The organism is Candidatus Thiodiazotropha sp. AKAK2 (assembly GCF_058244685.1).
On the sequence record NZ_JBSYOP010000038.1, the window covers coordinates 1 to 115343 of the forward strand.

121 protein-coding genes, 2 tRNA genes and 3 pseudogenes (1 of these 126 running past the window's edge) are annotated in these 115343 nt (G+C 50.1%); 39 read left to right on the plus strand and 87 right to left on the minus strand.

What is annotated here, in order from left to right; all coding sequences use genetic code 11:
- Positions 1 to 118: 118 nt before the first annotated feature.
- The 8 genes and pseudogenes from AC4IE8_RS20035 to AC4IE8_RS20070 all read right to left on the minus strand — a co-directional run bounded on the left by AC4IE8_RS20035 (position 119) and on the right by AC4IE8_RS20070 (position 8254).
- Positions 119 to 211, minus strand: a tRNA-Ser gene (locus AC4IE8_RS20035).
- A gap of 196 nt (positions 212 to 407) precedes the next feature.
- Complete coding sequence (gene csrA, locus AC4IE8_RS20040) at positions 408 to 590, minus strand: carbon storage regulator CsrA (protein ID WP_069126133.1); 183 nt, start codon at positions 588 to 590, stop codon at positions 408 to 410.
- A 201-nt stretch (positions 591 to 791) separates the two neighbouring features.
- Positions 792 to 2015, minus strand: a complete 1224-nt coding sequence (locus AC4IE8_RS20045; protein WP_068992130.1) for an aspartate kinase — start codon at positions 2013 to 2015, stop codon at positions 792 to 794.
- 142 nt (positions 2016 to 2157) lie between these two features.
- A complete protein-coding gene (gene alaS / locus AC4IE8_RS20050; RefSeq protein ID WP_490791995.1) occupies positions 2158 to 4785 on the minus strand; it encodes an alanine--tRNA ligase in 2628 nt (875 codons plus the stop codon).
- 548 nt (positions 4786 to 5333) lie between these two features.
- Positions 5334 to 5579 carry a regulatory protein RecX gene (locus tag AC4IE8_RS20055; RefSeq protein ID WP_414630418.1) on the minus strand — a complete coding sequence of 82 codons (246 nt, stop codon included), beginning with the start codon at positions 5577 to 5579 and terminating at the stop codon, positions 5334 to 5336.
- 108 nt (positions 5580 to 5687) lie between these two features.
- A pseudogene (locus AC4IE8_RS20060) lies at positions 5688 to 5798 on the minus strand (hypothetical protein); the annotation flags it as partial.
- Entirely contained in the window at positions 5777 to 6805 is a 1029-nt protein-coding gene (gene recA / locus AC4IE8_RS20065; RefSeq protein ID WP_068992141.1) for a recombinase RecA, read from the minus strand. The gene recA and the pseudogene AC4IE8_RS20060, both read right to left, overlap by 22 nt.
- Before the next feature lie 216 nt (positions 6806 to 7021).
- Positions 7022 to 8254, minus strand: coding sequence for an MFS transporter (locus AC4IE8_RS20070; RefSeq protein WP_068992144.1), 1233 nt, complete (start codon positions 8252 to 8254; stop codon positions 7022 to 7024).
- Positions 8255 to 8348: 94 nt separating this feature from the next.
- Here AC4IE8_RS20070 and AC4IE8_RS20075 point away from each other — a divergent pair, with 94 nt between their 5' ends.
- The gene (locus tag AC4IE8_RS20075; RefSeq protein ID WP_068992147.1) at positions 8349 to 9233 is read left to right on the plus strand and encodes a LysR substrate-binding domain-containing protein; all 885 of its coding nucleotides are present in this window, start codon (positions 8349 to 8351) and stop codon (positions 9231 to 9233) included.
- 67 nt (positions 9234 to 9300) lie between these two features.
- Here AC4IE8_RS20075 and thpR read toward each other — a convergent pair whose 3' ends face one another.
- From thpR to AC4IE8_RS20130, 11 genes are all read right to left on the minus strand, one after another.
- Positions 9301 to 9822 (minus strand): RNA 2',3'-cyclic phosphodiesterase, encoded by a 522-nt coding sequence (thpR, locus tag AC4IE8_RS20080; protein WP_068992150.1) that lies wholly within the window; start codon positions 9820 to 9822, stop codon positions 9301 to 9303.
- Positions 9815 to 10315 carry a CinA family protein gene (locus AC4IE8_RS20085; protein ID WP_490791834.1) on the minus strand — a complete coding sequence of 167 codons (501 nt, stop codon included), beginning with the start codon at positions 10313 to 10315 and terminating at the stop codon, positions 9815 to 9817. Before AC4IE8_RS20085 ends, thpR begins: the two co-directional genes overlap by 8 nt.
- 92 nt (positions 10316 to 10407) lie before the next feature.
- Entirely contained in the window at positions 10408 to 10683 is a 276-nt protein-coding gene (locus AC4IE8_RS20090) for an amphi-Trp domain-containing protein (protein ID WP_068992156.1), read from the minus strand.
- Positions 10680 to 12047 carry a metallophosphoesterase family protein gene (locus AC4IE8_RS20095; RefSeq protein ID WP_083226088.1) on the minus strand — a complete coding sequence of 456 codons (1368 nt, stop codon included), beginning with the start codon at positions 12045 to 12047 and terminating at the stop codon, positions 10680 to 10682. The genes AC4IE8_RS20090 and AC4IE8_RS20095 overlap by 4 nt, the downstream gene beginning before the upstream one ends.
- The gene (locus AC4IE8_RS20100) at positions 12037 to 12741 is read right to left on the minus strand and encodes a histidine phosphatase family protein (RefSeq protein WP_068992159.1); all 705 of its coding nucleotides are present in this window, start codon (positions 12739 to 12741) and stop codon (positions 12037 to 12039) included. The genes AC4IE8_RS20095 and AC4IE8_RS20100 overlap by 11 nt, the downstream gene beginning before the upstream one ends.
- Positions 12742 to 12786: 45 nt before the next feature.
- Positions 12787 to 13767, minus strand: coding sequence for a histidine phosphatase family protein (locus AC4IE8_RS20105; protein ID WP_068992162.1), 981 nt, complete (start codon positions 13765 to 13767; stop codon positions 12787 to 12789).
- Positions 13768 to 13880: 113 nt separating this feature from the next.
- Positions 13881 to 15002, minus strand: a complete 1122-nt coding sequence (locus AC4IE8_RS20110; RefSeq protein WP_068992165.1) for an HprK-related kinase B — start codon at positions 15000 to 15002, stop codon at positions 13881 to 13883.
- Positions 14999 to 15889, minus strand: coding sequence for a GAK system ATP-grasp enzyme (locus AC4IE8_RS20115; RefSeq protein WP_490791835.1), 891 nt, complete (start codon positions 15887 to 15889; stop codon positions 14999 to 15001). The genes AC4IE8_RS20110 and AC4IE8_RS20115 overlap by 4 nt, the downstream gene beginning before the upstream one ends.
- The gene (locus tag AC4IE8_RS20120) at positions 15882 to 17516 is read right to left on the minus strand and encodes a phosphotransferase (protein WP_490791836.1); all 1635 of its coding nucleotides are present in this window, start codon (positions 17514 to 17516) and stop codon (positions 15882 to 15884) included. The genes AC4IE8_RS20115 and AC4IE8_RS20120 overlap by 8 nt, the downstream gene beginning before the upstream one ends.
- Before the next feature lies 1 nt (position 17517).
- The gene (locus AC4IE8_RS20125) at positions 17518 to 18006 is read right to left on the minus strand and encodes an NUDIX domain-containing protein (RefSeq protein WP_490791837.1); all 489 of its coding nucleotides are present in this window, start codon (positions 18004 to 18006) and stop codon (positions 17518 to 17520) included.
- Positions 18007 to 18049: 43 nt separating this feature from the next.
- On the minus strand, positions 18050 to 18418 hold the full coding sequence (locus tag AC4IE8_RS20130; protein ID WP_068992175.1) for a diacylglycerol kinase: 369 nt from the start codon (positions 18416 to 18418) through the stop codon (positions 18050 to 18052).
- 383 nt (positions 18419 to 18801) lie between these two features.
- On the opposite strand from AC4IE8_RS20130, the gene AC4IE8_RS20135 reads away from it, so the two are divergent.
- Both AC4IE8_RS20135 and AC4IE8_RS20140 read left to right on the plus strand, forming a co-directional pair.
- Complete coding sequence (locus AC4IE8_RS20135) at positions 18802 to 19617, plus strand: UDP-2,3-diacylglucosamine diphosphatase (RefSeq protein ID WP_068992177.1); 816 nt, start codon at positions 18802 to 18804, stop codon at positions 19615 to 19617.
- Entirely contained in the window at positions 19568 to 20608 is a 1041-nt protein-coding gene (locus AC4IE8_RS20140) for a glycosyltransferase family 4 protein (protein WP_490791838.1), read from the plus strand. The genes AC4IE8_RS20135 and AC4IE8_RS20140 overlap by 50 nt, the downstream gene beginning before the upstream one ends.
- 134 nt (positions 20609 to 20742) lie before the next feature.
- Here AC4IE8_RS20140 and AC4IE8_RS20145 read toward each other — a convergent pair.
- Together AC4IE8_RS20145 and AC4IE8_RS20150 are read right to left on the minus strand one after the other, a co-directional pair.
- A pseudogene (locus AC4IE8_RS20145) lies at positions 20743 to 21792 on the minus strand (transposase); the annotation flags it as partial.
- Between the two features lie 66 nt (positions 21793 to 21858).
- A pseudogene (locus AC4IE8_RS20150) lies at positions 21859 to 21933 on the minus strand (hypothetical protein); the annotation flags it as partial.
- A 209-nt stretch (positions 21934 to 22142) separates the two neighbouring features.
- Here AC4IE8_RS20150 and AC4IE8_RS20155 point away from each other — a divergent pair.
- From AC4IE8_RS20155 to AC4IE8_RS20205, 11 genes are all read left to right on the plus strand, one after another.
- Entirely contained in the window at positions 22143 to 23039 is an 897-nt protein-coding gene (locus AC4IE8_RS20155; protein WP_490791839.1) for a transporter, read from the plus strand.
- 541 nt (positions 23040 to 23580) lie between these two features.
- Positions 23581 to 25743 (plus strand): putative bifunctional diguanylate cyclase/phosphodiesterase, encoded by a 2163-nt coding sequence (locus AC4IE8_RS20160; protein ID WP_490791840.1) that lies wholly within the window; start codon positions 23581 to 23583, stop codon positions 25741 to 25743.
- Between the two features lie 687 nt (positions 25744 to 26430).
- Positions 26431 to 26724, plus strand: a complete 294-nt coding sequence (locus AC4IE8_RS20165; RefSeq protein ID WP_068992191.1) for a helix-turn-helix domain-containing protein — start codon at positions 26431 to 26433, stop codon at positions 26722 to 26724.
- Positions 26721 to 28049, plus strand: a complete 1329-nt coding sequence (locus AC4IE8_RS20170) for a HipA domain-containing protein (protein ID WP_068992193.1) — start codon at positions 26721 to 26723, stop codon at positions 28047 to 28049. The genes AC4IE8_RS20165 and AC4IE8_RS20170 overlap by 4 nt, the downstream gene beginning before the upstream one ends.
- 604 nt (positions 28050 to 28653) lie before the next feature.
- Complete coding sequence (locus tag AC4IE8_RS20175; protein WP_068992197.1) at positions 28654 to 28935, plus strand: cupin domain-containing protein; 282 nt, start codon at positions 28654 to 28656, stop codon at positions 28933 to 28935.
- A gap of 211 nt (positions 28936 to 29146) precedes the next feature.
- On the plus strand, positions 29147 to 29506 hold the full coding sequence (locus tag AC4IE8_RS20180) for an SLOG family protein (RefSeq protein ID WP_490791841.1): 360 nt from the start codon (positions 29147 to 29149) through the stop codon (positions 29504 to 29506).
- Between the two features lie 161 nt (positions 29507 to 29667).
- Positions 29668 to 30327, plus strand: coding sequence for an RNA ligase family protein (locus AC4IE8_RS20185; RefSeq protein ID WP_490791842.1), 660 nt, complete (start codon positions 29668 to 29670; stop codon positions 30325 to 30327).
- A gap of 45 nt (positions 30328 to 30372) precedes the next feature.
- Complete coding sequence (locus AC4IE8_RS20190; protein WP_490791843.1) at positions 30373 to 30837, plus strand: hypothetical protein; 465 nt, start codon at positions 30373 to 30375, stop codon at positions 30835 to 30837.
- A gap of 42 nt (positions 30838 to 30879) precedes the next feature.
- Positions 30880 to 31224 carry a hypothetical protein gene (locus tag AC4IE8_RS20195; RefSeq protein WP_490791844.1) on the plus strand — a complete coding sequence of 115 codons (345 nt, stop codon included), beginning with the start codon at positions 30880 to 30882 and terminating at the stop codon, positions 31222 to 31224.
- 480 nt (positions 31225 to 31704) lie between these two features.
- A complete protein-coding gene (locus AC4IE8_RS20200) occupies positions 31705 to 32049 on the plus strand; it encodes a hypothetical protein (RefSeq protein WP_490791845.1) in 345 nt (114 codons plus the stop codon).
- 23 nt (positions 32050 to 32072) lie between these two features.
- Positions 32073 to 32285, plus strand: a complete 213-nt coding sequence (locus tag AC4IE8_RS20205) for a hypothetical protein (protein ID WP_490791846.1) — start codon at positions 32073 to 32075, stop codon at positions 32283 to 32285.
- A gap of 244 nt (positions 32286 to 32529) precedes the next feature.
- Here AC4IE8_RS20205 and AC4IE8_RS20210 read toward each other — a convergent pair whose 3' ends face one another.
- The 3 genes from AC4IE8_RS20210 to AC4IE8_RS20220 are packed head-to-tail and all read right to left on the minus strand — an operon-like array spanning position 32530 to position 35348.
- Entirely contained in the window at positions 32530 to 34803 is a 2274-nt protein-coding gene (locus tag AC4IE8_RS20210) for an SGNH/GDSL hydrolase family protein (protein ID WP_490791847.1), read from the minus strand.
- Between the two features lie 3 nt (positions 34804 to 34806).
- Positions 34807 to 34980: a hypothetical protein gene (locus tag AC4IE8_RS20215; protein ID WP_490791848.1), complete on the minus strand. Its 174-nt coding sequence runs from the start codon at positions 34978 to 34980 to the stop codon at positions 34807 to 34809.
- On the minus strand, positions 34977 to 35348 hold the full coding sequence (locus AC4IE8_RS20220; RefSeq protein WP_490791849.1) for a hypothetical protein: 372 nt from the start codon (positions 35346 to 35348) through the stop codon (positions 34977 to 34979). The genes AC4IE8_RS20215 and AC4IE8_RS20220 overlap by 4 nt, the downstream gene beginning before the upstream one ends.
- A 182-nt stretch (positions 35349 to 35530) precedes the next feature.
- On the opposite strand from AC4IE8_RS20220, the gene AC4IE8_RS20225 reads away from it, so the two are divergent.
- On the plus strand, positions 35531 to 35746 hold the full coding sequence (locus tag AC4IE8_RS20225) for a hypothetical protein (RefSeq protein WP_490791850.1): 216 nt from the start codon (positions 35531 to 35533) through the stop codon (positions 35744 to 35746).
- Here the strand turns inward: AC4IE8_RS20225 and AC4IE8_RS20230 are convergent.
- The 52 genes from AC4IE8_RS20230 to AC4IE8_RS20485 form a co-directional block, all read right to left on the minus strand.
- The gene (locus tag AC4IE8_RS20230) at positions 35731 to 47301 is read right to left on the minus strand and encodes an LPD38 domain-containing protein (RefSeq protein WP_490791851.1); all 11571 of its coding nucleotides are present in this window, start codon (positions 47299 to 47301) and stop codon (positions 35731 to 35733) included. The two genes, AC4IE8_RS20225 and AC4IE8_RS20230, sit on opposite strands and share 16 nt — an antisense overlap.
- Before the next feature lie 4 nt (positions 47302 to 47305).
- Positions 47306 to 48430: a hypothetical protein gene (locus AC4IE8_RS20235; RefSeq protein WP_490791852.1), complete on the minus strand. Its 1125-nt coding sequence runs from the start codon at positions 48428 to 48430 to the stop codon at positions 47306 to 47308.
- 8 nt (positions 48431 to 48438) lie between these two features.
- Positions 48439 to 49137 carry a hypothetical protein gene (locus AC4IE8_RS20240; protein ID WP_490791853.1) on the minus strand — a complete coding sequence of 233 codons (699 nt, stop codon included), beginning with the start codon at positions 49135 to 49137 and terminating at the stop codon, positions 48439 to 48441.
- Positions 49134 to 49748, minus strand: coding sequence for a hypothetical protein (locus AC4IE8_RS20245; protein ID WP_490791854.1), 615 nt, complete (start codon positions 49746 to 49748; stop codon positions 49134 to 49136). Before AC4IE8_RS20245 ends, AC4IE8_RS20240 begins: the two co-directional genes overlap by 4 nt.
- Positions 49726 to 50175: a hypothetical protein gene (locus AC4IE8_RS20250; protein WP_490791855.1), complete on the minus strand. Its 450-nt coding sequence runs from the start codon at positions 50173 to 50175 to the stop codon at positions 49726 to 49728. The genes AC4IE8_RS20245 and AC4IE8_RS20250 overlap by 23 nt, the downstream gene beginning before the upstream one ends.
- Complete coding sequence (locus AC4IE8_RS20255; protein WP_490791856.1) at positions 50172 to 51269, minus strand: hypothetical protein; 1098 nt, start codon at positions 51267 to 51269, stop codon at positions 50172 to 50174. Before AC4IE8_RS20255 ends, AC4IE8_RS20250 begins: the two co-directional genes overlap by 4 nt.
- Complete coding sequence (locus tag AC4IE8_RS20260; protein ID WP_490791857.1) at positions 51266 to 53194, minus strand: hypothetical protein; 1929 nt, start codon at positions 53192 to 53194, stop codon at positions 51266 to 51268. Before AC4IE8_RS20260 ends, AC4IE8_RS20255 begins: the two co-directional genes overlap by 4 nt.
- Positions 53194 to 53814, minus strand: coding sequence for a phage adaptor protein (locus AC4IE8_RS20265; protein ID WP_490791858.1), 621 nt, complete (start codon positions 53812 to 53814; stop codon positions 53194 to 53196). The genes AC4IE8_RS20260 and AC4IE8_RS20265 overlap by 1 nt, the downstream gene beginning before the upstream one ends.
- Positions 53801 to 54409: a phage adaptor protein gene (locus AC4IE8_RS20270; protein WP_490791859.1), complete on the minus strand. Its 609-nt coding sequence runs from the start codon at positions 54407 to 54409 to the stop codon at positions 53801 to 53803. The genes AC4IE8_RS20265 and AC4IE8_RS20270 overlap by 14 nt, the downstream gene beginning before the upstream one ends.
- Positions 54410 to 54503: 94 nt before the next feature.
- The gene (locus AC4IE8_RS20275) at positions 54504 to 54944 is read right to left on the minus strand and encodes a hypothetical protein (RefSeq protein ID WP_490791860.1); all 441 of its coding nucleotides are present in this window, start codon (positions 54942 to 54944) and stop codon (positions 54504 to 54506) included.
- Positions 54945 to 54997: 53 nt separating this feature from the next.
- A complete protein-coding gene (locus AC4IE8_RS20280) occupies positions 54998 to 55915 on the minus strand; it encodes a phage major capsid protein (protein WP_490791861.1) in 918 nt (305 codons plus the stop codon).
- A 2-nt stretch (positions 55916 to 55917) separates the two neighbouring features.
- The gene (locus tag AC4IE8_RS20285) at positions 55918 to 56487 is read right to left on the minus strand and encodes a hypothetical protein (RefSeq protein ID WP_490791862.1); all 570 of its coding nucleotides are present in this window, start codon (positions 56485 to 56487) and stop codon (positions 55918 to 55920) included.
- 26 nt (positions 56488 to 56513) lie between these two features.
- Entirely contained in the window at positions 56514 to 57047 is a 534-nt protein-coding gene (locus AC4IE8_RS20290) for a hypothetical protein (protein WP_490791863.1), read from the minus strand.
- Between the two features lie 11 nt (positions 57048 to 57058).
- Positions 57059 to 58087: a hypothetical protein gene (locus tag AC4IE8_RS20295; RefSeq protein ID WP_490791864.1), complete on the minus strand. Its 1029-nt coding sequence runs from the start codon at positions 58085 to 58087 to the stop codon at positions 57059 to 57061.
- An 11-nt stretch (positions 58088 to 58098) separates the two neighbouring features.
- Entirely contained in the window at positions 58099 to 58476 is a 378-nt protein-coding gene (locus tag AC4IE8_RS20300; RefSeq protein WP_490791865.1) for a co-chaperone GroES family protein, read from the minus strand.
- Positions 58466 to 58663, minus strand: coding sequence for a hypothetical protein (locus AC4IE8_RS20305; protein ID WP_490791866.1), 198 nt, complete (start codon positions 58661 to 58663; stop codon positions 58466 to 58468). Before AC4IE8_RS20305 ends, AC4IE8_RS20300 begins: the two co-directional genes overlap by 11 nt.
- 66 nt (positions 58664 to 58729) lie before the next feature.
- Entirely contained in the window at positions 58730 to 61150 is a 2421-nt protein-coding gene (locus tag AC4IE8_RS20310) for a hypothetical protein (protein ID WP_490791867.1), read from the minus strand.
- Positions 61147 to 61611, minus strand: a complete 465-nt coding sequence (locus tag AC4IE8_RS20315) for a hypothetical protein (RefSeq protein ID WP_490791868.1) — start codon at positions 61609 to 61611, stop codon at positions 61147 to 61149. The genes AC4IE8_RS20310 and AC4IE8_RS20315 overlap by 4 nt, the downstream gene beginning before the upstream one ends.
- 5 nt (positions 61612 to 61616) lie before the next feature.
- On the minus strand, positions 61617 to 63245 hold the full coding sequence (gene terL / locus AC4IE8_RS20320; RefSeq protein ID WP_490791869.1) for a phage terminase large subunit: 1629 nt from the start codon (positions 63243 to 63245) through the stop codon (positions 61617 to 61619).
- Complete coding sequence (locus AC4IE8_RS20325; protein ID WP_490791870.1) at positions 63151 to 63762, minus strand: terminase small subunit; 612 nt, start codon at positions 63760 to 63762, stop codon at positions 63151 to 63153. Before AC4IE8_RS20325 ends, terL begins: the two co-directional genes overlap by 95 nt.
- 2 nt (positions 63763 to 63764) lie before the next feature.
- Complete coding sequence (locus AC4IE8_RS20330; RefSeq protein ID WP_490791871.1) at positions 63765 to 64094, minus strand: hypothetical protein; 330 nt, start codon at positions 64092 to 64094, stop codon at positions 63765 to 63767.
- A 10-nt stretch (positions 64095 to 64104) separates the two neighbouring features.
- Entirely contained in the window at positions 64105 to 66498 is a 2394-nt protein-coding gene (locus AC4IE8_RS20335; RefSeq protein ID WP_490791872.1) for a cadherin repeat domain-containing protein, read from the minus strand.
- Positions 66499 to 66500: 2 nt separating this feature from the next.
- On the minus strand, positions 66501 to 67352 hold the full coding sequence (locus AC4IE8_RS20340; protein WP_490791873.1) for a hypothetical protein: 852 nt from the start codon (positions 67350 to 67352) through the stop codon (positions 66501 to 66503).
- A 33-nt stretch (positions 67353 to 67385) separates the two neighbouring features.
- On the minus strand, positions 67386 to 67739 hold the full coding sequence (locus AC4IE8_RS20345) for a hypothetical protein (protein ID WP_490791874.1): 354 nt from the start codon (positions 67737 to 67739) through the stop codon (positions 67386 to 67388).
- Positions 67739 to 68302 (minus strand): hypothetical protein, encoded by a 564-nt coding sequence (locus AC4IE8_RS20350; protein WP_490791875.1) that lies wholly within the window; start codon positions 68300 to 68302, stop codon positions 67739 to 67741. Before AC4IE8_RS20350 ends, AC4IE8_RS20345 begins: the two co-directional genes overlap by 1 nt.
- Positions 68299 to 68589: a hypothetical protein gene (locus AC4IE8_RS20355; protein WP_490791876.1), complete on the minus strand. Its 291-nt coding sequence runs from the start codon at positions 68587 to 68589 to the stop codon at positions 68299 to 68301. Before AC4IE8_RS20355 ends, AC4IE8_RS20350 begins: the two co-directional genes overlap by 4 nt.
- Complete coding sequence (locus AC4IE8_RS20360; protein ID WP_490791877.1) at positions 68579 to 69226, minus strand: hypothetical protein; 648 nt, start codon at positions 69224 to 69226, stop codon at positions 68579 to 68581. Before AC4IE8_RS20360 ends, AC4IE8_RS20355 begins: the two co-directional genes overlap by 11 nt.
- Positions 69223 to 69690 (minus strand): peptidoglycan DD-metalloendopeptidase family protein, encoded by a 468-nt coding sequence (locus tag AC4IE8_RS20365; protein WP_490791878.1) that lies wholly within the window; start codon positions 69688 to 69690, stop codon positions 69223 to 69225. Before AC4IE8_RS20365 ends, AC4IE8_RS20360 begins: the two co-directional genes overlap by 4 nt.
- Entirely contained in the window at positions 69687 to 69860 is a 174-nt protein-coding gene (locus tag AC4IE8_RS20370) for a hypothetical protein (RefSeq protein ID WP_490791879.1), read from the minus strand. The genes AC4IE8_RS20365 and AC4IE8_RS20370 overlap by 4 nt, the downstream gene beginning before the upstream one ends.
- Before the next feature lie 355 nt (positions 69861 to 70215).
- Positions 70216 to 70302, minus strand: a tRNA-Tyr gene (locus tag AC4IE8_RS20375).
- A 179-nt stretch (positions 70303 to 70481) separates the two neighbouring features.
- On the minus strand, positions 70482 to 70811 hold the full coding sequence (locus tag AC4IE8_RS20380; RefSeq protein WP_490791880.1) for a hypothetical protein: 330 nt from the start codon (positions 70809 to 70811) through the stop codon (positions 70482 to 70484).
- Positions 70812 to 71088: 277 nt separating this feature from the next.
- Positions 71089 to 71337: a hypothetical protein gene (locus AC4IE8_RS20385; RefSeq protein WP_490791881.1), complete on the minus strand. Its 249-nt coding sequence runs from the start codon at positions 71335 to 71337 to the stop codon at positions 71089 to 71091.
- On the minus strand, positions 71334 to 71687 hold the full coding sequence (locus AC4IE8_RS20390; RefSeq protein WP_490791882.1) for a hypothetical protein: 354 nt from the start codon (positions 71685 to 71687) through the stop codon (positions 71334 to 71336). The genes AC4IE8_RS20385 and AC4IE8_RS20390 overlap by 4 nt, the downstream gene beginning before the upstream one ends.
- Before the next feature lie 454 nt (positions 71688 to 72141).
- Positions 72142 to 72384, minus strand: a complete 243-nt coding sequence (locus AC4IE8_RS20395; RefSeq protein WP_490791883.1) for a hypothetical protein — start codon at positions 72382 to 72384, stop codon at positions 72142 to 72144.
- Between the two features lie 15 nt (positions 72385 to 72399).
- On the minus strand, positions 72400 to 72747 hold the full coding sequence (locus tag AC4IE8_RS20400; protein WP_490791884.1) for a hypothetical protein: 348 nt from the start codon (positions 72745 to 72747) through the stop codon (positions 72400 to 72402).
- Positions 72748 to 72780: 33 nt separating this feature from the next.
- Complete coding sequence (locus AC4IE8_RS20405) at positions 72781 to 73095, minus strand: DUF1064 domain-containing protein (protein ID WP_490791885.1); 315 nt, start codon at positions 73093 to 73095, stop codon at positions 72781 to 72783.
- Positions 73092 to 73379: a hypothetical protein gene (locus AC4IE8_RS20410; protein WP_490791886.1), complete on the minus strand. Its 288-nt coding sequence runs from the start codon at positions 73377 to 73379 to the stop codon at positions 73092 to 73094. Before AC4IE8_RS20410 ends, AC4IE8_RS20405 begins: the two co-directional genes overlap by 4 nt.
- A complete protein-coding gene (locus tag AC4IE8_RS20415) occupies positions 73379 to 73792 on the minus strand; it encodes a NinB/YbcN family protein (protein WP_490791887.1) in 414 nt (137 codons plus the stop codon). Before AC4IE8_RS20415 ends, AC4IE8_RS20410 begins: the two co-directional genes overlap by 1 nt.
- Positions 73793 to 74210: 418 nt before the next feature.
- Complete coding sequence (locus AC4IE8_RS20420) at positions 74211 to 74417, minus strand: hypothetical protein (RefSeq protein ID WP_490791888.1); 207 nt, start codon at positions 74415 to 74417, stop codon at positions 74211 to 74213.
- A 5-nt stretch (positions 74418 to 74422) separates the two neighbouring features.
- Positions 74423 to 74605, minus strand: a complete 183-nt coding sequence (locus AC4IE8_RS20425) for a Lar family restriction alleviation protein (RefSeq protein ID WP_490791889.1) — start codon at positions 74603 to 74605, stop codon at positions 74423 to 74425.
- Positions 74606 to 74885: 280 nt separating this feature from the next.
- Positions 74886 to 75368 (minus strand): single-stranded DNA-binding protein, encoded by a 483-nt coding sequence (gene ssb / locus AC4IE8_RS20430; RefSeq protein WP_490791890.1) that lies wholly within the window; start codon positions 75366 to 75368, stop codon positions 74886 to 74888.
- Positions 75369 to 75373: 5 nt separating this feature from the next.
- Positions 75374 to 75733 (minus strand): WDGH domain-containing protein, encoded by a 360-nt coding sequence (locus tag AC4IE8_RS20435; RefSeq protein WP_490791891.1) that lies wholly within the window; start codon positions 75731 to 75733, stop codon positions 75374 to 75376.
- A gap of 18 nt (positions 75734 to 75751) precedes the next feature.
- The gene (locus tag AC4IE8_RS20440; RefSeq protein ID WP_490791892.1) at positions 75752 to 76075 is read right to left on the minus strand and encodes a hypothetical protein; all 324 of its coding nucleotides are present in this window, start codon (positions 76073 to 76075) and stop codon (positions 75752 to 75754) included.
- A 68-nt stretch (positions 76076 to 76143) separates the two neighbouring features.
- A complete protein-coding gene (locus AC4IE8_RS20445; protein ID WP_490791893.1) occupies positions 76144 to 76719 on the minus strand; it encodes a hypothetical protein in 576 nt (191 codons plus the stop codon).
- Between the two features lies 1 nt (position 76720).
- On the minus strand, positions 76721 to 77068 hold the full coding sequence (locus tag AC4IE8_RS20450) for a hypothetical protein (protein WP_490791894.1): 348 nt from the start codon (positions 77066 to 77068) through the stop codon (positions 76721 to 76723).
- Positions 77069 to 77602: 534 nt separating this feature from the next.
- On the minus strand, positions 77603 to 78421 hold the full coding sequence (locus AC4IE8_RS20455; RefSeq protein ID WP_490791895.1) for a DUF2303 family protein: 819 nt from the start codon (positions 78419 to 78421) through the stop codon (positions 77603 to 77605).
- Positions 78421 to 78789 (minus strand): YfdP family phage-associated protein, encoded by a 369-nt coding sequence (locus tag AC4IE8_RS20460; RefSeq protein ID WP_490791896.1) that lies wholly within the window; start codon positions 78787 to 78789, stop codon positions 78421 to 78423. The genes AC4IE8_RS20455 and AC4IE8_RS20460 overlap by 1 nt, the downstream gene beginning before the upstream one ends.
- A complete protein-coding gene (locus AC4IE8_RS20465; RefSeq protein ID WP_490791897.1) occupies positions 78786 to 78968 on the minus strand; it encodes a DUF7696 family protein in 183 nt (60 codons plus the stop codon). Before AC4IE8_RS20465 ends, AC4IE8_RS20460 begins: the two co-directional genes overlap by 4 nt.
- A gap of 14 nt (positions 78969 to 78982) precedes the next feature.
- Positions 78983 to 79978 carry an ATP-binding protein gene (locus AC4IE8_RS20470; RefSeq protein ID WP_490791898.1) on the minus strand — a complete coding sequence of 332 codons (996 nt, stop codon included), beginning with the start codon at positions 79976 to 79978 and terminating at the stop codon, positions 78983 to 78985.
- Positions 79917 to 80804 (minus strand): phage replication protein O, encoded by an 888-nt coding sequence (locus AC4IE8_RS20475; protein WP_490791899.1) that lies wholly within the window; start codon positions 80802 to 80804, stop codon positions 79917 to 79919. The genes AC4IE8_RS20470 and AC4IE8_RS20475 overlap by 62 nt, the downstream gene beginning before the upstream one ends.
- A 5-nt stretch (positions 80805 to 80809) precedes the next feature.
- Positions 80810 to 80992 carry a winged helix domain-containing protein gene (locus tag AC4IE8_RS20480; protein WP_490791900.1) on the minus strand — a complete coding sequence of 61 codons (183 nt, stop codon included), beginning with the start codon at positions 80990 to 80992 and terminating at the stop codon, positions 80810 to 80812.
- Between the two features lie 256 nt (positions 80993 to 81248).
- Positions 81249 to 81473: a hypothetical protein gene (locus AC4IE8_RS20485; RefSeq protein WP_490791901.1), complete on the minus strand. Its 225-nt coding sequence runs from the start codon at positions 81471 to 81473 to the stop codon at positions 81249 to 81251.
- A 540-nt stretch (positions 81474 to 82013) separates the two neighbouring features.
- On the opposite strand from AC4IE8_RS20485, the gene AC4IE8_RS20490 reads away from it, so the two are divergent.
- The gene (locus AC4IE8_RS20490) at positions 82014 to 82493 is read left to right on the plus strand and encodes a hypothetical protein (protein ID WP_490791902.1); all 480 of its coding nucleotides are present in this window, start codon (positions 82014 to 82016) and stop codon (positions 82491 to 82493) included.
- 7 nt (positions 82494 to 82500) lie between these two features.
- On the opposite strand, the gene AC4IE8_RS20495 is transcribed toward AC4IE8_RS20490, so the two are convergent.
- Entirely contained in the window at positions 82501 to 82782 is a 282-nt protein-coding gene (locus AC4IE8_RS20495) for a hypothetical protein (protein ID WP_490791903.1), read from the minus strand.
- Positions 82783 to 82938: 156 nt separating this feature from the next.
- Between AC4IE8_RS20495 and AC4IE8_RS20500 the strand changes: the two genes are divergently transcribed.
- From AC4IE8_RS20500 to AC4IE8_RS20590, 19 genes are all read left to right on the plus strand, one after another.
- Positions 82939 to 83145: a helix-turn-helix domain-containing protein gene (locus AC4IE8_RS20500; RefSeq protein WP_490791996.1), complete on the plus strand. Its 207-nt coding sequence runs from the start codon at positions 82939 to 82941 to the stop codon at positions 83143 to 83145.
- 487 nt (positions 83146 to 83632) lie between these two features.
- Positions 83633 to 83962 carry a hypothetical protein gene (locus tag AC4IE8_RS20505; RefSeq protein WP_490791904.1) on the plus strand — a complete coding sequence of 110 codons (330 nt, stop codon included), beginning with the start codon at positions 83633 to 83635 and terminating at the stop codon, positions 83960 to 83962.
- Positions 83959 to 84144, plus strand: coding sequence for a hypothetical protein (locus AC4IE8_RS20510; protein ID WP_490791905.1), 186 nt, complete (start codon positions 83959 to 83961; stop codon positions 84142 to 84144). The genes AC4IE8_RS20505 and AC4IE8_RS20510 overlap by 4 nt, the downstream gene beginning before the upstream one ends.
- Before the next feature lie 82 nt (positions 84145 to 84226).
- Positions 84227 to 84526 carry a hypothetical protein gene (locus AC4IE8_RS20515; protein ID WP_490791906.1) on the plus strand — a complete coding sequence of 100 codons (300 nt, stop codon included), beginning with the start codon at positions 84227 to 84229 and terminating at the stop codon, positions 84524 to 84526.
- Positions 84527 to 84896: 370 nt separating this feature from the next.
- Positions 84897 to 85097 (plus strand): hypothetical protein, encoded by a 201-nt coding sequence (locus AC4IE8_RS20520; RefSeq protein WP_490791907.1) that lies wholly within the window; start codon positions 84897 to 84899, stop codon positions 85095 to 85097.
- Between the two features lie 12 nt (positions 85098 to 85109).
- Positions 85110 to 85847 (plus strand): ERF family protein, encoded by a 738-nt coding sequence (locus tag AC4IE8_RS20525; protein WP_490791908.1) that lies wholly within the window; start codon positions 85110 to 85112, stop codon positions 85845 to 85847.
- The gene (locus AC4IE8_RS20530) at positions 85847 to 86827 is read left to right on the plus strand and encodes a hypothetical protein (protein WP_490791909.1); all 981 of its coding nucleotides are present in this window, start codon (positions 85847 to 85849) and stop codon (positions 86825 to 86827) included. Before AC4IE8_RS20525 ends, AC4IE8_RS20530 begins: the two co-directional genes overlap by 1 nt.
- Positions 86828 to 86839: 12 nt before the next feature.
- Complete coding sequence (locus AC4IE8_RS20535) at positions 86840 to 87451, plus strand: lambda exonuclease family protein (RefSeq protein WP_490791910.1); 612 nt, start codon at positions 86840 to 86842, stop codon at positions 87449 to 87451.
- Positions 87452 to 87498: 47 nt separating this feature from the next.
- Positions 87499 to 87984, plus strand: coding sequence for a hypothetical protein (locus tag AC4IE8_RS20540; protein WP_490791911.1), 486 nt, complete (start codon positions 87499 to 87501; stop codon positions 87982 to 87984).
- Positions 87985 to 88563: 579 nt separating this feature from the next.
- The gene (locus tag AC4IE8_RS20545) at positions 88564 to 88992 is read left to right on the plus strand and encodes a hypothetical protein (protein ID WP_490791912.1); all 429 of its coding nucleotides are present in this window, start codon (positions 88564 to 88566) and stop codon (positions 88990 to 88992) included.
- A gap of 267 nt (positions 88993 to 89259) precedes the next feature.
- Positions 89260 to 89490, plus strand: a complete 231-nt coding sequence (locus tag AC4IE8_RS20550; protein ID WP_490791913.1) for a hypothetical protein — start codon at positions 89260 to 89262, stop codon at positions 89488 to 89490.
- A gap of 242 nt (positions 89491 to 89732) precedes the next feature.
- Positions 89733 to 89930, plus strand: a complete 198-nt coding sequence (locus AC4IE8_RS20555; protein ID WP_490791914.1) for a hypothetical protein — start codon at positions 89733 to 89735, stop codon at positions 89928 to 89930.
- 41 nt (positions 89931 to 89971) lie between these two features.
- Positions 89972 to 90358: a hypothetical protein gene (locus AC4IE8_RS20560; protein WP_490791915.1), complete on the plus strand. Its 387-nt coding sequence runs from the start codon at positions 89972 to 89974 to the stop codon at positions 90356 to 90358.
- A 99-nt stretch (positions 90359 to 90457) separates the two neighbouring features.
- Entirely contained in the window at positions 90458 to 90979 is a 522-nt protein-coding gene (locus AC4IE8_RS20565) for a hypothetical protein (protein WP_490791916.1), read from the plus strand.
- Positions 90979 to 91176, plus strand: coding sequence for a DUF4224 domain-containing protein (locus AC4IE8_RS20570; protein ID WP_490791997.1), 198 nt, complete (start codon positions 90979 to 90981; stop codon positions 91174 to 91176). Before AC4IE8_RS20565 ends, AC4IE8_RS20570 begins: the two co-directional genes overlap by 1 nt.
- A complete protein-coding gene (locus AC4IE8_RS20575; protein WP_490791917.1) occupies positions 91173 to 92144 on the plus strand; it encodes a tyrosine-type recombinase/integrase in 972 nt (323 codons plus the stop codon). The genes AC4IE8_RS20570 and AC4IE8_RS20575 overlap by 4 nt, the downstream gene beginning before the upstream one ends.
- A 29-nt stretch (positions 92145 to 92173) precedes the next feature.
- The gene (mutS, locus tag AC4IE8_RS20580) at positions 92174 to 94744 is read left to right on the plus strand and encodes a DNA mismatch repair protein MutS (protein WP_490791918.1); all 2571 of its coding nucleotides are present in this window, start codon (positions 92174 to 92176) and stop codon (positions 94742 to 94744) included.
- A gap of 33 nt (positions 94745 to 94777) precedes the next feature.
- Complete coding sequence (locus tag AC4IE8_RS20585; protein WP_068992205.1) at positions 94778 to 94987, plus strand: dodecin; 210 nt, start codon at positions 94778 to 94780, stop codon at positions 94985 to 94987.
- A gap of 224 nt (positions 94988 to 95211) precedes the next feature.
- Positions 95212 to 95655: a PilZ domain-containing protein gene (locus tag AC4IE8_RS20590; protein WP_068992207.1), complete on the plus strand. Its 444-nt coding sequence runs from the start codon at positions 95212 to 95214 to the stop codon at positions 95653 to 95655.
- Positions 95656 to 95707: 52 nt separating this feature from the next.
- Here the strand turns inward: AC4IE8_RS20590 and AC4IE8_RS20595 are convergent, their stop codons facing one another.
- The 5 genes from AC4IE8_RS20595 to xerD all read right to left on the minus strand — a co-directional run bounded on the left by AC4IE8_RS20595 (position 95708) and on the right by xerD (position 100280).
- A complete protein-coding gene (locus tag AC4IE8_RS20595; RefSeq protein ID WP_068992209.1) occupies positions 95708 to 96484 on the minus strand; it encodes an FHA domain-containing protein in 777 nt (258 codons plus the stop codon).
- A gap of 37 nt (positions 96485 to 96521) precedes the next feature.
- On the minus strand, positions 96522 to 97268 hold the full coding sequence (locus tag AC4IE8_RS20600; RefSeq protein WP_490791919.1) for a PP2C family protein-serine/threonine phosphatase: 747 nt from the start codon (positions 97266 to 97268) through the stop codon (positions 96522 to 96524).
- Positions 97269 to 97800: 532 nt separating this feature from the next.
- Positions 97801 to 98598: a DsbC family protein gene (locus AC4IE8_RS20605; protein ID WP_490791920.1), complete on the minus strand. Its 798-nt coding sequence runs from the start codon at positions 98596 to 98598 to the stop codon at positions 97801 to 97803.
- A 5-nt stretch (positions 98599 to 98603) separates the two neighbouring features.
- Positions 98604 to 99086 carry a YajQ family cyclic di-GMP-binding protein gene (locus tag AC4IE8_RS20610; protein WP_068992948.1) on the minus strand — a complete coding sequence of 161 codons (483 nt, stop codon included), beginning with the start codon at positions 99084 to 99086 and terminating at the stop codon, positions 98604 to 98606.
- 288 nt (positions 99087 to 99374) lie between these two features.
- Complete coding sequence (xerD, locus tag AC4IE8_RS20615) at positions 99375 to 100280, minus strand: site-specific tyrosine recombinase XerD (RefSeq protein WP_068992214.1); 906 nt, start codon at positions 100278 to 100280, stop codon at positions 99375 to 99377.
- Positions 100281 to 100810: 530 nt separating this feature from the next.
- Between xerD and AC4IE8_RS20620 the strand changes: the two genes are divergently transcribed.
- Positions 100811 to 101254: a YcgN family cysteine cluster protein gene (locus AC4IE8_RS20620; protein ID WP_068992217.1), complete on the plus strand. Its 444-nt coding sequence runs from the start codon at positions 100811 to 100813 to the stop codon at positions 101252 to 101254.
- Positions 101251 to 102315, plus strand: a complete 1065-nt coding sequence (locus AC4IE8_RS20625; RefSeq protein ID WP_068992220.1) for a DUF3549 family protein — start codon at positions 101251 to 101253, stop codon at positions 102313 to 102315. The genes AC4IE8_RS20620 and AC4IE8_RS20625 overlap by 4 nt, the downstream gene beginning before the upstream one ends.
- Before the next feature lie 44 nt (positions 102316 to 102359).
- On the opposite strand, the gene icd is transcribed toward AC4IE8_RS20625, so the two are convergent.
- Together icd and AC4IE8_RS20635 are read right to left on the minus strand one after the other, a co-directional pair.
- Complete coding sequence (gene icd / locus AC4IE8_RS20630; protein WP_068992223.1) at positions 102360 to 103616, minus strand: NADP-dependent isocitrate dehydrogenase; 1257 nt, start codon at positions 103614 to 103616, stop codon at positions 102360 to 102362.
- 426 nt (positions 103617 to 104042) lie between these two features.
- Positions 104043 to 105530 (minus strand): alkaline phosphatase D family protein, encoded by a 1488-nt coding sequence (locus tag AC4IE8_RS20635; protein WP_068992226.1) that lies wholly within the window; start codon positions 105528 to 105530, stop codon positions 104043 to 104045.
- 343 nt (positions 105531 to 105873) lie between these two features.
- On the opposite strand from AC4IE8_RS20635, the gene AC4IE8_RS20640 reads away from it, so the two are divergent.
- Positions 105874 to 107847 carry a beta-propeller domain-containing protein gene (locus AC4IE8_RS20640; protein WP_490791921.1) on the plus strand — a complete coding sequence of 658 codons (1974 nt, stop codon included), beginning with the start codon at positions 105874 to 105876 and terminating at the stop codon, positions 107845 to 107847.
- Positions 107848 to 108667: 820 nt separating this feature from the next.
- Here the strand turns inward: AC4IE8_RS20640 and AC4IE8_RS20645 are convergent.
- Together AC4IE8_RS20645 and AC4IE8_RS20650 are read right to left on the minus strand one after the other, a co-directional pair.
- Entirely contained in the window at positions 108668 to 112066 is a 3399-nt protein-coding gene (locus AC4IE8_RS20645; protein ID WP_490791922.1) for an endonuclease/exonuclease/phosphatase family protein, read from the minus strand.
- A 345-nt stretch (positions 112067 to 112411) separates the two neighbouring features.
- Entirely contained in the window at positions 112412 to 113710 is a 1299-nt protein-coding gene (locus AC4IE8_RS20650) for an alkaline phosphatase PhoX (RefSeq protein WP_490791923.1), read from the minus strand.
- Between the two features lie 434 nt (positions 113711 to 114144).
- Between AC4IE8_RS20650 and AC4IE8_RS20655 the strand changes: the two genes are divergently transcribed.
- Positions 114145 to 115191, plus strand: coding sequence for a metallophosphoesterase (locus AC4IE8_RS20655; protein WP_490791924.1), 1047 nt, complete (start codon positions 114145 to 114147; stop codon positions 115189 to 115191).
- Positions 115192 to 115256: 65 nt separating this feature from the next.
- Here AC4IE8_RS20655 and AC4IE8_RS20660 read toward each other — a convergent pair whose 3' ends face one another.
- A protein-coding gene (locus AC4IE8_RS20660; protein ID WP_490791925.1) for a hypothetical protein crosses the window boundary here: on the minus strand, positions 115257 to 115343 show its 3' portion. Its footprint extends 210 nt past the window's final position; only the last 87 of its 297 coding nucleotides appear in the window; the start codon falls outside the window, past its right edge; it ends in the stop codon at positions 115257 to 115259.

Below are 115343 nucleotides of genomic sequence, written 5' to 3' on the forward strand. Positions count from 1 at the left end.
GGGCGCCTACGCTTCGCTGCGGCGTCGGCGTCACTTCGTTCCTTTCGAACGAAGGGTTCGAATCAATCCTCTCTCTCCGCCATAAAAAAAGGGGCCCCGATTGGGGCCCCTTTTTTTATGGCGGAGAGAGAGGGATTCGAACCCTCGATGGAGCTATTAACCCCATACTCCCTTAGCAGGGGAGCGCCTTCAGCCGCTCGGCCATCTCTCCGGATTTGATCTCTTGGGGCGATTCGCCGAATCTCCGGCCAGCTGATGGTGTCTCTGTTCAGAGCACCGACCAGGTCCCCAAAAGGAGTCGAGATTGTACAGATTTATTTCCATATAAACAAAAAAAACTTTGCCTTCCGTGGCAAAGTTGTTTGCGAGGCGTTTAACCCCGGGATTTTTTTGTTCAGAACCTCTAATTAAGAGGATTCTTCACTTTGTTCTCTTTTAATGCGTTCGTAAATCTCTTCCCGATGAACAGTAACATCTCGTGGTGCGTTCACACCGATTCGAACTTGATTACCCTTTACCCCTAGAACGGTAACGGTGACTTCATCTCCAATCATTAAGGTTTCGCCAACTCGGCGAGTCAGTATTAACATTTCCAGTCTCCATGTGTTTCCTTCATTTATTGGTATTCTCCTGTAGAAATTCCCACAGACTTATACCATTGCCAACCAAGCCGCCGCAGATACGGGACTGGTAAAACTATTTTAGCAATAGCAAGAGACGTTAAAAAGGGAAAAAAGTACTGAAATGATCAGAAAACTCCCTGTTTAAGCAAGTTTCAAGCAATTTTAGGATCATACTTCTTTTTCCAGCTCGAATGCGTCGTGCAGTGCACGCACACCCAGCTCAAGGTACTTCTCATCAACCACCACGGAAATTTTTATTTCAGAAGTCGATATCATACGAATGTTGATACCATCTTTTGCCAGAGCTTCGAACATTTTGCTAGCAATTCCCGCATGTGAGCGCATCCCCACACCGACCAGGGAAATTTTCACAATACGATCGTCTGCCAGCACCTCCCGGGCACCCATTTCATTCGCTGTCTGTTCCAGGATCTCTTTGGCCCGCTTGAAATCCACCCGGTTGACGGTAAAGGTGAAGTCGGTGCGACCGGTGTCGTGGGAGATATTCTGAATGATCATATCGACTTCGATGTTCTGGCTAGAAATCGGCCCGATGATCTTGTGCGCCACCCCGGGCTGATCCGGAACACCCAGGATCGTCAGTTTGGCCTCATCGCGATTGAACGCGATACCTGAAATCTTTGCCTGTTCCATGTTCTCTTCCTCAAAGGTGATCAGTGTGCCTTCGCCCTCTTCAAAGCTGGACAGGACACGTAGGGGAACATTGTATTTTCCGGCGAACTCAACCGCCCGAATCTGAAGTACTTTTGAACCGAGACTGGCCATCTCCAGCATCTCCTCGAAGGTGATGCGCTCGAGCCGTCTGGCGTTGGGCACAACCCTGGGATCGGTGGTATAGACACCATCCACATCGGTATAGATCTGACACTCGTCCGCTTTCAGCGCCGCCGCCATGGCAACCGCTGTGGTGTCCGATCCGCCACGCCCCAGGGTGGTGATGCTGCCGTGCTCATCCACTCCCTGGAAACCGGCCACGACGACCACACGATCCTTATCCAGGTCCGATTTCACACGAGCGGCGTCAATATCCCGAATACGCGCCTTGCTGTGGGCGCTGTCGGTCAGAATGTGTACCTGTCCACCGGTGTAGGAGCGGGCGTCACAACCGATCTTCTGCAGGGCCATGGAGAGCAGCGCAATCGTCACCTGCTCACCGGTTGAGACCAGTACGTCCATCTCACGGGGAGAGGGTCTGTCATCGATTTCACTGGCCAGACCGATCAACCGATTAGTCTCACCCGACATTGCCGAGACGACCACGACAACCTGATCTCCCCTGTCGCGATATGCTTTGACCTTTTCGGCGACGACTGAGATACGCTCAACACTGCCGACGGAGGTACCGCCATATTTTTGCACTATGAGTGCCATGTCTGTTCAAAGTCCTGTAAAAAGTGTGCCAATAAAAAATTGCTCATTTAACACCATTGGCAGATGAGTTGAAACACACAGTGCATCACAACTCATCTAAAAGTGTCATGAATCCGCAGGTTTAGGGAATATTAACAGATGCTCAACCGAGTCTCTCTCTGACCCAGGGTTCGACCAACTCCAGAGCCTGAGGTATGGCATCCGGGTTGCTGCCACCCGCCTGTGCCATATCGGGACGACCACCACCCTTACCGCCCACCTGTTCAGCAGCCAGTTTGACCAGATCGCCCGCTTTCATGCTGCCGGTGAGATCCTTGGTGACACCGGCCACCAGTGAGACCTTGCCGCCCGCCACGGCAGTCAACAGAATCACCGCCGAACCCAGTTTGTTCTTCAGCTGGTCCATGGTCTCGCGCAGGGATTTGGGGTCTGCACCATCCAGATTGGCAGCCAGTACCTTGATCTCGCCCACGGCAACCGCAGAAGAGGCAAGATCGCTGCCGGCCGCACTGGCCAGTTTGGCCTTCAACTGCTCCAGCTCCTTTTCAAGTTTGCGGTTGCGATCGAGAATCTGTGTCAGCTTGTCTTCGATCTCGTCACGTCCTGACTTGATCATCTCGGCGACCCGCTGTACCCGCTCCTCATCCGCTTCCATCCACTCGATCGCCCGTTGACCGGTGACCGCCTCGATTCGCCGGACTCCGGCCGCGATACCGGTTTCAGCTGTAATCTTACACAGACCGATATCCCCAACCGCATTGACGTGGGTACCACCACACAATTCAGTGGAGAAATCCCCCATGCTCAGAACCCGAACATGTTCGTCATATTTCTCACCGAACAGCGCCATGGCACCGGAGTTTTTCGCCTCATCCAGAGACATGATGTCTGTGTTGACCAGATGGTTATAGCGAATCTGCTCATTCACCATCTGCTCGATGGTCTGCAGCTGCTCCCGGGTGATCGGTTCGAAGTGGGAAAAGTCGAAACGCAACCGCTCCGCATCCACCAGAGAGCCTTTCTGTGCCACATGATCGCCCAGCACCTGACGTAAGGCGGCATGCAATAGATGGGTGGCGGAGTGGTTGAGTGCGGTGGCCTGACGGGTATAGGCATTGACCTGGGCAGTCACCTTGTCTCCAACCTTCAAAACCCCCTCTTCAAGCTTGCCGATATGGGCAAACAGCTCACCGGCCTGCTTGCGGGTATCCTCGACCTCGAACAGCAGGCCGTTCCCCTCAAGCACACCCAGATCGCCTACCTGACCACCGGATTCCGCATAGAACGGGGTATGGTTGAGAAATACCATACCCTGATCGCCAGCAGCCAACTGATCGACCGACGCACCATCCTTCGACAGTGCGACAACCTCTGCGGCCTCTTCAAGCTCTTCATAACCGGTGAATCGGGTCGCTTCATCCAATGCGATATCAACAGCGTCACCGGCAACGAACTGACTGGCGGCCTGAGCCCGCTTGCGCTGCTCGGCCATCGCCGTTTCAAAACCGTCCTGATCGACACTCAGTTCGTGCTCACGGGCGATATCCGCTGTCAGATCCTTGGGGAAACCGTAGGTGTCGTAGAGTTTGAACACGGTCTCGCCGGGAATCACTTTGCCCTGAAGACCACTGATCGTCTCTTCGAGGATCTTCATGCCCTGCTCCAGGGTCTGGGCAAAGCGCTCCTCTTCCAGACGCAGGACCTTTTCCACCTGGGATTGCTGTTTCACCAGTTCAGGATAGAAATCGCCCATCTCCTGACAGAGAGGTTCCACCAGTTGATAGAAGAAGGCCTCCTTCACACCCAGCATGTAGCCATGACGAATGGCCCGGCGGATGATACGGCGCAGCACATAGCCTCGTCCCTCGTTGGAGGGCAATACACCGTCAACAATCAGGAAGGCGCAGGAGCGGATATGGTCAGCGATGACCCGCAGGGACTTCTCCTGCAGGTTGTCACAACCGGTAACTTTTGACGCAGCTTCGATCAGATGGGCAAACAGATCGATCTCGTAGTTGCTGTGGACATGCTGCAAGACGGCGGCAAGCCGTTCCAAACCCATACCGGTATCCACAGAGGGCTTGGGCAGTGGGGTCATGACACCATCCGCATCCCGGTTGTACTGCATGAACACCAGGTTCCAGATTTCGATGTAGCGATCCCCCTCTTCCTCAGGGGTTCCTGGAGGTCCACCCCAGATCGCTTCACCGTGATCGTAGAAAATCTCTGAACAGGGCCCACAGGGTCCGGTATCCCCCATCGACCAGAAGTTATCGCTCTCATAGCGTTTTCCGCCGGGTTTGTCCCCGATGCGGGTGAAACGGGCTGGGTCGACACCGATCTCATTGAGCCAGATTTCGGCGGCCTCTTGGTCATCCTGATAGACGGTAACCCAGAGCTTTTCTGCCGGCAGACCAATGGTTTCGGTGAGAAACTCCCAGGCATACTTGATCGCATCCTGTTTGAAATAGTCGCCAAAACTGAAATTGCCGAGCATTTCAAAGAAGGTGTGATGACGGGCTGTGTAGCCCACATTCTCCAGATCGTTATGTTTTCCGCCTGCCCTGACACAGCGCTGCGAACTGGTCGCCCTGGTGTAGTCCCGTTTCTCCCGACCGAGAAAAACATCCTTGAACTGCACCATGCCGGCATTGGTAAATAGCAGAGTTGGATCGTTTTGCGGAACCAGTGGGCTACTGGCCACAATCTCATGCTGATGTTGGGCAAAATAGTCCAGGAAGGCTCTACGGATTTCAGCGCTGGTCTTCATCATTTCGGCGTAAAATTACTGATAAAAAACAAACGACAAAAGATAGCAGGAACGGAGAAAAAAAGCCCGTTTTGTTGCACTAAAATTTCTCGTGTAACTGTTCACGTTGAAAGCCGCCATTTACCCTCTCCCCGGGAATCAGGCTTGTAACCCCCTCTATCTTGATGGGAGAGGGGTTGGTGAGAGGTTGAAGGCAGGCGTTAGGGTCGTTGAAGCGTTGACTGCACTCTCCCATCAATCCCTGCATTGCGGAGTTTTAATACTGATAATTGTACAGATAAATACTCCCCCTCTCCCCCGGCCCCTCTCCCGCAAGGGGAGAGGGGAGCTACTCTCTCATCAGGGTTTGAGACTCTGGTGAATTGTGCTTCTTCCGGCCTTCAGTCTCGGCTGTGGAATGCCTTTGATGCCTCAAATCGCAATTGGTCGGAGATAAGGGCTCCAATGAATCCGCTATCACCATCGTGATTGAATTCAATAGGATTAAGAGTGACAGGATGTAGCCATGTGAATTGGCTGACAAAACCCTAATGGAAATGATTCACAGCTCAATCCAGCAACAGACGACGAATCATTTCACTGGGAAAACCGCGGGATTCCAGGAAGCGGGCCCGTTTCGCCAGCTCCTTGTTCGACTCCGCCCTGATGGCACCATATTTGGCATCGTGGACCTCTCCCAGCAGCTGTTGCCACTGATCCTCATAAGGCACCAGCACTTCGTCAATCATAAACTGACTGATGCCCCGCTCACGCAGCTCCAGAGCGATGCGCAGCGGCCCCTGACCTTTTCTCACCCGGCTCTCGACGAACGATTCAGCGAAGCGGCCATCACTGAGCAGGGATGCGCTTGTCAGATCATCCAGAACCTGCTCGATCAGCGCCTCATCGTAGTGCCGACTCAGCAGCTTACGTCGCAGCTCTTGCTGGGAGTGTTCCCGTGCGGCCAGTAACCTGACCGCTGCGGCTTCGATTTCCGAATAATCGGGCTGGTTCAGCTTTCCGCCTCTTCCAATGCCTCTTCCGCCTCGGGAGAAGGCAGCAGCTCAGCCCGGATCCGGGTTTCGATCTCATCGGCGATTTCGGGATTCTCTTTGAGAAAGTTACGAACGTTCTCCTTGCCCTGGCCGATACGATCACCGTTATAGCTGTACCAGGCGCCGGATTTGTCGACGATACCCTGCCGTACACCCAGCTCGATGATCTCACCCTGATGGGAGATGCCCTCGCCATAGAGAATCTCAAACTGCACCTGTTTGAACGGCGGCGCCACCTTGTTTTTAACCACTTTGACCCGGGTGTCGTTACCCACCACCTCGTCACCCTTTTTGATGGCGCCGATGCGACGGATGTCGAGACGAACGGATGAGTAGAACTTAAGGGCGTTACCACCGGTGGTGGTCTCCGGACTGCCGAACATCACACCGATTTTCATGCGGATCTGGTTGATGAAGATCACCAGGCAGTTGGTCCGCTTGATATTGGCAGTCAGTTTACGCAGTGCCTGGGACATCAGACGGGCCTGCAGTCCCACATGGGAGTCACCCATGTCGCCTTCGATCTCCGCTTTGGGCGTGAGCGCCGCCACCGAGTCGATGACCACCACATCCACCGCACCGGAGCGCACCAGCATGTCGGTGATCTCCAGCGCCTGCTCGCCGGTATCCGGTTGAGAGACCAGCAGTTCGTCCACATTGACCCCCAGTTTTTCCGCATACTGAGGATCCAGGGCATGCTCAGCATCGATAAACGCCGCGGTGCCACCCATCTTTTGCGCCTCGGCCACCACCTGCAGAGTGAGGGTCGTCTTACCGGAGGACTCAGGACCGTAGATCTCGACCACCCGGCCCTTCGGCAGACCGCCGATACCCAAGGCGATATCCAGTGTGAGCGAGCCGGTGGAGATGGCTTCAATGTTTCTTATGGAACTGGTGTCGCCCATACGCATCACAGAACCTTTGCCGAACTGCTTCTCAATCTGACCCAGAGCGGCACTTAAAGCCTTTGCACGGTTATCATCCATTCGGTGGATCCTCATCTGTAAACTTTTATCGTTGAAATTGATGGCGGGATTATCACACGGCCACAGGCTCAAGTCATGAGCCTCAAAAACCGATACTTCAAATTATTTTGCTATGTTCAACCTAAGGTATTGGTTTCCCAATAGAATCGATAATCAGCGACTTCCCACCATTCACAATAGAACATTTTGAGTACCTAAGGTTAGCGCAAAACCGACCTATGAGGCAACCGAATCCGCCCGCTGTGTCGCCTTAGAAATCCAATCGGAAGCGCGTGTCTTCTCAAATCTGGCCAGCCATAGGGACAACCCCAGGGTAAAACCCAGGATCAACAGGGAAGCGACAACCACACCGGACCACCCCAGCCAGCGCCAGAAGGGCTCGAGATAGAAGCCACCCAGTGTGGCCCCGGCATAGTAGAACATCAGGTAGAGAGAGGTAGCGCTGCCCCGATTCCGCTTGGCATGGCCGGCGACCCAGCCCGCAGCCAGGGAGTGGCTAAAGAAAAAGCCGAGCGCATTGATGAACAGACCGGTAATAATCCAGAACAGCTGCTGGTTAAGGGTCATCAGTGTACCGCACATGAACAGCACGATCCCCACCCCCATGGCGATGGGTTGGGAGCGGTTTCTCACCAGCCGCCCCGAAAGCGCTGCTGCCAGGGTGCCGGAGAGATAGGTCAGAAACAGCATACCCAGCCACGAGGATGAGAGTCCGAACGGTTCCGCTGCCAGCACGAAAGTGATGTAGCTGTACTGATTCACAAAGATCATGAAATTGAGGCCACCAACAAAACAGGCAGCCAAAATCAACGGATTGCGCAGATGCGTGGCCAGAGCGTGAATTACCGGGGATGGCCGAAACGGCTTGGGCTGGAATCGACTGGAGGGCGGCAGCAGCCAAATCACCACAACCACACACAGCAGATCAAATCCCGCCAGTACCAGAAAACTGCTTGACCAGCCCCACTCGGCCGCTGCCAGACCGCTGATCAAGCGTCCGGAGACCCCTCCGACTGAATTGGCGCCGATATAGAAACCCACCGCCAGCAGCAGTCCCTGGGGCTCAAACTCCTCCCCCATATAGGCCATGGCGGCTGCAGGCAGTCCGGCGATAAAGACCCCTTGCAGACCTCGCAGTATCAGCAGTGTGTGGTAATCGGTGACAAATGCCGTGGCAAAAGTCGTCAGGCACAAAAGCAGCAGACTGGTATGAATAACCACCCGACGACCGAATGCGTCCGACAGGGGACCAAAAAGTAACAGCGCTCCGCCCAGGGAGAGTGTGGCAACCGAGAGACTCAGGGTGGCCTGCAAGGAGTCGATATCAAACACCTCTGCCAACTGGGGGAGTAGCGGTTGCGTGATATAGAGATTGCTGAACACCATTACCGAGCCAATGCAAAGGGCCAGGGTGGCGCGCCAGAAGTCTTTGCTGTGGGTCTGAATCATCTTGTTGATTACGTGGTTGTTTCTGTATTGAGATTAGTCAATCAATGCCTATAATGAAAATATATTATTTATATATTTTTGATATTGTTTGAATATGAATTTGAAACAGCTGAGTTATTTCAAGGCGGTGGTCGAGCAAGGCGGTTTCAGTGCCGCAGCCCGCCATCTGCATATTGCCCAGCCCGCCATCAGTATCGCGATCCGCAAACTGGAGAGTGAACTGGAGTTGACTCTGTTGCAGCGCAGCGAGCGCCAGATCACCGCCACCACCGAAGGTGAAGTATTGCTGCAACATGCGAATCGACTGCTGGAACAGGCCAGTATCGCCAATCTGGAGATGAATGAGCTCAAAGGACTGACCAAGGGCGAGGTGCGAATCGGTATCCCGAGCATGCTGGGCTCCTACTACTTCCCACCTTTTCTGATGGGATTCAAACACCGCTATCCGGAATTACGGCTCTCGGTATTCGAACAGGGTACCCGACGTCTGCAGGAGATGATCCGCAGCGGTGAACTCGACTTGGGTGTGGTGGTGGCGGATGCCCCACCCGCCGATCTCGAGACCCGCTTTCTGACCCGTGAAGAGATGGTTGCCTGTGTTCCCAAAGAGCACCCTTTTGCCAATAAAACTTCGATCACCATGGATGAGTTTTTCAGTCAGGAGCTGGTGGTCTTCAAGCCGGGCTATTTTCTGCGGGAATTCATCGATGGTTTCAGCGAACAGCGGGGCGAAGCGCCAACCATCGCCTTCGAGACCAATCTGATTCCCCTGACAAAAGCGATCGTCCGCCAGGGTTTCGGTATCACCACCTTTCTGCGTATGGTTGTCGAACAGGATGCACAACAGGACCTGGTGGCCGTGCCATTTTCAGATCCTGTCCACCTGGATCTCTCCCTCGCCTGGAAAAAGGATGGTTACCTCTCCCGGGCCGATCGGGCATTCGTGGATTACATACTGGAGCATGTCAGCCATGAATGAGTGCTGGTCCATGAAAACGGTTTACTGAGTAATTTAAAGATTATTAAGCCTATTCCACCAAACCAGCCTAAGCCAATGGCCAACGTTGCAGAATTTTGTAGCGGCTCTGGTTCGGTTGGGGATTGTTCGATGATGCCAGCACGAACTCTTTGACCGGCCATTGGATGGGTTGCGCCAACTGCCAGGGGGAGATGCGCTGGGCCTTGCGGAAGAGGGTCACATGGGGTTTATAGAGCCGTTGCTCTGGTTCGAAACCGCATTCTGTGAGTTGTTGTTTCAAGGCATCAACCAGTTGGATCAACGGCTCAGGTGTCGACTGAGGTGCGAGCCAGACAATCTTCGGCCTGGGCCAATAACCTGTGTGATCTAGGCTCAGTTCGAACCTTTGGCCGGAGAGTGACTCGGCCACCTGCTCGATGCAGGCAGGTTTTCGTCCCTGGAGCTGTCCGAGAAATACCAGGGTCATGTGCAGATCGTCCGGGTGGTGTCGATGCCCTTTCACCTGTGGACCCATCGCCAGCTGTTGCATCAGTGTCTCTCTCACTTCCACCCCGGGCCAGAGGGCGAAAAACAGGCGCTGGTCAGACATTTTCAACCAACCTGATCAGTTGGCGCAGGGCATGCTCCACGGTTTGCAGCCTGACCTCCTCCCGGTCCCCCGCGAAGCAGCACAGTTCAAGCAGAGGATCCCGATTGGTCGTCTGCCAACTGAAACAGACCGTACCTACCGGTTTATCCTGACTGCCTCCCCCGGGTCCTGCAATGCCACTGACCGCCAAAGCCAGATCCGCACCACTCTGCTGTAATGCACCTTGGGTCATCTCTCTCACTGTCTGCAGACTGACTGCTCCAAACTGCGCCAGGGTCTCAGCGCTGACCCCCAACATGGACTGTTTGGCCTGATTACTGTAACTGACATAACCCCGGTCGAACCAGTCGCTGCTACCGGGCAGATCGGTCAAAACCTTGGCCACCCAACCTCCGGTACAGGATTCGGCGACCACCAGGCGATCACTCCGGGCTCGCAACAACTCTGCAAGCTCAAGGCACAGCCCATGAATCTGTTCAGTTGAATCGATCATAACCATTACGCCAGAAAGAGGTTGTTATGCAGGCTGCCGCAATTGAATGAACGCCAATTACGATTTAAACCAGGCACCACAATTCCACTCAGTCAATCTGTCTTGACCTTGAGTTTTTTCTGCTTGATCCCTTCACTATCGGCCGCTGTCCAGGTGATTCGCAGATTCAGCCGATGCTTTTCCGAATCCTGCGAAGCGGTCACTTTAAGCTGCAGTAAACCATCGGGCTTTAACTCCATTTCATCTTCATCATCACTGAGTACCAAACTGCCTTTACCGATACCCTGGGTGATCGATTTCAACAGGCGTTCTATGGAAGCACGATCCTGCAGGGATTCATGTCGAAAACTCTTTTTGCCTTGCCTCATGAGCTTTTTCTCTTGACGATGATTGATTTTGGATCGAACACCTTGATCTGAGGGTAGTCGGTACTGATCCCCAACACCAGTCGATCGGGATGGAATATGGTCACGGCTGCTCCCTCCCCTATCAAGCCCTCTTTTTTGCGTGAGTGGCGATCGATGGTCGTGTCACACTCAAAGTTGAGCATACCTTTGCGCAACATGATTCGTTGGCCGTGGTAGCGATTGGCATGTCCATGCACGATCGCATAGATTCCTATTTCATTCATCAGTCTGACTCCTTTGCGGGTCAGCGGCATATCCACATCCCGATACTTGGTTCTGATCAGATTGGCCAACGGCCCGTAGTAGAATTCAAAGATCTCATCATCCACATCCTCCTTGAACTGTTTGTTGAGATATTTGACCCCTTTGCGATTGATCAGCTTTGCCATTCGGTCGTCGATACCCGCGTGGACGAACAGGAAAGAGCCATGATGAACCGCCAGTTTCATCTCTTTGAAGAACCAGTTGAACTCACCGTCATCCTTGAGAAACAGACTTTGCCATTTGAGTACCGCCGCATAGGCCTGACGTAGTGACAAGCCGGCCTTTTCACAATCAGATTCGAATGAATCGATCTTCTCTCTCAGCCGTTTCAGCTCTCTGGCCATGCGATTGTCCGGCATGACCCAGCTCGCCATCTTCGGGAACTCTTTGAACCAGCGCTTCGGCGGGTAGAGCAGACGTCGACAGTCACGGGTTGAAGGAATCCCCTGCAAAGCGGATCTGTCCTGCAGATACTGATCGGCAATCTCACGCAACATCGGGATTGCCTTACTGCCCATGCGAATAAAGAAGTGGTCATGTCTCGGATCAGGCTCCATACCGACCGAGGAGATACCCAGTTTGATGCGAATATCGTGATTGCCGGCCAGGATGGTGATCCTCGCTCCCAGCTTCTTCAACTGGCGGATGACCCGCAACAGCCGCAGATTGCTTGGCCCTTTGTCAAAACAATCTCCACCGATCACGAAGCTGGCCTCTCTGCCACGACGGGTCAACTTCAGGTCACCATCCTGATCGCCGGTTTTCCTTACCCCGCCGGAGGCAACCAGTGAGGAGATGAAGGCATCTGCATCCGCGTGCAGATCTGAAAAGAAGAACAGCTCCCGTTTTGGCCATTGCCATTTCTCCTTACCCAGTACTTCGGTCAGCAGATACTCTGTGGTATTACGTTGCCCGCGCTCCTTGACGATGGAACGATGCTTGCCAAGCGGCCAGAGTTCACTGGATGTGGGTAGATCAGGCTTGATCCACTTCAGCCCCCGGTATTTGGGGAGTCGTTTGTGATGATACTTATCGGTTTTGTTATCAGCGCTAATCGACAAATGCCTCTCCTCGTGAGCGGACCTTCCATTCCCCGGTTAGATGACGCCAGGATCCTGCGTAGCGGCGCTCAAGAAAAACTGGTCGACAATGATACATACTCAAAGCCGCAATCTGATCAAATTCCAATATCCCCAGATGGTGAGCAGCATGGCGAAATGCCGCACCATGACCAACAAATAGTTTGACGGTATCGGTATCGACCCGCTGCTGTAACTCGGCAAGCCTATGATCCAGATGACGAGCCACTCTGACGCCCGCCTGCATCAGTGATTCAGCACCCTGCAGAGGCAGTTGGTAGTGGCTGTTCGACTTCCAGTCGGCCGGCGGCGTTTCAAAACGCGGATCATCCTGGAGTATGGATTCGATGGTCTGCCGGGTCAGATTTGCCGCAGACCCCATACTGCGTTCGGCCAACTCATCAAAGCCCTCGATCGACAATGGTGATGAGATTGCGTCACTGAAACCCTGGCGGATGACTTCGGCGGTTTGCCAGCCACGTAACAGATTGGAACTGTCGATCACAGGACAGAGATCCCAGTCAAACATCTGTAGCGCTCCACTCAGCAGCGTGACAGAGCGTCTCGCCTGTTGACGGCCCTGCTCAGTCAGAGGAAAGGGTTGCCAGGCACTGGGGGTATCCTTCAGCTGATGATAATCTCCATGCCTTAACAGAGCCGCAATGACACTAGGCATCGGATATCAATCCGGATGGTGTATAACGGAATGGTAAGCACTTCATCACTTTTTGGATTTCTGTTTTTCAAGCATTTTTGCCAGTTTCTTGATCATTGGTTTAAGCTCAGCCTGTTTGATACGCTCGATCGCTTCATCTGGCGAGAGCCACTCCCGACCCCGATGACGCTCTTCCCACTCATCTTCCGGAATCAGATTTTTGACCAACATTGGATAGACCTGAACGGAACACTCGGCGCCCCATTTCTCATATTTGTAACTGCCGAGGCTTTCACTTCCCACGTCACCTTCGACACCGGCCTCTTCAAATGCCTCTTTTGCCGCGGACGCCTGCAGGGTCAGCCAGGGCTCACTGATCCCTTTCGGCACCACCCAATGTTTCTGTTTACTGGAGCGGACCAGCAGAAACTCCGGCTTGCCATCCTTGATGCGATAGGGAATCACAGAAGATTGATTATAGTAGTAGGCGGGACGATCCCGCATCTCCTTGCTGGTGGGATCCGGAAATGGGAATTTTTTATCCAGACTGCTGGCGCGGATTATGGAATCCAACTTACCATCCCCCGGACGTAGTTTTTTCCAGTCGTTGGGCATACTGATTCTGGCCAGGGTTGCGGTGGGGATCAGTTTGCCATCCTTTGGTAAGGGAATTCGCTTACCCTCCAGATACTCGGTCAGGGCTTCGAGACCGGGATTATGACCAACCATCAGCACCCGCTTGGCGCTCTTCGGCGTTTCGGCAAGTACCTGCAGCAGGTCTTCAACCCTCGCGGCATAAATACGCCGATCCTGGGTAATCTTGTCGGCATCCTGCCCCATCACCTTGACTGCCTTCTGTGCCGTGATGATGGCCCGCTCGGCAGGAGAACTGACCACATAATCGGGCTGAAGCTGATATTGCAGCAACCAGACTCCGATGCGTTGCGCACCCCGTTTGCCACGATCCTTGAGTGGACGCTTAAAGTCCTCTACCTGTTCACTCCAGTCAGACTTTCCGTGCCTGAGTAACAACAATTCACGTGCCATCGTCTCTCTACCTCTTAGGGCCTGTTATCTCTTCTCTACAACCATTTGAAGGTGATGCCTTATACACCATTTTTGAAACTGACCTGTCCATCCTATTCAACACAATCTATCGACTAAGTGCCGCCCCATTTGGCGATACAGAGCTCGGTCAAGGCTGCAAAATCCAATCCACCACACACCTCATAGACAGGGATTCTATCCAATAATGCCAGGTAGGGCTCGGTGGCCAACGGCGCTTCATCCTGTAAAAAGTGACCTGATTGATCCTGATAGAATGGCCCGGGGGACTTCATTACCGCCTTCAACAGCTCTTCTCTTCCACTGATTGAAACCTGGCTCATACTAACCGGCTGGTCAGAGTCCCGATGCCAGTTGAGGATAATCAGCCCAGCCAAAGGCACCGCTGTCGAGGTATCGATCCGACCCTTGCCGTAGAACTGTTCGACATTCACATCAAACTTCTCTTCCAGTTCCCACAACGTCTGTTTCGGCATCGCCAACAGCTCGCTGCGGCGAGGCTCATCGATGAGTGCCTGCAGGCGTGGATTATTGACCACCGTACCGGGATTGATCCGGGGCAGCTTGGGGATGCCGACAGCCTCGACAACCTCATCCGATTCACGCAGAAACAGCCGATCATTGGTCAGAAAGCGGCTCTCTGGATGCTCCATCAGATGCAGCATCAAAGTCGACTTCCCACCACCGGAAAAGCCGGCAACCGCTACCGCATTCTTGCCCAACATCAGAGCGGCAGCGTGACAGATCAGCCAGTGTCGGTTCTGCAACCAGTTCATGATCTGGGAGTTGATGAAATTGACCAGTTGATTGTCATAGGTCAGACAGGGCCCGGCTGCAACACAGTGATCCCGGCTCTGCAGAAACAGCATGCCGGTACGCACTTTAAGAATCATACGACCATCCTGCAGCTCCAGGTAGGCATCCTTGCGGCCGGTCTTTCCAGGCTCCCGTTTCCAATCGGTAAACTGGATACCTGTCTCCAACACATCGCTCTCAATGGCCACAATCTCCAGTGCATCGTCGGCCAGCCGTTGCGGTAGGTAGGAAAAGTAGTCAGCCAAGCGGGTCAGCAGTTGCCGGCTGTTCGAGTTGATGGCGACCGATAACCCGCCCAGATTCAGATAGAGAGGGGTTTCACACAAGGTCTGCTCCTGCATCAACAGGGCAGCGGCGGTCTTACTCTCCATCTGACGGTGTTCATCTGCTGGTTGAGTCACGATGATAACGCCTCCATAACATGGGCAACATAACGGGAAGGCACATCGATCCCCATCCCTTCATGGGCGCCGCGAAAACCGCCGAATGCGGAAACCTCGAAGACCACCGGCCCCTGGTCCGTCTCGGCCACATCCACGGTGGTGAAATCGAGCCCGAAGACCGCTTGCGCCCGCCTGGCCAGTTCGATCAGCTCATCACTGGCCTGATAACCTTCATAGTGCCCACCACTCAGAATGGTTGTGTTCCAGACACCTTTTTTGCCCACCCGGGCATAGGCCCCCAGATATTCACCGGCCAGAAATACCATCCCCAGATCCTTACCCGGCAGTTCGCGCTTCTTCTGGATATACATCACCGGATTCTGCTCGCGGAATTCGGCAATCTGTTTAGCCACCTGCTCAGAACCGCTCTGATGCTCGATTAGGGTCATACCCCTTGCCTTGGTGGAGTAGAGCGGTTTGAACACAGCCGCCTGAAACGCCTCGACTGCCTGGGCGGCCGCTTCGGGATCCTCGGTGATACGGGTCTCCGGCATGGGAATCCGGGCATTGTAGAGGGACATGGTACAGCTGAGTCGGTCGATCAGGCGGATGATCCGCTCAACCTGACTGAATACCCGTACCCCGGCCAGCTCCAGTTGCCGCAACATCTCCAGCCTGTCGAGGGTATGGGGGCTGTACTGCGCACTGATCTTTTTCACCAGCAGCGCATCGAGCCGGGTCAGATCCTCTCCCCGATAGAGCAACCTGCCACTGTCCAGCTCCGCAGTCACTTCCGCCATATCGATGACCAGCCGGTAGCCGGTCGCCTCTGCCACCGCATCGGCCAAGACTTCCGTCGACCATTTACCGGGTATACCGACAACCCCGATTTTCGGTTTAACCAATGAATATCTCCTCTATGGGTACCTTGAAACGACGTTTGGATTTAGCATTTGCCGCAAGCAGCTGCTCCATCAGATAACGTGCCCGGTAGAACATCGCTCTGGAGAGCGATTTGTCGAGAATAAACCGGGTGGAACTGACAAAGGAGCGTATCAGGCCCAGCGCCAGTCTGACCTCGAACTCCTCATCCTTGACCTTTTTCGAATAGCCACGGGCAAAGCGGTAGATGCCATGGCTGATGATCGCAATACGCTGTCGCACCCTGGGATCGAACACCTGCAGACGATAGTTCGAAATCATGAAGACTGTGATGTCCTGCAGATAATCCATATAGCGTGATCGATGCAGATCGATAAAGTTGATCCGTTGCTGCTGTTGATCGTAGATGATGTTATCGACGTTGAAATCTCCGTGGATATAGACTGAGAACGGCGCCTGGATATCAGCTTCAAGCTTCTGAACCTGTGTCAGCAGTTTGCTGAATGAGGGCAGCTTCTGGCCGCCGATGGCCAGGTTGTTCTGCTTGAATTCAGGATGTATGGCATACACATCATCCATACGTTTGGCGAGTTGATCCATATAGTTGGCTGAGACCGGTTTGGCCGTTCGGGTCTCATCCCAGACCTGTTTCAAGGTCTCGGTAAGATGGGTGAAGCTCTCCTGAAACAGCTTATCGGAACCACTCAACAGAATCTGCTCGAAGGTCTGTCCGGCCAGATGTTCGATCAGCATCGCTGCTGAATCGCCGCTTTTTTTATAGGCCAGGATTTTCGGCGCCAGACCGGGAAATATCTCGTGCCAGTCGTTAACCCGCTGTTTCTCCTCCTTGAGTTTACGCTTGCCTCCATCCTTGAAGACCCCGTGATAGCCAGATTCACCGGTACTGGCCACCGCATTGATCGCACTGCCGGATTTGGTCTGTGCGATGGTCTGCACCTGCAGACCATCCATCTCATTCACCGCCTTCAGTTCGGTCAGGGAGGCATTCAATGTGTGGTAACGATCGGTATTGAAGTGCTGTCCCATGGCGGCCGAGATGATCGCTTCGCTGATGCGTAACAGGGCGTTACCCATCTGCTCGATGTTACGGCCCAACATGATCAGGGAGATATGATCCGCCGGATACTTATCTTTCTTCAGAAGTTTCGAATAGCTCAGCAACTGTTTTTGATAGGCCTGATCGAGACGCTGCTCCACCCGACCGATCTTCAATGCCCGACGGGTGTCCTTGTCCGCCAGTGCCGGCTCGATCATCTCCAATGCCTTCAGCACCCGCTCCAGCATGGGGAGATACTTGCCCCGCTTCAACAGACGTTTCTGCTCCACCTGCAGGGACTGCAGCATCGCCTCCCGGCTCAGTTCGGTGATCCGCTCCAGATGGGTGGCAACATCTTCAACCGCCCGCAGCAGTTGCTTGCTTCCGCCCTGATTGTCCGCAGCGGCATGCTCGGAGAGGCAGTGGTTGTGAATGCTCAAACGCAGATTCTCCACATAACCTTTGCGATCGAGCAGTCGGGATGGTGGTGTGTTGGCGGTTGTTGCAAGATAGTCCCGCAACACGCTCAGATGCGAGGCCGTTTCAGCGAGCAGGAATTGTAGATTGTCATTAATCGCCTTCGGTAGGGACATCTCAGTCAATCACTCCCAGATAGAGGGGTTTTACGCCTTGCAACACCGGCTGCAGATCGAGCTCAAGACTTTTTGGAAAAAGTTCGACCTGGGAAAACTCAGCAAATGGCAGCCATACCACCTCGATCTGGTGTTTGTCAGGATGAACTCCAGCGCCAGGACGATAGTCATCCGGGACGGAACAGGCGAACAGAAACTCGATCAGATGACGGCTTGAGGGGGGCTCGGTTCTGCGTTGTTTGTAGAAGTCGGCGACAGCCAACAGGCCGTCCACCACCACCCTGGTGCCGATCTCCTCTTCACACTCTCTCTGCAGAGCTTGGGTCAAGCTCTCCTGCACCTCTTGACCACCCCCAGGCAAGGTGTACCAGAAGCCCCTCTCCTGCTGCCATTTTTTCTGCATCAAAACGGCTTCATCTCGCACAATCACAGCACGCACAGCATTTCGGATATCGGCGTCCAGGCCTGTCAATTCACTTGCCTGTCTCATAATAAAGTTTAACGCACTTCTCCCACGATCTATTCGAGTAAGCTTAGAAAAACAGCACCATAATCCAGCACAGAGCCACCAGCATCAGCGATACCAGCACAGCGGCTGAACCCTGATCCTTGGCACGCCCGGAGAGCTTATGGTTCTCGGTACTGATTCGATCCACCACGCTTTCGATAGCACTGTTCAGCAGCTCCACGATCAATACGATCAGTAACGGCCCGACAAGCAGTGCCTTCTCGACTCCATTATCACCCAGCAAAAGCCCCAAAGGAGCGAGGATGATCAGCAGCAGCACCTCCTGACGGAAGGCCTCCTCGTTCTTATAGGTAGACCGAAATCCCTTCATTGACCAGCGCATTGCGTTGATCAATCGCCGGAGCCCAACATTACGTTCGCCTTGCATCACCATAATGCGGCTCCTTCTACCAGCTTAGACATAAAAAATCGACCCTGTCATAAACAAATCATGATCCTCTCATAAAACTGCAACGCAGAACCACTATGGTTCGCATCCAGTGAAACAGGGCTCGCGAGCAGCAATCTGCCCCCCTGTACTGACAAAAAAACGCCTTTTTTGGCGCGAGGAGTAATGTTTGGTCATACCGATTAAACATGGAGCAATACCAGCCAGCGTTTTTTCCGGGTCAGCCCGGAGAGCAAAGCCTCTCTCCCCCTCAATTTCTTTCTCTGTCGCGAATAGAGAAAGACTTCACATCACTTGCTCAGGCCTTGCCCGCATGGCTATAAGCAGGTGTTCAAACTGGTGTTCACAAGACCAATGCGAGAACTCCGATGGCATCACTGAAATATAAAAGTCTGTTTCTGTCCGATACCCATCTTGGACTGAGAGCCGCCCGCACCGAGTATCTGCTCGATTTCCTCAAACATACCGAAAGCGAAAACCTCTATCTGGTCGGCGATATTCTCGATTTTTGGAAGATGCGCTCCGGTTGGTTCTGGCCTTCGATTAACAACGAGATCATCAACCTGGTGATCAACAAAGCCAAGCAGGGCACCCGGGTGATCTACGTACCGGGCAACCATGACGAGCTGCTGCGCGACTATCTCAACTTCCACTTCTCGGGGATCGAGATCCACAAGGAGATCATCCACAAGACCGAGGATGATCGCCAGTTCCTGGTACTCCACGGGGATGAGTTCGACGGTGTGGTGATGAACAACAAATGGCTGGCCCACCTGGGCAGCGACGCCTACGACCTGCTGCTCTGGCTGAATCGCTGGTTCAATGTCGCCAGGCGACGTTTGGGGTTTGGTTACTGGTCCCTCTCTGCCTATCTCAAGCACCAAGTCAAAGAGGCGGTGAAGTATATCGGCAATTTCGAACAGGCGGTGATCCAGGCCGCCCGTGAACGGCAGTTGGACGGAGTGATCTGTGGACATATTCACCATGCGGTGATCAGTGATCTGGATGGTCTGACCTACGCCAACTGCGGGGACTGGGTGGAGAGCTGTACCGCTCTGGCTGAAGAGGCGGACGGCTCACTGAAACTGATCCACTGGGTCGACGAATCAATGCAACTTATCGATAAGAGAGAAGATGACTATGCGGATAGCGATACTGACGGACGCGTGGTACCCACAAATTAACGGCGTCGTACGTACGCTGAACAAAACCATTACCATCCTGGAGCAGTGGGGTCATGAGATCCTCTGCATCAATCCGGAGCTGTTTCGGACATTGCCAATGCCAACCTATCCGGATATTCCGCTCTCTCTGTTTCCCTATGGCAAAATCAAAAAGCTGTTGAATGAGTTCAATCCCGATGCGATCCATCTCTCTACCGAGGGACCGATCGGCTGGGCGGGCCGGCGTTACTGTCTGCGCCACGACTTTCCCTACACCACCACCTACCACACCCGTTTTCCAGAATATGTACGATTGCGGGCACCTATCCCTCTCGCCCTTTCCTACGCCTTCGTCAGAACGTTTCACGGTAAAGCGACCCTCACCATGGTTGCCACCAGCTCGATGAAGGCCACCCTGGAAGAACACGGTTTCAAAAATCTGGAGTACTGGACCCGGGGTGTCGATATCGACCACTTCGTACCCAGGAAGGAGAAGGCGCTGGATCTCGAAGGTCCCATCTCCCTCTACCTCGGTCGGGTTGCGGTGGAAAAGAACATCCAGGACTTTCTCGATCTGGATATCCCAGGCTCAAAGGTTGTGATCGGTGACGGACCGGCAATGGCCAGTCTCAAGAAAAAGTACCCGGATGTCCACTTCCTCGGCTACCGTAAAAACGGCGATCTGGCCAACCTGCTGGCAGCGGCGGATGTAATGGTCTTCCCAAGCCGCACCGATACCTTCGGTCTGGTGATGCTGGAGGCTATGGCCTGTGGCGTGCCAGTGGCCACCTACCCGGTGGAAGGTCCATTGGACGTGATCAAAAACGGCATCAACGGCTGGATGGACGAAGATCTCAAAACTGCGGCGACCAAAGCCCTGGAAGTCGACAGAAAGAGCTGCCGGGAGTTTGCCGAGCAGTACTCCTGGGAGGCTTGTACCCAGCAGTTTCTAAATCTGATTCAGAAGAACTGTCCAGATTCAGCGACAGAGGCTGTTGAGAAGACCAGTTAGCACAAGGGCACAATGAATCGTAATAATGGGAAGGCTGTGGAAGATCATACAAATCTCATCGGCTATCCGTTTGCACCGGTATTCGGAATTAACCTCTTACCCTCTTTCAGGTTAAACTGACCGGTCTGATTTCCGCCTCCACACTTTGGGCAGACCGAGACATCGATGTAAAATACCCTTTTCAGGCGCTGTGCCCAGGTCATGGTCTGGTGCCGCTGTTCGGGTGTTTTGTCTTCGTGTTCCTCGTGGGGACGGCCCTTGCCGCGTTTAGCCGGCGTCACATCTACCCGGTGTTTGCTGTTGGGCGCGAATACGCCGTGGAACCGGGTCAGGTTTACTCTCGGTTTCGGCACCAGCGCCGCCAGCTTGGCAATGACAATTCGGCAGGAAAGCCGATTTGTACGACAAGCGTCGCCGGATGTGCGACATGAAACCCAGCGGCTCAAAGATTACGTGCGTTGTGCCATCGCTGTTGGGCGTTTTGAGTTGGGTCACTCCTGGCATCCCTGCGCCCGTGACACTTGTGATTCCTTTCACGTCGTACCGAATATTCCCTGAGGATGTCAGTGACAGCCGCTTCTCGGATACCGCTGGTCTTGAAATATATCGGCATAGTCTCCAGCTTCTGCCGTTCCCAGGCATGTGCCGCGACACCGGCGTGTAGGTTAAAGCCAGATACTTTCGCCACCTGGGAAAATCGATCATCGTCTTCCCAGGACGGGATCGTCTGCAGCGTGAATACCTTGCGCCCCTGCTGTGGCCCCACCCCACGGTAATGCGATAACTGACCGAGCACCCCAATACCTGTTGCCTGGGGTTCTCATCCGCATCATCCAAATCCAGGTAACTGTTTTCGGCTCTGGCTCCTGCTTCACCCTACCTCCTGCATCTATGCAGTCGTCTTCATCACGCTCGAGGATGCCCTCGCGCTCCAGAAAGCCGGCAACCCGGTGGCTGATCGTATGCACCAGCTCTATCAGTTCCTGCTGTTCTGGCCCATCGGTGCGCTGGAACCGTGTTCGACCGTGTTAGGTTTCCGTTTAAATCCCATCCAGGAACAGGATATGGAAATGGAAATGGAAATGGAAATGTACATTGAGATTGAGCGCACTGCCGAACCGCTGGATCAGCGTCACCGCACCGGTCTGCGCGGTCTTTCGAGTGAATCCTGCCTTCTGAATCAGAGTGTTACCGTTTAGCTCACATGAGATGGTAGATTGATCCACACCAGTTGCACCCGCTATCGCTTGTTGATTGAAACCACTTTTTGTTAGGGCTTCAATTTGGCATCTTTGTTCATAGGTCAGTTGATTGTAATTGCTCATTGTGTCATCTCTTGCCGGAGAAAAAGCGGTTAACCTACGGAAAACTGGCCGTTTCTTCTACCTTCTACGAGTTATGCACTTATGAGTTGAAGTTAGAATTTGAAATCCAACTCGATATATGCTCATGTAGAGCACAGTAGCGTAAACTGACTGCGCGCAAATTTATTAATTTAATTCTGGCACAAGCGTTTCTATCTGATTTTATTTTTATGGAAACAAAGAACAGCATTATTGATAGATTTGTTTTTTATACACTGCCTAGCTTTGTTTTTGTACTATTCCTGTCACCTGCCCATGCAATAGACGTTATTCCGGGCTATGCGGTCGCACCACCGCCGGATATGAATAGCTTTATGGCATCTCTCGTGAATATTGAAACTGGAGACAGGTACATTCAAGGGCGCAAGCAGGGGCTTGATACCAAGCTTAACATTTCAAACCTGTTATTACGCTACACCCGTTCATTTTCAATAAACGGCAAGCCGGCCGGTTTTTATATCCAACCTTCTTTGGGAGCGGTAGAACCCGGTGGTTCTCTGTCTGGTAATGATAATTCAACCGGCATTGGTGATACGGGTTTCGCTTTTGCGTACTGGCCTTATGCCAATCGCGAAACGGGAGATTATTTTTCCTTGACCGGTTATCTAATCGCACCGACGGGCAAATACGACAGTAATAAACTGGTTAATCTTGGTCAGAACCGTTATGGTGCAGCCTTCAAGATTACCTATCACACAAAACTGACAGATTCTGTCGAGGGCATGCTGTCAACCGACGTGCAGTGGTTTGGCAACAATGACGATTACCGGCTGACTCATCAGTGTCTGGAGCAAAAACCGTTGTATTCCACGCAGGCAACTTTGATGTACAACATCAACAAGCAGTTCATGTTGGCTGGGAGTTACTTCATTCATACAGGTGGCGAAACACAGTTGGATGGCGTTGATCGGGATGACAGAATAAAGCGTGACCGTTATCAGCTGGCAGTTATGGGCAAGTTCAGCTTTGGGAAGTTAATTCTCCAGTTTGGTAGTGATTTGGATACGGAAAATGGCTTTATCGAATCACAACATGCCATTCTGCGTTATCAGCGTCTATGGCAATAATACAAGTGGCACCCTATGAAATCTCTGGTAATCGTTTTTACCACACAATCTTAGCTAATACCGATTTCACCAATAAAACGAAATCCGAGTAGATTTTTTGATGTTCTGATAGAGGGGGCTGCTCAGTAAGGCAAAATCATAAGATTTCTACTTGAAATCCGCCAAAGATAATATCTTAAAATTGATTGGCGCACCGCAAGTAAATGATGATAATAAACTGGCCAAAATATACAATATATACTACAAATTGTTCCAAGAGCAGCCCTATCAGCTGAAATTACACATTCTCAGCACTGAATGCTACCGGTTAGCCAGCTGTCGTTATATCTTGATAATCAGGATAACCGCTAAGCCAGTATTTTGTATGGACTGGACTGCCCAAACTGGTTGAGGTGCTAAGACCAAGGGTAATGATTAACGCCTATTGGAAGCACCATAACAATACACCTTCAGTTAGGTTAAAGAGTTGCATAGATTAAGAAAAAACGTATGGCTGCTTTTCATAGCAACCGTATTTGTTTCTATCCTTTTGACATTCGTCATGTCGGTGTACACATGGGATAAACATTTTTCCAGCATCAAATCAGACCTCAATCATGCCCACGCACTGACCAAAAGCTATCTTTTGGAAAAAATCGTGAAGATGAGTGAAATCTTCCAACTCCTTGATAAATCTTATAATAATAGAAATCAAGATCAAATCAATCTGATTTTCAGCACATTCATTGATACGATTGATTTTGATAGAAACGCAGGAACGAACTTTTTTCAAGGCCACTTGACATTCGACAGGGAATTTCTTGATAAACAGAAACCAGAACAGGTCTTTTTGAAAAACAGCTTCTACTACACAACCCAGAAACAATGGGTAACCCCCATCTGCTATCGATTCTCTGAAGGTGATGTTGGTTGCTTTGCCATTGACCTCGAAGATCTAACCACGCTGCTTACCAGAGGCGCGAGAACAACGGGGATCAACCACGTGATATCAACATCGGATTACTGGTTAATACATAACAGCTTTTTTGACAAAGATCAGTTTGCATCATTATATTCTGCGAATATGATGAAGGGTCCGATAGCAAAAACCCTGGCGTCTCATTCGAAATCACTAAAAGAAGAAATTGGGCTATCACTAGACGAATTTCTGGCGGGAGAAAATAGTCACAGCTACCAGCAAAGAGTGCTTAATGGAGAGCACACTTTGATCATGCTTAGCAGTGTTCCCACCTATAATCTGTTTATCGCATCTGGGTATACCTATTCAGAGATCTGGCGACAATTTCTCAGCTATATCTATGGAATTGTACTATTGACCATAGGATTTAATACCGTACTTTTTTTCCTCTTTAAACGATACGACAAACTCAACGAAAAACACCGCCTTGATCTCGAATACAAAAACAAACACGACAGCTTGACCGGCCTGCTTACAAGACGCGCCTCAGAGCAGGTGTTTATGGAAGAGCATCCTATTAACGGAACCTACGTATTAGCCGAAATATCCATTAATAAATTTCATCTTATCAATGAGCGTTTTGGACACCATACCGGTGACCTGCTGCTACAATATATCTCGAACTATCTCAAGAATTACTGCACCAACCCTTGTTATTTAATACGTGATATCGGTCCAGATTTTTTTATCATCTCACCAGATTCAGAATCCGATAAAATCGAGCCTGCCATAGAGCAGTTGCTTGAAGAGGTAAAAAAACCCATAGCAATTGGTGATGTCAAATTACGGCTCAATATTAAAGCGGGAATATTCAAGGGAAACCTCTCCTCCATATCCTATAGAGAAGCGCTAAAGTGTGTCGACCTGGCACTCTGGAAAGCGAAAAAGGAACAAATTAACCTATACACTTATACTGAGGAGACCCACGAGCAGGTAATACAACGCAGCCGGATAAGAGAGCTTTTGGATGATGGCATTGCCAAGCATGAATTCCACCTCGTGTATCAGCCACAAATCGAACCCAATACCGGTGTTTTAACTGGAATTGAGGCGCTGGCGCGCTGGAACAGCACAGAACTGGGATTCATTCCACCATTACAATTTATCGATATTGCCGAAGAATCAGGGCTCATCTTAGATTTAGGGCGGGAACTGACCACCATCGCTATCAATGATTTCAAGGATATTTTGGCGAAAACCAACAAAGAATTCACGCTTTCCATCAATTTTTCCATCTATCAATTTCTGAGTGACACCTTTTTAAATGACATTGATGAGATTATTGGCAATTCCGGTATTCCACCCAAATTATTAACACTTGAAATAACGGAAAGTATTTTCGTTGAAGAACTGGCTTACATTAAAAATATACTACTTCAGTTACACGAAAGGGGCTTTCACATTTCTCTGGATGATTTTGGTACAGGCTACTCATCACTCAGCATGCTGAGCAAGCTCCCTATTGATGAAATCAAGATTGACAAATCATTCATTGACAATATTCAGCACTCTCGGCCAGATTATCTTCTGGTGCGAAATATTCTTGCCATTGGAAAGACATTGGATCTAAAGGTTGTTGCTGAAGGCATTGAGCACACGGATCAGGCCGATATACTGCAAAGGCACCATTGCCATTCTATTCAGGGTTACCTGTATTCAAAACCCTTGCCTAAAGAAGAAATCATAGCGTTTATTAATAAGAACAAAATACAAGAATACAAAAAATACAAAATAAAATACAAGTAAAATACAAAGGCACCCATTCTTAAATTATTTGCTTCTGATGGCCAGGTTCAAGGTGAAAGTAAACTTGGCAAATTATGGATGGGTGTCCATCTACACCAGCGATCTACACCTCGGTTTGGGCACCAGCGCCGCCAGGCGGGCAATGAAATCCAGCGGCTCAAAGATCACATGCGAGGTGCCGTCTCGGTACGGCGTCTTGAGTTGAGTTGCTCCTGCGCATCCTTGCGCCCCACCTGCGGCCCCACGGCGATGCGGTACGTGATCGAGTGACCGCACAATTGACTCATGGATCGTCATCCACCGCGTCCCCGACCAGGTAACTGTTTTCGGCATCCCGTTCCAGTAGGCCTTGCTGTTCCAAATAGCATCCCACACGGTGGGCGATGGTGTGGGCCAGTTGCAATACTGTATTTTTGTACAGTCTATCGCTTGACTGCGGGATCTTGAAGCCTCAGCTATGAAGCCGGGAAGTGCCAAACACCGCGAGGGAGGCCTCATTGAAAAGCGGCAAACGCCAGCCTGCCGGGGTTCAGGCATCCCCACCAGTGTTATTCGGCCACCTTTATTTCTCATATTTAAGAAATATATTACACATTATCCACCACCCAACATATGTTTCTTGCTTTTAAGTAATTATTGACTTATTGCTCAGCATCATCCTATAGTTTCTCTTATTGGAGAAACTATATGGCCCGAAAAATTACGCCCTTACCCCTGCCCACCTCCCCGGTCGTCGATTCGGTTGAGGCGTTTGGCGCGTTTGTACGGAGCCTGCGCACGCAACAACAACTGCGCATCGATGATGCCGCTGCACTGTGCGGTGTTTCGGTTCAACTGCTCTCGGATCTTGAAAATGGCAACCGTTCCGTCGGCCTGGACAAGGCCCTGGCGGTTGCACAGCAACTGGGGCTCACCCTGCTGGCGGTACCAAAATCGGCGCAATCCCAGGCAATTGCAGCCATCAAGCGTCAGTCATTATGACAACCCACAGCCTTTCAGCCTGGATTGGTGAACAACAGGTTGGCACCCTGAGCTATCACGACGATACCGGGCGCTTCTCGTTTGAATACGAACCGGCCTGGATGACGAATAGCGGTGCTTATCCCATATCCCCCCCCCTCCCGTTTTGGCGTCCGGACGGCCAAACCGATGAACTGCACTCGGTCAACGTACGCCGCTTCTTTGAGAATCTGCTGCCCGAGGGCAAAGCCCTGGAGGATGCGGCTGCAGCGCACATGGTCTCAAAAGGCAACCTGTTTGGTCTGCTGCGCTGGCTAGGCCAGGAAAGTACCGGTGCGCTTGCACTGTTGCCTGAAGACACCCTGTCGGCCCAGCTTGAACCGAGCGTGCGTGAAGTCAGCTTTGAAGAGCTCTCCGAGCGTATCCACGACCGGGCCAATCGCCCCTTCAATGTATGGGACGGCCGGGTACGCATGTCCATTGCCGGTTACCAGGATAAACTGGCGGTCTATGTTGATGAGGAAGGAAAACTGTTCCTGGTGGAAGGCCGGCTGGCGTCGACGCATATCCTCAAACCGGAGCCGCTAAACCCAAAGCTCTCCAGGTTGGTGGCCAATGAGCACTTTTGCCTGAAGCTGGCTGCCGCGCTCGGTATACCCTCGGCCGAGGTAGAAATTCTACGCGTGCCGGAGCCGGTACTGATGGTCAAACGCTTCGACCGCATCAAACACAACCGCCATGTCGAGCGTTTACACGCGGTGGATAGCTGCCAGGTGCTCAATCTCAGCGTCAACCACAAATATGAACGCAATTTCGGCAGTGGACGTGATGTCGCCACTATTCGGGACGGCGTTGGTTTCGAGAGGCTCTTCTCCATCGCGCCGCTCACCCAGTCTGAAGCGGCCACTCGCATGGCACTGATCCGTTGGGCGATCCTGCAATACCTGATCGGCAATAGTGATGCCCATGGTAAAAATATCTCGTTTCTGGTCGAGTCGGGCGGCCTGCGCCTCGCCCCTGCTTACGACCTGGTTTCGGTGTGCATCTATCCGGATATCGAACACGAATTCGCCATGGCCATCGGAGACGAGTTCGATATGACTAAAGTCCGTGCCTTCGATTGGGCAGACTTTTCCGACCGCTGTGGCATAGCACGCCGCCTTCTGGTGCGTGAGATGAACCGAATGATCAAAGCGCTCAGAATCCAGCTGCCGACATTACTGTCTCTGCCCAATTACATTGAGGAAGAGCGTGCCATGCTGCAGAAGATCTCGGACCTGGCCCTGCAACAGGCTGAGCGACTGGAAATCGATGCGAAAATGATTGCGAAAGTGGTAATTGAATAGAAGCGGGTGCAGCCTCAACCGGTTCCAATAAGCATGTCCAGATGATCCGCCCACCCCGCAATGACTGGCCGAATCACTCATCCCTTTTCTCAATGAAAGACTAAAGATTATCGACGCTACCCGTATGCTGAGCCGTTTCCTGCGTGGGATCACTTCCCCCAGACTGAGCCGGGCGAAGCTGAGTGGACACGAGCTTTTCGATACTTTGACTGAGATTCCATTCGCCCAGGTCATGAGCTGGGCTGAAGAGCGCCTCGCATCTGAAAATCAGGGCTCATCTGGAGGGGCGAGTCACCCATGCTGTTTGGCAGAATCCTGAAAAGGCTGAAAGGCCGAGATGCTTTTGGCAGCGCATTGAGTGGACTGAATCGTAAGCGCCCTCTGTCGATAGATATGATTCTTAAGCATTGGAAGGGGTTGCATATTCCCATTGAGAGCCTGATTGGTTCTGACAACTCTGACCTCAACCATCACAAACATGCATGAGTCACTTTGATTATTAACCCGGGTTAACCTCCTCTCCCTTTCAGGGTAAACTCTCCCGTCTGACTGTTGGCCACATACCGATAGCTGGCTCCCACCAAGACTAAAACGAAACAGACTAATGACTGAGTTAAAGATTCTCTGTGAACACCGCCCATCCTCCATGAAACTGGAGATCCAGGGGGTCTACGACTGGCCGATCTGGAGCAAGGAGGTGTCGAAATTCGACTGGAGTTACGACCAGACCGAGATCTGCTACTTCCTGCGTGGCAAGGTTATCGTCACCCCGGAAGGGGGCGAACCCCAGGAGTTCGGGCGGGGCGACCTGGTAACCTTCCCGGCCGGCATGAAGTGCACCTGGGATATCCTGAAGGATGTGGAAAAGCACTACACCTTCGAATAGTCGTCTGCCTGCCTGATGACAAAAGCCGCCAAAAACCAACAGCACACGCCGATGATGCAGCAGTATCTGCTCTGATATTGGTATCTCGCTGATAATACAGCTATTTCTCTGTCTTAAAAACCTAACTGTCTAAAACCAAACCCCTAAGAAGGGGCGGTTAAGTGCCTGATTCTATTGGGTGCTGAAATTTATTTTAGACAGGATTTACGGCATGAAACTAATTATCGCAGGCGGCAGGGATTATCAGTTCGACGAAGAGGACGAATTTATCCTAAATACCATTCTCGGTTCCGGTAATAGCAGGATAACCGAGGTTATATCAGGAGGCGCAAAGGGAGCAGATAGAGGGGGCGAATTGTGGGCGAAGCATTGGAACATCCCTATTAAGCGGTTCCCGGCTGACTGGGACAAGCACGGCAAGAAAGCAGGGCCCATCAGGAATGAGGAGATGGCTAAGTATGCAGACGCTGTGATCCTCTTCCCAGGAGGTAAGGGAACGTCAAACATGCTGGTGAATGCCCTAAAGCATGGCCTGAAGATATACGACTTGAGATTGAAGGTCCGGTCGTGAACAACCACCTGATTAAAAGATGCATCAACGTTACGGGCGATTCCGCCTGTAATTCAATCACTTACAACCCTTTATCTGTCCAGTATCGGAAGGACGCTAGACGCCTTTTTGCTGGTTTTGGGGTTGTTTCGAGCGGGGGTATTAGACAGGAGTAACAACACATGACTGAGTATCACAAGATCCAAACCGTATTTAAGCGCGACCCAGCAAACAAGCACAAGACCCTACTTGAAGGTGAGTGGACACTGCCTGAATTTGAATACTTATCTAGTAACAAATGGGTGTTCACAGAAAAAGTGGACGGCACAAACATTAGGGTGAAAATTCCCGATTACCAGGAAGAAGGAAAGCAGTACGGCATCGCTTTTGGAGGCAGAACTGACCGGGCACAGATCCCAGCTTCTCTTGTAGATAGGCTTGTGGAGAGGTTTCACTCAGATAGCGCAAGAGGAAAGCTTGCAGAGATATTTCCTGATGGGAATGCTGTTCTGTATGGGGAAGGTTACGGCGCGAAGATCCAGAAAGGTGGAGGAAACTATAGAAGCGACCAGGACTTTGTCCTATTTGACGTGAAAGTTGGCGACTGGTGGCTGAATCGTTGTGATGTTGAGCAGGTTGCGAAAGATCTGAATATTGATTTTGTGCCAATTATAGGAGAGGGAACCTTACTCGACATGGTTGAGTTGGCGCGATCAGGAATTACTTCAAGATGGGGCGATTTTAAAGCCGAGGGTATTGTTGCCAGACCATCAACAGAGTTGAAGGCTCGCAACGGAAATAGGCTAATCACAAAAATCAAGTGTCGAGATTTTAGAGCATAACCCCCCAGCCACCTGCTGGGTTGTTTTGAATGGAGAGATTAGACGATGAAATTTCACGATTATAGAGAAGAAAGGCCGCCAGAAGAGGGGGCATACATTTGGAAGGTACAACATAAATTCCTCTCTGATCTGGCAATCGTTTTTGTTGATGACTATCGGGAGCGTGGCGCTGGATTTAAGAAAGTTCTATCTCCAAGATTCGATCATTGGAATGGGTATCGGGTGACACTTCCAATGGGTCCTATTTGGTGGGCAGAACATGACGGCGACCGGAAGCCGGGATTGGATGTAATAGAAGTTGCTGGTGTTAAAAACGAACCCTGCCCCTTCTGTCATCAGGTTCCTGAATGGGGATACTCAGGCCGATATATTGGCTCAGGCCCGATTGATACTGATTACTGGTATTTGAAGTGCTGCCATTGGTTTGATGGGTTTCGCTCCAGGATGAGAGACCCTAGGGTTTTGGCTGAGAAAAGGAACGCAGCAATTCTTAAGACTAAAGCCACCTAACCCCCTGCGGGTTTAATCAACTGAAATAGACAGGAGAACGATATGGCAACAATTGAAGTTCAGGAAGTAAAGGATGTTTGGGTGGCGTGGACTAATTCTGACCTGACAGAAGGTAAAGGCCGTCAGTTACCATTGGCTGTATGTGAAAACGAAGCAACAGCCATACGCCTAGGAAAAGGAAAGTCTGTTCAAGGCAGTAACTGTAGTGTAACGAAGTCTACCGCCGTGAGGTTAAATGGACAATGGCTCGGATCTGTTGTTATTGAACGCCCTAGCGAGGATGACATTAATCAACAGAAGAAGATTGAGGCGAAACGGGCCGCGATTGAGAAGGCAAAGTCTGCGGGTCTGACTGATAAAGAGATTGACCTAATTAAATTTTTATAGCCTAACCACAGTTAACTGAAATAGACAGGAGGGATAGATGACTGATTTAATTTCAATGCTACGCAAGCTGGAGTGGAGTACCACCTATAGTTATTGTACTGGTTGGCCGTGTTGCCCCATATGTCGTGGCATAAAGCCGGGATATGGAGCGGACGAACACGGAGATCTGCCTGACAATTCTGGACATAGAGATAATTGTGAACTAGCGAAAGCTTTGAGCGAACAATGAGCCGTAATATAGGAGAGATAGATGAACTCAGTCGAAAAGACTAGAGAGGGAAATGAAATCTATCCAGATAGATGCGATATTCGAACGGCTATTCGTGGAAATAGCAACAGCATTTGCGCCAACTGCAAGCATGTAGCGGATACCTGTAAACCACTTTCAAAGGTAACTTCAAGTGTTAATGGATATACGGGAGTAACTCGATGTGATGGCTTTGAGCCTGTAATTAATTAACAGATAGACAGGAGAACGATATGAGTGAAACAGAGTGCCGTGTAGTAAAACTACGTGAAGTCGATATGACTGGCGGTGTTGATGAGGCGATTCAGCGAATTCTAAACAAGGAGGGCTGGGAACTATACGACAACGATTATAGAGAAACCTTGCGGGACTTTGGCTACGACAAATATGTTCTAGTCGACGAGGTGATTTATGAAGTGATTGAGGATATGGACAGAGAGCCTTACGACGATGTGTTTGAGGCGAACAGGCGCACCGATGGTGCCATTGGATTTGTGGTTCAGTATTACAACGGCGGATGCTCTTTCAGTGAAGCAATAGAAAATGCGCTGAAAAAACTTAACCAATCACCAGCCTAACCCCATAGTTAACTGAGGAATAGATGATGATTGACTTTAAAAATATACAGGTTGGTGACCCAGTAAAAGTTGTTGGAATGGGTGCTCCAGGATTCGCCCAACTAGGAGAACAATTGGAGATCACCAGAGTTATGCCAGATCGAGTGTACGCAAAGAAACAGAGCGGTGAAGAGGCTTTTTTTGCTTTGACCTGCGGAGCGTCACGGTTAGAGAAAGTAACCCACACCGAGGAATAGACAGGAGAGATAGATATGTATGACAAAATGGCAAACTCACACCCAAAACTACAGAGAGGTAGGGTTTGGTGTACTGTATGCGGTACGTCACTCAAATTAAACTCTGCCGTCGCGCTGCAACATGGTTGGCCAAAGTGCTGCGGATATACAATGACGATTGATAGTCCTGAGGAAAGAAAGCAGTCTATGTCCTTATGGGGGAGTGAGAGGTAAGATTCTGCCTGAGTTGCCCCAGGCAGGGAAGCTATCGAAGCTCTACCTGGAAAGTAATACCAAACGAAGCCAACACAACGGCAGATAATGTAGGTAAATTTGTAATCATTTCCAACACTTCACCGGCCGCATCTATCGGCAACCAAAGAGTTGAAATGGACAACGGTGGAAATGCTGCTGTTGTAGCCACATAAGTAGAATCTGAACTAAATGCGTCATGCTGATCTACGCCATTTCGACTGAAACACAGCGTATGCCTACCTACTGCATTAGCATCAATTGTACAGTGTGCGCTTACTTTAAAATGTGTATATGAATGCCCAGATGGAGCAGCAATTGAAACTTGCCCGTTTGTTGCGTTTAGGCTAATTACACTAGACGCTTCATTTTCATTTTCCACGTTAAGCGTTATGAAGTCCCACCCTGAACTTAAGGTTTCATTAGATGATCTTGAGAAGGTTGCGATTGCACCGCTACCGCTTGAATACGCTCCAGACAGCGCGATCGGGAACGGGCCAAATACATCATCCCCAACACGATACTTGATCCAGTAGTCCCCTGCCGGCAAGGTGGGACGATCATTCCCAATATGCGTGCCGGTCTTGGATGATAGCTTCGGCGGCACATCAGTTGACCAGGTAGTCGGCTCTGAGTCGCCATCCAGCCACATCTTTGTGAAGATCTCAGCACCAGGCCACAAGCCATTCATCATCACATCAAAGGACTGCTCAATGGATCGATTCACCCGATCACTCACATCAATTGCTGGCCGTTGCTGATTTCCCCAGTAGGCGGCGTGAGAAATGAGCCCGGTATTGCCATAGACGTTGATCCACATGGGATAGTCAAAGCCGTTGGTCCAATCAGGATCAATCTCATACCCATCCAGATCAGCATCTGCCATGGTCGCAGAGTTCCACAAACGGTCAAAGTCTGTGAAATCACCCAGAACACGCAACTTCTGTAGCTCAGGAATGGCGGCGCGAATCGTGGCGTTATTCTGAAATTCAGTCCAGACCTGAGACATCAGGAAATAATGGCCCTGACTGTTCGGGTGCACTCTGTCGTGACTCACCAACCCCAGCCTGGCCGGCCGGAAATAATTGGTCTCCAAAACAATATCAACCGTCGGCAGCGCTCGAATTGCTGCATCCAAGGCTTTCCAGTTGGTGAGTCGATCCTGCATGGTGCTAGACAACACCTGATTGATCTCGGAATACTCTGTGGTCCACTTCCCTGACTCACCGGTCTTGGTTGAAGTTTCGTGCATGTAGGGCACACAGAACTTCTTTTTCACACTACCAATAGGCACAGCACTGTGAGCATCCGAATCATATGGGATCAGTGGTGAATAACAGATTAAGGCATCAGGATTGTTGGCTCGGATATCAGCATAAAGAGCCGTGGCATCAGCAATCATCTGAACTTGTGACAAGCTACCAACTGCTAAGATGGCGTCATTGAGTCCGAGCTCAACGATAATCAGATCGGCATTGACCGAGTTGGTCAATTCCACCCGGGTCTGACCGGTCAACGCATCGACATCATTCATAGCGGTGTCATGCGTTAGGGCGCCAGCACCAGTATGAAATACATCAATATTCAAACCCTCTGAGGCGAACGCATTTCGCATATGGTCCACCCAGGTTTGTGACCAGGGGAATACAGACTCGGAAGCGCCTAGCACAACAATACGGCCAGCATAATGCGGCAGATTTACTGGGTTCAGCAGCTCCCATCCGGCCGGGCTATCCCGGTACCGCAGTTTCATTTCATATCCGGCACGCGGAATGTCACCAATCTCCAAAGGCTGCTGGCCAAGGCGAGTGATCGTCAGAGCGCCGTAGCTATCCAGATCGAGGGTTGGATTCATAACTGTATTGCCACCAACAGCTCTGACTGAAATCTCGATACCGTCCACTAAACTGCGTGGCGCTTTATCCAGTGATGCCGTCATGGCATTACCAGTTCCACCTGCAACCGCAAATTGACCCAGCACCTGCATATCAGGCCTGAGTAAATCATCTGCAAATTGGCTGTTCATGCGCTGGTAGACGCCATCTGCTGCAGCAAAGGCAAGCGGGATTGTGCCGCGCTCTATAGTCCAAGTCGTACCCGAGATGGCCGTAACCCTGACCTGCTCTTTCTCACCGTCAGCTGCACGCCGGATCGTAGCCCAAAACCAGTCGCCGGCACCTAGCGTAGGAAAGTTAACCGATGAGGCCACTTCCATCACTAAATCAGTATCGCCGAGCGCAGACGCCAGCACCGTAGTGGCATCATTCACATGCTTCATTTCACCCATGGTTTATTCCCCATCAAGATTGGTTTCTTCGTTGAGTTCGTAGGAATCCAGAGCGCCCAACTGATCACCTCGGTAATCGGGGGCGGTCTGCGCGAAACTCCCAAGCCTCAGGTAGGTGAATGAGTCATCACCGATGGTCAGGGAATTAACGGAATTGTTGAGATTGCAGTCGCTCATGCCGTGTCTCCGAATTGCTCGAAGACCTTGAACTTCACGATGTCGTAAACGGTCTGAACCTGAGAACTATCACCCAGGTAATCCACCTCGATTTCCAGTTCGTGTGTGCCCTCCTCTGCCGCAGCGACAGCCGCCGGCCAGCTGTCAATCCGGAATTGGCCAATTGACTTATCCACAGCTGTGCAGGTGATAACCGCCAATGAGAGGTCACCACCCTGCTCCCTGAACCTGGCCCGAACGACCAAAGATGAATAACCAGAAAAATCAGCCGGCTGACCTAAACTGTCGTGAATCGTGAAGACGTATGGAGGGTAGTTATCCCCCTGGATCAGGGGATAGGGGTCATCATTAAAATATCTATCGTGCACAGTAAAATCTCCCCGAAAGGATGTTTGTTAAAGGTCAGTGGAACGGGCATAAAAAAACCGCCCGAAGGCGGTTATTTATTTATGCATTTGGTAATATAAAACTTGGTCACTGCTTAGCAGAGGCTACCCTATGCTAAGCACAGTACATCCCCCCTCAAATAGTCATGTGTTATGATTTGGAGATGAACACAGGACTGATGCTTGCCTGCATGTTCCTGAGCGTGTTGCTACTCAAGGTTTCCCCGTTTCTCTCGGCGGTTGCCTTGATTGGTGTCTTTTGGTTTGGATCCAGGATGAAAGCCGCCGATGAATCGCGGTTCCTGGGAATGGTCTTCGTGCTGGCGACTGCAGGCATCCTTGCCGTTTGGGGGCAAGCTCTCTATCAATCACTGATATAGTGAGGGTATGCCTTTTCCACCATTTTCTTGGTCAGCTTGTTGGCTTTCACGTACAGCTTGTTGATTTTCTCGCGCTTTTCCGCACCGGACATATCCTCATCACGGATAATCCTGTCGATCTTCACGCGAATTGACTTGGCACCTTTGGCGCCGGCACGCAATGGACCCAACGCCTTCAGCTGATCACTCTTCTCATTCTTCAGGGCCCTGGCTTCATCCTTCCTACCCTGCTTCGCATAACTGCGGATGGTCCGATTGACCTGCTCCAGTTCACGCAACATCTCATACATTTCCGTCTTGTAGCGGGTGTTACGGGCAGGGTCATCTCCACGGTAAAAGGATTTGATAATTGGAAGTTGATCGGGTCGGTAGTCAGGCTTTGTCGGGCCATCTGATGCCCAGTGTACTGCGAGATCTGTAGCGCCAAGGGCATACATACCAAGGGTGCCGAGATAACCACGCCACAGGTGCTCCATTTGCTTTGGCGAGAGATTGATATCATCCCCAAAGGCCTCGCCCAGCTTGCGCATGGTCAGGCTGGTATGCTCGTTGTAGCGTGCCGATTTCAGCTTGCCCTCGTCGGCCATGCCCTCGATGTTCTGTTCGGTAAAGGTGTTTTTGTTGGCCCAGAGTTCGGCCACTGGCTTGCCGATTTGAGGCATTTGAACCAGGTTCAGTGACTCTCTGATATTCCATAGCAGCTGCTTCATGGCTTGCTTCTCATCATCCTTTTTACCGAAATAGCGTGCCATGCGCTCCGGTATCGTGCCGTAGATCACGCCAACCTCAAAGGGTTTTGGAATCCGGAAGTGTTCGCCATCAATCCAGAAGTGCCAATACAGATCCTTGTCCCAATCCTCCAGTTCTTCATACCGCTCGTCATCCCAGTTGAGCGCCATCAGTGCCAGACTGAGCGCAGTGATAACACCACCCTTTGCTAACACTTTTGATTTGCTGGCCCAGCCCGGGATAGCGCCGGCACGCTTCAGCTTGTAGAGGCCCTGCAGCCTGGCATTGAAAAAAGGCACCACATCGCCCAAGGCCTGGAACAGTGCCCATTGACCCTGCATGGAATAGTCCATCAGATCCTTGGCGTCAAAGATCGCCTGAGCCTTGCTCTTGTCTGCCTTGATGCCAGCCTCATAGACCGCTTCACGCGAAGCATTCTCAATTGCATCACCGAATTCACGATACTTCTCCCAGTATTTAGCTGGGGTATCGATCAAAGTGCCCATGAACTCATTGACGGATGAGGCTGAATAACCACGCTTACGCAGGGCGGCACGTATTGCCGCTGCGGTCTGAGTCGGATCATTGCCGTGGATGTATCCACCTAGAAAGGATCCACCGGCAAACATCATATCCACCGCACCGCCAACCGCCTCATGATCGACATCCTTGGCCCAGAGCCTGACTGTTTTCGCAGCGCCACGCACTGAATCAACCACCGGGGTGAACTTGTCATCTGATATGGTCCAGGCATGGGCCGCGTCTCGAATGAAGTTGCGCAACATGAATGAAGGATCGGCCGTTACCGTAGCGGTCAGCACACGCTTAAAGGTTCTGGCCACTTCCATCGGGAGGAATCGACTTTTCTCTGTATTAACCTGAGTCATAGCACGCAACAGCAGTGGATCCTTCACCCTGTAGTACCGGGCTTTGCCATTGATCATGACACGCACCACATCGGGATCTTGTGGCGGCTTCATGGCCCACATATCTCTTAGGCCATCAATTGCCTCTTTTGGCATCATATCCAGATATTGATCGATAGCATGCTCAGGCCAGCCTTGCTCCTCAAAATGCCGTTTCACCATATCCTTGATCTGATTCATGGGGATCAATTCTTTCTTGAACTCCATAGTGGCATCATCATAGACACCGGTATTCTTCAGGTTTCGCAGTGTCTTGCCCAGGGCATTGTTCTTCAACGAAGCATCCAGAAGATGCGTGACGTTCATGACAATGTTCTCAAGTAGATCATTGGTCGCCCCGGTACCACCACGTAATTTCCTGATACCAGACGATTGATGAGACAGGCCTTTCCTGCCCTTGGGCCCTGCAGCACCACGGAACATATCGTCAACAGACATGCGATAGAACGGCACATAATCGGCGTGTTCCCACATCTTGCGACCACCCGGCTTGATGAGTCCGGCCTGCTCGGCCACATCCAGGATGTGACTCATGAACTCGGCATATTCATCGGCCACTTTCTGAAATCGGCTTTCCCGGCCATCGGCCAGAGCCAGGCCTTCGGCAATATCATCCTCGGTGAGATTATGCTCCCGACCCTCTGACATCAGTCGATCTGCACGCTTGGCGCCCATCCAGGCCAACCAGTCATTGATCTCGTCACCAACCGGCTCAAAGATCTCCAGCAGCCCTTTACTGTCCGGAATCTTTTGCAGAATGCCCTCACGCCATTGCGGCGTGCCATAGTGGAGCGTTGCGGTAACAATGGAACTCAGGCCAGTGGATAGCCTTGTGGCCACATAGCCGGACTGTGAAGCGTCCAGAGGGCCAGCAAATTCATTCTCAGCGCGCTTGATACCGTAAAACCGGTCTAGTGCACCCTGGGTCCACTCATCTTGCAGGTGGCGTTTCAGATCGCCGAATCCGTCTTCACGGATATCCTCAACAAACTGCTTGAATCCAGACTGTTTAGGCGCCATGCCAAACTTGCGCTTCAGTTCCTCACTTGCTCGGTCTTTCTTCCCACGGCGCATGAAACGCGCCTCGATAGAAACATCAGCATCATCAAAAATCACGTAATTTCTTGATCCTTCACCGCTACCACGACTTGTTCCATCAAGATACTGAATACCACGGATACCTATTTTTTTGAGCTTATTGGAAGCGCTTTCTTGGCTAAGCTCAACCTCAGTTAGGTCATTGTAAACATCGGCTCCTGTGATTGAATCATTGAAAGGCTCGTCATAAATCTTCTTCCAATATCGCTTGATAGCATCTCTGACATGCTCAGGTTGATTGCTCAACGGCTTATCCCAATCAAGCATCTCATTCTCATGGATATCAATATCCACTTTATAGAGATTACCTTTTTTAGATTTACGAATGGCGCCGATCAGTTTGGCCAATTTCTTCTGGTCTATCTGCCTGGATTCGCTGTTCGCGTACTGCAAATACTTTGCTGCTCTCATGTCATCCTTGTCAGTGCCGGCCTGGCGATATACCTCAGCCTGAGTTCTGGGGCTCAACTCAATCCCCAGCTTTTTAGCCTCGCGCTTGACATCGAATGACTTGCCGGCCAGAGAGCGGCGGTAATAATCGGCCACTTCCTTCTTGCCGGCAAAATAGAGGCCCCAGCCAAAGGCCTGCATACCCTCGCCTGTGCCAATATGATCTGTGCTGAACTTATCAACAGCAGCTTCGGTTCCATGCCAAGCAACCATGAACCGGATTTCATTCGCTGTGCCTTTCCCAATGTTGCCTTTCTGCACCGCATGGCGTGCCTGCTTGAGCAGGTACATGATTTCTGAGTCAGACAGGTCGCCCAGCTTGACCAGGCCTCTCTTGCGCAACCATTGACGAACAGCACCCACAATCTCTTTTACCACCCGGGTGATGCTTGGCTTACTGTCCTGTGCGATATGGGTTAACAGTTCCTCCATCATCAGGGCACGCCGGCTTTCGATGTCCATGCTCTTGTTAGCGTTTTTATTGGTGTTTTTGTTGGTTCCCTTGGCATATTCAGTGATATCGATATCGTGCTTTTGAGCTAATCTCGCCAGCCCCTTACTGCCACCGATACCCAGATAGATGCGATTTAGCTTCGTTTTAAGCTCTTCACCAAACAGTTTGCCCAGTCCATAATGGCCATAGGCCTCATGGAACAGCACGCGCTCAACATCTGCCCGGCTCTCCATCATGGACCGAATCACATAGACCTTACCCAGGAAGGAAACACCATGAACATCATCCGCACTTGCACCCTGTTCTTTCGCCGCCTTCTTGATCGGCGCAGGAAGCCCAGAAAAGTCATCAAGAGCAACAACATCAGGGCCGTCCACCCAAGATCCGGTGATCCTATCAAGGATCGAATCGAGTTCTTCAGACGATAGTATCGGGCCGCGCTGCTTGGCCTGGCGGCTAAAACGCGGGCCGCTGTCTTCACCGAAATAATCGTTGTATTCCTGGATGAACTTATCGGCGTTCTCATCCGTCTCGAATATAAAGCCCGGTTTCGCGCCACCGCCCTTGTAAATGGAGTAGTACCCTCCCAGGGCCTTGGCTTTCGCCTTCAAGGCTAAAAAGTCGCTTCGTTCGATACGCTTACCGGTCAGGTGTACATACCAGATATCAATTTCTTTCTTAGTGTGGAATCCTTTCTTTTTCTCCACCCCAGCCGTTTCAGGCTTGGCGGCAGTTGGCTTCTCTTCGGAATCGGCATTTTCCTCAACCGTGGAGACTTCGCCGCGCTGCGGGCCGTTGAAATCCTGAATTCGATCAAAGAACTCGTTGATATCATCTACGTCGATATCGAAACGCCCTTTGCGGTATGGAACATCCTCTGGCTTGTCATAGCGGTCGATCACGACAATATGAGTTTTGACCTGGGTGCCGGCACGCTCGAAAGTGACCCTGGGCAGACCATAATCAGCCATGACATGAAAGTTTTCGAGCTGGCGCAGCCGCGAATCACGCTCCCCGCCAGTAATCAGGCCGCTCTTGGCCGATTCCTTCAACTCCTCAGCTTCGCCCTCTCTACCATACAGTAGCTTATCCAGTTTTTTATCTGCGGCTGGACCTTCAGGCAGCAGGGCCACAATACGCCCACCATTCTTGAGTTGGCGCATAGCCTTGTCCAGGTGCTGCATGGCCGTGGCGCCACCGGAACCGTAAGGCGGATTCATCACAATAAAGTCAAATTTCGACTCAACCGGGAAATCCTCAAAGAGAGCGGTTTCAGGAAAGCCATTGGATAACAGGCCAACCTCGGCTGACAGTTTGGAAGACGGATCGATGAACACGTTGCGGGTATCTTCCGGGAACCAGCGGGCAATAGCTCCATGCCCGGCTGATGGCTCCAGGCCTCGCTCACCGGGTCTGCCCCCAGCCCACTCGACCATCTTCAGGCCCAGGGGCTCGGGGGTGCTGAAGTAGTCCACTCCCTCGCGCTGATCCCGGCGCTTTGTGTTCTTGCGGCGTCCAAAATAGAGCGATTTGGCAATATCCCAAGGATCGTCTTCACGCATCGTGCGGTCGCGTTCCTTGCCGCCCTTACCTTGCTCAGGGTTTGGGTCGAACTCGTAAGCCTCGATATACCCCTCCTTGAATGCCTTCTCCATATCCCGGGCCAGGTTGCCCATTGCTAAGTTCTCGGCTGTACGTGAACGCTCGGCTACCTTGCTGGCAAACATAATGCGTTCAAAAGTGGTGCCAAGTACCGGGTATTCAATAATGGCGTCAGACATCACTGCATAACGATAGACACGGCCCTCGGTCTGCAGGGAGTCAACCGGCCGGATCGGCAGGCCCATATCAATCAGGGCGCGTTGGTGGCCGCCGGTAATATCGTGAAGGCTGATACCCTCTCTGCCAGACATGCGCTGGACAACGATGACATCAATACCAGAATCATCGGCTTGATACTTTTTGATGAGTTCGGTTTTCTTGTTCGCACTGACACCGCCCTTGATAACGGCCACCCGGTCGCCAAATTCATCAGTGATTGTCTCAACAACAGACTTCAGCTTATCAAGTGGCAGTTTTGGTAGATCTGGATAGTGCTTATTGAATAACGCTATCTCATCGTGCAGGAGATCATTTGCATCGGCTATCTGATCCTCGGTTCCGGCGTGTTTGGTGCTGACTGACCCTAATCGAAAAGGATGCTTACTAACGGTTTTCTGGAAGTCGTGAAATACAACCACCTGACGACCCATACCAAGATGCTTCTTGATGCGGTCAGTCAATCCCTCTGCCTTAATGGCTTCGGTCAGTTGCGACAGGTAGGAGTAGGTGAATTGAGAACGTAGCGCGTCAGGCAGTTCCTTGAAAACTGGATGCCCGGCTGCAATCATTTCGTTAGCGTTAAGATATTCGCCATCAGGGGACAAGCCGCGCAGGACATTGAGGCCCATATCCACCTTGTTACCCAGTTTGCTGTCGAAAATAACGAACTCGCGTGAGTAGTCGTAATCGACTTCAAGGGTGCGCCCAGACAATGCGCCTGACTTCTTTAGGCTCTCATTGAATCGGCGCTCCATCAGGCCGACATCCACATCCTTGTCCGGTGTGGTCAGCTTGCCGTAGCGAAAGCGATATCCGAAGTTGGTTATAAAGAACAGATCGCGGGGGGTAATCGTGTAATAACCCTGCTTCTCCTCATTCTCCCCGTAACTGAACAAATATCCATCGGCATAGTCGATACTGCGGTGGTACGCAAACGGCGAGGCAGACAGGAACAGTACCTTATTTGATCGGTGATACTTCTCTTTCAGCGGTTCCTGCTGATCTCTCGACCGGTCGTGAATCTCAATGTATTTGCCTTTGTTATTCTCCCTGAACTCCTTATCGAGCCGTTTTTTCAGTTTATCTTTGGCTTCAAGTTCGGCACTGGCAACCATTCGCTCCTTTGCGCTCAGACGCGAATCCTCTGCCATCTTTTCGATCTTGGCGATTTCATCCTTGATAAACTTTCGTCGTGAATACTCCAGCTTCTTGGCTTCCGGGTCACGCACCCAGGCCTTCCAGTAAAGACCATCGGCATGGTTCGCGGCAGCCTGGTGCATGTCGAACGCCATCGTGTCGCCGGTAGCCGACTGACCAAGATAATGAGACTCATCGTAGGCAATCAGCGAGAAATCACGGCCCTGCAGTTCCCAGTTGTCCTGAAAGTTCTGGTAACTGGTGACGATCACGCCCTGACCGGCATCCTTCTTACTGATCAGTTTGCTGGCCTTGATCTGGAGATTCCTGGCGTCCTCGATCCAATCATTGACCTTACCGGCCGGCACGACCAGTAGAATATCCTCACTACCGGTTTCGCGCATGTGGCGCTTGATAATTCCAAGGCCTGTATAGGTCTTCCCGGTACCAGTGCCATTGGTAAACAGCACGCCAGGCTCGTTACCAGAAAGATAGCGAGCCTCGGCAAAAGCCACATCTTCCTGTTGTTCAGGCAGCAGGAACGGTAGCGTTTTCCGGATGTTTGCCGGGTCACCGTAGGTCAGGGGGATTTTGTTGGCGGCTTTCTGAAGTTTGAGCTTTTCCGCTAGGGAGCGGTGGTAGGTTTCAGCATCTTTTCCAGGTCGCTCAGATCGGCCGGTGCCATCTGGTACTCGCGCTGCGCTATCATCAGCAGATCGTCCAGGCTGTTCATATCCGGCAGCAGCCCCATCAGTTCCGGATCTCCCTTCTCCCGCAGGTACGCCTGCATCGCCGGGTTTTCCAAATAGATCGGAGCCAGGCTGATATAGGCCGAGATCGCTTTGCGGCTCCAGCCCTGCTTCTCCAGGTTTGATCGCTGCATCTCCATCTGCTCGTCCAGCGCCATCGTCGGCATTTGCAGCATCTGCTTGATCTGATCGTCCTGAATCGGCGCGGTCTGCGCTATTTCCTGCCTGACTTGTTCTGGAATCTGCATCATCGTTGATACCTCTCACCTTAATTTTAGACGCCTTCACGTCCTTATGGAACTGCAACAGGTACGGTTTCACGCCGACACCGAAGTTATCCACAATGAATTTAACGAACTCGGCCAGCGATTTACCGGCCTCAACGAACGACTCCAAGGCCGCTTTGAAATGAGGCTTTGCCTTCTCGTAGGTTTCCTCATCAAAGGTAAAGCCAGATGACAGTTTGCCTTTGCCACCAAACAATTCAGCCAGGCCGGCCAGAGCCTCGTCGGCACCCTTCACGCCCTGGGAACCAGCTTTCTTCAGGATGGCGCGGGCGGTTGCTTTCTGCTTGAGTTTTGAAGGCGCTTTTTCTGGTTTCGATTCCTCAACTGGATGCTCCTTCTCCCAGGCAAGCATTTTTTTACTGCTTGGAGTCGTTGCGTGCGTGCGCTCAGGCTGAATCGCATTTCCATTTTCATCCACCTTGACGACTGTCACATCCCAGTCGTTGCTTACGCTCTCTTTAGCAGGCACATTGAATGATATGACTCTATCCTTTCCTGAGTAAGCATCGACAATACGACCAGGAACGAAGTAATTTCTCAATCTATCTATATTGGCCGGTAGTTTCCGTTTTTTAACTTTTGGTTTTGTTGTTTCTTGATCAATCAGCAGCTCGAATGCCTCGTCGGACATCTCGGTGATGTCGGCTGCTTTGGTCTTCTCGTGCCGCTCGCCAGGGATCTCTTTTTTAGTTGGCTCGGCATACGAGACGGCGCGCTTTGTGTTTCCACTATCCAGCCACGCCTTGAATTCATCCAGGCTCATCTTGTTGACGGCGCCAACACCCTTCCATCCTTTTTCGTAGTTATCCAAATAACCACGCTTTGCAGCAAGCTGGTTCTTGAATCCCATCATGACCTTGTGCTCATCGAATGACCCGGTATGCGGGTTAATCTGATCGACCACGAAAACAGGCATAGCGGCATTCTCGGCACCAGGACCGAGAAAGACATCAATGTGATCCTTGTCTTTGCCCTCGGTACCACGGATGTAGCCGTAGTGATGTTTCATGGTTACAGACCATGATTCACCATCTGAGTCTGTTCCACTGCGCTTAGAACCCTTGGGGTTTTCAATGGAGATATCCAGACCATGCAGGGAGATACGGCCTACTTTATAATTACCCGCCTCTTTCTGCGCCTGGGTGGGCTCCTGAAGATCGTTGGTGGGGCTGGTGGCAGCTTCGTGTGCAGCCTTGTCAATCGCCTTCTGAGCAGGCCGACCATCGGCCGTAAATAGTCCCTGCCCGGCACTGTCCGGGGTATCGTCTACCTGCTGCTCAAGGGTGAAATGCTCAGCTTCTTTATCGACCTGCTCCTTGGTCGCAGTGGCTTCGTCCTGCTCGCGCGCTTCCTTCTCAGCTAGCTCTTTTTCGGACTGTGTGTCTAACTGGAAGTCTGATCTTTCTTTTGATCCTTGGTCTTCTGTTCCTGCTGCTGCTTCTGTTGACGCCGGAACTCGGCTACCTTTTTGGCTTTTTCGCCCATTTTCAATGATCTCCCAAAGCTCTTTGGCAATTGTACTGTCTGCTTTACTTGAGTCTAGCAGTTCATCAACGTCAGCATATTCTGACGCCAATTCAGCCAGATCCTGAATCCGCTGGGTTTCTTCATCCCAGGAAGGGTCATAGTGTACACCGGCAGGGGTAGGCACATCATCCATGGTGGCCTGGTCATATTCCCACTGCTCATCCGGCCACATTGCGGCCAAGGCCTTCTTGGTCAGCTTCTTGACTGGTTTTGAGTCCACCGGTGCTGTTGGCGCCTCGCCGGCAGCATCATCCTGCAGGTATTTCGGCATAGCCTGCTCAGCCTGATACTCTTGACCCTCTGGCGTATAAACAGGGCTACCTGCCATCTCCTCCATAACAGCATTCACAAGTTCAGTTTCAGACTCAAATGAGTGCCCATGTTCGTTCAGCTTTTCGCGTATCCCGTCGAAGGAATCACCCTTGATGCCACCCTGACGAGTCTGACCAGGCTTGGTGAATGCCGGCAGAATCTTATGCCGGGCACGCTTCATGTCAGCCGGATCAACGCCATGGCCAGCAGCCTCCTCGATGCTAATGCCGCCCAACTTGGCAATCATTGAAATCAGCGAATCGTTCTTCGTGTCAATCTGCCGGATCTTCTGACCTTTGCCTTGTTCGCGCTCTTGTAACGCCTCCATAGCCGGTCTGGTTTCTACCGTTCCCTTATCACCTGCCACCTGCTCTGCGGCCTCAACGACTTCTGGCCGACCATCAGTAAGCACATCCTGAACCACTTGGCCGGTTTCATCCCGGGCGGTCACAACCTGATCAGATACCGGCTTTTCACTGATCCCATAACCCAGGGCCTCACCCATGCGGTCATTCTGAGCAAGTTCAAGAACAGCAGGGTCTTTGTAAATCAACAGGCCACGACCAGGGATCTCAGCAACCTGAGCGCCATCAGGCAGGGCTGGCATGCCTTCCCCTGGAGTCAGCAGTACCGCAGGCTTACGTCCCTCCTCAAAGGCCTTCATTTGAGCCGCAATTGCTGCAGGGTCTTCTGGAGTTGGCTTATCTTGTATCCTGCTTATGCCAGCCTCTTTAATTGGGCTGGTTGCCTGATAGCCGATACCTCTCTCAGCAGTAGACAGACCAGCATCTGTGCTTGGTAGTTGAATACCGGCAATGCCGCTTTCTTCTTCTGGCTCCAGATCTTTAAAACCAGCAGGCTGCCCAGGGCTGGCATCTTTTACCGGTTCAGGTTTAATTGTGTCCTGCTGCGATGCCTGTGAATCATCCACTCGGTTTTCAGCGCGTATCTGCTGCTCAGCCTTCAGAACATCCAGCATCTGTGACAGATCAGTATCGCCGTGCTCTTTGGCCAGCTTCTCGCCAGTCTCGATCACACCCTCAAGCGCCGTGTCTGACATCACCTCAAACTGCATGTTTGCAGTGATATCCTTGATCTCTTCAATGGCTTGGCGTTCTGCTCGTAGATCCGCATGGATCATGCCGCCACCCATCATGGCGCCCAATCCAACACCAATCAGGCCTTCATATGCCGCATCCTGGTAGGTCTTTGCGCTGGTGAATGCTTCGCCAAGGGTCATATTGTCATCGACAACCCCGGCGTCATAAGCCGTCTGTAGTAGCGAACTCACTAACTCAGACACACCTTCCAGTACGGTTGTATCAAGAATCTTTTTGAGTCCAGGCTTGCCGTATTTGAACAGCTGACCAAATACCGGCAGTTCAGTTCCAAGTTCAATTGCTGTTGAGGCAATGGCGTCCTGATTTGCTTCGCGAACTGACCGCCCCTGCATTCTTTTGTGGCCATAGGTGTCACCGTAAACAGTCGGTCCCATCGCAGCAGTGGCCAGTAACGGGTTGCGAGTTGTAGCGCCAATTACCAAAGGTGGAACCATCTTCTCTGCAGCCACACCAAGATCAAAGATATACTCCTTACCCCAGTCCTTGCTGGTAAAATCTGGCCGTATCTCTTCCTGGCGCTTGGCCGATTGCTCGAACATGTCCCGACCGATACCGGCACGGCGCTTCATTACCGGAAGTTCAGCCTCTGCCTCTGCCTTAGCTTTGGCAGTTTCCTGCTCCGGGTTTTGGATTTGGCGCACGCCTCTTCCAACATCAATACCCAGTGGCCCACCGCGTCTGAGCATCTTGCGCTCAATGCGGCCTTCAGGGTGTTCGATATCAGCTTTGGCGCGCTGAATACCACGCTCACCGGATGACTGCAACATACCACCAGCCGCAGAAGTACCAACCTCGCCCAGCATCTCACCCAGGGCCCCAAATGTTTTACCCCAGGTGGCCGGATCTTTTGGTTTTACATCGAAGGTTTCAAAGAGATCGATCGGTTCATTACTGTCAGCACCTTGTGGACTGATTCCAAACTCTTCAAATAGGTCTCTGGCCATGCGATTACTCAGTAATATTCAGTTGACGTTTAACAGCTTCCACGGAGATTCCGTGCTTCTCAGCTGTTGAAGCGATATCGGCATCGGTGAACGTCACGGATTTTCCGTTGACATTACCCTGGTAAGTCTTGCTAGTGGGATTTGTAGCGGTGGATTGCTGTTCGGCATTGTTGGACGCTTGAGAGATACCGCCAGTTGAAACCCATTCCGGATTAGGTTGAAAGGCGTAGCTATCACCCTGCTCTACCAGCGTGCCGACAGTTTTACTCGTGGCCATATCTACAATGGCCGTGGTCATACCGAATTCATCTTTGATTTGCTTGAATGTGCCATAGGCGATACCCCTGGCTACATTTTTCGGTAATCCCTGCGATTCAAGTTCAGCCTGGTGCTTGGCTTTGGTGCTCGCTCCAGATTTCTCTTTATTCTTGGCCTTCGCTTTCTCAAGCTGCCCTTTCAGACCATACTCATACTTGAGCATGTCTTTCTCATCAGCAATGCCCTGCTTTCGACCGATCTCAGCTTTTCTGGCATTGGCAGGCGACATATCACCTAAACCGACTTTCTTGCTTTCCAGTCCCTTAATCTCGGCATCGATGGCGGCAGTTAATCCACCCAGGTCATCAAGTGTGAACGCAAGCACTGGATCATCCGGATCAGTGGATCCACTTTCAGTTAGAGGGGGCTCATAAACAGAACCATCCTCCTTGGTTACTCTGAGGTTTACCATCAGCCGACCGTCATCAGTAGGAGTGAATCCCGCAAACTCACGCTGCATGCCATCACCAATACCTCGGGCATCGACTAGCATCTGGCCAACTCGGTTGATGCTTTCGCTGACTGAGGTATTCATTTCCGGATCAGTCTGAAGCTGATTAGCATAACCCTGTGGATCGCTCTTCAAGCTACCAAGGTGATACAGCGTCTGATTGGTCGCCCTAAGCGTTTGCTCTCGCTCATTTGTATCTTTGAGCTTCTCGATCTGCATATCAGTCAAGATACGCTGTTGCTTTCTTGCGTTCGCATCTTCCTCAGCTCGATCCTTGTTCATTTCATGCTGGTCCATTGCCATGCGGAGACGAATGCCGCGCTCAAGCCCTCTACCTAACCCTGTCCAACTCATAGCCATAGTTTCACCTACATCATCATCATTGCGAGCGACATCATCGCTGCTGTTTTTGCCGCTTTCTCTTGTGCGGCAATCTGGTCATTGGCAGCGTTTGTTTGATTCTCAGTGCTTGCCGCATCACCAAGTGCAGACTGAGCGCTTGTAGAGATACCTCGCCCTAAACCAACATATTCACCACGATTTTGGAGATTTATATCATTAAGGCCTGTGCGTGTTCGTGCCATAGTCCCAGCCCTATTACCTATGCCCTGCAGAGTCATTTGCTTATTGGCATCACGCTTTTGGTCTCCGCCCATCTGCATGCCAAAGCGACCCATATTTCTGCGCTGAATACCCCTGACAGTTGATTGAGACTGACCAGCCTCAAGCCCCGCATTTGTAGTCAGCTTGTTGATTTCCTCATCAGAGCGTATCTGCCCTCTTGCTGCATTCTCAGTAGGAAGAAAGGCGTCTCTGTAGTATTGGTATTGATCTCGCTGAATTTTTGCGTATATCTCATCAGTCTTATTACTGGACTGATCAAGGTATTCTTCGAAATTTGTGATTTCTGCCGGAGCCTCTCTTACAGAGGTTGGATCGGCGCTCGCTTGTTCATTCCCAATACCTGAAGCCTGAATATTGTATGCCGCTTGGTTAAAAGAATTTTTTTCATCAATCAGATGCTGTTCATAATTCTCATTGTAGGAATCGTTGTAGTTTCCTGTCATCGTCTGATACCCCAATCCTGATCAGCCAACATAGTGGACTGAGTAGAGCCAAAGTCAGTGTTATACGTACTACCTGACGCAGTCTTTGCCCACTGCTTAACATCTGGTCCATACCTTTGAATCCCCATCCCTGCCGCTGTGCCGACAGCGTCCCATTTTCCAGCGTTTTCGATACTCTCGGCCTGGGCAGAAGCAATATTCTTAGTGGTCTGCATTTGCGCTGATCGACTAAGTCCGGCCTGTGCACCAGTGGCAACATTACGCCCCAGCCCTACAGCTGAATTGATACCCTTACCTTTTCTGGCTGTTGCTTTTAAATTGGTATCCGTAGTGATATCAGCTTCACCTTTCATGGTTGCCGACCCTCGTCTGACTAGACCACTTTGCCTGGTTGGTTTTGCTGGCCCAGACTGCTGGCGCAACTCTGATATACCTCTACCTTTAAGGGTTTGCTTTTCTCGCGCTGAACCGAGTTCAGTCACATCCTTGATATACTCCTTCTCCTGAGGTGCGAAATCGGTCTGATACCGCTCCCACTCCTCATTACCAATCCTGGCCAATTCCTTAGAGGATTCACTATCATCTATTTTACCGCCGCCGAATGATCCCATCTTTATATTCCTCTACTGACTGGTCACCATGAACATATTGTCTAATGCGTGGTGAAAGTGAAATTGCATGATTCATTCCACCAAGGATCTTTGCCACGCCGATCAATACATTCGCTAAGTTGTCTCTTAGTACAAACGAAACATTTAAGTCTCCGCCCTCATTTTCAAACTCATTCGCTGTCAACCAATCGAGTATCGCGCCTTCTATCAGAGGCTGAACTTCACTGAAATTGTCAATGTAGAATCGGTTTCTTGGTATGGTTGAAATGAGAGCAATAAATGCCTGATTGATTGAATCGTTTGTGACATCCTTATCCCGATCTATCAAGTCATCCCAGATTTGACTAACTTCCGAGAGTACCTGCATAAAAGCAATGGCACTCTCGTCACCATTGGTGACTGAGTGAAATAGTTCTTGGTCGTTCATTTCAGTTCAACCTGCAGCCCTATGCCATAACTTGCTGAAACTGACTGACCTGTAGGGGCCTCCAGCATTAGATAAATAATGTCACCACCTGATGTGATGTCCATCCATGGCGTGATAAAGCTAAGTGACTTGCCGCCATACATTGCTGAGTTGTTATTAATGGAGTTTCCAAGCGACTTATCATGATCTGTTGCGCCGTTGCGCCTGAAATACAACCTGTAAGAGCCGGCACCATTACCCGCCGTCCGTAAATAGGCAGTCAGCCTGAACTGGGTATAGCCCTGATCATCAGGAATGGTGACCTCTCCGGTCCCACTACCAGTCAATACGGCAAGCGGTGCTTCATTAATTTCCCTGACGGTCACGCCATCGGTAAACGCAATTATCGTATCACCCGCTCCTGTTGTTACGTCTGATGTCCGCCTGAGCGCAACAACATCAATTCCACCGGCATCTAAGTCACTGGTCTGAGCATGAACACCGATACTGCTACTGAATAACCCGGCAACCCCATCATAAGTGACCAGCCGGACCCAGAAATAGGATGTTCCACCATTGACATCTAGTGGAGCAATTGCAGTTGAAATAGCCGATTGGTGCCGATTGTTTGTGTTGCCAATAACCAAATCACCAGCTACGGCTACCGATACATCGCCGACATCCCAGGCCGCTGCCGGATGGTCAGAAGTAAACCGGTAAACAACCCCTTCATAGGTTGTAAATTCACCGATCACATAATCAACATTATCTTGGAATAGAGGTGCCGCGAGCTCCCACACCTCAGCATAAGCCAGACGCGGCTGAAACTTTGGTATATCCCAGGAGAGAAACGCCAAGTTTGCCGATGTACGAACACTTAACCCTGTTGGCGCATCGGGTTTGACATTGATCGAATCAGTAAAGTCACTCTCGTCCTCTTCTGAGGGATCGTAGACTCGACCTTTTGGATTAACAGCAACAATGCCAGCATCCACCAGGTCATCAAGCATTGCTGCCTTTTTCTGCAGTTCAGCTATCGCACTCAGCAGGGACTTGATTGCATTGGACTCGCCGCGCTGAATGTCCTGCGCCGCAGGCAATCCTCTCAGCTTCACAACAGTTCACCTCTGGAGTCAGCAAAGATCACTTGATCTACGCTGTAGGCACTCTCTATCTCGAATCCTTCCCACTCTTGAGCAGAGGATCCGCGTGGTAGATATGCCGCATTCCCATTGTTTAGACTTTTTAATATCGTACCCTTATCTTTTCTATACATCCGCACCATTACCGGGTAGCCATCGGCAAACACCTTGACCGCCCCAAATGTCTTCAATGAAGGATATCGGATATAGCCAGAATGAAAGAGCGCTGTTCTGTTTGAGGTGCCGGCACCCCACTGATAGATTGCGCCGTTTCTGGAGATATAAAGCGCATCGGTTTCTGCATCGACATGTACAGCATCAGCCGTATCATCGGTCGTGGTAAGTTCCACCCGACCGTCATCAAATCGAAAAATCAGGCATCCGGCCGAGTGAAAAACATAGATCTTGCGGTCATGCCAGGCACAGATCATTGAGGCTGGATCAAGTGCTTGCCATTGCTCTTGTGTGTAATAGGCGTTGGTGAGAACTGTGCCGGAACCTTGACCCACAGAGACCAGGCCATCAGGCGCAGGATAGATCACGGCATCGCCGGTAAAGATCGTGCCACGCTTCGCCATATTGGCCTGTTTGATCGGGATTCGATCTGGCGGTGACAGTGCATCAGGCTCATCACCAAAGATATAAACCGGGTCACCGTCAGTTGTAACGACAATCGTATTACCAATGAGCTCGATGGCAACCGGGTTATCCTTGAGCGCATACCGGTGTGAGATCGATGGCCAGGCATGGATTTCCCGAATAGCTGAGCAGCATACCGATTTAAGGCTTTGCGATATCCCAATCAGAAAGCCGGCCGGATGGGCCTTGAGACTGGTCAGATCAGAAGGGGGCGCCGAATAGATGTATTCCGGATCCACTTCGCCTAAATTCTCATCGGCGATTTCATCCAGGTATGAAGTGGTGCCGGCCGCAATTTCATCAACAAACTGATAATCCTCGCCACTGATGGCCACGGCTAGGCGATAGATCCAGATGTGTGTAATACCGTAACCCGCTGGCGCTGACTCTATATCAGTCAGATTGGCGTCTTCAGTGGGATCAATCCCGATAATTGTAGAGACCTCCCCGGGCGGCCCAAGGTCAATCTTGCCGTCACCCCATTTCCGGACGAAACAGTAGTAATAGGCTCGTTCTGTCGTGTATTTAGAAGACCTGGATGTATCATAAGCCAGCGAAACAACAGCAGAAGCGGTTACTTCAAGCGTGCCGGTAATCGAAGCACCGTTATATTCCGCATCTGTTTGCGGCGCATCATTGGCCGGCTCCGGAATTACCTTGCCCAGATACTTTGATCCATCGAACAATTCACCCCACAGAATGAACCGAGCATCAGCCGAAGCGGCCACTGGCGCTGGAATAGTGGCCAGAGTGTAAACCTCTCCCGGGGTTGTCTCAGTGACATAGATTGCCGATTCATCGGCATCCTCACGAACTCCATTCGGCTCTTCATAGTAATAGTGCCAGGTGATCGTAAACCCGAAACTCGCCTTAGCCTGGGATGCAACCGTAGGCGCTGAAGTCGGCGCCGGCAGGCCCAATGGATAAACAGTGGATCCATCCTGAATCTTTGGCTCACCGTCTCCGGAATAGACAATCCGGTCACTGCTCTCGATGGGAGACCGCACCACATCGACATCACCGGACCAATTCAGCCAATCGGCGCCATTGAGATAGATCGAGTTGTTACCGATACCGACTGAACCACCCAACGATTTCTTTGGGTTTAGCCTTCCATCCCTAAAGTCACAGTTCTGAGCAGTAACACCAGCAGATCTGACAGTAACACCGGTATCGTCGGCGTTAACCTGACCCGGCAGATCATATGGATCACGGCGCGGGTAAATGCCATCAGAGGGAATCAATACCAGCTTAGACATTACTTCTGCTCACCCTGGACTTGAACGCCAAGCTCCATCATGGCCATGCCTATGAACTCTTTACTCTTAACAATCTCTACATCATTGCGATTGGCTTGGTGAGCATAACCACACATCAGGTAGATCAAAGGGGTCCGGTAGATATCCAGAATCGGCAGAGTACCCTCAATAGTGACTGCATCAGGGATGGCGGCCATCAAGAGTTCGATCTTTTTGCCATGCGCCGGAGGGCTTACCCAAAACTCAAGCGGGTGATTTGAATCATAGAGCACATCATCAACTTCATCAGCATTATCTGCGCTATGCCAATCAGGAGAAAAATCATTGAGCATATCGAAGGTGACATACCGAATTGATGCGCCCGGCTGGTTTCCAGAGGAACCCATATTCCGGATCGGCCGGATAAGCCGATGGCGACGCGCAGGCAGCGACTGAACAGTACCTGCTACCAGAGTTACATTCTCACGTACCGTGTATGCATCCGGCTTGATCGCACAAATCTTTTCCATACCGCGATTGCAGTATGTAACGAAATCATCTGGAGTCCATCGCTCATTGGATTCATCTTCCAGGATGGCCTCAACGCTATCGACAATAGACTGAATGCTATAGCTTCCCATAGTTGGTGCCTCTTACCGTAAGGGTTGACTCCCGGGTGTAGTCATTCAGCCGCTCAGCCTTTTCCTTTTTCTTGGCGGTCTCAAACAATGCGCGTTTATTGATAGCCCCCTGAGGATTTGCCCAGGGCTGACCATCCATCTCATACAGGCGCGCCAGTGCACCATGCGTGATGGCTTCCAGATGATCGTCATAGAGATTGTTTGCCAGAACAGAGGCATCAACTGTGGGCTTAAAGGCCGCAACCATTTTTAGGGTTTTGGATGCGGTTAATGTAGGCGTAAGCGCCAACCGGATCGTCTGCTTGTCCGGCATAAAATAATTTGCTGCGACCTGCGCTTCAGCAGTACGCCAGCCTTCTACTGTATCGTCTAACGTGCGCTCAGTTGCTTTTGCAACCTCAATGCCGTTATGACTGACATAGAGCATATGCGCGAGCCGGCCACACTTCGGCGCATCGATATCGTAGTCAGACACGCCAGCCCTAACCCGCTTGGCATCCAACTCAAGGCGCCAGGTATAGGTGAAGTCGCAGAACTCGATTGCAGCCTGCCGTATGGCTTCGTCGACAATAGCAGTAGGACAAGAACGCGCCATAATCGTCACGTTCCTGCGAAATTTCGCAAGTGGTTTCATTGGGTTCCTACAAGGAATGAGATCCCGACCAGAACAGCCGGGATCGCTTTAAGGGTTAAGTGGTTGCGAAAGTGATTCCGCCGTCTGCATTGGTCTGGCCATTGAGATACCAGTTAGTGCCATCACAGAGCATTTCGACATAATCGCCTTCAACGGCAATGCCTGACACGAAAGTCAAAGTATCTGCACCAGATGCATACGGCCCATCTTCCGTAGTATCCACTTCGAGCTCATTGATGCCACCAAACAAAACATTATCGCCACCGTGAGTGGCAATAGTGTAATCAGCAGATGGTGCAACACCGATAATGAACCTGAAGCGCAAGCCGCTTTTCGGACGAGGTAGAGTCAGGGCAATACCAGCATCAGAACCAAGAACAATGGCCTTGCCGTTATCATCAACAGCATCTAGTGCACGTACTGCAGCACTAACCGACTCAACAGAACCGATGCCTTGAGCAATCGCACCACCAATATGAGTAGGACGTTCTCTCATGATTATTTCCTCCTTCGGAAATAAGAACCCCGCCGAAGCGGGGTATTAGTGGTTTAGCCGTCGCCTTCAGAACCGTAGCAACCGCGTGGATCAGTCCAGCCTTCAGTGTACCGCTCCCTCGCCCGATAACAGATATTACCGGTCTTCGGGTCTACGGTTGCTTTCGGGATCGTCAGCTTGGTACGCTTCATTGACTTCAGACCATCGGTTACATCAGTTGTGATGAACCATGCATTGGGGTCTGTCAGATTGGTCATGACCGCAGGGTCATTACCAAACACACCCTTTGCACGAATGGCATTGATGTCGTTATCAGCAGTACCAGGGCGCTGGACAGTGCCCAAGATGCGGCGACCATTCCATTCCTCATCAGGAGCAACAACAATCTGCTTAGCACGAAGCATGACTGGTAGACCACGGTCATCCTTTGCCTTTCTGATCATAACCAGAAGCTGCTCAATAGCAGACTCGGACAGATCAGCCGGGGTTGCCAGCTTGTTGGAAAAAGCGCCGCCTGCAGCCAGAGGGTGATCAGTCGCCAACAGAGGCTTGCCATCACCGCCTTTGTAGTTGGTGTCAAAGGCGTTATTCAGAACATTGGCATGATAGACCTCTTTGGTCTGACGCATGGAGCGTGCCAAACCTTTTGAATACTTCTGACCAATGTCCATGTAGCGGTTATCCTCGATAGCCTCTTCAGTGACATCAAATGAGAGAGCGACAGTTCTGTGAGTGTAACGCTTGGTCCACCCTTCCATGCCTTCGTCACCGGCGTATTCGCCGCCTTCAGGTTTTTCAGATGCGTAACCAAGCCCGACCAACTGCTGATCTTCCTCAAAAGCTTTTTCGGAATCCTCTTCCACAAAGACCTGTGAGTATTCCTCCGGCCACTGATCGTACTCCATACCGAAGTGGCCATTAAGACCATCCTGCAGGGATTTTGCGAATTGTGCGCGTGTCATAGTAGCCATGATTAGTTACCTCCTACGCCAGAAACAACACCTTTAAGGACGTGTTCTGCGAATGACACCAGGGCTTTTGCATACGCGCCGTAAGCATTATCCGGTGAAGGTTTCAGTTCAATCAGGCGAAATGCACGACCAGTAGCGGCAGTACCGCCACTGACAGGAAGATATTCACCTGAACGCCCGGTACTGTCGTTACCAGTACCGACATTAAGATCAACCAGCTGACCGATATCACCTTCAGCCAGCGTGTCACACTGAACCTCATAGATAATGTTCGGATCATCGTAGACAAGCGCCACGATCTCGGTTGCCACAGTGTCAGCCGGCCAGTGTTTACTGAACTTCTGCTCACCCTGTGCGTTAACGTAACGGCAGCCATGGAAAACGCCGATATTATCTGCGTTAGCTGATGCTGCTTTTGCGATGTTTTTTCCGGTCCCGGTCATTTCCACAACATCACCATCATAGATCGTGGTGTTGTAGCCAGACGCGATGGAATACTCGTTGACACGAACATCACCACCGGCAATATGACGATAAGGACGGAAACCACTTGGGGCATTAACATTTGCCATTTTGGTATTCCTCTTATGTGATTGAGTTAATCGTCATCTTGAACTCTTGGAACACCCCGCTCGACGCGAGATTTACTCTCATCACGAGGCGCCGTGAAGCCTGTATCAGCCCCACCGAGTTCATTGTGTTCGCGAAAAATATTGCTCTTTACAGCTTTCTCCAACTCACGCACACGCTGGCGCTTGACTTGTTTCGCTTTGTGATGGATTTCCACCCGTCTTTCCATCAGTACGGCGTCATGTGTACCGATGATATCGCCCATGGATTCGTTCTGAACGACCATGGATTGATAATCCTCTGGGACTGTATCGGCTGGCCGAGGACGCCAACCTAACCTGGCGCGTGTGGACAAATTACGCGCATCAGTTCGACCACCCATTTGAACTCGAACCCACCGTTGCTCGTATCCCTCTCTTTTAGGAATCTCGGGCAGCGTGCCTTCTTGGTCAAATGCTGCTGTGTCGAAATCTATGTTTGACAAATCATGTTCCAGTTCTTCCTGGACACGAGATTTGCGAGTATTCGTTGCTTTTGAAGTTGCTCGTCTTGTATTGGCCATGGGTAATTCTCCTAACGCTTATATTTCAGGTAAGTGGCTTTGTGCTGCTCGTTATTGGGATCGAGTTTCGCCATACGCATGGTTTTCTTGTCGTATTCGGAAAGCTCTCCCGGCTTTGGCTTTGTTGGGCCATTACCTGGCCTGGATGGGGCTGTCAGATGCTTCGGCTTACCAGTAGGCTTGCCAGAATCTTCGTTACCCTCGTTGCCATCACCATCGTTGCCATGTTTTGCAGTACCCATGACCTCTTCATATCCAGGCACTTCGCTTAGGATCTCATCCATTTTTTCATAGAGTTTCGGGCCCATCCTCATGCCTTCTGATTGAAGCTGTGCCTCAACTTTTTGAGCATAAGCCGCAAGATAATCGTGCTTTGGATTGAAGAACCACTCATTACGATCCATCCATTCCTGTGCCGCTGGATGTGGACCTTCCTGTTCGGCTCTCGCCTCACTTTCTGGTGCTGCCGGCTTTTCGTCATCCTTTTCAGCTGGCTTTTGAAAACGCACTTCCATGATCTTGTTATTGATCTCGTCAAGTTCTAGACGCGCAGAGTTATAAGCCTCAAGGTCTGCATCATCTGCAGCCGCTTTCAGGTCATCCGTTAATTGCTGTTGACGCTCATTCAACTCCTTGAGTGGATCGTCTTCTGCCTCTTTGGCTTTCTTTACCTCTGCCAGTTCCTGCTCAAGCAGTTCTGCTCTGGCTTTTTGCGCTGCGGCTTGTTCATGGGCCTCATGCCACTCCCTTACCAGCTTGTTGCGGGGTGTTTTGTAGAGATCACGCTTGTGCTGTTTTTCCTTTTCCTCTTCAGAAAGCTCTTCCTGTTCCTTGTCCTGCTTCTCATCTGTTTCCTTACCGGCCTTTTCGTCTTCACCAGGCTCTTTATCCTTGTCTTTAGCCTGCTCCTGTTCCTCATCTTTAGATGGGGGAGATGCCATTTCTTCAAGAACGACCAGATCGGTATCAGGCACTTCAATCGTATCCAGGCTTGCACCTGAGAACTCTTCATTTTCGAATTCTGTTACTTTTTCATTCATTACCTGTCACCTCACAGTGGGTTATAGATGCGTGTGATATCCTTCACGCGACCCAGCACCTGATCGTCATTGATCAGCTTTAATGTCCGAACATCTTCATCGCCTTCAGTCAGAGTGATGTCGATACCGTTGTTGCGACCCATGACAATCCAGTCACCAACCTTGCAGGCAGGATGACTTATGCCGTCTTCGTCTTTGAATCGATCACCTGTAAAGGCAAGTGGGCCAATATCAACCACTTGAGCTACAAATCGTCTGTACGCTTGCAATTCCTGCGTTTCTTTTGGAAGTGCAATCCCCCCCCTTTCTGTTTCAACTGGAATAGGGTCAACCAATATCCGCCACAAGGACGCTTCTACCGGGACATAGCCCGCCACTTCATTCGTCATCATCGTCTCCGAGGTTTTTCATCGCTGTGTTAAAGATCTCAAGGGCCTGTTTCATGCCCTTAATGTGTCCCACCATCTCTCGATATCGTGGGTATGAGTCGGCCTTTCCTCTGCCACATTCCGATTCCTTTTTCCGGATCTCGCTGCCGACCATCTTTCGAAAGTCTTCTGGCAAAAATTCATTCATGGTTTTCTCTCGCGCATAAAAAAACCGCCGATTGGCGGTCTCTGCTTTATGGCCTAGTAACGTGTGTTACTGGTTGGGTGGTTCCAGTCCGTTGCGTTTATGTAACGCAGCGATCTGCTCATTGTTTTTTCGGCGCTGCTCCGCAAGTGCTATTGCATCTTTGCGTTCGATATCCGCTTCCGCGACTGCATCCTTTCTGGAAATGTCAGCATCTACAGCTGCATCTTTTCTCGCTTGCTCTGCTTCCATCTCAAGCTGTTCTGGTGAAGGCTGCTGCATCATTTCTTGCATAAACTGCTGTGCTGCAGCCGCCGCCATCTCGGCAATCTGGTTTTCGACCTCTACAGGAATTTCAGCGGCTTGCTCATCTTCTTCGCTGGGCAATACAAACTGCTGCCCAGTAGCCTGTTGCATCTGGAGCATGTAATTCTGTGAGATATGTTCTTGAATGTGAGCATGGATTGCCTGGGCAGTTGACTCTTGATCCTTGCCCAGGGTTTGTAATAGCTGTTGGTGTACGATCATATGAGCCTGGTGGTTCTGTTCCGGAAAGGCCCTGATCGGTTTCCCTGTGATCGCATAGACATTTTCCTCAACCGGGCCCATGCGCTTGATGTTCTCAGTGCGTGGAGGGATAAGTTCGTCAATATTCTCGATATTGAGGGCTTCCAGACCGCGCTTATGTAGTGCGCGCTCATCATATAGACCAGGCGAAGCTGTTCCAGCCAACTCCATGACAGCCTGAGTGATAAAATATCTCTGTACATTACTGACCATATTCGGGTCAGATACTGGCAGGACATCTACTCGATCATCAAAATCCTCTTTCAATACCTCTCTATCTTCACCAGGGACAGCATAGGGGTATCTATCCGGCATAAACATGGAATTAAGCCATGCAATTATCTTCAGCTCTTCATGTAGTGATTCATGGATCCGCTTTTGAATCGCAGTGTAAACCCGGCCACCTTCCTCAATTCTGGCAAGCATGGTGCCAACCGGGGTGTTTTGATTCCCCTCACCCACCATGGCCTCGGTGGTTCCAGCAAAGCGTCTACCAAGATTCTCAAGATGACCAAGCAGATTGAACATGACCATGGACGGTTCGCTGTAAGGCAGTGGAAATAATGAGTTCTTCAAATCTTCTGCTTCTACATCAATCTCCTTCCATTCACCCATGCCAATTGCCTGTTCTCCATTTTTAAGGGCTGCACCCTTTGCCCTAAATCCTCCCTGCATGTTGGAAAATCCAGCAGAATCCAACAAAGCACGTAATGAACCTGTTGCCGCTTTCGACAGACCGCCAATCCAATGCAGCAGTCCATAGCCATAAAACCCAAGGCCTGGCATGAATCGATAATGAGTGTGATACACAAGGCGTCGCTTGTCTGGATCTTCTTCTTTCCAGTTGCGGTAAATTCCCAGCACCTTCTCGGAATCACGGTCCACAATCATAGTGTACTGCAGAGCGATGCCGGTCTCTTTTCCAGCCTGCTCGTTATCTTCTGGGTACAAGTCCGGAAATCCTGGCAAATCATACTCACACACACATTCATAAATAGTGTGCCGGTCATCGTCTGTCAGATTGCGGTTATCCTCGCGCCCCTCTGCCTTCTTGACTGTATCGTCAACAATCGTTGTCTCTTCGTGGCTATCTTCGTTGGGCTGACCGAGATCAATGTCTCGATAAATACCTGCCACCTGGCGTTTCCGGACCTCGTTTTGCGTCATCTTGACGCGCTCGGTGTAGCGAGGCGTTGTCTTTAGATCGGTCGCATCGTAGGGAACGATAAAATCAACTGGATCGACCATGCGGCGAGTGATGCCGTCGATAGGGTCATTGTAAGCCTTGGTAAAGATCGAACCAGAAAAAGGCAGCCGCATCAGCATCTGATCCATTTGATCGTAGGCGCCTGGCATCATCTGCGTGTACTGGTAGTTCATGAACTGCTCAACACGCTGCGCTTGTTCTTCTTTTAGAGCATCGGCCATCCCAAGCACCAGCGTCTTGACTGGCCCACCGGCTGGCCAGATCGCTCCTATTGATCTGGAATTGAACTGAACACACGCCTCACCAAGTAACGGGTGAACCGCATCACTGGCGCCCTCAAAGTTTGCTGACGGGACAACCTCAGGGGAAACGCCAAGCAGTTTGATCCCTTCTCGCTCCTTCTTGTACCAAGGTGAACGCGAGTCATCATCATCTCGAACCCACTCACAAACCTTGCGACCGATAGCGATTAGGTCTTGCTCATCCATAACCTCAGCAAGATTGTCGTAGTGTCCTGGCTCCGGTATTTCCTCTTCGGCAAGTGCAGCTGCAAGAAATGCACGCTCCTCATCATCCATGCCTTTCAGACCGTATTGCTGGTATTTCTGCCAAACCTGCTCAAAGTCCAGTTTCGGCTCTTCATCAAAACCCAGGACCACAATAGGTTCGTTCTCAGCAGTCATGTCATGGCTGAGAGGGTTGTATTCATAATTCATGATCGTAATTCCGTCTCAGTACGAAAGCCTGAAATAGTCCCGCACACAGGCATTCCATCCATTTGCGCTGATTTAACAGAGGTGTTTACAATTTCCCTCCATTGATCTGTCTCTAATTCAGGAACAGTACAAAGCCGCATGCGGAAACTGTAAGTATCATCACCATACTTGCTGATTTGAGGCTTTAGCCTCCAGATTAGCAATCCAATATCACCAGACATACAACCAGCGGAAATCTCATTAACTACCATATTTATAAATTTCTCTGATGCGGAAATAGCAAGATTCTTAGACGAATACCCAGCAATTTTAATTACCCTAAAAACATAAGGCTTGGAGTCAACACTACAAAAAGCTCGCTCAGGCCCATTTACTTCATAGATATTTGTTAACACTTCGCAATCATCAACCACTTTCAATCTTTGATGCTGCATACAAGTCATATCATTTCGCTTTGTCATACTGTTTAACCATAAGCTCTACGTTTCTGAGGCTTGTTGTCTTCGTCGTCTTCGTCATTGGCCGGCGCCTCGTTGGGATCTGGCAGATCCTCATCTGGCGTCTTGAGCCACATACGTTTTTTGGTGTACAGAACTGCTTGAGTCACTGTGTCGGTATAGTCAGCTGATGGCGGCGCGCCATTAGGAAATGCGGCCACATAATCGATCAGATCGATAGCCCACTGCCTTTCGGCTGGGTAAAACACCAGGCCTGATTCAAAAAATGGGGATGCCAGTTGGGCGCGTTCTTCCTTGTCGCCAAACTTGTCTGGCATGAATCCTCTGCATGGCACCTTGATTCTTCTCAGATCCTGTAGAATCGATTTACCAGAGGCCTTACGCTCAATCACTGAGGTATCGAGGTTGAATGCCCGATTGTGCTTCTTGGCCTCTTTCTTAAGATCTGGATAGCCAACCCGGTCATGCCAGGCTGCGAGCAAGATCAGTGCATCCCGGCCGGTCTCTTCATCCTCGAAGATGCCCCAGGTTGTTCTCGCTGAGTAGGCTGCTTTTTTGCGGTCCCTCTCGGAATACGCTGTGTCGTAACTGGCAAAGATGTGTTTGCAGAAAGGCAATGGCTTGCCCTTCTCCCATTGGCGCCACCAGACTTTCTTGATGATGCCGCCGCCCTTGGGGGTTGGTCGTTGCTGGAGCTGGCCTGCTGTGCCGTAGTCCCCCAGATCCTCTTTCAGAGAAGCAACTGACTTCTTTGAAAATAAACCGGGAAATAGTAGTTGGCCCCGTTTAGTGCGTGGGTCATTGAGTTCAGGCCTACCAATGTCCTTGCCGGCATCAAATGTTGGCTGCCCCTCATATTCCATCGGGATAACCAGCTGTGTGAATTTCTTGGCCTGCTTCTTCAGGAAGTGGCCTGTCATATCCTCTGTATGCAATCTCTGCATGATGAGACAGATACCACCAGTTTCCTGGTTATTCAGACGGCTCGATAGCTCCTGGTCATACGTCTCTAGTTCAGATAACCGGATTGTGTCTGACAATACGCCTTTGGCGTTATGCGGATCATCGATCAGCATGTCATCGCCACGTTTACCAGTTATCTTGCCCGTGATACCTACTGCTTGCCGGTGTCCGCCCTTGTTATTACCAAACAGCCCTTTGCCAGACTGATCAGCTTTCATCAGTAGCGGCCACCTAGCCTGATACCAATCAGACTCAATCAGCCATTTGTGGCGTTGCGAGTCCCGTGTAGCCAGATCCAAGCCATTAGCAACACCGAGAAAGCGATATGAAGGCCTGAGCGCCCAGGCCCATGCCGGATAGAATACCGATACAACCAAGCTCTTCATGGTCCCTGGCGGGACATTGATGATCAATCGGAGTATTTTTCTGTAAAAGAAAGCCTCCATATACCCACAGAGCGTTTCCAGGTGCCAGTTATCAATCAGTGGCGTACCCGGCTCAACCACATGCCAACCCTGCTTTACAAACTCGTAGAGTGATCCTTCACATTGCTCCTTTGATTCCTGAGTCTTGATTGACTCAATGAGTTGTATGGCTTTCTTCTGCCCCGAGGAGTCTAGCGATCTGATCCTTTCCAGCAGGTCCAAGGCCGAGAAGTTCTGCGAGTTCTTCATAAAGCGTGTCTTTGTTATCCGGTTGTACGGTTTGAACACGCTCTATCCAGGCCTTCACATCAACATGCTTACCAATCAGTTCTAAACGCTTGATTCGGTCTGACAGCTTGACCTTGGTAACTTGACCTATCGCATCATCACCGTTACCAATGGAAGTGACCTCAATACCAGCCAGTAGACCCTGACGCCAAACCAGAGGCATATCATGGATCTTTTTTAGCTGCATGTTCTTATCGTAAATATCCGCTAAATCCGCATTTGCCTCATCTTGGAGTCTTACCAAAAGAGCGTCTGCGTCGATTTTCGTCCTCTCGGACCTTTCTTCAATGGCTTTGGCTATCGCATCCGCCACGAAGGGATGCTTTCTAACTTTGTCCGCGTTCTGCGTGATGTACTTTTCCTTGTAACCAGCCTTTTTCATGGCCTCAACGATATCCATATCTTTAGTAGTCTGGATGTAATCAACAACTGCTCGTAGTTTATCGGTCCATCTCGGACCCCTGTTATAGTTCGCCATGGCTATCTTGAAACTTGTCGGTCGCCCATGCCTAAACGGTATGGAATGGATCCAGCTGTGTGAGTGCAACTGAAGCGGTAATAAACCTTGTCTTCTGGCTCGTACCCTTTTTTATCAACTGGCGCCGTGAATACTCCATCAGTAACATCATGCCAAGTTGCATCAGCATCAGCATCAGTTTCAACAAGATGTCTATCATAAGATCTTTGAAGCTGGATACTCGCATTCCATCCGCTACCGCCAAGAGTAAAATTGAAGTCTCCGTTGTATCGACCGATCTGGATGCTTTGGCTAAAGCCAGTAGCAGTGAAGGTGCCTTCTATTTTTCGCATACTGTTTTCCTCATGCGTCAATAACTGATGTGATAATAGAGCTGTGTATATTTGAATCGTCTTGACCGACCGATTGCTCCGTAACATTAACTGTAATCGTTGCTGTATCCGTCAGAGTGCCAGGATCTTCAACCTGCACTGTCAAGCTATACGATGCTGTTGTAGCTCTATCCAGAGTATTCACAACCGATAGAGCGCCAGTGTTCGTGTCAATCGCCAGGTCGTTGTTTGTGTTACCAGCTGTGATCGTGTATGTCAGCGCGTCGTCGTCAGTCGCCTGGACAGTGCCGATAACTGTTGGAGCTTCTGTGTCGTCTGTCACATAAAATATTTGGTTATTGATTACTGGCGCAGAGTTAGCGATTGTAGTTGAGGTAAATGTGTCTGTGACAACCGTGTTAAGTGCCAGTGTCGTATTGACAGCAGTGCTATAGCTCCCGCTCGATGTATGTCTCAGCTCGATCTGATCGCCGAGTTGCACATTTGTTGGAGCAGATGACCAGGCACCCGCGTTAACTCGATATTCGCCGCCTGTGACTGAAAGCGGAACATTCTGCCCGGCGTCCACCCCCGCCACAGTGATGGCATTGGATATCTGCTCTGTACTCCTGACAGCGTCGACGACGTCGGTGAAAGCGAAAGCATCTGGAGTTATGTCAGCTCCTGCTGATGTTGTCGCGTTGACTAGGGTGGGACTTGCCTGGATATTAGGTGTGGTCTCGTCGTCTTCTGCGACAACATAGTAATCATAGGCAGTGCTCGCAGACCCTGTGTTGAAGGTCATTGACGCCTGTACTGCTGCGGTTGCCGATACACTCTTTGCCTCGGGAGCTGGTGACCCAGTGCTATCCTGTCCATCTCTAACTTGAGCAGAGCTTGGCGCTGTCGCTCCGTCTGGCAGTCGCACCGCGTAGATCGTGCCGTCCTCATCCAGAGTGGCCTGGATGTCATGGCCCGATGTAGTCGGGTTGGCAGCAGCGGGGCCTGCGCTAAAGACAGGTGCTGTAGTATCAGGAGTTGGGTCGGTCGTATCACTCGCGCTTACCAGCTGATCTGAGTAAACACCCTGATTGTCTTGCAGGTTATGGCAATAGTACGTCGTGCTCCCCGAAAGACCGGTAGCTGCGTCAGTCTGCACACCTGCCGCAGTGACCGTCTGACTCCCAAATGCAACAGCACCTACACCATTAATGAGATCGGCATCGCTCGGTGGAGTGACTGACGTACTGATATACCAATGCCAGGTGCCGCTGCCGACGTTCGTTGATACTCCAACATCTGCCGTGTTGTGAGCAGTGGCAGACAGTGCTGGGTTAGACAGCCCCGGCTTAGCAGCCAGCGTAAATGCCGCAGGTCCATACATCGTATTAGTCGATGTATCCCATACATAATACTGACCGGTTACTGTGGCGGGGATTGCTTGAGAGTAAGAGCCATCTGTTGACCACACAGCGGTCGTAGTCTCAATGATCGGTACGTCACCATTGGCCATGGTGAGCGTGAAGTCCTCCAGCGCCATTTCTTGGACGGTCTCTGAAGGTTCCGCAACGGTTGACCCATCATAGGTAAAAGACTCATACCCTGTCGGGACAGTTAACGTAATAGCGAAACCTGTGGCGTTCTCACCTCCTGAATCATTCTGAACGAACAGATATGCTGCACCCGGAGGCAATCCAACTGGAACAGTGAAGGTAATCGAGGTGTCATTCCAAACTGTTTCTGTTACCGCTAAATCAGTTCCAAGCCCGTCTGACTGAGTATTGATCCTAACCTGGCCTGTGCCTTGAGTAGCCTCGAAGTCAGTGCCGGTTATTACGTTGCCAGCAGAACCAAGCTCTACATTCTCGTCAGTGTTGACATCAGTAATGACTGGATCAGTTCCACCTCCGCTCTCAGTGTAATCGATGACTAAGGTCATCATTACGGTTGCGCCGTCCAAAGCTGTGCCGGTAAAGGCCGTAGTTGCTTCTGTTACTTGCCTCAAAGCAACGTTAAACGTCGAGCCGATACGAGCTTGAATATCAGCGTTAGCTTGAGCGCCTAAATCAGAGACTGTCATTAAACCAGCAGCTGGAAATGCAGTTGTAGCGTAACTATTAGCAACGATCCCGCAACGATCGTAGAAAGTCTGTCCAGTATCAGTGATCGCATCACCAGATCCATCACCATTATAGGGGAGGATGTGATGCAACTCTGTCGTATTTCCGGGTGTCTCAGCCGTAAGTTCAACATCAACTTGATTTATTGTAGATCCAGCCGGTATTGCCGATATAGGAAACCTACCAGCGAGCCGGTAATCGTTTGTCAGCTCCCATGTACCAGTCCGGCGAATCGCGTTTACGTGTATGTAGTCGCTATTCCTGCCGGTATAGACATCATCAGCGTCGATTCTGATTACAGGCATGGCTATCTATCCAACGTTGTTGACATGTAAAGATCATCGATCCATCGACGAAGAGTGGTTCCAGTCGGGAACGTACCGGAATTTGTGTAGTTGCCTCCAAACCACATATTCGTCCAGTCTTCACCAAGAGTTAGACAGACAAGAGAGCAGCCGCGTGTAGACTGTCTCCAAGGAACAGAGGTGTTGTTGTACACAAGTACGTCATCAATCCAGATCTGTAATATGCCGTCATTGGCATCAACAGCCGAATCCAGCACCATCCAGGTTTCGATCTTGTACCAGTGATCGGCTCTCAAATATGGCAACCCGTTTCCAAACAAATCCACCGCGCCGTACCAAGCTATCAGATCAAGATCACCCAAGGCTGAGTTCATCCCTCGACCATATGATTCGTTTGATGCATAGCCATCGTTCCAAACCATTTTTTCACTATGGTACGCGTAGCCATTCTGGGGGATACCATATCCTGTAAAGTAGCGACCCGTCTTTAATCCTCTTGGCCAGTTGCCGATCCACTCAGGCCCGAATCGTTCGTATTTACGGGTGAACAGAGAATTGGTAGTGCCGCCTACTCTTGTGCGGATGTCGTTAACCTGGAGATTGACCTCAGATTCATCCTGCGTGTAATTGATCTGGATACATCGAGACCCAGAATGAGGAGCGCCATTAGCTACGGTGTCAACAACCTGAGCAGTGCCGTTGTTATACCAGTTAATCTGATCAAACGGATGATTTGCACTTGAGCCGTTGTAGATATCGCCGAGAGGGTGCTCCTCGCAATCCCAAGAGAAAAGCTGTCCAGCCCCAACTGGAGGAGACCGTTGCCCGAGCGGATCACTTGATAGTGATCGCACCGTCATATCCGGGAGTACAAATTAGGTTTCCCATCAGTTGCCGCCCCCGCCTAGTTTCGGGAAGTGACCAGTCAGCCACGCATAGATTGATACAAAGATCGCCATCTGAGCCAGCCACTTTGCAATCTTACCCAGTGACATCGCTATTTTTTTACCGCTAACATAGGTGTTCCATCCGTCTATCAGGCCCCTTGTTTCCTTGCGCATCTCCTCAATGCCTTCGGCGTTCTTTTTACTCAACTCTGCGTTGTCCTTAACGACAGTTAATATCTCGTCCCACTTTTCCTGCTCATCTGCTCTATGCTGATCGAATTCAGTTCTGTGCTGCTCAAACTCATCTCTGAACTTCTGGAGCTCCGCGTCAGACCATCTACTGTTCTCTGGCATTAGTTACCACCTGCCTTTCGTCGAGCTTCTTGATCTGCTTTTGCAGCGTCTGCATATTGAGCAAGAACCTGTGTCTTTTCTTTACTGCCGGCACTTGACCCAAGCCAGAAGGTCAGCACCATTCCGAAACCAGTACCTAAATTTCCAAGCAGTAGATAGGTTAGGTTTTGACTGCCTACCGGGATCTCTTCTGTCATCACGTAAATGATTGCTATGGCATAGCTGAGTACAACAATGACTGATATCAAGACCGCTCCGATTGATATACCAAGCGTTTTCCTGGCATCCTGAGTATCAAGCGTCCTAATTCGGAGCTCTTCAAGTTCTGCCTGACGCATCTCAATGCGAAACTGCTGAATAGACTCAGGGTTCCCCAGGATCTCAGCAGCCATATCCTCGAATTCTTGCGGTGACTCAGGCCTCTTACCCAAGATCCGCTCAAAGATGGATGAGACCATTGCGCCTGCAGCAGGATTGCCGCCTGTTGCAATTGTGGTGGCCATACCTGCCACCGTTGGTGCAATATCCTTTGCCACATCAAGTAAATCATCAAAGAAGTTCACCAGCGAAACCTCCGCTTGAAGTACAGCATATCGATCTGCTCCTCATCACCAGACCAACCAAAGTAACGCTCGCCAGGCCAGCCGCGCAGATAGTGAGATAAATGGCCGTAGCCAACCTCGTAATCATCAAACTCATAACCAATACCAAGGACAGCAATCTCTTTGCCTCCCTCGAAATCGTCGTCAGATTTGAGGTTGTAACCAATACCGGCATCGAAGAACCAACCAGCATTCAGCGGAAAGCTGGGCAGCAGAAGCCAGATGAAGATGAGGTGCTTAAAACTCATACCTCACCCCGCAGCCATAAACACGGCTGGTGCCTATCGTGTCCATATCGCCAACATCGAACATCACATTACAGGACGCCGACACATCAGAGATCAGATCAACCGTAACCTTGGCCATGAGCCCTGTGGAGAAATCACTGTAGGTATCGTGGTGTTCTTCGATTTGAGTAGGACTGACTGGTAACCAGGAATGCACCTTTGTCTTTCGATGCTCGGCAAATCCCCCGGCATACCCAGTAAAGCGGCCAACTCGATATCCACCCAAAGCAAACACACCAATGCTGTCTTGACGAACATGAAGATCTCCGAGTTCCGAATGACCGATTATCTGGCCTGCTGGATCAATGTATGCGCCATAAGTAAAAACAGAATTCCCATCCCAAAAGCAGCGTGATGCCATAGCTCCATAGCGCTTCATGCGCTGTTCGCCGAATAGCTTCTCACTGGTTGATCTGCCCAATTCAAAGAGCTTCTGGTCAAAGTGGGTATCTACCCGGCCTTCTGTCGTGTGGTCCGAAGTGAAATACAGAAGCTCGACTGAGTAGCATTCATCATCCGCAAACGCCGCAACAGTGAACAGGACAAGGAAAACAGCAAGAATCGCTGTGTGGAATAGTCGATGTTGGAAGATATTCATATCTGATCCTCCAGGAAGTGATACGGGTTAACTACCTGACCAGAGCGGTCAAGTACCTCAAAGTGAAAATGGGGAGTGATTCCCGGATAGATTGCCGCGATATCCTGGACAATTCCGAGCGAGCGCCCAGGATGTATGCGATCTCCAACCATTACGGCTGGCGTCACGTAAAAGTAACGCACCTTCACCCTGCCAGTTGTCATTACTTCGACGTAGCGCATCGCCTTTTTGAGATAAAACTTCCTGCGCTCATCCTCATTACTGTAATCTGCGCTCAGATCATCCTGAGAATATGGGTAACCGATCTTTGTTACCTCGCCATGGCATACGCTTAGCACCTCAAAACCAGGATAAGCGACAATATCAATCCCTTTATGCTTTCGAGAGCCACGCGGTGCACCGAATTCACCACTTCCCCAATTGTCTTGACCTCGCACAGATGTACGAACAACAGGCAGCTTCATTTGATTCCGAACTCCTCAGCCAACTTGGCTACAAACTTGGTCTTTGGATCTGGGTAGATAATCGTCGGTAGCCTGGGTTGTTTAGCAATTGCCATGTCTTCCAACCGTTTTTCAAGCACAGCAACTCTCAGAACCAGCGCATCAAAGGCTTTCTGATCAATAGTTGGCATGATTCTTTCTCAGCGAGGTGCTGATTAGTAAAAATTAGTAAATTGATTTGCTTCGATTGTTGTCACACCAGCACTTGAGATGTGCCGGTAATCTTGCCTTTTCGGCTTTCGTGACTTCTTTCGCTGTTGCTTGGCGCCAGAACTGGACACCATTGATGATTCTTGATCTTACCCAGGGTCTCATTTTGTTCCAGGCAATTAAAAACCCACCAGGGCTAACCGTAGTGGGTTGTGATAGTTGAGTGAATCACCTGGACTCACTCGCCCCGAGCCTATACGGCAAGGGGTAGGTTTTAGGCTGCTGCCCCGTTACCAGGACAGCGCAACTGTTTCTACGCTTGGTAGATCAGATGATTGGTGGAGCGGGCTGGATTCGAACCAACACGGAACTAGCCGACCGCCGGGTTACAGCCGGGTGCTCTACCTCATGAGCGTCCACTCCTGTTTGCTCAGTCTATTCGGCAAACTCCCACTGAGCTAGGAGTCTGTATACCAGCACCCGAAGGATCTGGGACTGCCTTATTGTTCAGGCACAAAAAAACCGCCTCTCGGCGGCTTGGGGGGACTTCTGCGAAACTACAAATATGGTAGTCTCTCAGCGGAAAAAGTCAAATTTTTAGTTTATATGGCCACATACTCATCAAACGGACTCACTAAATCAAACCCGATCGCACCAAGTTCTTCCTGAGTCAGGAACCTATCAAAATATTCTAGATTAGTCTCATCGGTCTCTACCAGAAAAACTTCTCCACCAGGATTGATACCGAGATCATGAGTTTTTTGAATTGCATGGGCAGCCCCACAGGCTTGAGTGATGATTACGCCAAGAAACTGACTGCCTTTTGGCCTGTCTGGATCACAGAACGATAACCACCAATTTTTTATCTTACCATTCCGGAGTTCTTTAGCTAACTGCCGGTCGAATACAATATGTCTCTTGCGTAAATTCAAGTCGCCACCTCACTTGTTTTCCACCGAAGCGCCGCAGAGCCTTCGACCTTTTCAAGTTCACCCTGAAGATCTGGTCCTTTGAAATCTCCCATCATCAACGGCGATTCACCTAAATCTCGAAGGGCTTGCGCTAGACTGCAGTTCTTTTCATGCCCTATTGAGCTCGCCTCCATGTGGCAAGGGTGGCCATGCCATGATTCTGGCACGCCGCAGCACTCAGGGCACTGACCATTCCCCATGCTCCATTCCTTTTTCTTTAGATACTTAACTGCGCTCATCATGTCACCTCAATGTCGTCAGTTTTTGCCCACTTCTTCATTGCCTGCAATCTTGCCGATTCCTCTGCATGCCCACTATAAGTTACACTTGGCCCTTGTGACTCACAGTCATTATTGTCACACTGAATCCAAGCGTCGTTCAGGTAGGTTGCGAAGATTACTTTTCTGCTGCCGCACCATGGACAGGGCGCATTTGTTTCGAAGTCATCGGGTCCGCCGATTTTTTTGAAATAAGTCTTATGGCTCATGGTAACTCCGTATTTTTCCTCTGAACGTACCGATACCCCTCCTGGGCCCATCCGTCCAGAACCTGATAGATTGACTCGTATCGCTTGCGCCAAGTCTTGTAAAATGTCGATTTATCCATTCCCATGTATTTGGCTTTGGCCTTGTCCTCCCTCCACTTCCCTGGGTCTCGAACCTCAAGCAGGGCTATCTCGGACATCTTGCGCAAATACTCCTGGCCCTTGGGAATCCTCCAGCCATTATCAGCCGCGATATCGGCAGATGCTATCCATAAACGATACATCAGAAAGTCATGCTGTGACTGATCTCCTGCCCACTTATACATTGCGGCCTTAAATTGGAGATTAGGCATACCTCTACACATGCCTGCAGCAGTTGGCTGATCTAGGTCAGGGGATGACGTTGACCTCCCGACATTACGAGGATTTACCGGGTGAGCTGTCATTGCTGCAAAGACACGAATTGGATTCACTCTTTAATTCTCCATTTCTTGCAGTACCGTGGTGCCGGGATCTGCCCGATTTTGCAATAATCTGAATCCCAGGCCTGGTCATTGTGCTTACACCGCTTACACCCCTCCTTGTCTCGTATCTCTGCCAGCTCTCTCAGATCCCATACAGGAGAATCTACGACTAAAGAGGGATCTCCATACCAGTGCTTGGGGAATGCCACCTATTCGGCCTTGTCATAACGTCGATAAAGTAACTTGATTCTAATTCCGCTTGCTTCAATTACCTCACCGCAGAGAATTGAAAATACATCTGACCACGACAGATAAACAGTGTCAGACGTAAACGGATTTCTACTTATTCGCATGATACCTCCTGATCCAGCCTATCCGCCACATTTCTAAGCCACTGAGCCATCTGGGCTATGTTCTGATGGTCTTCTGTTTCGAGAGCCGCGTCTGATGCGGCCATTACCAGGGCAACAGCGGCATCCTCATAGTATCCTGTCAGTTCTATAGCCTTGTCTTTCAGATCGTCTGCTGCAGCCCACACAGGATCTTTGGCTTTTACTGCTGTGTTTAGTGGGATTACGTTATCCATTGGCTTTTTCCCTCCTTATGTGGAAATGGCATTTTCGGCCACCTGTCTCGGATAATCTGTTTCGTCATCCGCAATTATAATTAGTTCCCCCCTTAAGCGGTCGTTTTCATCCTCTAATTCCTGACATCGTTTTGACCATTCGGCAGTAACAACATTTGTTGTTTTGTCTATTTCTTGCAATCTGGCAAACTCGGCTACATAGGGGAGCAAATTCTCTTTTGCAAAAGAAATATCACACTTCAAATCGTCTGGAGTTTCTTTCCACAACAAATCGTCGTGTTTAGGCAACATACTTACTAGACTGCGCATAACACTCGCATCAAGGAAGGACGATTCGCGTCTGTTCTGTGCTTTTATTTTCATCACGTCCACCCCACAAATTCTATTCTGCCCATGTCAAACTAACTCCAAGATAAAAGGATATTGATGCTCTACTTCCCTGCGCTTGATCTTGAATCCATCTGTCTCCCGGCCCTTTGCGTCCACGAAATGAACCGTCCCATCGGCGTGAAACTCTTGGAAATCGATCACCAACTTGGTTCCGCCTGGCAGATGAATAGGAACCTGGCGCAAGAAGAACAGCACCTCTCCTGCCTTAACCCTGAGTTTTAGTGCTGAGTAATAGTTGGCCTCTCGCTTTGAATCGAAACGGATGCCATCAACCACAGTGGGCTTTGCATTGTATTTATGCCGTTTGAAGTTGTGTTTCATGCGGAACATCCTGAGAACACCTTATTGATGGTGTCAGCCAATAGATCTAGCTCAGTCACCTTATGAATTCTGAGTAGCGTCTTATCTCCATGAACACCTAACGGCCCTCGATGAGCTTCAGGCGACAAGGGAATCACAAGATAATTACTAGCTCTCTCACTCATGCCCTGACCTTCGCGGATATGATGCAGTTCTACTGGACTTTCACCGGTTAAAGCACATGGCAATTGCGCTACTCTGTCCATGTAGGCTTTTTCTGACTTAGTTGCTGTTTTTTTTGCCACTACTTACTCCCCATAGCTACATGATATTCATCTGGATGAGCTAACATGATCTGCCTTTCAATCGCCCACCTATCTACTTTGTCCAGATACTTACTCATCTCATCGACCTTTAAATCACTGGTTCCTATCTGCCTGACCTTTGGTTTGCCATCGATCTCAACCACTTTTTTCGGTAAGAACTCATCCACTAACCAGTCATGTACCTCCGTGTCCGATATAGTTTGATCTGTGTTCTCAGTTAGAAAATCAGCTATCTCCCTGTACCACTTCCATGAAATTGAGTTTTGAGCCAGAGTCCTGGTTAATTTGTTTGGACGTACCTCTAGCAGCCACTTACCCTCTGGCGGCAATTTAGATAGCCAGTCCTTAACACGCGCTATCCCTTCCTTGTCTAAGATGATCTTGTGCTTCATTTAGTTACCAAGCTTTTGGAAGTAGACTTCAGCCATTTACACTCTCGCTCCTCTATAAGCCTTCTCTCATCTCTGCCAGCCAAGCATCAGCGACCGGTAACTCAAGGCCCTGCGACCGGAGTACTTCAGTATCGTTTTTGAAAATCGTCACAGTCATATCTACTGCGTCTATTTCATAACGCCAGATGTGACCGGAACATGTGTCTCTCTGTTCCAATATCATTTCGCGTCTTAGTGTTCTAAGCATTACTCGCCTCGGTATATTTCAAACGTGGCGCAATTGCCGCAATCAGGGCAAAACACTAACTTCCCTGTCTTTCTGATTCCGCGCCAGCCACAATTAGCACAAACAACTTTTCTCATAACTTCTTTCATAATCTCAGCTCCTCTCTATTTGCCTGGATCTCGCTAATAACTGTTATTTTGTGCTCGATTCATAAATCATATCGAACAGTTTCTTACTCACCATTACTGTGTCTTCTGTTAGCATTTCGTTTTTAATAATGCGCAAACCAGTTACGCCCATCACCATAAAGGCGTTAGCTGGTGCCTCTTTTGGCGCAAGGGCTTTAATTAATTCCTGAGCTTCTTTCAACATATCCACAGTGAGTGACTCGTCTGACATCTCGCCTAACTCGCTCTCATATTCCAGGCTTCACGGGCCTGTCGTTCATTATCGTATTCATCATGTGATCTGGCGTGACAGTCTTCGCACACAATGCCCCAATACTCATATTCACTATCACACTCATTAACTGAATAACCATCTCCACCGCAGAACGGGCACGATAACAATTCATTCTCATCATTCATGCTCTCAACTCCGATCTGCTTAACGTCGACCTGACCCACTCTGAGCCATTGTGCATAAACACCATGCCCCTGAGACCTACTTTGTAGTAACCGCCTTGATAGACATACTGAGCACCTGGAGGCGCGTAGTTATTGAGCATGTCCTTTGCGTTGGTTCGCCGGATCGCTCTCTCGATGGTTGATTTGTTGCAACCCCATTTATTTGCAGCTGCCTGAATACTTGGCATTGCCTTAACATCTGCAGCCATCTCTGCGTACTGCTCTTCTGTGTATTTTCTTTTCACACTAGATACCCGTGCCGGATCTGAGTAAATGGAATGTCATCCTGAAAATCATCTCCACCATGTGGAGCGGCTTGCGGGGAGGGCTGGCCGCTATCAGCCCCTTGACGACCACCGGAATCTCCAGTGGTTCCAGCAGCCCCGCCTCTGCCGTCAAGCATTTGCATTTCGTTGGCAACGATTTCAGTTGTGTATCTGTCCTGGCCATCCTGTCCCTGCCACTTACGAGTGCGTAGACTCCCTTCAACATAGACCTTGGAACCTTTTTTCAGGTACTCACCGGCAATCTCACCAAGACGATTGAAGAATACGATTCTGTGCCATTCTGTTCGCTCCTGCTGCTCGCCGCTGTTCTTGTCCTTCCAGCTCTCGGAGGTGGCCAGGGTGACGTTGGTGACCGCACCACCACTCGGCATGTAGCGAGTCTCTGGGTCTTTGCCGACATTGCCGATCAGGATTACTTTGTTGATGCCTCTTGCCATTCTCTCTACCTCTCAGATGTATCTTTGGTATCACACCAATCTTTAAGCCGCTGCAAAACATCGTTTGCTGTATGACCGTCCCATTCTGGGCCTCTATTCATCGTTGCGATGTTCACGCCATCTAGTAGATTCCACATATCAACTGGCAAATGGTAAGTGATGTCCCCTGTTGGTAAATGCATTCCTGCTACAAACCAGTTTTCAAGCATCGTTCCATCATGGTGATTATTAGCACGCCACGACAACTCAGGATTACTACGCATTAAAACGACAAACAAAAGACACCTATGGTCGTATAACTCACCAAATGTATGGTATCCATCTGATACTTCGTTCGTATCACACTCAATTTTCAGTTCACCCATTCTCTCTACCTCTCTGTGTTAGGCCGAGTATTTTGTGAGGCGATCTATCTCATAATATTTATGCCAAAATACGTCCTCCCATTCTCCGCTTTCTTTTAAAATAACCTCAGTGCTTCCCTCCTCTGGTAAATTAGAAAAATCAACATGGTTCTTTATTGCATCGATTACGAGGCTTATGTCGTCAACACCTCCTGGTGCATCAAGATTTAACGCCCCAATAAATCCACCCATTGTTAGGCTATATTCACCTTCTTCAGGATTGCACCCTCTTTCGGTGCCTATAAAAACCTGCACATAATTAATTTCCCTATCCGATAAGCGTTCTTTAATCATCTCTTCCATTGCTGCTATCCTCTCTGTGTTAGGTTGAGGGCTTCCCTTCCCTCTGTCGCTTGCCAACCAAACGATATTTATTTGCGGATCAACACAGTTGCCGCACCACTCCTGGTTACCCGGTTTTGTTCATAGTCCACTTTCACTGGCCCTGGATAGACAGTTACTTTGGTTTCCACATATACTGGCTCAATCGTCCCAGCAGCACCAAGACACATTACCCAGGTAGCAGCAGTGTTTTTACTTGCAAATACACCGTTTGGTTCAGCCTGTTCAATCGATGCCAAGGCACCACCGCCATTATAATTATGCTCATCGCCTTGTAGGTCGATATCTGTAGCAACAAGAGGGTTAGTTAAGCTCGTGTCGTATGGAATTCCGTATCCGTATGATGGGCAATCGCCTTCAACCATACCCCGATCCGATCGCCATACAGAGTGAGTAGCAGCTTTTTGATTGCGAACTTTGTAAAGCTCAATCACAAGGTGTCGTTCGAGAGACCAGTCAAAGGCAGGAATTGGCTGTCCTTTTTCGTATTGTGACTGCTGAGCTTGAACTCTTTGTGCATCACGGGATTCTGTAGTCTCTGCTGACTGACACCCGATCATGATCGTAGATAAAGCGATAGTAAAAATTAGGATTATGTATTTCATGTTACTGTTGACTCCGTGCTGTTTGAATGCGTACCCTGGCTGCCGCCGCCTGAGCTTCAAGATTAAAACGTGTATTCTCATCAAGATTAGGATTTGAAAGTTGCCGGCCTATCTCGGCTAGAGCGGCCTCATCGGTGGCGATGCGTGATTTGATTGACTCACTTCTCTGGTATGAGTTTTCAAACACCTTTCTTTCAACTACCGTTCCGCCGATCAAGCCAAGACTTCGCAGTCCAAAGCCAAGAAAAAAAAGAACAATCAAAACTCCTGCTATCAGAGGCAAGAATCGAAAAAACGTCCACCTCGCCTCAGTTGCTACATGTCCAGCTTCTTGTCTGTATGTACTCATATCTTTCTCCGAATCTATCTATGTTAGGTCGGGGAGACATCCCGCCTCCCCTGTCGCTGCTTTGACAACCAGCGCTGAATTCAAGCTCGCAACTGATGGCCCTGCTCACCAACCATCAGTCGCTTGACATTTGTGTGCAAAACCAAGCAGTTCTTGCCTATGCTCAAATGTCCAAACATGCACCAGGATTCTTTTTTCCTGGTAAGCCAGTCGGTCTATCATTTATGGGGCCGTACTGCTTTACAGTTTCATTCTCTTCCAGGTTTAGGGTTGTCCGACTAGGCCCGTTTTCAGATTTGAAATTCACTATAAATAACCCCTTCTCTTGGTGGTATTTAGTTACTTACGTTCCCGTAGATGATTAATGGCCGAAGATTGCCATCTAACCGCCTTCTCCAATGCTTTCGGTACGCCTACCATGATCATCCACTTAATGCCGTCATAGACAAGCATCCCTAGGATTACTGCTGACGTTGTTTCGTACATAGACATAACTAACCTCTCAAAACCTTCTTCTGTTCGTTCATCCGCTCGTTATCTGCTGAACGATCCCAGATAGACGTGTTCTAGACCTTCGATTTCCTCAATGAGCAAGCTTGCCAGTTCCTCACGTAACGCGATCTTATTGCGTTCAACACCAACCACTCGTGGCTTAAGCATTACGTTATCGCTGCGAGTAATCATGTCGAACTTTACATCGATTTCCTTCCTAGGGAGTTCATCGTAATAGCAAAATTCCATCGCCCTGAATCCGTGAACAGTCACTTCAGCCCCCCTTGCTTCGATCTCATCCAGTGATGATTTACTGTGTTTCATGTCTCCGACATGAGATTCGACTTTATGGATCTGCTCAACGGTCATTTTGCGGATAGAATAAATTGCTTTTGAAGTGGTAATATAATTCCCTTCACCATCATAAAAACTGAAGAAGCTACCCCACTCCTCCATCCAGGCCGCTAAATCTTCTCGCGCCCATGTGGTACTTGATAGTTCGTTAAGAGCATTCGCCTGCGGTGTCATCTTCATACAAAGTTTTGCCACATCATCCCCGCGCAGGGGGTTTCCATCCGAATCTTCGATATTGAATATCGCCTGAGCATTCATTGAATCCATCGATATGAACACGTGTGTATTATTATTAAAATCCTTGTTTGCGACGTACTTACAGAAAGCACTGCAGCTTGCTGTAATAAACTTACCACTGCGCCAGCGTCTTATCTCACTGAAGTCGTACATGTCCTTGAAATTAGTTCCGTCAGGAACCGCTAACACTCGATCTCCTCCGTACAGTGTTGTATTCAGTTCTTTTAGGACACTCTGAGCGTTGATTTCTTTAATTGCTGATTGATCCATTAGCTTTCATTCTCCACATTGTTTTTTCCGGCAAGCGGAAACATGTCGTTCTGGTTATCAGGGAAAAGCGTTACCCGGCCTCCCTCATTAACGTACATCGGAATCACTTTAGTCCGATCCTCAGACACAGATCCGTGCATCTTTGGTATTTTGTAATTAAGCTTTGCAGCAACCAGAACTTGGTTTGCGCCGTTACCATTCCGATTGAATGTTAGATCAAGCGACACTTTTGCACTTACCTTCGGTCGATGTTCGCTGATATTGATAACGGCTGCCGCTGCATCGCTGATCACTCTTGAAAACTGCTCCTCGATGATTCCCGCATCGAGATCACTAATAAACTGTGGTATGTCTGTTAATTTCGTCATTTGTTAATTCCTCTTTGCTGATTCATCAAGTCCACCAGCTTTTGTACGTTCTTAGCGCCTCGACGCTTTCTCATTCGCTCTTTTGCCTTCCGCCATTCATCTCTTCCTTGTTCGCTTGCGTACTTAACCCAATACCTTGCTTCGCATTCGAGGCGGTGTTGTTCGGCTTCTATCGCCATAGTGCATTTCTGGGTTAAAGATTCTGCCTCTTAATAACTTCATCAACGCTCTCAGGCATTCCCACTCGGCTCTCTGATGGCTTAATCTCTCTTGCTGGCAGATCTTCATCAGTCACAACCTTTCCGCGATAGCTATCCCAGGTAAAAGCAACCACCGCTCCGCCACCTTCACGCAACCGATCAACAACCCTTACGCCGATATATTCAGATAATTCGGTCTCGCTAAGATTTGAGACAATAATTGTCGGCTTCATTGATTCGTATCGGGTGTTAATGATTTCAAACAAGATCATCTTCTCGGCCTCAGTCCCAAACTGAACGCCCACCTCATCAAGGATCAACAGGTCTGGATCTGACAGCTCATTAATCGCCTCTAGTTCAGTCCTATCTGAATCTCTGCGGTATGTCTCCTTAACCGTCCTTACCGCTCTCAGCACCGTCATGAACAGAGCTGTATATCCATCTCGTAACACGTGGTTTGCTATTGCAGTAGCGAGATGAGTCTTACCTGTTCCTGGAAGTCCGCAGAAAACCAATCCACCCCCCTGAGCTAACCTCTCCTTGAAGTCAGTCGCATATTTCCTGGCCACGGCAAGCGCCAACTCTTGGCCACCATTTCCAGCCCTGTAATTCTCAAGGCTCCGGCCTTTGTATCTTTCCGGGATGAGCGACTGCTTAATTTTCCCCTCAATCCTGCGCTTTCTCTCTGCAGCCCTTCTCGCCTTCTCTTCTCTTTCGCGCAATGCTGCCGCTTCCTTTTCGCATTCTGGGCATTGAGTTGTCCTGTACTTGTTGCCAATAATCAGCACGCGCTTAGCGGTATACTTACCATGCTGTTCGCATACCGCCTCAACCTCGTCGATCTCTGGCGCAATTGCCTCTTGCTTTTCTGTGCGAACGACTTTCGTTCTCTCCATGACTCGCTTCAGCCGATCATCAAGACCATCATCACAACCATGAGATTTCTTCTGCTGGGGTTCCGGTGTATGTTTTTCCGCTGAAGTCTTCATTTGCTTTTCCCTTCGGTGCCTGTTTGTGATTGGTGTTAATTCTCTTAGCGTTCAAGTCGTCGAACTTAGCTCGCAACTTTGCTGGTGATCTGATATTCGTTTTCCAGAAGTCATCGTTATGCGCCCACAGGAAAACCGCCTTGATGTCTTCAGGCGATCGATGGTCAATCTCTTTCATCTTCCTGAGATCTTCAGCCCAATTCTCCAGGTTCGGTTTCTTTTGCCCCGGCGCCATACCATCGATATGTTTCCACATCCATGATGCTAATCCGGTGTTTTCAGGGGACTGTTGATTCTTCTTCCGTTTCGCCACTAAGGTTTCTGTTTCTGTTTCTGTTTCTGTTTCTGTTTCTGTTTCTGTTTCTGTTCTTGTTTCGGAACCCTTCGATAACCCTTCCGAAAGGGTTTCTGTTTTTTTGGGGAATTTACTAGGAAACCTGGTTTTTTCTTGCTCTACTTTTTCGACCACCTTGCCCTTAAACTCTACATTATCAGGGAGTTTTCCAGCTTCCTTTGCAGCGCCTATGATCTGGTTTGGATTCTCAAGCTTGTTGTACTTTAAGAAATTCGGGAGATAGACATACTTTGTCTTGTTGTCATACCTACAAACACCCTTGTTAAACAGTTCCTGTAACTGTTCGTTAACTGTTTCGAAACCCTTTCTTAAGTCTTCCACTATGTAAGCAACTGGAAGCCTGAAACAGCCGATCATGTTGGTATGTGGCCCAGCGATTAGATAAGCAGCAAGAACCCTTCCTCCGTCACTCAAACTAAGAATTGTGTCGCTGGTCCAGAACGAATGATCTAGTTGCCCATACTTTCTCATGTGGTTTACACCAACCGATACCGGGCCAGCTTTGTCTTGCCGGACTGCATGGTTTCGATATCAATCCCCATTTTTCTAAGCTCCCCTATTCGTGATGCGAGTCTGTAACCCGTCGGGAAATCGAGCGCAGTAATCCCAGCCTTTGGTCTACGCTTCAGCTTCTTGAGTACGCGGATTTTTTCGCTCATAGTGACAACCTATTCTGCGTGACTGATACAATCATCTGTGCATTACTTTCTGAATCTAAGTACGCTGGAACTTGGACGTTTACCAGTTCTTTTCCTGACACGCTTCGCCAAAGCATCACTGGCAAGCTTCTCGACTGCTTCATCTAGCGTTATTCCGTATTGCTCTGCGCAAGCGGCAACTAACGCCAGTTCACTGTCAGATAGGCCTAAAGTGTGCTCTTTTGAGGGCCCTCTTAAGCCCCTCTTGTTGACCTTCTCAGGCACTACGCAGGGCCTTTAAGTTGCCTTCAACGGCATATCCCATCGGGCTAGACTGATCACCAAAGAGCACTAATTGTGCTTGCTCAAGGATCAGTTCACGTAGCAAGGCAGCACGCTGTTCTCCGGTATAATCAACAAGGGCCTGAATCAAATTATGTTCCTCTTGACTCAATCTGATCTTCACAATATGAGACCTGATTTTGGCTGGGTCCGCGTACATGGTTACGTCTCCTTAGTGAGACTGTTCACTGGTAAAAAGAAAGGCCGAGGCCCGGGGTTGAGCCTCGACCACCAATGGGGCTTGGCGCCCCTGAGAGGAGTAGAAACACCCGCCACAAACTGTGTTGAGAAAGGTGACGGGGTTACACACACCTTACTGTGTGCCCGGTTGAGCAGAAAACCATCCAGACTGAGATTTGTGTACCTCATTTCGATACCCAACAAGACCGCTATCCAGTCTTCTTTAATTCACTATCAGCTGAGGATTTATCCACAAGATAGTCATGAAGGCGCTGGATTCTATTAACTCCTGGGTCTTTGATCTGGCCAGACGTGAGCTTGTAGAACCAGCGAGTAGTCAATCCAAGGTCTGCGCAAATTTTTGTGACAGGAACGCATGTATTGGCGATCAACTTGAACGTTTGAGCGAGAAGGTTTTCATCTTTCATGCCATGAGTATGGAATATAGTTCGCACTTATGTCAAGAAATACAGTTCGCATGAAAAACATATTACGCAGTTATTACATTAGAATTTTGAATATGAAAAAGAGAGAACTAGCCGCCGAGGCATTCGTTGATAATCTGAATGCTTTGATTAAGTACATTGAAATGGAAAGCGGAAAAGAGCCTTCTAACAGGGAAATATCTAAAGGCCACGATGTTTCAGATCGAATGATAGGAAAGATCAGAAATAGGGACTCTATCCCCACAATCGATAAAGCCGACGAAATTGCTCAGTATTTCAAGCTCCCTGCATGGGTGTTATTGCTGCCAGGACATCCCAACCCATCACAGTTGCTTTCAGGGGATATAGAGCAGTTGCTCAGTGATTATATAAAATCTGATGCTTTAGGTCGGCAGCAGATCCTAGCGACCGCCAAGCACGAAAGTAGGCGAGCCACCCATCTTGCTGGATTACCTGAAACATATGATGGTGGTAAAGCAAAAGACCCTACCAACCACAAAGACCAAGGCCCAAAGACCTTTAGTCAGAAGAAAAAGCCTACCAAGAAGAAGTAAATGCTCCTTAGGACAGCCAATACCTAATCTTTGCCGCCATCTCTATATGACTATCTATTACCGGCTTCAATTCGGGATTTTCCAACCCAGCCAGGTAGACTGCATTTAGTTCCAGTATGTCTGCAAAATTCACAAGCGTATCTTTCGCGGACATTGGGGCATTCAGGCCGGATATGTTTTGCAGCCTGGTCACCTCTTGATGGATCTTGAGGCGCACCTCTGCTGCTGGTGTCGTTCTTATTTCAATTACATGCGGGCGCGTACTGCTGCTCCATGTGGTCTTTTTCATTCCTTTCTCCGTTCGGTTGACCTTGATCAATATTTGATCAATCAAATCAAAATTGTACAAGGGTAAATATATTGCACCTTGTTCAATTAAGTGCGTCTTTTGCCGCTAATAAAGCATGAAACGACTATTTCAATAGAACTAAACGACTGGATTGATATGTATGATCTCGGCCCCATCGCCGAGCGACGGAAAGAAGCACGGAATAAACTTGGGATTACACAGAGAGTAGCAGCAAAGAGATGTAATGTCTCGCTGAAAACGCTAAAGAACTACGAAAAGAAAGGAATCAGGGATATTCTGACGCTCGATAAAATGTGTAGGTGCTATGGCATCACAATTAATCTTCGTGTTGGATCTAAATAAAAGGCTTTATTTATGGGATATGCAACCACATTACATACCCAAGCACTGGGATCATGACTAGTCCTAGTGTACTTAACATCCAATAATAATTCCTCAGGCCTAATTTGCCCTCTATTAGAAACCATACTATCTGAGTTGCCAAAGCTATCAGGAACAAAACCCCTGAGTTGGACCAGCTAACAACTACCCCCCAATACACCAAAAACCCAAAACCATAAAGTGTTGATATTAATACATAAATACTTAACGAAACTCTGAAAATTGCGCTATCACCTTGAAAGTTTTTTAGGTGCAATTTCTGATAAAACAAAAATAAGCTAAATACCGAATACGCCACCACAAGCTGAACAGGCAAATCCATTTTTCAATCCTTTTTTTTGATCAATAGATTATATGAAATTCAGTGCGAACTATTTTTCTTGACTAGTTGCGAACTATGTTTCATACTTCATCCATACATACAAACAACGCACCAGGAGAGATAAGTATGGATTTGAATGATATGACAATCGGCCAGGCTAAAGAACTGGCATCGATGTTCGGCGCTAATCAATCTTGCCGAGACCGTCACCCCCTACATGGGAAAAAGGCTGTTGCTGTGCTGCCCCACGGGTTTATTCATTTCGGCACACTGAAAGATCAAGGAGGACGCTACATGCTGGAAGATGCAAGTAATCTACGTTATTGGAAACAAAGAGATTCAGGGCTGCCAGAGTTTGCATTAAAAGGGCCGGTTGAGTCAGACAAGATTGACAAAATAGGAAACGTCCATCTTGAAACTGTTCTGTTTTTTTATCCTATAGGTGACTGGTCATGAGTCGTTCCGGTTACGGTTACGGTTCCGGTTACGGTTACGGTTCCGGTTACGGTTCCGGTTCCGGTTCCGGTTCCGGTTCCGGTTCCGGTTCCGGTTACGGTTCCGGTTACGGTTACGGTTCCGGTTACGGTGACGGTTACGGTGACGGTTACGGTTCCGGTTACGGTTACGGTTACGGTTAATCACATGGAAGCCCTAGCAATATTCACAGTGACACTAGTCGGTTATCTGGTGCTGGAAAAGATCTTCAAGTGGGAGAGTTAAATGATTGAAGCTGAGAAAAGTCTGCTCAATGACGATTATGACGACGATCCCATTGATATAGAGACCTCAGAAATCATTGTGAGGATCTGTAAGGACGAGGTTGACGGTCAGCCAGACCTAACCGAGATAGCGGAAATGGCAAGGTACGGGGGTAGTCATGAAGACGCAGCTTCAGCCCTTAGAGACCTGCTGAACAAGTTTGAAGAGATCATATACAAGGAGAGATCCAGTGGACCAACCAAACGATTACAGCAAATCAGACGATCGTATGAAATTTTACGAAGAGCAGACGGGTTTTGATGTACAGAGCGCACAATTCGCCCTTGTTGCAGGGTCCATTATCTGGGTTGTATTTATCGGCTTAATCATATGGTTCTTATCATGACTAAATCGCAGAAAAAGAGTTTGTCTGACAAGCTGGATGACGCAAAAACAGCGATTATGGAAGATGATCAGTCTGAAGCATCATTCATTCTAAATGATGTCTATGAGTCTCTTAGAGAGCCATATAACCGGAAGATCATAAACGACTTATCTTTTTTACACCAGGCAGAGTGATTAGCGGCAAGGGCTCTTGGCAAAAGCTGGCAGGCCTTATGGTTCCTCTCCTAGCCTTTATGGAGTAAGGGAGTGTATAGCCCTTGACCACTGAACATTCGGGAGCAAGCAAATGAGTGAAGACAGTGAACTGTATGTTCTCACAGCCGAGAGGGATACATATGAGCCTAGGAATGACAGTCGTAGCATCGTTTTTGAGCAATGCCTGGACCATGGAGCTGGAACGCTCGAAAGCGTAAAAGCATTTCAGAAAAGACTTGATGACAGATTCGGAAAAACCAGAATCGCAAAGCTGGTTTTCTTAGATGAATAACGGGAGAGTGATGTGAGCAATACAAATGAGAGTCAATTGGTAGAGGTTGAGAATACTCAACTGGCAACCACCCAAAGCAACGGATCTGCGATTACACCAGCCGGTATGCTCCAGATTGCTGTTGAGAAAGGCGCAGATTTGGACAAGCTTGAGAAGCTGATGGAGTTACAAGAGCGCTGGGAAAAGAATGAGGCAAAGAAGGCATATACGGATGCCATGTCTAAATTTAGAAGTGAATGCCCCACTATCCTTAAGACCAGACAAGCACATAACAGCACCTATGCTGGACTAGCTGAAACGATCAGCCAGATTAAAGGACTGCTTGCAAAAAACGGACTGTCTCACTCATGGCGAACAGAGCAAGGCGACAAAACCATAACGGTTACATGCTGCATCACTCACAGTGAAGGCCACAGTGAGTGTACTTCTTTGTCTGCTGGCGCTGATTCGTCTGGTAGTAAAAACAGTATTCAAGCTATTGGCTCAACAGTCACATACCTGGAGCGCTACACCCTGGTCGCTATCCTTGGTTTGGCGTCATCTGATCAAGATGACGATGGAGTTGGTTACTCATCAAATGTCGAGTATATCTCAAAAGAACAGGAAGCAAACCTGGATAGTCTTATTTCTGAGGTTGGGGCAAACAAAGCTAACTTCCTGAAGTATCTCAGAGTTAAAGATCTTAGCCAGCTTCCAGCAAACAAATACAATGGCGCGGTAAAAAGCCTAGAGAAAAAGAGGAAACAGTAATGGAAAAACAGATCCAAGCGTATAACGAGTTTCGCGCCCAGTTATCCGAACTAAAGGAATTAAATGACAAGCTTGTCTTCAATTACGAAGACCCGACTGATAACAAAGCTGCGCGCAGTCATGTATACAAACTGCGTCAAACAAAGTCTGCGATTGAAAAGACCAGAAAGAAAGAGAAGGCAGAGAGCTTAGAGTATGGTAAGCGCGTTGACTCAGAAGCCAAACAGATTGTCGTTGAAATTGAGTCAATGATCAATGTTCACGCTAAACCACTGGCAGAACTAGAGCAGCGCGAAAAAGACCGTATCCAGCAACATAAGGATCATATTGAAGGCATGCGAAAAGTCGCTGAACAAACCGAACATCCAGACGGCAGGATGCTGACTGCTGCAGAATACAAGACTTCCCTTGGTTATCTCGAAGGATTCGACGTTCAAGATATGGAGGAGTTTGCTGGAGAGGCCGCAGTTACCAAAGACGAATGCATAAAGTTTGTGCGCCGTAGATTAGATGAGCGAATCAAGTATGAAGAAGAGCAAACTGAACTTGAAAGGCTCCGCATTGAGGCCGAAGAGAGGCGTCAAAAAGAACGCGATGAGCAAATAGCAAAAGAAGCAGAAGAGCGCGCAAAAAGAGAGGCCGAAGAAAAGGCAAAAGCCGAACGAGAGCAGGCAGAAAAGCGCGAACTGCAGTTAAAACTTCAGGCTGAAAAAGCTGAGCGTGAAAAAGCAGAGGCCGAAAGGCGTGCTGAATTGGCAGCGAAGGAAGCCGAGGAGAGGACGAAACGTGAAGCTGAACAAGCCAAGCAGCGCGAGGCAGATGAAGCAGCAAAAAGAGAAGCTAACAAAAGACACAAGGCCAAAATCAACAGAAGCGCTCTGCAAGCATTTGTTAAGGGCGGATTGGACGAAGGTGCAGCAAAGCTTGCCGTGGAATTGGTTGCTAAAAAATCAATCCCGAACGTGACTATCTCATATTAATAGGTATTTATCATGGATCAACTCACAGAAGAATGGTTCTCAGCTCGCTGCGGAAAGGTTACCGCCTCAAAGGTCTGCGATGTTGTCACCAAGACTCGCTCGGGCTGGGCTGCATCAAGGGCTAACTATATGGCGCAGCTTCTTGTTGAACGCCTCACTGGCACCAAAGAGAAAGGCTATACAAATGCCGCTATGCAGTGGGGCATTGATACCGAACCGCAAGCAAGAGACGCCTATGTATTTATGACTGATAACGAGGTTGAGCAGGTCGGCTTTATTGATCATCCATATATTGCGATGTCTGGAGCCTCTCCTGATGGGCTTGTCGGTGATGATGGCCTGGTCGAGATCAAATGCCCCAATACAGCAACACACATAAATACTTTTATAACCGGAAAAATCGACAAGAATTATATCGACCAAATGCAATGGCAAATGGCATGCACACAGAGAGCATGGTGCGATTTTGTGAGCTTCGATCCAAGACTTCCTGAAGAATATCAACTCTTCTTGAAGCGTGTGGAATTTGATAAGAGCAGGGTCAATGAACTTGAGGAAGGTGTCGTCGGATTTAACACCGAACTACAGTCAATGATCAATGAGCTTAAAAAGGCCGCAGCCTGACCACCCACCAGGGCGCAATGGGATACAGAGGATAGAGGATAGAAGCGATGTTATATGACAAACCACCAGAAAAGATTTACCTGCAGTATCACGGTGATGCTGATCCTAATAATGAGCCAGTGAATAGTGACGATGTAACTTGGTGTTGGGATCGGATATTTGATAGCGATATCGAGTATGTGAAATCGCCTTCTGATCCGGGTGGTTATCAGGACGCACAGACAGCCGAGGTTATACCGACCACAGCGGATTGCGAAGAAGCGCTGAGAGAGATAGCCAGGAAAGAAGGATTATTGCCAGCGTCTGCTTCACCGACCTTGTTACCTTGCGGCTTTCACCCTATGGCAACCGCGCCCAAAGATGGCACCAAGATCGAGATACTGTTTCAGCACTTGAATTACTACTACGCCGGAGAAAATGACCGTGACAGATGGCAGGAAGTGTGCGAAGCGTACTGGACAGATTTCAATAATGGCGGGTGGGTATGGCATGGCATTGCTGGCGTCCCTATCTGCTGGAGACCGACAAGGTAACGACTAGTGTTCAGTGGCAAGGGCTTGGGGCGTGATGCCTTACCAGCATCGGATGTCCAAAACAGCAGGGGTTTCCTGCTGATGGTATGCGGAGAGTTAACCGAGCCCTTGACCACTGGAACTACTGGTTAGTAATCAAGTGAGGGCATTGGCACTGTGTTTAGCAGGGTAGACATTGCGGAACCGAGGATAGCAGAACCGCCCGGGGTGGAAAAATCACGAGCGAAACCTCTTGAGGTGCCTAATTCGCCAGGGAACCCACTTGAGAGTCTGAGCACCCTCTGTTGGTGCCCTCACTTGATTATTAATAAGAGAGGTAAGCAGCGATGAACACATGCAGAGAATGTAAATATTCAGCGATAGATGGCGGAAGCACCTCACACATCAGGTGCTTGGCCTTTCATAACGAGGTAGCAGATATCAGAAATGGGCTTATAGGAGACTGCCAAGCCTTCGAGCAAAAGGAAGCGTCTGCTTCACCGGCTGCTTCAATGCCAGACACTGTATTGATTGAAGCAGCCGTTTCTTTTCTTGCCGGTAAGTTCTATTGCGAACTTAGTCAGAGAGAGCATTCGATGTATGCGGCAGCTAAAGAGGGCGGTCGAATGTGGTGCGATGGAATCGGAAGGCTTCGGAGGCATTGAACGATTAAGTTTTGCGGCCGGAGAGAACGAAATGAGCAATGTGAATGTAGTGAGCGATGATCCGAAAGAACGCCTGGTTAAGTGCCGTCAGTTATCGGAAGCAACAGAAACTGATTGGTGTTTGGCTGAAGCTTGCCGCGAATCATTGCGCGAACATATGAGGTTACTGAAAGATGCTCAGAATCGAATCGCTTACCTCGAAGACCTAAGAATCAATGAAATTGTCATTGGTGATCGGATGGTTGATAGCAATGGCGATGCACGGGGAACGGTGCTGACAAGTACGCACTGGGATAAACGAATACAAGAGGCTGGTCTATCAGGACAATGGTGCCAAATCATTATCAGGCCAGTGAGCACTTAACAGAGCGTTATACAGAAACATTCCATTTAACTACCCGAGTAAACAATGGGGTTATGTGGGGCGATAGAGAGAGGGTATTGAGATGGACCAAGAGAAATCAACCATAATCACGATGTTCATTCATCATCTACAGACAAAAGGATTATGGCCATGCTTCATGCAGGTCGGCGAAGAGCCTCAGCCAATAGATCACAATGAACTGTTTAAGCTGAGGGATGAGTTTATTGGAAGGCGAATAACCGGCCCTGAAGATAATGAGGTGATGAGATGAAACAGAGCATCTACACAGTCCACGCCTATCGATGGGGCGACAGAGAAAATCATAGTTATTTGGTTGGTGTGTACTCAAAGAAGCATAAAGCACTGTCAGCATCTGAAGCCGAAAAAGAGTACCGAGGTGGAAAATACGAATGTGAGGTTATTGAATGGATACCTGATGGAAAAAACGAGGATGGTAGTCCAGGTATGCCATACAAGATTATTAAGTCGCTACCCTGACCTGTATAGATGAGGTGATGAGATGGGAATCGAGTATAAGGTATTTATCATAAATATGGGGCTGTTTATTTTTTTTACGATGATGGCCCGGTGGTCATCCAGCGACCAGCAGAAACGTCAAATTGTCAATAATGGCGTATTTATAAGCTGGGTTGCTGTGACTTTGTTTTCTGTCCCATTAGCCCTGATATGGTTCGTGTTGAAAAGCTAATGATCGTCCCCCTAAAAGACTGGAGAGAATGATGGCAGACTTTTTATTCAAGATTAAGCTGTTGTGGTGGTTTGTCGATGAGGCCATCCGTAATTGGCGCAATGAAGTGTGGCAGCGTGATTTGGACGAACGGTACTGTTGTGACGGGAACGAATGCGCCTGCGGAGGGGTTACGGTCAGGGAAATGCACGAAGGTATTTATGATCAATACCCGCCAGGTAGAGATTGAATGATCGTCCCACTAAAAGACCTTAAAGAGCTGACTGAATTATGAATACGCACGGATTAAGAATCGACTTCGGAAAACACAGAGGCGAACTGTTCACGCGCATACCAGTTTCATATCTGCGCTGGATGGTCAATGAGAAAGCGCCGCAATGGGAAGTTGCTAAGGCCGAGTTTGACCGTCGAGGCGACACCATGCCAAAAGTTGAACTGTCTGGTCACGCCATTGATAACGCAAGCCTTCGGGTTCGCAAGATCTGGCATGAAACCAGAGGCAAGGACGAAGGTTTATACACCTGGCTACAACGCATGACCCTTGAAGCCAGGGAGAAAGGCGAGCGATTGGTATCAGGAAAGATCAAATACAAGGGTATGAAGTTTGTTATAGCCGAAGGTGAAGAGTTTCCGATCCTAAAGACGATTATGAGGTAATGATGATTGTACCTTTAACAGCGCTTAAAGAACTCACAGACTGCGGGCAGAGACATACCATGATCCAGTGGTTTACTGACCGTGGGTGGAAATAGACACATGGGACGGAAGCGATTAAAAGACTCAAAACTCCCTCAAAGAATGCTCTTCAAACACGGGGCATATTATTACGTCAAGGGAGGCAAGTGGACTCACCTATCAAGTGCTTTGTTTGCTGCTCTGCATAGGCATGGGAGAATCGATGCTGGTCACTGCTCAGAGGATGAGATCAGATCCTGGAAAAATCCCAGGACAAAGAAGAGAAAGAGCGTCAACATTCATGCGCTAGAGGAAGCTAATAGAAGATATGCTGCCAGGCTTGATAGAGGCCCGACATACTTCGTAACTCACAGAACAAAATTAGTTAAGCAGAGAACTCCAAAGTGGGCTGACCTGGAGGCTATTGGTCAAGTATATGAACAAGCCGCAAAACGTAGAAAACAAACCGGAAAAGAATTTCATGTCGATCACATTATCCCTCTTCTAGGCGACCTTGTTAGTGGGCTACATGTCCATAACAACCTACAAATAATTTCTGCTCAAGAGAATCGCAGAAAGAACAACCGATTCGAGATAGAATGATGTTCCTAGAGCCTGAAGAAATTGAAACGCTGACTGGGTACAAAACCCCTAGACGCCAGATAAAATGGCTTCAAGCGAACGGCTACCCGCATGAGGTTGGGGGCGACAAGCAGCCCAAGGTGCTCCGCTCCCTTGTTGTGTCACGCCTGGGTGGTGTGGTAGAAGATCAGACCCCTGAACCCAAATTGCACCTATGAGAATCAGAAAGAAAGATACCCACCTGCCCCGCTGTGTGCATCACAAGCATGGTGCCTATTACTATGTGAAGGGTGGGAAGTGGACTCCTTTGGGCAAGGTTCTCCACAAGGCACTGGAGGAGTACGCCAGAATCATCCAGCCACAAAAGGGCATGGAGAGACTCATTGATAGGGTGATCGAAGATGCACAGGAGCGCGTGAAACCCAACACGCTGAAGCAATACAAACAGGTATCAACCACTATCAAACTGGCGTTTCGTGACTTTGCCCCTGCCCAGGTTCGGCCAGAGCATATATTCCAGTTTCTCGATCATCACCGGAAAACGCCCAACATGGCCAACCGAATGAGAACGGTTCTCAGAATGGCGTTCACCCATGCGCTCAAGGCTGGTCAGTGCCAGAGCAACCCGGTTGACGCTATTCCGCGGTTTAGTGAGAAGAAACGGGATCGGTATATTAAAGACTCAGAATATAGAGCGATCTGGAATGCAGGCTCCCCGACTCTCAGGGCTATTATGGATATGGCCTACTCTACAGGGCAGCGGATTGGTGACGTATTGGCAATCAAGATGCGCGACATCTCGAAGGGTGGCATTGAGTTCAAACAGGAGAAGTCCAGTAAGAAGTTGATGGTCAACTCCCAGATGGTGCAGGACTCAGTGAAAGCGGCTAAGGCGCTCCACCCAAAGAATGTGATCCCTACCTATTTACTTGGCCAGCATAATGGCAAGATCAGGAGCTACCGCGGTACGAGAGATCTGTTTGATCGCGCCGCGGCAAAGGCAGGGGTCAAAGACGCGCACTTGCACGACCTGAGAGCTAAGGCTATCACCGATGCCAAGAAACAGCATTTGGACCCTCAGAAACTGGCGGGACACACCACTGAGGCGCAGACAGTAACGTACATCAGAGGCCGGGAAATCGATGAAGTAACCGGGCCTATTTTAGACAGAAATGGTTCATTTTAGACAGATGTTTTGTAAGCAGTTGATTATCAATGAGTAAATCTCATACTCCAATGATGCAGCAGTATCTGCGCATCAAGGGCGAGCACTCCAACATGCTGGTCTTCTATCGCATGGGGGATTTTTATGAGCTCTTTTTCGCCGATGCGGAGAAGGCCGCACGACTGCTCGACATCACCCTGACCAAACGGGGCCAGTCAGCGGGCAAACCCATCCCCATGGCGGGGGTCCCCTACCATGCAGCCGAGGGCTATCTGGCACGGCTGGTAAAACTTGGGGAGTCGGTGGCAATCTGTGAGCAGATCGGCGATCCGGCCACCACCAAGGGACCGGTGGAGCGCAAGGTGGTGCGTATCGTTACCCCAGGCACCCTCACCGATGAGGCTCTATTGGAAGAGCGACAGGAGAACCTGCTGGTCTCGGTCAATGAACAGAAGGATGGCTTGGGAGTGGCTGCTCTGGACCTGGCCAGCGGTCGCTTCACCATTCAGCAGGTGATCAGCCTGGGGGCTTTGGGGGGAGAGCTGGAGCGTCTCAATCCAGCGGAAATCCTGCTTGATGAGGACTCGTCCCTGCCAGAGACCATCAGCCTAACTTGCGGCATCACCCGTCGTCCGGTGTGGCATTTCGACTTCGACTCTGCGGAACAGCTACTGAGCAAGCAGTTCGGCACCCGGGACCTGGGCGGTTTCGGTTGCCAGGACCATCCCTACGCCGTGGGCGCTGCCGGTTGCCTGCTGCAGTATGTGGAAGAGACCCAGTTCGGTACCCTGCCCCATATCCGCGGCCTGCAGGTTGAACACCGGGACCACAGTGTAATCATCGATGGGGCCACTCGAAGGAACCTTGAACTGATCCACTCACTCAGCGGACAGTCCCAACACACGCTGGCCGGCATCATGGACCGCACGGTCACCGCGATGGGCAGTCGCAAACTGAAGCGCTGGATCAGTCAACCGCAACGTGAGCGGCAAACGGTTGCCAATCGCCACGCTACCATCCAGGCGTTGCTGGAGTCTGACCTCTATGTGGAGCTGCAGGAGATCCTGCAGGGCATCGGCGATATCGAACGCATTCTCGCCCGCATCGCCCTGAAGAGCGCCCGACCCAGAGACCTGTCCACCTTGCGCGAGGCACTTGGCGCACTGCCCCAGCTGCAACCCCTGCTGAATCGCCTCGACAGCCCCTTGACCCAATCCCTGGCCATGGAGATCGGTGAACATCCGCAACAACATCAACTGTTGATGACGGCAATCATCGAACAACCACCGATGCTGATCCGCGACGGCGGGGTGATCGCCGAAGGGTACGATGCAGAGCTGGATGAGCTGCGCGCCCTCTCGCAGAATGCCGATCAGTTTCTGCTCGATCTGGAGATCCGGGAGAAAGAACGCACCGGCATTGCCAATCTCAAGGTGAGTTACAACCGGGTACACGGCTACTACATCGAGATCAGCCGCAGTCAGTCGGACAAGGCGCCGGACGATTACATCCGTCGCCAGACCCTGAAGGGAGCCGAACGTTTCATCACCCCGGAGTTGAAGAAGTTCGAGGATCAGGTATTGAGTGCCCGGGAGCGCTCGCTGAGCCGGGAAAAACTACTCTACGATCAGCTGCTCGAGCGTCTGGGCGACTCCCTCTCGGAGTTACAGCAGTGTGCGGAAGGCCTCTCCCATCTGGATGTGCTGTGCAATCTGGCGGAACGGGCGCAGTGTCTCAACCTGGTCCGTCCCGAACTGGTTGACGAGCCTGGCTTGAAGATCGTGGACGGTCGTCACCCGGTGGTCGAACAGGTCAGTCAGGACCCCTTTGTCGCCAACAGTGTGACCCTCGACCAGCAGCAGCGTATGCTGGTGATCACCGGCCCCAACATGGGTGGTAAATCGACTTTCATGCGTCAGATCGCGATCATCACCCTACTCGCCTATGCAGGCAGTTTTGTACCGGCCGCCTCAGCGCAACTGGGACCGGTCGACCGGATCTTTTCCCGTATCGGGGCTTCAGACGATCTGGCCGGCGGTCGCTCCACCTTCATGGTCGAGATGGAAGAGACCGCCAATATTCTGCACAACGCCACCGAACAGAGCCTGGTGCTGATGGATGAGGTGGGCCGTGGTACCTCCACTTTCGACGGGCTCTCACTGGCCTGGGCCTGTGCTGTGGAACTGGCCACCTACCTGCGCGCCTTCACCCTGTTTGCCACCCACTATTTTGAGCTCACCACGCTGCCTGAAGAGTATCCAGGGATTGCCAATCTTCATCTGGATGCGGTCGAGCATGGAGACAGTATTGTTTTTCTCCATGCCGTCAGAGAGGGTCCGGCCAACCAGAGTTACGGACTGCAGGTGGCAACCCTGGCAGGCGTACCGAAAACCGTAATCAAGAAGGCAAGGCAACGGCTGCTGGAACTTGAGGCCAGTGCCCAAAGACATGCGGAGCAGCAGCAGAGCCAACTCCCCCTTTTCAACCTTTCACCTGAGCCTGCCGAATCCTCTGCCGTGGAGACCATGCTGAAGCGGATCGATCCCGATGAGCTGACCCCCCGTCAGGCATTGGAGCAACTCTATCTGTTGAAAGAGAAACTGGAATCCAGTGATTCCTGAATTCCCCAAACGTAACAATCACCGAGGTATTTGATGAGCGATCATGTCTATAAAAAGATTCAGTTAGTCGGCTCTTCCCAGAGCAGTAGTGACGATGCCATTCGCAATGCCATTGCCCGGGCAGGCGAGACCATCAGTAACATGGGATGGTTTGAAGTAGTGGAGACCCGTGGGCACATTGAAGACGGACAGGTCGCCCACTGGCAGGTGACCATCGATATCGGCTTTCGCTTGAAGGATTGATCAGGTCCCAAGGCATCACCATCAGCATGGACGCATCAAATCCTGGCTTCTATTGATTTGTGACAGCCAGAGTGCGGCCCTGCCGGGTCCTATGATCCCCCCCCCGTTCGATAGGTAGTACAAATTATGGTATACCCTGATATCCAAGGGTATTCACCACCATACCCAAGCGCTTTGTGGTCGCCTAAATTGTAATGTGACAGTTTGATGACGGAGTCACAACAATGGATGCACGTAAAAACCCAAGAACAAAAACATCCTTTCAGGTCACTTTCATATCCAATGCCAACGGGGTCAGTCAAAACCGAATTATTGCCGACATCAGCCAATCTGGCCTGTTTGTCAACGCACTGAGCGGTTCAAAGCTCAACGATCACTATCGGGTGTTATTCAAAAAACCGGGGCAAATCGAGTCTATGCAATTGAACGCACAGGTCACACGCATAAATAACCGGGGTTCTGCGCTGACTTTCCGTCAACTCGACCCACAGAAGAGCCGTTTTCTGTCGGAGTTGACCAATCCCAACTGGGATGGCAAGGATCTGCTGGAAGGGGTGATCAAACATGGCATTCTCGAAAACACCACGAACTTCGCCGCCTGCATGCGTTTGACCTCACTGCTTAGCAGTGATTATCGCTTCACGTCCAGAAGTAATGGTATCAACTGAGCGGGCTGATCGACGCAACAGTCGATCTGTCCAGGCATAGGGCCTGTTAACACTAATCCTCAAACTCCAGGGAGAGTTCCCCGAGGGTGATTCGATCACCATTGCTAAGCTCAACCCCGCCTGCCTTGATCGGTTTCCCATTGATCATCGGTACATTGTCACCACCCACCTTCAGCAGGTAGTAACCATTGTGACGATGATTGATCAGGATCAGGTCACCGCCCGGTTTTCCAACACTGAAAAAGGAGCGGTCAATCACCCGCTCCTCACCTCTATGTTCACCCTCAAGAAAACGGACTTTTGCTGTGCCATTCTGTGCCGGGCTGCCGCTGGGGGCTGCTGATGGAGCGGCCGGCTTCAGCGCAGGTTTCACCGCCGATAAAGCTTCTGCTGCCACGTCATTATCATCAGCCACTGGTGTCGAGGAAAACGCCGGTTTGACCTGTTGTGCCGGTGAGGGAACAGGCTCTGCCGGAGTAGTCTGAACGGGTTTGATTACCACGGTGCGATCCGGGTCTTCCTCTTCCATCTCATGATGAGGAAGTTGCGCAATATAACGCAGGTTGTACTTGCCGATTTCGATCAAGTCACCATGCTTGAGAAACCTTTTGGTAATTATTTCCCCATTCACACGGGTGCCATTGGTGCTGCCTTCATCCTCAATGGAGAAGCCACGAAAGACGCGTAGCAGAGTAGCGTGATGGCGACTGACCGAGCGATCACCGAGACAGACATCACAGGTCGCATCCCGTCCGATCAACAATCGTTTATCAACAAGAGGAAACTCTTGTGGGGACTCATCGTCACTCAGAACTACGAGTTTTTCCATACATCATCTACCCAGGTATTCAATTATCACTTATTCATTATTCAGTGCTTAATTGTGGCCGCACGACAATCACTGAGATGTTATCGACGCCGCCACAGCGACAGGCGAAATCGACCAGTTCATTCACCTGCTGCTCAAGATCCAGATTTTTGTTTTCAAGGATACTTTGCATTTCATCATCCGTCACCATACCGGTCAGTCCATCTGAGCAGAATAGATAGAGGTCACCCTGCTCCACTTCCGATTCGCCAATATCCGACACAATCTCTGTTTGGGATCCCAGTGCTCTCGAAAGCACATTGGTGGGAACGCCAGCCATCATCGCCTCTTCCATATTGGCAAAATCACCCAGATTAATCATTTCCTGGATCAGTGTATGGTCTATCGTCAACTGCTCCAATCGACCCTGGCGTAACCTGTAAAGTCTTGAGTCACCAACATGGGCATAACGAATACTGTTTTGGTCGAACACACCCATCACCAGGGTTGTTCCCATTCCTTGATACTCGGGCACTTGCTCAGCCAGTTCCAGAATGGCCTGATTGACTGTCTCGATCGACACGCGCATGGATGACCCATCCGGCATGGTCTCACGGGTCCTGCCTACGATCAGCTGGCTCGTCAGCAGATCGACAGCCAGCTCACTGGCCACTTCACCAGCATTGGCTCCCCCCATACCATCAGCCAGAATCAGCACACCGAGATTCGGGTCACCGCCGATTGCGTCTTCATTTTGCTCTCGTACCATACCTTTATCGGTACGCATGGCCACTTCTATAATCAAGCTCTCTCCCAAGTCCGCTTTTTTTGATTGAGATCAAAGATTGACGGATCTGCTGACGACCCCATCAAGATCTGTTCAAACATAAAGGACCAGCCCGGTAATCTCAACTGTGTAAATTACCAGACTAGTCCATTTTTTTCAGGTAGGGTTGGGGCGGATCAATTACCACATTGAATCAGGGGACTGATTTGATATCCCAGCAACCCGGTTCAGTTAGGGCCTGTTAACACTAATCCAATGCGCCCTGTTGCGCTTGAAAAAGCGCCAATCAAGGCGCGAGAAGCGTGGTTTGGTTGTTCCAAATGAGCGACGAGCAACGCTGAGTGGCGCTTTTTCAGGCGCAACCCGAAGGGCTGGGTCTGTTTTTGCGCCCAGCGGCGTTATCATTCGCTCATTTGGAACAACCAAACTACGCTCATTCTCCCTTGCTGGACACAAAAACAGACCCAGCAGGGCGCATTGGATTAGTGTTAACAGGCCCTAACAACAGGCACTCTGTATGAAGCTCCCCAATTGCATGCCAGATTGATCGTTACTGGCTCTCGGCTCCATTCCGACTGGCCAGTTCCATATCCAGCTCGTTCAAAATTGAACTCATCTTTTTGGCCGGAATATAACCTGGGAGCATATCCCCGCTTTGCAGAAAAATCGCTGGCGTACCCGTCACACCCAGCAACTGGCCCAGTTGAAAGTGATTACGAACCGGATTTTCACAGTTCTTGACTGGAATCTCTTCACCCGCCTTGGAGAGAGTCATCGCTTCGTTTCTGTCATCGGCACAGAGTACGGAAACAGCCTTCTGGAAGGATTCACTGCCGACGCCAGCCCTTGGGTACATCATATAACGTACCCGGATTCCCAGATCGTTATAGTCCTTCATCTCCTCATGGAGTTTTCGGCAATAACCGCAATCGATGTCAGTAAACACGGTAATGGTATGTTTGTACTCTTCGGGGGCAAATATAACCATGTTATCTTCACCAATCGACTCGATATAGACTGCCTTGGCCTTGGATATCTTGGGAGTGGTCAGGTCTTCCCGCTTTTCAATATTGAAGAGCTTGCCATTCAGCAGGTATTTACCATCCGAGGTGACGTAATAGAGCTGTGGTCCAACCATCACTTCATACAGGCCATCCACAGCACTGGGTGTAATACTGCTGATATCACCGCTTTTCAGTACTTTATTCATGCCACTACGGACATTCTCAATTTCCGCGTCATGCTTGGACACTTCAGCATACAGGGTCGATACCATCAACAGAGCAGGCACCATGATCACAGCTTTCATAAAGCCGGGGAATGAATTGCCTTTGGTTATAAGTTTCATTTTAATTAATCCCGAAAATTCTGATATTGAAGCGGTAAACCATAATCTGATTCCCGCATGAGTGTGATCACCTGCTGCAGATCATCCCGTTTTTTACCACTCACCCTGAGTTGGTCTCCCTGAATCTGAGCTTGGACTTTCAACTTGCTTGCCTTGATCTCTTTGACCATTTTCTTGGCAATGTCCGTTTCGATTCCCTGCTTGATCACTACTGCCTGTCGTGCAGCATTCAGGCTGGTTTGGGGCTCCTTAATATCCATAGCAGCTACATCAACACCCCGTTTGACCAGTTTCTGACGCAGAATATCCATCATCTGGTTCAGTTGGAACTCCTGTTCAGCCTTTAGGTTGATCTCGCTCTCGTTTTGCTCAAATTGAGCATCCACCCCTTTGAAATCAAACCGGGTACCGATCTCTCGATTTGCCTGGTCCACCGCATTGCGAACCTCCTGCAGATCAACCTCGGAAACGATATCGAATGATGGCATTAATGGAACCCTCTGTGTTGGCTGAATTGGCTGCGACTCTACCACATCCCTGGCGGTTGTTATCAACCTGGCGATCAAATACTTTGCTCTGGTTCTGCAGTGACTTGTCTGGGTGTGATCGCTCAGCGCAGTCTCTAAAACATCAGACAGCAGGTTCTTATTGGTCTGCTCATCACACTGACAGGAATAGGTGCGCGCCCCACAGAGCATCTCGAATGACACATATTAAACCCTTGCAATATCATGAGGTTATATTTACTTCTTAAAGCTTATCAAAATGCAGCTTAATCAACCCCGTGGATGGTGCCGGGCATGTAAGGTTTTCAATCTCTCCCGGGCAACATGGGTATAGATCTGGGTTGTGGATAGATCGCTGTGCCCCAGTAGCAGCTGCACCACCCGGAGGTCAGCACCATGATTGAGCAGATGGGTTGCGAACGCATGTCGCAGCGTGTGTGGAGAGACGGTGTCGCTTATTCCGGCGGTTGCGGCATGTTTTTTAATCCGATACCAGAAGGCCTGCCTGGTCATCCCCTTGCCGCGACGGGTAGGAAACAGATGAGCACAGACTCGAGCACCCAACAGAACCGTTCGTGCACCGCTGAGAAAACCTTCCAGCCAGCCTTGTGCCTCATCCCCAAGAGGAACCAGCCGCTCTTTGCCTCCTTTACCGGTGACACGCAGTACACCCTGGGTCAAACTGACCTGCTCCGGTCGTAATTCAACCAATTCCGAAACCCTCAGTCCGGTTGCATAGAGCACCTCAAGCATGGCGCGATCCCGCTCACCTTCCGGATCCTCAAGATCCGGGGCACCCAATAGTGCTTCCACCTCCGCTTCGGAGAGGGATTTCGGCAGTGGTCTCCCTAGTTTTGGCGCAGAGATACGCACACTGGGATCCGCTTCAATCCACCCTTCGCGCAGACAGTGTTGATAGAACTGGCGTAAGCAGGAGAGTAATCTGGCGCTGGAACGGGGCTTTACCCCCTGCTTACTCAAGCTTGCCAGATAGTATTGCAGATCCTCACGGCGGGCACTCAACAGGCCCCTGCGGTTTTGCTCCCGTAATGCAGCAGAGATTTTTCGCAGATCCGATTGATAGGCCGACAAGGTATTCCGACTCAACCCCCGTTCCATCCAGAGTGCGTCCGCGAAAGCCTCAATTAACTTTTGATCCTCTTCTTCTCTACTCACGACTGAACTTCTGCAATCTGACCTCTGGTTGGCGCGCAGTTATTGCCAATAAATGCTTCCTCCGATTATGGCAGGTTATAGTTGAGAGCTAAATTCCATGGCGGTTTCACAGCGTGGATTGATCGGATACTCGAAATTCTTTTGCTCAGGGGAACCCAGGCACCAATCGAGGCAAAAAAACACTCAATTATTTCCACAGAACTTGTGGATAACTTTGTGGGTAAAGTCTCCAAATACGTCTGGAACCCTTGATCCTGCTGTACCCTTTTTAGATTGTGTAATTTCTATACAATTAATATATTTATTTATTATTCATAATGTTACATCTCTTTTATAATAATTTTAATTAGATAATTTCATTAAACGGTCAAATGCTCGCTTCCCAGCAAAAAGGTGTGTATAAACAGTATTGACAGAAGCCAGCATAAGTGATCTATGGAATGGCACTTCAGGCGTAAGAAAGTTACAGCATTCAAGCCCCAACTAGCCTATGATAGCCCACCTTGAAATAGCCCTGTTATCGGTATGGTATGAGCGAGACAACTGAACCATTCTGGCGCACCAAATCCCTGGAGGCGCTCTCCCAGGAGGAGTGGGAATCGCTCTGCGACGGTTGCGCGAAGTGCTGCCTGCAAAAGCTGGAAGATGAAGAGACCCGGGAGATCTACTTCACCAACGTGGTCTGCGACCTGCTGGACCAGGAAGCCTGTCGCTGTACACATTATCAGGAGCGTTCCATCCTGGTACCCAACTGCATCACATTGCAACCGGAGGATCTGAAGGATCCCTACTGGTTGCCACCAACTTGTGCCTACAGACTGATCGCCGAGGGCAAGGATTTACCTGCCTGGCACCCACTGCTGTGTAACGGGGAGAGTCGCCAGATGAGGCTCGGTGGACACTCCATACATGGCAAGGTGGTGACAGAGTCAGAGGCGGATGACTGGGAACACCACCTGATCGATTGGATATGAACCAGATAGCAACGCTGACTGAGTTTCTCGAGTCTGGCGGTCTACAGCTTAACTATTACGACATGGGCCGGCGGGTAACACCGATCCAGAGAGACGTTTTTGTCAGTTTTGAACTGACCGACACTCCCTATCCCGCTCCGCTTCAGCAACAGGCCTGGTTTGCCCTGATTCTATCGGATCCGCAACAAAAGGAACTCGATCCGATGATCTGGTTCGTCCGCTTCCCGCTTGATGAGCAGGCGAAACTGCTGCAGGCGGCCCGAGACGACTTTCTGCATCGACTGATGGAAAACCTGGGGCAGAGCGCCGCGGGGAAACGGGAGGAGATGCAGGCGGCGATTCAGGACAATCCCTATCTGTTTCAGCCCAAGGAGGAGCGTCTAGCCATTTTCCACGCCCGTTTCACCGCCAGCCTGAACAGACCGGTCTCTCGCCATTATGAACACGCCAAAGCTTATTTCCAGGGCGAGCTGGGCTGGGATCAGTGGTCGTTTGTAGGATATCAGGGCATTGCCGACCTGGCAGCCCGGATCGGTTCGGAGATCAGCGAGGACCAAATAGTCGCAGCCATAGCCGAGCTGCCTGCACCCCCCCTGGAAGCTCTCTGCCACTGCCTGGAGAATGAGTTCACCTCAAAACCGATCACCCTGGCGCTGATCAAACGTGCACGTCAGACAATGAAACAACCGCAAGCGGATCTGAGAATCATCAGTTCGGTGATTCGCGGCATCTCACAATCAATTGCAGTTGAGCATCGTAACGAACTGATATTGAAAGCACTTGAGCATCCTATCTCCTCACACAGCGAACTGCTTGTGGCAATCTCCGGCCGTGCCTGGGAATGTTTGTCCGAGCAGCAGATCAGTGAGAAGTTTCTGCAGCGCCTGGCAGAGAATGAGGTGGGACAAGAGCTTTTCGATGGTGTGCTCAGTGACTTGCTCTACATGCCGAGCAGCCGTACCTGGCTGCAATCCAGCCTGCGCAATCCTCAGCGATCAGAACAATTGAACAGGGCCATCAGCCACTTTTTCGATAGCCTTCGCCAACCAGGCGCGGATTGAGCTTTGCCAATGGCCCCCATCCCTGGAAGCCGACGATCGACGAGTTACATGTTGGCGATCATGGCATCGCCGAAGGCGGAACAACTCAATTCCTGTGGATCATCCATCAGCCTGGCAAGATCATAGGTCACTGTCTTCGCCGAGATGGTGTCACCGAGACTGCTAATGATCATATCTGCCGCCTCGACCCAACCCAGATGACGCAGCATCATCTCGGCAGAGAGGATCAGCGATCCTGGGTTCACCTTGTCCAGACCGGCATATTTGGGGGCTGTACCGTGGGTCGCTTCGAACATTGCGACCGAATCAGAGAGATTGGCGCCAGGCGCAATCCCGATACCACCCACCTGAGCTGCCAGCGCATCGGAAATATAGTCACCATTCAGATTCAGGGTTGCAATCACACTGTATTCGGCAGGACGCAGCAGGATCTGCTGCAGAAACGCATCGGCAATCACATCCTTGACGATGATCTCGTTACCGGTCTTGGGGTTTTTGAAGGTACACCAGGGTCCACCATCCAGCTCGACAGCACCAAACTCCTCTTTGGCCAGCTCATAGCCCCAGTTTTTGAAGGCACCTTCGGTGAACTTCATGATGTTGCCTTTGTGCACCAGAGTCACAGAGTCCCGGTCATTATCAATCGCGTACTGGATCGCCTTGCGAACCAGGCGTTGGGTGCCTTCGCTGGAGACAGGTTTCACCCCGATACCTGAGGTCTCAGGGAAGCGAATCTTACTGACCCCCATGGTATTCTGCAGATATTCGATCAGGGTTTTCACCTCTTCACTACCCGACTCCCACTCGATACCGGCATAGATATCCTCGGAGTTCTCACGGAAGATCACCATGTTGGTCTTCTCAGGTTCTTTCAATGGGCTCGGCGTGCCATCGAAATAGCGTACCGGTCTGAGGCAGACATAGAGGTCGAGCTGCTGACGCAATGCCACATTGAGTGAGCGAATACCACCACCCACTGGTGTGGTCAGAGGACCTTTGATTGAAACCACATACTCTTTGACCGCATCCAGCGTCTCCTGGGGTAACCAGGTGTCGCCATCATAGACCCGGGTAGACTTCTCACCGGCATAGACCTCCATCCAGGAGATCTTCTTCTCACCACCATAGGATTTTTCCACAGCGGCATCGATGACTTTACGCATCACAGGGGTGATATCCACGCCAATGCCGTCACCTTCGATATAGGGAATGATGGGATTGTTGGGAACACTCAACACCCCTTTTGCATCAACGGTTATCTTTTCACCCTCAGAAGGTATCTCAATCTTGTCATATGCCATGAATATTTCCTGTAGATAGATAATTAACTGTGATACTTGCAAATAACCGGGACAGGCCCCCTATTCCCGTGTAGCGATCACAGGAAACTTCTTATTTTCGGCCATTTGAAAGGAATCTTGGCTGACATTGTAGCCATGTTTCGGGATATGTTTATAGGTTGATTCAGCTCAGATCACAAGTACCAAACAGCCATAGTTCTTATAACAAAATCAAATAACCGGCATAACACATTAATTATAAATGACTTTTTTAAATACCCAGAAATACATTAGCCAATTGGTTGTCATGCGGAATCCCGCAAGCTGCATGTTTTTTTACTTGGCAGCAGCAGATTGGGCACGGGAGAAACGGGAATCGGATGTTCCTCAGAGAATCCTTTAAGTGAATGGACCGGAACTTCCATTTTCCGGTCATCGTTGAACCGCCTACTGAGGCATCAGGGTATTACGATAAACCTCGTTGCCATCGACGTCGATCACCGACAGAGTGAACTGACCCTGCTCATCGATCTCTGCAGCACCGAAATTCATCCACTGACGGGCCTCCTGATAACTGCCTACATTGGAAGACTCGGGACCGTAGAAAAACAGACTCTCGGTACCCAGGGTTGTATCGAAGTCACGATTGGGAAACAGCCCGGCGTTCATCGGACCGGTTACCCCTTCATGCACATGGAAGTCGGGATCTTCAGCAAACGGGGTGTAACGGAAGATCTCGGCAAAGTGCACATCGGTGGTAATGAAGACAATATTTCTCTCTCCCTGTTGATGCATAAACTTCAGCAGATCCCGCAGCTCCTGTTCAAACCCTCTGGGCTGATCGAAGTCGGCCCAGCCATCCCGTCCGTTTTCCACGGGAAATCCGGTCGGGATTGAGATCGGCACGCTGGAGACAATGACCTTCCAGGTTGCATCACTCTGTTTGATGGTCTGTTTGACCCAAGTGAGCTGCTCCCGACCCAACATGGTCTTGACCAGCACCTCATCGTCCGCTTCAAGATTGGCATCACGATACTGGCGATTATCCAGTACGATCAGCTCCAAATGCTGGCCCCAGCGGATATTGCGGTATAAACGACCCGGTGTACGCGAGGACTCGGCGATCGGATTGTAATCGAGGAAGGCCTGCAGACCCATTGGCAACAGATGCTCACCTGGCGTATAGGGAGCGGTATCCCGGGTATCGTGCAATGGACCGAAATCGTTGACCACCTCATGATCGTCCCAGATGGCGACATAGGGCGTCTGGCGAAGCATCTCGTTGTAGTTCAGCTCTTCCCGGTTGTACTTCCAATGCGCCCAGTAGTTGTCCAGATCAGCCGATTGAATGAAATCCCCGGCAATCTGTTGATTGCCATAGCGTCCCACCGCTTCACACACCCCGTCGGCGTAGATCATGTCGCCCAGGCCGATGAAGAAGTCAGGCTTCAGATCGTTGACCGCGGCAAAGATTGGAAATCCTTCGTCCGCATCTCGACAGACATTCTGTCCGGCCACATCACCTCCCCAGGCAAAACTGACCTCCGCTTTACTGTTTGCCTTGGGTGCGGTTTTAAAATGTCCCGACTCAGAATTGTCATCATCGCGACTGCGTTTCGACTCTGTAAACCAGACTTTATACTCATAATCTTTATCGGCCTTGAGTCCGTTGAAAAGCACCTTACCGGTGTAGTCCCCACGGGCATCCACCTTGACGGTCTTCACTTTCTTACCCCGAACCGGACCGTCGATTTTGACATGCATGTAACCCTCACCGTCTGTACGTGACCAGATCACGGCAGAACGGCCAGTGACATCACCACTGGCCACACCATGGGTAACCGGCATCGCTTCATCACCACCGGCAGAAACCGTCGTCGTAGCCGCCGCGCCAATGGCCAGCATCAGACTAAGCATGAGTGAGTTGTATTTCATTGTTGCACTCTCCATATGGTCATAAAAAGTCCGGCAACCAGACAGACTGTTGTCGTCTGTTGAATAGCATTCAGTGCTGAAAGTGATCCATCTGGTCGTCGGTCAATAGAAGGAGTGCTAAGTAAATCGTGTGACTGTTGCCTGGAAATGATGATTCGGTTAAAACTGGATGATCATTCCTTAGTTGTTGTTTAAGCTTCTTTTTTAGGTCTGTTTTGCGACTGCTATACTTTCAGAATGCCGTAACATGAGTATCAATAAACCACCATTTTGTTAACATGAATGACATTGAAACCAAGTTCTGCAAACCATTTAAACTTGCAATGCTTTGCTGGAGACATTGATGTCATTTCCAAGCCCCCGCTCACTCATCTGTTGCACACTTACCATACTTCTCACACTGTTGATCGGCTGTAACTCATCGAACAACTCGTCCAGCGACAATGGCGGCAATTCAACCACGCAAAGCTCAGCCAAACTGAGTCAATTCGAAAGCTGTGAAAGCTTGAAGAGCTATCTGATCAACACGGCTGAACAACAGAATCTCTTAACCAACTATGTCGCGGAATTGCCGGTATCCGTTGATGATGCGACCGATTCCCCGGAACCGATCTCATTCGAGGAGGAGCAACCGGCTGTCCAGGAGGTCACCGGCACCAATAACCAGGTCGCCGGCGTGGATGAAGCGGACTTCATCAAAACGGATGGCAACCATACCTATCTCCTCTCCGGCAACTACTTCATGGTGCTGCAGACCTGGCCTGCTGCCGAAAGCCGGGAACTATCGAGAACCGAAATAGACGGCACCCCAAGGGACCTATTGGTATATGAAGACACTGCCTGGGTCGTGAGTGAAATCCATCAGGATGCCTATGAGGATTTCGAGGAGAGTCTGAATGGGGATTTCGCGCCGCGGATCGCTCTGATGACCAAAATCACCATGCTGCAGATCAGCGATCCGCAACAACCTGTGGTGATCAGGGAGACGGTGCTGGAGTCGATCTACATGGATGCCCTGCGGATCGACCAACAGGTCTACCTGGTGGTTTCCACACAACTCGATCTGACTGGCGTGATTGATGATCCGGAGGGTGTGGAAGTTGAGCAGCTGCTACCGATGATGGCGGATAACACCACCCCCGCAGATCAAATCGATAGTGTCAGTACCGTGATCAGTGGTTGTAACGAGATCTATCACCCGGAAAACGTCACCGGCACAGGTACGGTCACCATACTCGGCTTCGACCTGGAGAATCCCTTGGCTGAATTGACCAGTGCGAGCATCCTGGCCAACAGCGGCATGGTCTATGCCAGTCAGGATAACCTCTATCTCGCCACGATCGAGGATGACAACTGGCTCTGGTTTCCGGTCATGGAGGGCGATGACTATCCAACCCCATCCACCAAAATACATAAGTTCAGCCTCGCGGGATCACCACAGTATCTTGCTTCCGGCAGTGTGGACGGTCATCTGTTGAACAAGTTCGCCATGGATGAATACCAGGGAGTACTCCGGGTGGTCACCACAGAACTGAACTGGTGGAGAGACGAGGATCCTGAAAACCGTCTGTTTGTTTTGCAGCAATCGAATAACCAGCTGGAGAAACAGGCAGAGCTCAGTGGTCTGGGTAAACCTGGTGAGCGCGTCTTTGCCGTCCGCTTTGATCAGCAGCGGGGCTATGTTGTGACGTTTGAGCAGATCGACCCGCTGATCACCCTGAATCTCAGTGATTCAAGCAACCCCCAGGTGGCCGGAGAGCTGGAGGTACCCGGGTTTTCAACCTATCTGCATCCGATTGAAGGAGATCGTTTGCTCGCCATCGGGCAACAGGACACCTCGATCAAACTGAGTCTGTTTGATGTCAGCACACTCTCCCAACCGATACTCTTGTCAGAACATCTGATCGGCCAGGGGAGTTACAGCGAAGCACAGTATGACCATCAAGCCTTCACCTGGTTTGAACAGGAGAAGATGCTGGCCATTCCGGTCACCCAGTGGAACAGTGTGACCGATAGTACAGACTTCGGTTTGAGTGATATCTTCAATGGCCTGGAGCTGTTCAGGGTCACTGCCGAATCCGGTATCCAACCCTATGCCGCAATCGATCACGATTTCTTCTATGAAGATCCAGATAATGGTAACTGGTTCTATCCGGAAGGCATTCGCAGAAGCTTCTTTGTCTCCGACGACCAGATGAACAGTTACATCTACTCGATCAGCAGCCGCGGCATGCTGGTTAATGATCTTGCTTCACCGGAGAGTATTATCAGTTCCATCGAGCTGCCCTATACTGATCCTGTTTTCTATCTGTTCTGAAGCAGAGCAAGAGATGACTATCCGTATCGGCTAGACGCTTTTCCGAAAGCCCCCATTCAGTGGGATGGTTAGGAGTAAACTGTTTGTGCGATTTTGTTGGAGCAGTGCCGGTTAGAGTGATCAATAGCTGCTCAGACGACCCTACATGACATTGCACGCTTCGTTCAGTGTGACGTGCCAGCAGGTCGAAGCGCTGTTTCCACTCTGGATTCTTCTCAATATTGATGCGCAGATTTTCGACTACTTCTTCTAGATAGGGTGCCGGTTTCTCCCCCCAGAACCTGATATTTTTGTAACCTGAAACTTGTACACTCTCACAGTAATGTTCAGCCGGAGCGGGATATTGTCGCTGCACGGAACGGCATCCGGAGATCAACAGAAAAATCAGCACAAGCCATAGCAATTTGATCAAAACAGACTGGCAGTCAGGGTATTTCAGGGCGCTTATAACACGCATTCGTGTGATGATATGCAAGATATTCTAATGGCTTTCAATAAATAAAGAGGTTCTGATTTTTCATGTTACACCATTCAGACCTATGCCCACTCGGGTGCAGACTCATCTCATTGGAGCGCTGTATTCTGATTGCTCACGTTGTTGCCGCTTCTATCTATCTTTAATATGGAACCATTATACAGTGGTGTACCCCAGCCTAGGGCCTGTTAACCATTTACATTGATTCGCGTTCACTAGCGGACTGATTTTTTTTCATTCGAATGAAAGGAATCAGAAAGCCCCCAAAAGAAAAAGCGGATAACGTCCCTGTTACCCGCCTTTCTGTCTCAGGACCAAAAAACGGGTCCTGACAGATTTAGCCGATTATCTGGATGACTTCACCAGATCGATCCACACCAACCGATGATCGGAGCCGGGAAAGGGCCAGTCGCCGACCAGATCGAACAAGGGATCCGATGCGGCGGGCCAGAACACGCCAGCACCCAGCATCTTCAGGTTATGTGAAGGCAGAACATAGTCGACCCGCAGGTTGCCAGGCGAACCGTCGGTAAAATCGGCGGTATCGAAATCCGCACCGCCGATATGGCTCAGATTGGCGCCTGCCTGTCTGATCAGGGCATCCGCCCCACCAGCACTGACCGGTGTAATGGCTGTATTGACCAATGGATTGGCCAGCAACTTTGCGGTTGGGTTGGCAGTGCTGTCCCCATCGTGCGGATCGGCATTCAGGTCACCCATGATGACAAACCGCTCGTTGGCCGGCAGCCCTCCAGCCACCCCCTCATCGTCATAGATATATTCCGCACCGGAGATGTAATCGCTCCAGAAACGGATCTCATCATGGTTGCGGCGACCGTTTCTGTCTTCCGGACCATCGAATACCGGAGGCGTCGGATGGCTTGCCAGGACATGGATCAGCTTGCCTTTCACCTTCACCGGAATATCCCAGTGGCTCTTTGATGAGAGTCTCAACACCGATTTCTCATCCTCGCTGTACCACGCTTCAGGCAGCATTGAATCCGGCATGTCTTTCCACAGAAACTTCTGGAACAGACGGACTTTATTGTATTTGATTGGATAACGGGATAGCAGCACCATGCCGTACTGACCTGGAAAGAAACCAAAACCCTGGGCATCACCCGGTCCATCCAAACTACCGTCGTTATCCATATCAAAACCTGTGGGGATGCCGGTATTGGACTCGGCCACATAGACATGTTTGTAGCGTATCCGTTTCTGACCATTCTGACGTTTCATCAGATAGTTCTTCCGGAAGAGCTTGATCGCTTCATGCTCGTCATCGAAATCAAACTCGTTCAGCAGCAACACATCCGGCCGTACACGCTGAATGATCTCCGCAATGGTTTTGGCCTGTGGATTATCAGGTGTGGAGAGATCCGCGATCAGTTCACCTGGATTGGAACGATTCAATGAGGCGTTGAAAGTGGCAAACCGCACACGCTTCTTTTCAGACAATTCCAGCCGCAAAACCGCTGGATCATGATCACTGGCCGCATCATGGAATTCTGTATTCAGATGAACCAGATCGTACTCGGCATGTTGTGCCAGATTGTGTGTCAACAGAATATGGTCGAGTGCCTGGGCATTACCCTGGTAGTTGTAACTGTAACGCTCCTCAACCGGCAGAGTCTCCGTCAGATTGGCCAATAGGGGACTCTCATCCCCTTTCAGTGCACGGATCGGATCCATGAATTCAAATTCATTCAGATCACCCAACACGATCACTCTGGCTTGTGGGTCCTCTTCCTGCAGTGCGGCAACAAAACCATTGATAACTCTTGCCTGGGCCAGCCGTTCATCCTCACTGCCGTTAACCGGAGGCTGTACGGAACCGAACAGTGGTGTACTGCCCCCCTTGGAAGAGAAGTGATTGTTGATCAGATGGATTTCATGATCCGCAGCTTCAAAACGTGTATAGAGCGGTTTACGACTGTTGGCAAAGGCGTCTCCATCGGATAGATCCTGATCCGTCAGCCTGCTGACCGACTCCCTGTCGGCTTCGACAGTTTCCGGATTATAGAGAAAGGCTACCCGAATATTGCCACCGGGCTGTCCCCCATCCTGATTATTTTCAGGTGGATTATCGATGTAATCATAGTTGGGTCCGCCGGCGGTTCGAATCGCGGCCACCAGCAGCCTCAGTGTCTCATCAGCATCCACAATTCCATCATCGGCGGATCCCGAACTGTCCTGTATCTCCTGCAAGCCAATGATATCGGGAGATTGCAGTTGGTTGACAATCTGCTCGGCCAGACGATCAAAACGGCCATCGGCCAGATCCTGATCACCATCTTCATCATTCGGGTCAAGATTCAGAACATTGTAGCTTGCCACGGTCAACTGACGTTCACCCTCGGTTACCAGACGGGTCTGCTCAGCCTGCAGATAATTATCCGTACGCAAGAAGTCTTCTGTGGGATAGACCTCGAAATTACCGTATGAATAGCCCACCACCCCGGTAACGTCACCGAGTTGATCACCGCTATTCACATTGACATGGAAATCATGTATTCCGCTGTCAAAATCGATCTGGACTCTTTCAGGATTGAAGTCGTCCGGTTTGATCGTGATACCACCGCGAAGGTTACGACCCGATGCATCCTCACCATTGTTGGCCAAGGTGAAGATCTCACCATACCGGTTGGTTGGTGATACGGCGACCGCATCCTCGATCGTCACCCGCATGGCTTCCAGACTCTCATAGAAGTCGATACCATCATTCTTCGGATCGAAGTTTGCCAGCATATCGTCATCGATAATCTGGTTTGGCGCGATCCGGCCACCACGCCCGATCATCACCGGATCCGGCAGCATATTATTCTGTGATTCGACTGTCACATCAGGGCGATAAAACTGGGTACTGGAGAGATTGCCTGTACCTGCACCACCCGGAAAGTACTCGCTTACCGTGCCGCTTACCTGAACCGCATCACCCACTTGCAGACCATGGCCGCTACCGGTGTAGAGATAGATGGCATCGGAGGTTGAATCATCCCCGTCTCCCAGCACGTCCTGGATAAAGACCGCATTGGAGTCGGTAGCGGTGACCACACCTGTGGTGGTGACGTTCTGTCCTTCATAAGGTGAGCTGTGGCCAGCTCCCTGGATATCATAGATGGCGACAGTGTCGTTGTTATCATTTCCACCGTCACCTGAATCACCACCATCGCCAATCACAGAACCGTTGAGACTCTGACCCAGGTTCAGAGCAGAGACGGTTTGTGTAAGATCAGCCACCCAGATGAAGTCTGTATCCATGACTCCACTGCCCTGCATCTGCATCGACTGGCCAACAGCGGTTGAAGAGGTTTCGGCGACGCCGATATCGATACTGGTGATGCCGGCAGCTGGACCGGAACTGGCAACAAAGCTGCCCTCGTAACTGATGAACTGTACGACTGTACCCGCACTGTCGATCAGTGCCAGACCGTCCGGGGAACCATTCTGGATACCACTGTGGCTGATTACTGTAAAACCATAACCACTGCCCGTGTCATCCGTTAGCACACCGGACAGATCGATGTTTGCATAAGGACTGCGTACTGAAGCTGAACCGTTATAGAGCACCAGTTGCCAACCGCTCAGATCTGTACCTGTTGGACCTGTGATCTCTACAAACTCGTCGGTATCACTACCGGTATTATCATAGTGGATCTCGTTTATAAAGACGGTTGTATCGGCAAAAACCGGTTGGCATGAGGCCGCAAATAGAGCCGCCGCCAGGCGCTTATCGTTTAACATCTGTTTATATCCTTACATTGATAGGGTCAGCTCATCTCAAACTGGCTCACAACCCTATACTTGTTCCATTTCGTGGATTTGAGCATTTGATGACGCTTTTTTTATCTTTTTTCTACAGATCGATATGCGCGTTTTATGACAACCAATTTCTTATCACCGGATTTCACTAATAACCCGGTGATTGAGTATGTGGTGGTATTGATATGCTCAACTGAAGCTTGGATTCTGGACAAAAAAAAGGTGGCCATTAGCCACCTCAGACGTACTCAATCCCTTGCTTGTTTTGCACCGGTCTCCCTACCGGTTTCAGTTATTTTTCTTTACTGTCTATGGATCCATGTCTCTCTACTTCGATTCTCCGGCATGTCGACTGATTGCCCAGGTAGCATCCCCATCCTCTGCAGTAGAGTGTTGCACATTGACATAGAGTACACTGGGATCATGAGGATTGAAATAGATACCCGAACCCTCTGCTTGTGGATCACTCAAAGAGGCAAACAGTGAGACTTTGCGCGAAGCACCAAACTCGTTGGTATGCTGGCTGGCGATCCAGATATCCGACGGCGAGTTATCTTCAATCATCAGCAGATCACCTGTTGGCGCTTCAGCCAGATTGTCGACACTGTCAAAGCCTGTCTGATGTCCCTCATCCCCAGGGTAGCCGATTTCCACCGGGACATTGATTCCGGGTTTCACAAAGTTACTCACTTGCATTGACTTCAGATCGATTGCAATCACACGCCCTTCGTATAACTCTTCTGTATAAACCAGTTGACCAGAAGTCGGCACAGCCGCCGTATCCCGAGGCCCTTCCGTAATAGCCACATAGAGGGTATTGCCAATCACCTCCAGATCTTCCGGTCGTTGATAACTTTGACCGCCAGCCTGACTGGCGGAAATCCGCGCCGATTGAGGATCGATTGGCCCAACCCACTCGCCCTGACCGACACCATCCGCACCCGTAACCTTCAGGCTATAAAGCTTTCCGGATGAGAGATCCCCTGCCACATCGGGGACAAACTTATAGATACCGCCACCACAGGGCACTACCCCTCGACACCCGGAGGTACGACCACGGTATTCATCAACCAGATAGAGGTTGCCTGCCCTGTCAAGCTCTATTCCTTCGTGTGCGAGCCGCCCCACTGCCGGTCTGTCGATCACATCCCGGGCCGTTACCAGATCTTCGTCGAGAAGTATCTCAAACAGTCTTCCACCTTCAATCTCTTCAGCAAACAGCAGGGTTCCCCACGGCGTCCAGCGAATACCGTCGAGTGAGTTATAGCTGGAATCCTGCACCAGCAGAGTCGCCTCTCCGGTTTTTAAATCGACCACACTGACAGATCCACCTTCAGGCAAACTCTCCGGCAGTTGTACTTCGTGGGTACGATACAGGAAACGGCCTTGCCTGGGCCCGGTCTCATTGACTGTGTTCATGTCATGCCAGTCGTTTCGACCCTTGTCATAGATATTCAGTTGTCGCTCGCCAGCCACAATCCATTGTGTGTAGCCCCGAGGCAACTTCCAGGGTGAAGCGGGGTTCCAATCAGTCCATCTGGCCGATTCATCAAGTGGTTTGAAGTTATAGCTCTTCAATCCCTCAGCCGTCACGCTCCCTCCAGCCAGGGCAATCAGAACTGTCATTAACACTACCGACAAGGGTCTGAACATCTATGCTTTTTCCTCGCTTGCTGGCGTTGTCACCGTCAATCCCTGACTGATCGAATCTTTGCTATTCAGGGCCCGATTCGCTGCATGAATTGTGAAATAAAAACAACTCATCAGGGCGAACTTTTTATGGTAACCATGTGTGATTCACCTATATGAATCAGATTCTAACATGGTAGCGATTACACCGGCACCTTAGCGCGTTTTTGTCTGCCTGAAATATATTAACCATACAATTGCAATCATCCTGAAAGGCTTCAGCTCTACACTCACCGACTGATGTTTGACTAGTGTTGGAAAGCTATAAGCCTATGACAGAAAAATGGCAAAGCCAAACCAAACCACATCGCCGAACATCGACTTGTGAGCATCCTGATATAACAGAACCAATCTATTCCGGAGATAAGCCAGTGAACTCAACACTTACCAAAATCGCTACCAGCTTTGCAGCTCTATTGATCTCCTGCTCAGCGATAGCAGGTGATGATCGTGATGACAGATCCGAACGAGAGAGTAGCGACAGTTTTGCTTTCGCCATGATCGGTGACGTTCCCTATGGCGTAGCACCCTATAGTGACTATCCTGCGTTCGACAATCTGGTCAACAAGGTCAACCGCCAGAAAAAGCTGAAGTGGGTTATCCATACCGGTGATATCAAAAGCGGTGGAACTGAGTGTTCCGATGATCTGTTCTACGATCGGCTGGACCGCTACAACGCATTCAAAAAGCCTTTCATCTACACCCCTGGTGACAATGAGTGGACCGACTGTCATCGGGTCAACGCCGGTGAATACCAGCCGCTTGAAAGACTCGCAAAACTGAGAGAGGTATTCTTCTCCAATCCCGGCAAAACCATCGGTGGCAAGACCATGTCTGTCGAGACCCAGGCTTGGACCTCAGGCTACGAGGAGTTTCCGGAAAATGTACGCTGGAGTAAAAATGGTGTGATCTTCGCAGCCCTTCATGTAGTTGGCAGCAACAATGGTCTGAAAGCCTTTGATCCTGCCTCCTCAGCAGTCCGCGGTGATGAGGATGATGCTGAAGCCTATCGTCGGATCGACGCGGCGGTACATTGGATCAATGACAGCTTCGACAAGGCGATTGAAGAGGATGCTCCCGGACTACTGTTCATGATGCAGGCCAATCCCATTCTGGAAGTCGGTTATGCCCTGCCACAAGGGGATGCCCTTACTGCAGCCAGAGAAGGTTTCAATGAGATCCTCACCACCCTGGAACAACGTACACTGGAGTATGCCAAGCCGGTTGTTCTGGCACACGGTGACTCCCACTACTTCCGGGTGGACAAACCGGGACTGGTTGAAAATGGCTTTATCGGTAATTTCACCCGGGTGGAGAACTTTGGCTCAAGCCGGGTTCACTGGGTCAAAATCAGTGTAAACCCGAAATCGAAACAGGTCTTCAAGTTTCAGCCCATGATCATTGAAGAGAATCTATAAACTGATCGGCTGATCGCATGTTTCAGGGTATGGATCCATGCATCCATAGCCTGAACTGAGACAGATCAGGATTGCTTTTTCCGACCGATTTTGCGGTTGCCCAACCAGCTGATCAGAATATCCTCGGAAAACCTGAACAGCAGAAAAAACAG

Coding starts and splice junctions, on each gene's coding strand:
- AC4IE8_RS20210 (WP_490791847.1), bottom strand. CDS start 34,803: ATGGGTGAAATGAAGCATGTGAATGATGCCACTACGGTGCTGGCGTCT.
- AC4IE8_RS20620 (WP_068992217.1), top strand. CDS start 100,811: ATGAGCGAGACAACTGAACCATTCTGGCGCACCAAATCCCTGGAGGCG.
- AC4IE8_RS20245 (WP_490791854.1), bottom strand. CDS start 49,748: ATGGGATCATTCGGCGGCGGTAAAATAGATGATAGTGAATCCTCTAAG.
- AC4IE8_RS20605 (WP_490791920.1), bottom strand. CDS start 98,598: ATGAAACTTATAACCAAAGGCAATTCATTCCCCGGCTTTATGAAAGCT.
- AC4IE8_RS20160 (WP_490791840.1), top strand. CDS start 23,581: ATGTCGGTGTACACATGGGATAAACATTTTTCCAGCATCAAATCAGAC.
- AC4IE8_RS20310 (WP_490791867.1), bottom strand. CDS start 61,150: ATGAATTATGAATACAACCCTCTCAGCCATGACATGACTGCTGAGAAC.
- AC4IE8_RS20550 (WP_490791913.1), top strand. CDS start 89,260: ATGAAACAGAGCATCTACACAGTCCACGCCTATCGATGGGGCGACAGA.
- AC4IE8_RS20045 (WP_068992130.1), bottom strand. CDS start 2,015: ATGGCACTCATAGTGCAAAAATATGGCGGTACCTCCGTCGGCAGTGTT.
- AC4IE8_RS20440 (WP_490791892.1), bottom strand. CDS start 76,075: ATGGAAGAGATGATTAAAGAACGCTTATCGGATAGGGAAATTAATTAT.
- AC4IE8_RS20420 (WP_490791888.1), bottom strand. CDS start 74,417: ATGTCAGACGAGTCACTCACTGTGGATATGTTGAAAGAAGCTCAGGAA.
- AC4IE8_RS20555 (WP_490791914.1), top strand. CDS start 89,733: ATGGCAGACTTTTTATTCAAGATTAAGCTGTTGTGGTGGTTTGTCGAT.
- terL (WP_490791869.1), bottom strand. CDS start 63,245: ATGAAGAACTCGCAGAACTTCTCGGCCTTGGACCTGCTGGAAAGGATC.
- AC4IE8_RS20565 (WP_490791916.1), top strand. CDS start 90,458: ATGGGACGGAAGCGATTAAAAGACTCAAAACTCCCTCAAAGAATGCTC.
- AC4IE8_RS20070 (WP_068992144.1), bottom strand. CDS start 8,254: ATGATTCAGACCCACAGCAAAGACTTCTGGCGCGCCACCCTGGCCCTT.
- AC4IE8_RS20325 (WP_490791870.1), bottom strand. CDS start 63,762: ATGGCGAACTATAACAGGGGTCCGAGATGGACCGATAAACTACGAGCA.
- AC4IE8_RS20200 (WP_490791845.1), top strand. CDS start 31,705: ATGAGTGAAACAGAGTGCCGTGTAGTAAAACTACGTGAAGTCGATATG.
- AC4IE8_RS20085 (WP_490791834.1), bottom strand. CDS start 10,315: ATGATCGATTCAACTGAACAGATTCATGGGCTGTGCCTTGAGCTTGCA.
- alaS (WP_490791995.1), bottom strand. CDS start 4,785: ATGAAGACCAGCGCTGAAATCCGTAGAGCCTTCCTGGACTATTTTGCC.
- AC4IE8_RS20075 (WP_068992147.1), top strand. CDS start 8,349: ATGAATTTGAAACAGCTGAGTTATTTCAAGGCGGTGGTCGAGCAAGGC.
- AC4IE8_RS20190 (WP_490791843.1), top strand. CDS start 30,373: ATGAAATTTCACGATTATAGAGAAGAAAGGCCGCCAGAAGAGGGGGCA.
- AC4IE8_RS20635 (WP_068992226.1), bottom strand. CDS start 105,530: ATGAAATACAACTCACTCATGCTTAGTCTGATGCTGGCCATTGGCGCG.
- AC4IE8_RS20355 (WP_490791876.1), bottom strand. CDS start 68,589: ATGAGTTTTAAGCACCTCATCTTCATCTGGCTTCTGCTGCCCAGCTTT.
- AC4IE8_RS20510 (WP_490791905.1), top strand. CDS start 83,959: ATGAGTCGTTCCGGTTACGGTTACGGTTCCGGTTACGGTTACGGTTCC.
- AC4IE8_RS20235 (WP_490791852.1), bottom strand. CDS start 48,430: ATGGCTATGAGTTGGACAGGGTTAGGTAGAGGGCTTGAGCGCGGCATT.
- AC4IE8_RS20520 (WP_490791907.1), top strand. CDS start 84,897: ATGAGTGAAGACAGTGAACTGTATGTTCTCACAGCCGAGAGGGATACA.
- AC4IE8_RS20450 (WP_490791894.1), bottom strand. CDS start 77,068: ATGAGTACATACAGACAAGAAGCTGGACATGTAGCAACTGAGGCGAGG.
- AC4IE8_RS20490 (WP_490791902.1), top strand. CDS start 82,014: ATGAAAAAGAGAGAACTAGCCGCCGAGGCATTCGTTGATAATCTGAAT.
- AC4IE8_RS20270 (WP_490791859.1), bottom strand. CDS start 54,409: ATGGCGCGTTCTTGTCCTACTGCTATTGTCGACGAAGCCATACGGCAG.
- AC4IE8_RS20155 (WP_490791839.1), top strand. CDS start 22,143: ATGGAAACAAAGAACAGCATTATTGATAGATTTGTTTTTTATACACTG.
- AC4IE8_RS20480 (WP_490791900.1), bottom strand. CDS start 80,992: ATGAGCGAAAAAATCCGCGTACTCAAGAAGCTGAAGCGTAGACCAAAG.
- AC4IE8_RS20425 (WP_490791889.1), bottom strand. CDS start 74,605: ATGAATGATGAGAATGAATTGTTATCGTGCCCGTTCTGCGGTGGAGAT.
- AC4IE8_RS20370 (WP_490791879.1), bottom strand. CDS start 69,860: ATGCCAACTATTGATCAGAAAGCCTTTGATGCGCTGGTTCTGAGAGTT.
- AC4IE8_RS20165 (WP_068992191.1), top strand. CDS start 26,431: ATGGCCCGAAAAATTACGCCCTTACCCCTGCCCACCTCCCCGGTCGTC.
- AC4IE8_RS20300 (WP_490791865.1), bottom strand. CDS start 58,476: ATGACGAATGAAGTGGCGGGCTATGTCCCGGTAGAAGCGTCCTTGTGG.
- AC4IE8_RS20400 (WP_490791884.1), bottom strand. CDS start 72,747: ATGAAAATAAAAGCACAGAACAGACGCGAATCGTCCTTCCTTGATGCG.
- AC4IE8_RS20610 (WP_068992948.1), bottom strand. CDS start 99,086: ATGCCATCATTCGATATCGTTTCCGAGGTTGATCTGCAGGAGGTTCGC.
- AC4IE8_RS20125 (WP_490791837.1), bottom strand. CDS start 18,006: ATGAGACAGGCAAGTGAATTGACAGGCCTGGACGCCGATATCCGAAAT.
- AC4IE8_RS20100 (WP_068992159.1), bottom strand. CDS start 12,741: ATGCCTAGTGTCATTGCGGCTCTGTTAAGGCATGGAGATTATCATCAG.
- AC4IE8_RS20185 (WP_490791842.1), top strand. CDS start 29,668: ATGACTGAGTATCACAAGATCCAAACCGTATTTAAGCGCGACCCAGCA.
- AC4IE8_RS20175 (WP_068992197.1), top strand. CDS start 28,654: ATGACTGAGTTAAAGATTCTCTGTGAACACCGCCCATCCTCCATGAAA.
- AC4IE8_RS20315 (WP_490791868.1), bottom strand. CDS start 61,611: ATGACAAAGCGAAATGATATGACTTGTATGCAGCATCAAAGATTGAAA.
- AC4IE8_RS20385 (WP_490791881.1), bottom strand. CDS start 71,337: ATGAGCCATAAGACTTATTTCAAAAAAATCGGCGGACCCGATGACTTC.
- AC4IE8_RS20515 (WP_490791906.1), top strand. CDS start 84,227: ATGATTGAAGCTGAGAAAAGTCTGCTCAATGACGATTATGACGACGAT.
- AC4IE8_RS20575 (WP_490791917.1), top strand. CDS start 91,173: ATGAGAATCAGAAAGAAAGATACCCACCTGCCCCGCTGTGTGCATCAC.
- AC4IE8_RS20265 (WP_490791858.1), bottom strand. CDS start 53,814: ATGGGAAGCTATAGCATTCAGTCTATTGTCGATAGCGTTGAGGCCATC.
- ssb (WP_490791890.1), bottom strand. CDS start 75,368: ATGGCAAGAGGCATCAACAAAGTAATCCTGATCGGCAATGTCGGCAAA.
- AC4IE8_RS20390 (WP_490791882.1), bottom strand. CDS start 71,687: ATGCCTAATCTCCAATTTAAGGCCGCAATGTATAAGTGGGCAGGAGAT.
- AC4IE8_RS20360 (WP_490791877.1), bottom strand. CDS start 69,226: ATGAATATCTTCCAACATCGACTATTCCACACAGCGATTCTTGCTGTT.
- AC4IE8_RS20295 (WP_490791864.1), bottom strand. CDS start 58,087: ATGAATGAAAAAGTAACAGAATTCGAAAATGAAGAGTTCTCAGGTGCA.
- AC4IE8_RS20640 (WP_490791921.1), top strand. CDS start 105,874: ATGTCATTTCCAAGCCCCCGCTCACTCATCTGTTGCACACTTACCATA.
- AC4IE8_RS20365 (WP_490791878.1), bottom strand. CDS start 69,690: ATGAAGCTGCCTGTTGTTCGTACATCTGTGCGAGGTCAAGACAATTGG.
- AC4IE8_RS20470 (WP_490791898.1), bottom strand. CDS start 79,978: ATGAAGACTTCAGCGGAAAAACATACACCGGAACCCCAGCAGAAGAAA.
- recA (WP_068992141.1), bottom strand. CDS start 6,805: ATGGATGATAACCGTGCAAAGGCTTTAAGTGCCGCTCTGGGTCAGATT.
- AC4IE8_RS20595 (WP_068992209.1), bottom strand. CDS start 96,484: ATGGAAAAACTCGTAGTTCTGAGTGACGATGAGTCCCCACAAGAGTTT.
- AC4IE8_RS20650 (WP_490791923.1), bottom strand. CDS start 113,710: ATGACAGTTCTGATTGCCCTGGCTGGAGGGAGCGTGACGGCTGAGGGA.
- icd (WP_068992223.1), bottom strand. CDS start 103,616: ATGGCATATGACAAGATTGAGATACCTTCTGAGGGTGAAAAGATAACC.
- AC4IE8_RS20435 (WP_490791891.1), bottom strand. CDS start 75,733: ATGGGTGAACTGAAAATTGAGTGTGATACGAACGAAGTATCAGATGGA.
- AC4IE8_RS20465 (WP_490791897.1), bottom strand. CDS start 78,968: ATGGCGATAGAAGCCGAACAACACCGCCTCGAATGCGAAGCAAGGTAT.
- AC4IE8_RS20225 (WP_490791850.1), top strand. CDS start 35,531: ATGAACACAGGACTGATGCTTGCCTGCATGTTCCTGAGCGTGTTGCTA.
- AC4IE8_RS20345 (WP_490791874.1), bottom strand. CDS start 67,739: ATGCCAGAGAACAGTAGATGGTCTGACGCGGAGCTCCAGAAGTTCAGA.
- AC4IE8_RS20500 (WP_490791996.1), top strand. CDS start 82,939: ATGTATGATCTCGGCCCCATCGCCGAGCGACGGAAAGAAGCACGGAAT.
- AC4IE8_RS20570 (WP_490791997.1), top strand. CDS start 90,979: ATGTTCCTAGAGCCTGAAGAAATTGAAACGCTGACTGGGTACAAAACC.
- AC4IE8_RS20280 (WP_490791861.1), bottom strand. CDS start 55,915: ATGGCTACTATGACACGCGCACAATTCGCAAAATCCCTGCAGGATGGT.
- AC4IE8_RS20240 (WP_490791853.1), bottom strand. CDS start 49,137: ATGACAGGAAACTACAACGATTCCTACAATGAGAATTATGAACAGCAT.
- AC4IE8_RS20285 (WP_490791862.1), bottom strand. CDS start 56,487: ATGGCAAATGTTAATGCCCCAAGTGGTTTCCGTCCTTATCGTCATATT.
- thpR (WP_068992150.1), bottom strand. CDS start 9,822: ATGTCTGACCAGCGCCTGTTTTTCGCCCTCTGGCCCGGGGTGGAAGTG.
- AC4IE8_RS20135 (WP_068992177.1), top strand. CDS start 18,802: ATGGCATCACTGAAATATAAAAGTCTGTTTCTGTCCGATACCCATCTT.
- AC4IE8_RS20445 (WP_490791893.1), bottom strand. CDS start 76,719: ATGAAATACATAATCCTAATTTTTACTATCGCTTTATCTACGATCATG.
- AC4IE8_RS20540 (WP_490791911.1), top strand. CDS start 87,499: ATGTTATATGACAAACCACCAGAAAAGATTTACCTGCAGTATCACGGT.
- AC4IE8_RS20180 (WP_490791841.1), top strand. CDS start 29,147: ATGAAACTAATTATCGCAGGCGGCAGGGATTATCAGTTCGACGAAGAG.
- AC4IE8_RS20105 (WP_068992162.1), bottom strand. CDS start 13,767: ATGGCACGTGAATTGTTGTTACTCAGGCACGGAAAGTCTGACTGGAGT.
- AC4IE8_RS20545 (WP_490791912.1), top strand. CDS start 88,564: ATGCGGCAGCTAAAGAGGGCGGTCGAATGTGGTGCGATGGAATCGGAA.
- AC4IE8_RS20250 (WP_490791855.1), bottom strand. CDS start 50,175: ATGAACGACCAAGAACTATTTCACTCAGTCACCAATGGTGACGAGAGT.
- AC4IE8_RS20585 (WP_068992205.1), top strand. CDS start 94,778: ATGAGCGATCATGTCTATAAAAAGATTCAGTTAGTCGGCTCTTCCCAG.
- AC4IE8_RS20505 (WP_490791904.1), top strand. CDS start 83,633: ATGGATTTGAATGATATGACAATCGGCCAGGCTAAAGAACTGGCATCG.
- AC4IE8_RS20625 (WP_068992220.1), top strand. CDS start 101,251: ATGAACCAGATAGCAACGCTGACTGAGTTTCTCGAGTCTGGCGGTCTA.
- AC4IE8_RS20530 (WP_490791909.1), top strand. CDS start 85,847: ATGGAAAAACAGATCCAAGCGTATAACGAGTTTCGCGCCCAGTTATCC.
- AC4IE8_RS20645 (WP_490791922.1), bottom strand. CDS start 112,066: ATGTTAAACGATAAGCGCCTGGCGGCGGCTCTATTTGCGGCCTCATGC.
- AC4IE8_RS20475 (WP_490791899.1), bottom strand. CDS start 80,804: ATGAGAAAGTATGGGCAACTAGATCATTCGTTCTGGACCAGCGACACA.
- AC4IE8_RS20455 (WP_490791895.1), bottom strand. CDS start 78,421: ATGGATCAATCAGCAATTAAAGAAATCAACGCTCAGAGTGTCCTAAAA.
- AC4IE8_RS20140 (WP_490791838.1), top strand. CDS start 19,568: ATGACTATGCGGATAGCGATACTGACGGACGCGTGGTACCCACAAATT.
- AC4IE8_RS20275 (WP_490791860.1), bottom strand. CDS start 54,944: ATGAGAGAACGTCCTACTCATATTGGTGGTGCGATTGCTCAAGGCATC.
- AC4IE8_RS20215 (WP_490791848.1), bottom strand. CDS start 34,980: ATGAGCGACTGCAATCTCAACAATTCCGTTAATTCCCTGACCATCGGT.
- AC4IE8_RS20170 (WP_068992193.1), top strand. CDS start 26,721: ATGACAACCCACAGCCTTTCAGCCTGGATTGGTGAACAACAGGTTGGC.
- AC4IE8_RS20305 (WP_490791866.1), bottom strand. CDS start 58,663: ATGAATGAATTTTTGCCAGAAGACTTTCGAAAGATGGTCGGCAGCGAG.
- AC4IE8_RS20090 (WP_068992156.1), bottom strand. CDS start 10,683: ATGAGGCAAGGCAAAAAGAGTTTTCGACATGAATCCCTGCAGGATCGT.
- AC4IE8_RS20230 (WP_490791851.1), bottom strand. CDS start 47,301: ATGGCCAGAGACCTATTTGAAGAGTTTGGAATCAGTCCACAAGGTGCT.
- AC4IE8_RS20405 (WP_490791885.1), bottom strand. CDS start 73,095: ATGAAACACAACTTCAAACGGCATAAATACAATGCAAAGCCCACTGTG.
- AC4IE8_RS20590 (WP_068992207.1), top strand. CDS start 95,212: ATGGATGCACGTAAAAACCCAAGAACAAAAACATCCTTTCAGGTCACT.
- AC4IE8_RS20335 (WP_490791872.1), bottom strand. CDS start 66,498: ATGCCTGTAATCAGAATCGACGCTGATGATGTCTATACCGGCAGGAAT.
- AC4IE8_RS20460 (WP_490791896.1), bottom strand. CDS start 78,789: ATGACGAAATTAACAGACATACCACAGTTTATTAGTGATCTCGATGCG.
- AC4IE8_RS20195 (WP_490791844.1), top strand. CDS start 30,880: ATGGCAACAATTGAAGTTCAGGAAGTAAAGGATGTTTGGGTGGCGTGG.
- AC4IE8_RS20415 (WP_490791887.1), bottom strand. CDS start 73,792: ATGAAGCACAAGATCATCTTAGACAAGGAAGGGATAGCGCGTGTTAAG.
- AC4IE8_RS20495 (WP_490791903.1), bottom strand. CDS start 82,782: ATGAAAAAGACCACATGGAGCAGCAGTACGCGCCCGCATGTAATTGAA.
- mutS (WP_490791918.1), top strand. CDS start 92,174: ATGAGTAAATCTCATACTCCAATGATGCAGCAGTATCTGCGCATCAAG.
- AC4IE8_RS20485 (WP_490791901.1), bottom strand. CDS start 81,473: ATGTACGCGGACCCAGCCAAAATCAGGTCTCATATTGTGAAGATCAGA.
- AC4IE8_RS20535 (WP_490791910.1), top strand. CDS start 86,840: ATGGATCAACTCACAGAAGAATGGTTCTCAGCTCGCTGCGGAAAGGTT.
- AC4IE8_RS20560 (WP_490791915.1), top strand. CDS start 89,972: ATGAATACGCACGGATTAAGAATCGACTTCGGAAAACACAGAGGCGAA.
- AC4IE8_RS20205 (WP_490791846.1), top strand. CDS start 32,073: ATGATGATTGACTTTAAAAATATACAGGTTGGTGACCCAGTAAAAGTT.
- AC4IE8_RS20120 (WP_490791836.1), bottom strand. CDS start 17,516: ATGTCCCTACCGAAGGCGATTAATGACAATCTACAATTCCTGCTCGCT.
- AC4IE8_RS20290 (WP_490791863.1), bottom strand. CDS start 57,047: ATGGCCAATACAAGACGAGCAACTTCAAAAGCAACGAATACTCGCAAA.
- csrA (WP_069126133.1), bottom strand. CDS start 590: ATGTTAATACTGACTCGCCGAGTTGGCGAAACCTTAATGATTGGAGAT.
- AC4IE8_RS20395 (WP_490791883.1), bottom strand. CDS start 72,384: ATGGATAACGTAATCCCACTAAACACAGCAGTAAAAGCCAAAGATCCT.
- AC4IE8_RS20260 (WP_490791857.1), bottom strand. CDS start 53,194: ATGTCTAAGCTGGTATTGATTCCCTCTGATGGCATTTACCCGCGCCGT.
- AC4IE8_RS20130 (WP_068992175.1), bottom strand. CDS start 18,418: ATGGTGATGCAAGGCGAACGTAATGTTGGGCTCCGGCGATTGATCAAC.
- AC4IE8_RS20330 (WP_490791871.1), bottom strand. CDS start 64,094: ATGCGAAAAATAGAAGGCACCTTCACTGCTACTGGCTTTAGCCAAAGC.